The organism is Neomicrococcus lactis, assembly GCF_014200305.1.
Classification (GTDB): Bacteria; Actinomycetota; Actinomycetes; order Actinomycetales; family Micrococcaceae; genus Neomicrococcus; species Neomicrococcus lactis.
In genome coordinates, this window is record NZ_JACHBL010000001.1 from 2,070,265 (window position 1) to 2,185,214 (window position 114,950).

The following is a 114,950-nucleotide window of genomic DNA, read 5'->3' on the forward strand; positions in this document are numbered from 1 at the left end:
GCAGAATCTTCGAAGCCGTACATCAACGCTTTCGTGTCCCGTGACGAAGACAAGACCAACCCAACGCTCTTGAAGATCGCAGAGCTCTACCACGACCCCGAGGTTGAAGCCGCAATCCGCAAGGACTTGGGCGAAGGCGGAATCTTCAAGACTGACTCGCCTGAGGACCTCCAGAAGGCCCTCAGCGTGATTGAAGAGAACAAGAAGAAGAAGTCCTAGCCATTCACATTCCTCAGTAGGTGGTTCTACGGCCAGCCGTGGAGCCACCTACTTGTGGTTATCAAAGGATTTTGTTGTGACAGCAATCGTAGAGTTTAGAAACGTCAGCAAGACGTTTCCTGGAACCAAGAATTCAGATCCCGTGAAGGCAGTCCGGGACGTGACGATTGATATCGAAGCGGGCTCCATCACCGGAATCATTGGCTACTCGGGTGCGGGTAAGTCCACCCTAGTTCGCCTCATCAACGCGCTCGAGTTGCCAGACACCGGTGATCTGCGCGTTGACGGCGCGGACCTCACCAAGATGAAGGAGCGCGAGCTGCGCAACCTTCGTTCCAGCATCGGCATGATCTTCCAGCAGTTCAACCTGTTGAACTCCCGCACGGTAGCGAAGAACGTCGAATACCCGCTCATCGTGGCCGGCGTAAAAGCCGAAGAACGCGCCAAGCGCGTTACTGAGCTTTTGCAGTTCGTGGGCATCGAATCAAAGCGCAATCAGTACCCGCAGCAACTTTCTGGCGGCCAGAAGCAGCGTGTAGGCATTGCTCGCGCACTCGCTACGAACCCCAAGATTCTCTTGGCGGATGAAGCAACGTCGGCGCTGGACCCGGAAACCACCGCTGAAGTTCTAGACCTGCTGAAGCGCGTGAACTCGGAGTTCGGCACCACCATTGTGGTCATTACGCACGAGATGCACGTGGTGCGGAGCATTTGCTCCAACGTCGCTGTCATGGAACACGGCAAGGTGCTGGAGCACGGTCCGGTCTATGACGTCTTCGCATTCGCGAAGGAAGAAGCCACCCAGCGCTTCATCAGCTCCACCATCCAGGACCGCCCCAGCCCCGAGACCGTCGCCCGTTTGCAGTCCTTGCACCCGGGAACGTTCGTCACTGTGAGCATCGTCGAGCCTCCTGTTCAAGAGCGTGAGCATGCCCTTCAGTCTCCGGAGAACACCGAGGAACCGGCCAGCTCCGGCGTCGCCGATCTGCTGAGCCAGGCCACCACGGTGCACAAGACGGTGGTCTTCGGCTCCATCACGGAAATCACTCAGCGGCCCTACGGATCACTGACCTACGTCTTTGACGGTCCGGAAGCTGACGTCCAGCAGCTCATTGAGAACCTCAAGCGCATTACGGCAACGCAGGTTTGGGAAGACCAGCGCAGCCTCTTGAAGGGAGACGCATCATGATCGATTGGGAAACCATGGGGCCACTGCTTTCGCAGTCCCTCCAGCAAACCCTCACCATGGTGGTAATCACCATGCTGCTCGGCGGTATCTTCGGGCTGATCATTGGCATCCTGCTCTACGCCACCCGCCCGGGAAACATCTTGCAGAACACCGTGGTGTTCAACGTCCTAAACTTCGTCATCAACGTGGTGCGACCCATCCCGTTCATCATCTTCATCTCGCTCGTGGGTCCGTTCAGCCTCGCGCTGATCGGCACCAGCATCGGTACGTCCGCGGCGATCGTCCCCATGACGCTCATGGCCTCAGTGGTCATTGGCCGCATCGTGGAGCAGAACCTCGTGGGTGTGGATCCAGGCGTGGTGGAAGCTGCGCGTGCCATGGGTTCGTCCCGCGCCCGCGTGCTGTTTGATGTGGTGTTGCGAGAATCGATTGGCCCGCTCATCTTGGGCTACACGTTCGTCTTCATTGGCGTCGTAGACATGTCCGCGGTTGCCGGATACATCGGTGGCGGCGGTCTGGGCGACATGGCGATTACCTACGGCTACCAACAGTTCAACTACGCAGTGACCATTCTGGCCGTCGTAGTGATTGTGGTGCTGGTGCAGCTGGCTCAGCTCATCGGCAACTGGCTAGCCCGCCGGGCGCTCCACCGCTAGAGCAAGCCACCGGCAACAAACAGTCAGCGGTAAAAGTCCGCGGTGATAAGGCAATAAACAGTGACAAATAGTGAAGGGACGGACCCCATCAGGGGGTTCGTCCCTTCACTCATTCACACAGTAAAAAATTACAGACCGCCAGTAATCCCGCGTAGCCCATCAACCCAGGCGCGTGCTTCGCGGTACGCCTCTTCCGAGTTGTGCCGCCCGTAGTTTGGCGACAACTGCTCGGCGGCCGGGTAGGACCCCAAGAACCGGATGTCCGGCGTAATGCGGTGCAGCCCCATGAGCGCATCAGACATGCGGGACTCATGAATGTGTCCCTCGGCGTCCACGGAGAAGAAGTAGTTGCCTAGTCCTTCGCCTGTGGGGCGCGATTCGATGCGCGTCAGGTTCACGCCCCGGGAAGCGAACTGATCCAAGATGTCCATCAAGGCACCCGGGTGGTCCTCTGGAAGCGGGATCACCAAGGTGGTCTTGTCAGAGCCGGTCACCGGCGGAACGGTTCCCGGCAAGGAAACCAACACGAAGCGCGTGACCGCACCGGTGTTGTCTTCAACGCCAGTCTGCAAGACATTGAGGGAATTCTGTTGTGCTACCAAAGGGGAGCTGATGGCGGCGTCGTAGGTAACGTCGGCGTCCAGTAGCCCCATCGCGGCAGCCGCGGTTGAAGATGCCGGAATGAACTCGGCGTTGGGCGTGTTCATTTCCGCCCAGTAACGGCATTGCGCCCACGCGTGGGAGTGGGTCGAGATGCTGCGGATTTGGGAGAGCTCGGTGATGCCCGGACGCACGGTCAGCACAAACGTGATGGGCACGAGCGCTTCACGCACAATCTGCAGCTTGGTGCCGTTCGCGATCGCGTCGAGGGTCGCGGAAACGCCACCCTCAACGGAATTCTCGATGGGCACCATGGCGGCCGTGGCTTTGCCTTCACGCACCTTCGTCAGTGCCGCATTCACGCTGCTGCAGGGCAGGAAATCAGCGTTAGCAGCACCGGGCACCTGCAGGAGCGCGGCTTCCGTGAACGTCCCGGCAGGGCCGAGGAACGCGTACGTTGGCCGCGCATCGAGCTCAGTTACATCACTCACCGGACGGTAGGCTCCTGCCCATTTTCAGATTCAAGAGGCTTGCCGGCATCGAGCCATGCGCCGGATCCGCCAGCGATGTTGAAGGCGGTGTAGCCCTGGCCAACCAGCCATGCGGCAGCCTGAGCGGAGCGTCCGCCGGTGCGGCAAATGACGTACGTGTCCACGTCTGGGTCCAATTCGTCCACGCGCAACGGCAAATCACCGAGCGGGATGTGCACGGCGTTGGGCACGTGGCCTTCTTCGAATTCGTAATCCTCGCGGACGTCCAACACGAGGGCGTCTGCTGGGACCTCAGCCACGGAAACTGTCTCGAAATTACTCATGGTGACACCTCACTTTTGCAAAAATTCTCAGACTCATCTAACCACTCCAGCCTATAGTTGGAACCATCATGACGAACCGCCCAACCCGCCTCAGTACCCTTCCCGCCGCGTGGGAGTTGCGCGATTCGCTCCAACGTCGAGACATTTCCAGCCAAGAGCTGCTGGCGCAAAACCTTGAACGCATTCTTGAGCTCAATGACGAGCTGGGAACCTTTGTAGCGCTGGATGCGGACAAGGCGCTCACTTCTGCCAAGGCGTACGACGACGCTCGCGAAGTTTCTCTGCCTACCCTTCTGGGCGGCCTGCCGCTTGCGTGGAAAGATTTGGTGGACGTTGAGGGATTCCCTACCCGCATGGGTTCGGCAATTACTCCCGATGCTCCAGCCCCCGTGTCCCACCCACTCGTGAAGAAAGTGACACAAGCGGGCTCCTTCACGATCGGCAAAACGGCTATCCCGGAGTTTGGCCTCAACGCGTATTCCGAAAATGACGCGAACCCTCCGGCTCGCAATCCGTTCGATCCCACACGCACGCCCGGCGGTTCAAGCGGAGGCGCGGCCGCGGCGGTCGCGAGCGGCATGCTGGCGGTGGCTCCCGGGAACGACGGCGGAGGGTCAGTTCGCATCCCAGCCGCGGCGTGTGGACTCGTGGGTCTCAAACCGAGCCTCGGCATCATTCCCGAGGACCTGCTCAACGGATTCAGCGCGGGCCAGACTCCACTGACAGATAAGCGTGGAGCCCCTCGCCTCGCGGTCAGCGGACCGTTGGGACGTTCTGCTCTGGACGCCGCCCTGCTCTTCGACGCAATGACTGGTACTCGCGGCGCGAACTCGCACTTTGAAGTCACCAAGACCCTGGATCCCATCCACGCGACCTACGCCCCCAAGCACGCGAAAGAACGTCCCGAAGACGCCAAGCTCTTGGGACGGGACGAGCCACTTCACGTGGCCATTTCCACCGACTCCCCCTTCGACGCCGCTCTCGGCAGCCAACTGTCGCCAGAGGCGCTCACGGCGCTCGAAACGGGCCGCAGGCTGATTGAGCAGGTGGGCTGCGTCGTCGTACCGGAAAAATTTGAGTATCCCGAGGATTACCACCAAACGTTCCGCACGGTGTGGACGGGCGGGTTGTCCGAAGCGCCGTTGCCGCCCGAGGCCGAGCCGATGTTGACAGCGCTCGCGCGCGATTTCCGCGAGTCTTCGCGTGCGCAGTCCGAGGTAGAGAAGCAGGCGGCCGCCACTCGGCTCAGCCAGATGTCGCGCGGATTCCGCGAGACGTGGGGCCGTTTTGATGTGGTGATGACGCCAGCACTCGCGTGGGAGCCGCCAGAAATTGGCTTCTTCACCCGCGAGGATCCCGAACGCGACTACGTCCTGCAGTGCCTCTTCACGCCGTTCACGTCCATGGTGAACGTGTCCGGTTTGCCCGCGATTGTGGTGCCCGTGACGGTGACGAAAAACGGCTTGCCCATGGCGGTGCAACTGATTGGCCGGATGCACTCAGAACGGCAACTTCTCACGCTCGCCGCAGCCATCGAAGCCGCGCGCGGACCGCTCTTGTTCGGCAACTGAACAGCTCACAGCCCCCAGTGACATAGACCACTAAAGTAGGTGACTGGGCAGTAACAAGAGCAAAATTGAGAGAATGTCCTCTATCTCAAACGACCCCAACGTGCGGGTTTCAGAGCCGAACGGAACTCTAGATTCCGCGTCCCAGAAGGGTTTTCTGGGACATCCACGGCCCCTCGCAACGCTCTTTAGCGTAGAAATGTGGGAACGCTTCTCCTTCTACGGAATGCAAGCGATCCTCGCGTACTACATGTACTACTCCGTCGCCGAAGGCGGACTGGGCATGGACAAGGCACTCGCCGTGAGCCTCGTGGGCGCCTACGGCGGTGGCGTGTACTTGAGCACCATCCTGGGTGCTTGGCTGGCCGACCGCGTATTCGGCGGCGAGCGCGTGCTGTTCTACTCAGCCATCATGATCATGTGTGGCCACCTTGCGCTTGCACTTTTGCCCGGCGGAGTTGGACTGGCCATCGGTCTGATTCTTGTGGCGGTTGGTTCCGGTGGCCTCAAGGCCAACGCGTCCGTCATTGTGGGTACCTTGTACTCGCGTGAGGATCCGCGCCGCGACGCAGGCTTCTCGATCTTCTACATGGGCGTCAACTTGGGCGCCCTCGTGGGACCGCTCTTGACCGGCGCTTTGCAGACCAGCTTGGGCTTCCACTGGGGCTTCGGTGCCGCAGCTGTTGGTATGGCGCTCGGCATTGCCGTGTACGCCTTTGGCCGCAAGAACTTGCCTGAGCTCGCTCGCGAAGTCAGCAACCCGCTTCCTGCCCAGGACCGCAAGAAGGTCACGCTGATCGGCATCGCCGCACTCGTGGTGATCGTTGCGCTCTTCGCCATCCGCTTGGTCACGCTGGACAACCTAGCCACCGTGATCTCCTACGTGGTGGCCATCGCGGCAATCATCTACTTCACGGTGATCCTGCGCAGCCCGCAGGTCAATACAGTGGAGCGCAAGCGCGTCTTCGCCTTCATCCCGCTCTTCATTGCGTCCGTGGCGTTTTGGGCTCTGTTCCAGCAGCAGTTCACGTTCATCGCCGTGTACTCGGACGAGCGTCTGGACCGTAACCTGTTCGGCTGGGAAATGCCGGCTTCATGGGTTCAGTCCATCAACCCGATCTTCATCATCATCTTCGCCGGTATCTTTGCTGCAATGTGGACCAAGATGGGTCAGCGCCAGCCATCCACTCCGCTGAAGTTCGCGCTGTCCTTGTTCATCATTGGCGTCGCGTACTTGATCTTCATTCCAATGGAATCTTTGGAGAAGACGCCGCTCTTGGTGCTCGCTGGCATCTTGCTGCTGTGCACCTTCGCTGAGTTGTTGTTGAGCCCTATCGGCTTGTCCATCTCCACGAAGCTGGCACCGGAAGCTTTCCGCACCCAGATGATGGCCTTGTTCTACTTGTCCGTCTCTTTGGGAACCACGCTTTCTGGCGTGCTGGCGGCGTACTACCAGCCTGGCCAGGAGATCGCGTACTTCGTGGCTCTGGGCGCTGGCTGCATCATCTTGGGCGTCGCCCTGTTGGTGGCCACGCCTGCTATCAAGCGCCTCATGGGCGGCGTGAAGTAACCCTTCCGGGAGCTTTTGCTAGCGCCACAAAATTGCGTGGGCGGTGCATGGTTCAGCATTCGTTGCTGGGCACGCACCGCCCACGTTTTCTATTTCTTGAGCTCAATCTCCACGAAGATGATGTCTTCATCCGTGTCATTGGCGACGTTGTGCTCCACGCCCGCGGGCCGCGAGTAGGACTGACCGGCCTCAATCTGAAACTTATGCCGCATCGCATCCGGGGTCTCAATCGTGAGCTCGCCGCTCGTCACCGGGACCACAATATAGTCCAGCTCGTGAACGTGCCCATGAGTCTCCGTGCCCGGCTCAAAGTGCCACATCGTGACGCGCGCGTTCTCGTCATCTTGCTGCACGGTTGAGGTTGCTGGAAGTCGAATACTCGTCATGCCACAGCCTTTCTTGTGCGCTGACTCTTCAGCGTCCTTCTCACGTTGTCACCAATGTACGTCAAGCAACATTTACCTGACTTCACACCGATTTTCTGACAAGCTGAACCCATGAGCCAGAATCGTGCGGGCACGCGTGCCCTGGAAACAGATCTCATCGATGTTGACCAAGTAGTTGCTGCTTACTACGACGTCCACCCTGACCCGAAAGAGCCCACTCAACGAGTGGCCTTCGGAACCTCGGGGCATCGCGGTTCTTCCCTCAAGACGAGCTTCAACGAAGACCACATTCTGGCCATCACGCAGGCGATCGTTGAATACCGCAACGGTCAGGGCATCACCGGCCCACTGTTCTTGGGCAAGGACACGCACGCGCTGTCTGACCCCGCTCAAGACACCGCACTCGAAGTGCTCGCCGCCAATGACGTCACGGTGTTCTGGGAGAGCAACGGCGACTACGCCCCCACTCCCGCGGTCTCCTTCGCGATCCTGAGCTACAACGCAGACCCCAGCCACAAGTCCCAGGCTGACGGCATCATCATCACTCCAAGCCACAACCCACCGGCTGACGGCGGCTTCAAGTACAACCCTCCTCACGGCGGCCCTGCGGACTCGGACGCCACGTCCTGGATTGCCCGCCGCGCCAACGAACTGATCGAGGGCAAGCTCGCTGAAGTAAAGCGAGTGCCGCTGGCTCAGGCAAAGCTGAGCGACGGCGTCGTACACCATGATTTCCGGGCCCCGTATGTCAATGCGCTGCCGGAGGTACTCAACATTGCCGCGATCAAGGACGCCGGAATCCGCATTGGAGCGGATCCGATGGGCGGCGCATCCGTGGACTATTGGGGCGCGATTGCCGAGCATCACCACCTCAACCTGACAGTGGTCAATCCGCTCGTGGATCCGCGCTGGTCCTTCATGACGCTGGACTGGGACGAGAAGATCCGCATGGACTGCTCCAGCCCGTACGCCATGGCGAGCCTGATTGGGCAGAAGGACAAGTTCGATATCGCCACCGGTAACGACGCCGACTCGGACCGGCACGGCATCGTCACTCCGGATGGTGGGCTCATGAACCCCAACCACTACTTGTCCGTGGCGATCGATTACTTGTACCGCAACCGGACGTCCTGGCCGCAGGATGCGGGCGTGGGAAAGACCTTGGTGTCCTCCTCCATGATTGACCGCGTGGCCGCCGGTTTGGGCCGCAAGCTCGTGGAAGTTCCCGTGGGCTTCAAGTGGTTTGTTCCCGGATTCCTTGATGGGACCGGCGTTTTTGGCGGCGAGGAATCCGCCGGCGCGAGCTTTGTGCGCTTTGACGGCCGCCCATGGTCCACGGATAAGGATGGCATCTTGCTAGCGCTCTTGGCGTCCGAGATTCAGGCCGTCACGGGCCAGTCCCCCAGCCAGCTTTACCGCGGCCTGACGGAGAAATATGGCGAGCCTGCTTACGCTCGCATCGACGCCGCCGCCACGGTGGATCAGAAGGCGCGCTTGGGTAAGTTGAGCCCGTCAGACGTCACCGCCGACCAGCTCGCGGGCGAGACCATCACGGCCAAACTGACTGAGGCGCCCGGAAACAGCGCATCCATTGGCGGCCTGAAGGTCACCACCGAGAACGCGTGGTTTGCCGCGCGGCCATCCGGCACCGAGGACGTCTACAAGATCTACGCCGAGTCCTTCAAGGGCGCCGAGCACTTGGCCGAGGTCCAGAAGGACGCGAAGGCCATCGTGGATACGGTGCTCGGTTCCGCAGGCTAGTTCCGCGAACTGACCCCTACGGACAAAGGACGACGGCGCTCGCTTGAGCTGCGCCGTCGTTCTCCGTTTAATTGCTGACTTAAGCGGTTGTTTCGGCGGTTACCTCAGCGCGGTGACGCAACCGAGGACGACGACGCGCGCGCGGCAGTTCCGGCGCTGGCTCGGCCGCACCTACACGGTTGCTGATTTCGCCGATGCCTTCGATGGTGAGCGTGACGACGTCGCCCTCCACGAGTGGCGGCGGCGTGAGGCCCTGATTGCGGCCCCAGAGTTCGCCGAGACAGCCGCCGTTGCCGACGGTTCCGGATCCCAGCACGTCGCCGAGGATCACTCGCGGGCCCACTGCTGCGCACGCTCGCGATGGATGCACCCCGAGCCTCGATCGACTTTGCCCCGCAACCGGTCAGAGACGGGACACTGAGCCCCTATAACCAGGTGGACTTGATCGTGGGACCCGAGGGATTCAACCTGCCAGGGCGCAGCCGGAAACTCTTTACGGATGAGTTCGTCCTGATCGCAGACCCGGGCAACAAGGCGTTGAGCGGACCGGAGCCTTCGCTCGCCGACCTCTCCTCCGTTCCGCACGCCGTGGCGTACTTGAACGACCCCGTCAATGACGACGTGCAGGAAATGCTCCGCTGAGCAGGAGTGGATTATTCGGTGGGCGCTCGACTCTTCGGTCTTGCCGCACTTCCAACATTGATTTCCGGAACGGACATGGTGGCACTGGTTCCGAGGATGCTGGCCGCCAAGGCATCGCGCACGCTTCAACTCTCGGTATTCGAGCTGCCGAGGGGCATGAATCTCCCCATGACAGAGTGCGTGTATTGGCATCCACGGGATGAAGATGATCTGGCCATGAAGTGGCTCAGAGATGCGCTGGCGCGGATGGTGAGTTCGCTATCCCGGGAAATGAGTGGACCACCGCCGATAATTCTTCGCGGGGTCTGAGGCTTGGTCGAAGTAACCGATCAATCGTTCGGTTCGCGGACTTTACTGAAAGTGGCCCGCGTGTGTTGGGGGGTAAACACGCGGGCCACCATCAGTCGAGTCCGAGACACCCAGGAACGAACAGGTTTCTCAAGCTCTTCCGAGAATTCTTTGGATCTGCTGGGATCCACCCGTCACCGGGGAACGCTCGTACATTAAACAATATCAAGTCGATCACGAATTTCCAACATTTATGCGATACCGGGCGATCCTCTTACCTCTGACTAGGCACGATTCAGAAATCTTCTAGACTAATAACGCACCCTGTAACGCTGTGATTGTTCTACAAAATGCGGTGCATGAGGTTAGATTTTGCCCAACCATAAGGCGGGTAGGCCGCACGCAACGTGTCCACCACGGTGGTCTTCGCCATGGCGGGGCGCATTTGCGAGAACGTGTCGAAGCCAAACTTCCCATGGTAATTACCCATGCCGGAGGCCCCCACTCCACCGAACGGCAAGTTCGTCAACCCCACGTGCAGGACGGCCACGCCAATGCCGATTCCGCCGGCGCGCACGTAGTCCTCGAAGATCGTGTGCAAGCGTGGACGCTCAGAGAACAAGTAGGCAGCGAGCGGATCCGGGCGAGACGCGATGAAGTCGATGGCCTCATCCACATTCGCCACACGAATGATCGGCAGGATGGGACCGAAGATCTCCTCCTGCATGACCGGCGAGGATGGATCAACGTTCTTGAGCACGGTCGGTGCGAAGAAGCGCTTCTCGCGATCGAACTCGCCGCCAGTCACCACCTCTCCGTCCTTCAGGTATCCCGCGAGACGGTCCATGCTGGCGTCGTTGACAATCCGCCCGTAGTCCTTGGACGCGGCAGGATTCTTGCCGTAGAACTCGGCGATGGCTTTTGGCAAGTGCTTCTCAAGCTCGTCCGCCGCCTTGCCTACAGCAAGCACGTAGTCCGGAGCCACGCAGGTTTGCCCCGCGTTAGTGAACTTTCCAAAGGCCAATCGGCGCGCCACGGCGGGCCAGTTGCCATCGACCACTACAGCAGGGCACTTGCCCCCGAGCTCGAGCGTCACCGGCGTCATCTGCTCCGCCGCCGCCTTGTACACCAAACGGCCAATGCGCTGGCTGCCAGTGAAGAAGATGTGGTCCCACTTCTGCTCCAACAATTCCTGTGCGACATCCGCCCCGCCAGCCACCACGGCCACGGCACGGTGATCTAAGAACTGCGGCACCAAGCGCTCAATGAGGGCACTGACGGCGGGCGCGTTTTCCGAAGGCTTGATCACTACGCAGTTCCCGGCGGCAATCGCCGAGACAACGGGGATCAGCAAGTTATTGATGGGGTAGTTCCACGGACCCATGACCAGGACGAGGCCCAAAGGCTGCGGCTCCACTTTGCCCACTGCGGGCTGGAAAGCGATGGGCATGCGCTCATGCTTCGCGGCCATCCACTCCGTCAAATACAGCTGCGCGTGCTTGATCTCGTTACGCACCATCGCCAGCTCGGTCAGCTGCGCTTCAACGGCGGATTTGCCGAGATCCTGCGCCAACGCAGCCAAAAAATCAGCTTCATGACGGCTCATCATGCGCTCGAACGCCTTGAGCTGCGCGGCACGGAACTTGCGCGGTACAGCCACGCGTTCCCGAGCTCCGGTTCGCAAGTGAGCCACGGTTTCCACAACGTCTAAGTGCTTGGTGGCTTCAGGAACCACATCCAATCGCACTTCCTCGGCAGCGGCCTCGGTCTCTTCGTGAATCGGCGTGAGCTCCGTAGGGAGGGCGCCGTCGCGCTCCGGGGTTTCGAGTCCGGAAGCGAAAGTGCTCTCTGAAGTGGCGTCGTCGTACGTCATGAAATGAACTCTACCGAGCGAAACTGAACGGCAACTAGTACCGGTACCCACTACTCTTAAGCGCGTGATGAAACGCAACGCACTCGGTTTTGGTTGGACACTGCACGGGGATGGCAAGACCATCCGCCCCGGCGCCGTAGTAGCGCCGGACGAGCGCTTGAGCTGGCCGCTGACGGCGAGCATCGGCGTGCAGCACATCATGGCGATGTTCGGCGCCACGGTGCTGGTGCCCACGCTGACCGGCTTCCCCGTTTCCACCACCATTCTCTTCACGGGCGTGGGCACGCTGCTGTTCTTGCTCATCACGCAGGGCAAGGTGCCGAGCTACCTCGGTTCGTCCTTTGCTTTCATTGCCCCGATTGGCGCCGCCATGAATCAGCATGGGATCGGCGGTGCGCTGGGCGGATTGATCATGTCCGGCGTGGCCCTGTTCCTGGTGGGCTTGATTGTGCAGAAGTCCGGCGTGGGCTGGATTCACACACTCATGCCGCCCGTGGTCATGGGCACGATTGTTGCGGCAATCGGCCTGAACCTGGCCTCCGCCACCACTACCGCCATGCAGGACGTCCCGCTGACCACATTCGTGACGCTGGCCGCCGTGGTCATTTCTGCCGTGCTTTTCAAGGGGATGCTGGGCCGTTTGTCCATCCTGGTGGGCATTGTGGTGGGCTACCTCGTAGCGCTGTTGCAGGGTCAAGTGGACTTCACAGCGGTCTCCGAGGCCGGCTGGATAGGTCTTCCGCCGTTCCACTTGCCCGAATTCCACGCGAACCTGCTGCCACTGTTCCTTCCCGTGGTGCTGGTGTTGGTTGCCGAAAATATCGGCCACGTGAAGACGGTGGCCCTCATGACGGGTCGGGATTTGGACCGTAGCTACGGACGGGCGTTGATGTCCGACGGCGTCGCCACGGCTCTCGCAGGCAGCTTCGGCGGATCCGGCACCACGACATACGCCGAGAACATTGGCGTCATGGCTTCCTCCCGGGTTTACTCGACCGCGGCTTACTGGGTTGCTGGCTCGGTGGCGATTCTGCTGGCGTTTTTGCCAAAGTTTGGCGCGCTCATCTCGACGATTCCCGCAGGCGTTTCCGGCGGTGCTGGCATTGTGCTGTACGGCATGATCGGCATCATGGGTGCCCGGCTATGGGTGCAGAATCAAGTGGACTTCTCTAACCCCATCAACCTCATGACGGCCGGATCTGGCCTGATCATCGCGATTGCCAATCCTGTGCTCACGATCGCTGGCGCGCAATACGGAGGCATCGCTTTGGGAACTGCGGCGACACTGCTGATCTTCCACGTCATGCGGACCATCGCGCGCGCCCGCGGCACGGAAGTTTCCGCGGCCGCGGAAGATTCTGGGGTCAATCCCAGCAAGCTTGGCTAATTAGGGTTTCCGCACGGCTTCACTCGGATCAAGGCGGGCCGCGAGCACCGCAGGAATCACGGATGCCAATGCACCGCACAGTGTGCCAGTGAGGAGCCCCACCCCGATAGTGGCGGGACTCAGGGTCATTGCCCAACCCTGAAAAAAAGAGACCGCCGCAACACATAAGTTGCCTAGCGAAACGCCCAGCATTCCGCCGGCGAATCCCACGATGAGACCCTCACAAAAGAACAAGCGCACCACGTCGCGACGCGTTGCTCCGAGTGCTCTTCGCAGCCCAATCTCTCCCGTTCGTTGATGGACAGCGAGGCTCATCGAGGCGGCGCAACCCAGAATGGCCACGATGAGCAACATACTGGAAATAACGGTGATGGTGGCGCCCAGGTCACGTGAGACGCCCACGGAAAGACTACGCAGGTCAGCGACCGTGCTCACGGAAATCCGTTCCGGATGGGCCGGATCAAGCGTGCGAGGAATTGCGTCAGAAATGGCGGCCGGGTATCCGGGCTCAGTGCGCACGATGTAATGGGAATTCGCAACAAGAGACGCGGAAAATGGCACAAAGATGGCATCCTCGGCAGAGGGTTCCCGCGCCGAATTGTGGGCTAGTCCAATGACTGCGTAGCGGTGTCCGTTCATCCAAACACCGCGTGAACCGTCAGCGTTGTGAATGCCCAGCTTCTCGGCCACACGCACGCCCAAAATAGTTGCTCGCTGACTCCTTGAGAGGACAGCGCCGGCGTTTCGAGGCATCGTCTTAATTTCTTGAACGCGAAAATATCCAGGGTCCACGCCCAAAGCATAGGAAATACTCTCTGGCGCGCCGGACACTTTAGTGGGCGAGAACGCGTGTGGTTCCCACGTGGTCCGGTCGAGGGACGCCACGCGTCCGACGTCGATTACGGCCTGAATTCCTGCGAGTGCCTTGGTCCATTCGACGTCCCCGGGAGCGCCTACGCGTACTTCGTCGAGTCCGCTCGTTGAGATTCGATCGGCAATCTGAAGTGCCGCAGTTTGGCTAATGCCCGTCGCGGCAACAAGCCCGACAACGCCCACCAGAATCGCGCCAATAAGAAATACCGATCTTAAAGGCTTCAAGATAGTGCTCGCCAGAGCGTCCCGGAGGGAGTTTGACAATCGATTAAACCACTTGTCACGCAAGGGCGCATTGCGGCGGGGATCGGTACTTAAGAATGGCTTCACAAGTGTGGAATCCGCTTTTGCTCCATCGTGATTCCACTGCTCATCGGCAACCCGCCCGTCAACCACCGTGATAGTTCGATCAGCAACCTGGGCAACGAGCGGATCATGAGTGATGATGACGACCGTGATTCCTTGCTCACTGACGTGGCGCAAGTACTCCATCACGCGCCGACCATTTCCTTGATCCAGGCTTCCCGTTGGTTCATCAGCGAGTATGAGTTCGGGTTGTGACGCGACGGCGCGGGCGATCGCCGCCCGTTGCCGCTCTCCGCCAGATAGGGACGAGGCTCGGGTGTTGGACTTCGAGACCAAATCCACCAATGCGAGGGCGTCATCAATGCGCTGCTCAACCTCGGCCCGCGTAAAGCCTTGTTCAAGCAGGCCGACCGCGAGATTTTCAGCCACGGTCCGTTCGGGGATCATGTGGCTTTCTTGGAAGACAAAACCAATACGGCGTCCCCTCAAGCGATCAATCTCGCGGTCCGAAAGATCCTGGACGCGGTGCCCATCAAAGTACACGTCACCCGACGTTGGAAAAGAAAGCAGCCCGGCAAGATTCAAGATCGTGGATTTTCCGGCGCCGGACGGGCCAACAATGGAAACGAACTCCCCGCGACGAATCGAGAGGTTTAGTTCGCTCAGAATTGGTGCTGCGGATTCTTCCCCGAATGATTTTGAGACGTCACGCATCTCAATAAGAGCGTGAGAAGTGGGGTTACTCGTTGCCACCGCTGGGCTATTCAAGGACAAGAGCGGTTCCATCATTCAGCTCATCCGTGGGCTCAACGACCGCATAGCCGTCTTGGGTTTTCGTAACAGCCACGTGAACTTTTCTTTGTTCAGATGCGCTCAAGGCAACGGTGACAAAGTCACCTTCTTCGTCTTGTTTCAGGGATGTGAGTGGCACGGTCAGGACTGCCGCGGAATCACGCGGCGTAATCCACTCAATACTCTGCCCGCGGCTAATCGCGACGCCCGATGGAATGCTGGAAAGTTCTACGGTGACATTCTTGCCAGCGATTTGATCTCCGCTTCCCGCGCTGAACTCACTGATTGCGGAGATGACGCCCTTCGCCGCTTGACCGCTGATCGTCAGGTCCACTTTGTCACCGACCTTGAGAGACTCGACTTGCAACACATCAAGACGGAAAACGCCGCGATCCTTACCCAAGGAAATAACGGCTAGGGCCCCGGAATCTGGCAGCACTTCTCCGGGCTTTGCCACGGTCTCCACGGTTCCAGCAAACTCTGGATCCGCCGATACGAAGTGGTCTCGCTTCAACATGGGTTCCCCGGACGCCGTCTTCGGTCCTTCGAGCTTTTGTGCGACATAGAGTTTCCGCACCGCGTGAAGTAGGCGCCACGTGGCCACATTTCCCTTGGGGAGGTCGAAGGACTTTAGTAAAGCCGCAACGTCGCTTCCTCTGTCCCCAATGCGGATGTCACGGTACAGCGGAATCGATGTTGCCAAGATAAAACGTGGCTGATCATTGACCGTGCCAATGAAACTGCTACCAGTGACTTGGTCTCCTTTTGCAAGCGCGACTCGCGTGACAACATGCAGCAGTTCTAGGCCGGCGGGGACTGTGATAGATAGTGAGCGTCCAGCTTGAACCTGTCCGACGGCGAGTGTCTGACCACCCAACTTCCTATACTGCGCGGTGGCCATCACCGGCACGGACTGAGGGATATTTTGTAGCACCACTTGTTCGGCTGGACGTAACCACCAGCCGGCAAAAAATGCTCCTCCAGCAATGAGAGCCGCGACCACCACAAAGACAATCAGGTTCACAGGTTTCACGACAAGTGGAAGACGAGCGGTGGTCGATCGGCTCAAGACTCGCCCCGAATAAGTGCCTGCGCTCGTTCTACAACAGCCTTTGCCTCATCCTTACTGGCGATCGCTTCCGCTTCATGCTGTTCGAGGTAGGCCTGCTGCTGATTCGCGTCGATATCGGCCAACCGTTGCACAGTATTGAGTTGGTCCTTACACTTCGCGTCTGCCACAATCGCCGTCAAGAACTCCTCAGAATCCTCTGGCCCGCTGACTTGGACCAGCATGGAACGCTCATCCGGCATTGGCCGAAATCCGACCGATTCCAAGCAAGCGACCCACTCCGCTCGAATCTTCTTGCCTTCATCGCCTGATGTCGCTGCTTCAAATCCTCGAAGAGATGCCGTGAATAGGACCGTAGGCGGCTCGCCTTGAACCACTTCAGAGTCGTCGATAATGCGTAGCGTGTTTGCTCTGGAGCAATTGACGAGCGCGGATAGTTGAGCCTCAGGAAGCTTGGTTTCATCAACCTCGTTACCTCGCTTACCAATTCCGTTTTTGGCAACGTATGGAGCATTCCATACACCGTATCGCCAATCCGGAAACTGTTCAGATCCACGATCTCGCTGATAATAGGCGAGATACGGATTGCCAAATCCTTCAGCTGACATACAGCGGTCGATCAAAATAGCCTCAGCATGACCAACGATTTGCCGATCTTCTGCGGACATCCCATACGCGTCGACAGGAAAGCCTATTTGCATGGTTTCGGCGTTGAGTGTTGCCGTCACACTCTCGTTCGGCCGCGCGTCTTCGCTACCACAGGCGGTGCTGGCAAGCAATAAAAAAACGCCAGCCAGCACCACTCTGCCGGGAAAATTACTCATTTAGAACTGATCTTCCGCTCAATCTCGGATCTCATTGCAAACAATGGGATATATTAATCTCGGCGGTGGCTGTCAATTTTGTCATTAATCAGCGTGTTCCAATACAAATTGTCCCACACTTGACCCGAGTTCAACCGAATTGTCATTCCGGTGTAATACGCATCCGAGTAGTATGTGCCAGCCCTAGATGCGTTGTTGTAGAGCGAAGAGGCCCGATCATGCATTGCACTCGGGTATTGACCCACCGAATTACCTTGAACAAACCCGCCAGAATAAGATGCGTCCTCGCAAGAACACATGTACCCTGCCGAGCACTGGCCGATTGCGGCAGAGGCCGTGGACGGCACCACAACTATGGCCGCCGAAGGAAATACTGCACCTGCAATTGCTGATATTTTCCGTTTCACGCCATCCCCCAAATTGAGTTTATGAAACGTGCAGGCCGCGCGGTTCGTAAACTCAGCCTAGGATACTCCCGAGCACCTTACAAGCGCTTTTTGAAAATGTTATGGTTTTATTTTTCTCATCCGGTCAGGGTTTGAAGTGCCGCAACTTCGAAGCTGCGGGCGCATACGCTTCCAGCTCGGCACAGACCATTCGAGCCCCAACTTTCGGAGGATTCTCTCGGCTAGACTCATGTGGTGGCATGGTGGACAAAACAATGGGCAGACCCGCAGTGGCGTGCGGACGTTGACGAATGGCTTGACGCGACCCTCGAGGAATTTGAGGTGGAGCGGACGGATGCAACAAAGTGGGGACGCACCCGCTTGTGGAGCATCCAAGCTCACGTGCCCACAGACGCCGGAAATCTCCACTTCAAGGCGCCATGCCCGGGCCTGAGCACCGAAGGCAACGTCACGAGCTTTCTGAACGCCGTCGACGAACAGCACTTCGCGTTCCCGCTGAACGTCAATCTGGAAACCGGCTGGTTCCTGACGCCGGACTACGGCGACAACCTCACCACACTGCCCAGCCCGTTCCCGGATCTCTGGTCCCTCATGTTGCAGGATTTTGCGCGCACGCAGTTGGGGCTCGTTGGTTTGGATGAGGACCTCTTTGACCGGGGCATGCCCATTCTAGATCCTGCTTGGGTCACCACGTACCTCGAGCAACAGCTCATTCTGCACGCGGCCCTTCCAGCCGACCATCCGTTGCACATCCGCGCCGAGACGGCCGAAAAACTGGATCAAAGCTTCCAGTCCCTCAACCAGGACGCCGCGCTCTTGCAAAGCGCCGGAATCCCTTTATCTTTGGATCACAATGACCTGCATCGCGGAAACGTCATGTTGCCGCTCGAAGAGGGCGACCCGCTGCGGTTCATGGATCTTGCGGATTCCTACTGGTCCCACCCATTCGGCGCGCTGTCCGATCCCGTCCGGCACATGTGCGACGAGTTCTCGTGCGAACCAGACGACGAGCGCATCACCAACGTCATCAAGACCTACCTGGAACAGTGGTCAGACTACGGAACCGTCGCCGAACTCTCAGAACTTGTAGCCCCAGCCATCCGCTTGAGCGGCATTGCGCAACACGGTGTGTGGATGCGCATTCTGGATGAAGCTGATGATCAAGATCTGAGAGATTACGGCAACGTCCCGCTGGATATTCTCAAGAACCTCACGGAACCGCTGCGGCCCCTACAGCCCTAGCAGTGATAGGTGTCCGTCGGCGCTTCGAAGTGGACGTCGAAGCCCTCGGGCACATGCAGGTTGAAGGCATTCGCAAGGCCCAGCACCTTCTTGGCTCGCGCCAGTCGAGGCAAATCTGAACCATTGCGGATCTCTCCACCGTCGGCGTCGAATTCCTTGAGGAAGTCCGTTGCCCAGGACAGTTCCGCGAGCGAAGGGCTCAACCCTTCGTTGACCGTCGCTACCTGTTCCGGCATCAAGCACAGCTTGCCGGTCATACCGAATTCAAGGCTCACGGCCGTTGATTCTGCGAGCTTCGAGCCCAGCGCTCCCACGGCCGGCCCATCAATGGGACCAGGGAGGTTCGCGGCACGGGAGGCGATCGTGAACTGCGAGCGCGTGTACGCGAGCGTCATGGGGTTCTCGCCGAAACCGGTGTCTCGGCGGAAGTCGCCGAGCCCAAATCCCAAGCGGTAGGTGGATCGTGCGGTGGCGATGTCTTGCAGGTTCTGCACGCCGCGTGCGGTTTCCACAAGTGCCACGATCTTGGTGTTCTTGAGCGCTTCGGCTGTCTTCGTCACGTGCTCTGGCGATTCAACCATGGCGAGCATGACGCCATCGAGCCCGGCTACACCGGCGAGCTCGCGCAGATCGTCTTCCCACCATTGCGTGCCGAAGCCGTTGATACGCACCCATGCGTGGCGCTGCCGCCCATTTTCGTCCGTGGAATCCAGCCACGAGGTCACGTTGCGACGGGCACGTACTTTGTCCTTGGGAGCGACGGCGTCTTCAATATCCAAGACCACCACGTCAGCGCCGGAGGCTACTGCGTGATCGAAGCGGTCCGCGTGCGTGCCGTTGACGAGCAGCCACGTGCGGGCGAGTTCGGGCCCCACGGTTGGAGCAGCTGGAGCGATTGCCGCTGCTGACGTTGAATTCGTGGGAAGGATGGTCAAAGAATCAGTGTGGATGGACATGAGAATGCCGTTCTAGTGAAGAATTGATGCTCGAAGAGCAGAACCGTAGCTGCCAGCGGAGCTTTCGATGAAAGCAGTCCGGGCCAAGCCTTTGCCTCGAAGCGTTCCGCCAGGTGTGCGGGGCTTCTGCATGCACGAGAGTCAGCGCGCGGCAGTTGCGGTGCATCCAGAATAGCCGATAGTGACGCGCAGCACACTATCGAGTGCCAACTATTGCGGCCAGTGGCCGCGCTCATCCATCACTTGCGCCAATACGTCGGCCCGATCCGTCATGATCCCGTCCACGCCAAGATCCAGTAGTCGCTCCATTTCAGATCGCTCATCGACCACCCACACGTGCACTTGCAAGCCGGCCTCATGCGCATGCCGCACGAACGCTGGCGTCACCACCGGCACCCCGAAATACTGCGGCGGGACCTGCAACGCCACGATCCCCCGCTCCCGCAGCTTCAACAGTCGGTGCGCCCCTATGGCCCCGAAAGCGGTGGAAAGAACGGTGGTCGCCATCCCGGAAGAGCTCGCTAACGCTTCATTCGAGGCCTTGAGAGTACGACGCCGCCGCGCGTCAGAGAACGAAGCGGCGAGGACACGGTGGGTGGCGTTGGCATCGAGGACGTGTTGGGCGAAGAGTTCCGCTCCAGCGTGGTCTTTGATATCCACGTTAAGATGGATGTCATCCCACTCGTTGAGGAGTTCTTCAAACGTGGGAATCGGCGCGGTTCCGGCGACGCGAATATCGCTAATCTGCTGACTGGTCAGCTGACTAATCTGCCCCTTGCCGTTCGTCACCCGGTCCAGGGTTTCATCATGAAAAACGTAGAGCACGCCGTCCTTGGACGTTCGCACATCCAGCTCCAGATACCGGAAGCCCAGATCAACGGCCCGGCGGAAAGCGGGCATGGTGTTCTCATCCCCTTCGGGTGAGAATCCCCGGTGGGCAAACGCGAGCTGGCGGCTCTCGAGGGGACTTCCCGATTCATTCAACAAATAAGGAACCGGCTCCAAGCCATGGGTCTTGGGTCCAAGAATCTCGGGAGTACGGCGCATCTCGCGCGCACGGGCAGCGCGTTGCGGGGAAGTCACCTGCTCATTCTATGAAACCGCCTAGGTAGGTGAGCTACTTGGACAGATTTACAACCCAAACCGCTTGATCAGCGGCACCGGTCAAGCACTGCAGACTCTCAACCTCGGCATCCTCCGGCGTCTTCGCGGCGTATCCGCCAGCCAATTGGGCCATCGATCCGAGCGTTGCAACTACCCCACCGCCGTAGTGCACTTCCTGCTTGCCGTTGCTGTTCGTCGTCACCGTGGTGTCATGAGGCCAGAGCAGAGCGGTAGTTCCCGCGTTATTTGCTCTTTCCAAGACGATGCACTGATCTCCGCGGAGCACGAGTTCGCCGGAAATCAACGCTTGCATGCCGCCATCGACTTCTTTCTTGGCGGTAGCGAGGTTGGCTGATGGCGCTGAGCACGAAGTCAGTAGGAGAAGGACTAAAGTCGCGGAAACCACTCCGGTCACGCGCGCGAGATTCAAAGTCATGAGCTGCCCCCCCAACGTAGCGCCGTTGCTGTTAGCTCACCCTACGTCAGAAACCGCGGCGCATCTAGTGAGCGGGTACTTAGCCTAAGAGGTCCTCGATGACTCGAGCTACGCCGTCGTTCTCCACGGTGTCCGCCTCAAATTCGCAAGCCGCGAGGGCTGTGGGGTGGCCACCGGACATCGCGTAACCGCGGCCAGCCCAACCAAGCATCTGGATGTCATTGGGCATATCGCCGAACGCAATGACGTCACTCGCGGGGATGCCCAGCGCCTCAGCATGACGGGCTAGGGCTGCCGCCTTATTGACGGACGGGTGAGCCATTTCCAGGAGGGTGACGTTGAACGCCGAATGCGTGACGGACACTAGTTCGTGCACGTGCGGCTCCACGAGTCCGTGAAAATCCTCCGGGGTCAGCAAGCGCGACTTCGCCAAAAACTTGACCACGCCCTCTTGGCCCAATCGCGCGGCATCAAGCGGGGCAGGCCGGAACTCTCGGAGGTGTCGCATGTCCCCTGGCTCCGGGAACGTTTCTTCCAGATGCAACTGGAGCAGGGTTTCCGCCGCGAAGGTCGCTTCTGGCTCCACGTTCAAAATGAGCTCGCGCGTCATCATCACGTCTTGCCCCGGAATGGTGTGGGACTCAATGATCTGGTCCGTCTCAAAGTCGTAGACCACGGCGCCGTTGGAACAAATCACGGAGCCGATCGAGTCAAACGCCTCACGGATCGGCTGCAGCCAGCGCGTGGGACGGCCGGTCACGAAAACAATCTGCACGCCCTCGTTGCGAGCCCTGCGGAATGCCTGAATGGTGCGCTCAGAAATGGAACCATCCCTGCGGACAATGGTTCCATCGAGGTCACTTGCAATCAGGCGCATTAGATAAGTCTATGTTGGCTCTTACGATCGGGGCGGCAGCAATCCCGCCTCAGCCGCAAGGAGTGCGGCCTGAGTCCTGGACTGAAGGTCTAGCTTGTGGAGAATGTTCGAGACGTGGGTGCGGGCGGTGCGTTCGCTAATGAACAGCTCTTGGGCGATCTGACGGTTTGATTGCCCCTCCCCTACAAGCCCCAGGACTGTTCGCTCGCGACTCGTCAGCGTCGACAGCCCCGACACCGGGCTATTCATCAATTGGGTGAGCTTCTTGGTCATCGCGGTGTCGATGTACATCTCTTCTTTGAGCGCCGCTTGCATTGCTGCCGCAACCTCTTGCGGGCCGGCATCCTTCAGCAAATAGCCCGCGGCACCAAGGCGCATCATGGTGTTCATGCGCTCCGGGTCCGCGAAACTTGTGAGCACAACAACCTTCAAGTGAGGGTACTTTTCGCGAATCGCCTTGAGGGTCTCCGCGCCATCCATGCGCGGCATCATCAGGTCCAGAAGGACGATGTCGGGAAGGTGCCTAAACGTATCCAGCTCGGCGAGCTTCTCAAGCGCTTCGATGCCATCCGAAGCCTCGCCTACTGGCTCAACATCATCAACGACGTCGAGATAGGAAGAGATTCCGCGCCGAACGATCGCATGGTCATCAACGATGAAGACTCTGACTGATCTGGGGTTGTTCATGATCCTATGTTTCTCTATTTGCCGCGTTATGCGTGCGATGACTGCGTTTTCATGCGTATTTATTGCCCGGATGTAGGACAAATGTCGTAGTCCCATTGGGTCCATTTGCTCATGTGTCTCACATCACAGCCGACCTAGACTCGGCGCAGAACACATACCGCGCATCAACACCATACAAGGAGTCACCATGACTACTTACACGCCGCAAGTCGAGGGAACCCATGTCTATGACACGGGAATGAGCCTGCGTGGACGGGCTCTGAACAAGATGCTCTACTCCCTGCGCTTGCCGCAAAACCGCGAGCTGTTCAGTGCGGATGAAGGCGCGTACTGCGACACCTACGGGCTCAACGAAGAGCAGAAGTCCGCTGTCCTTGAGCGCGACTGGAAAAAGATGACGGACATCGGCGCCTCAGTCTTCTATGTCATCAAGTTGGCCGCCATCGATAAGAAATCAATGCAGTACCTCGGCGGAGCTTTCACGGGAATGTCCCTGGAAGACTTCACCGCTGCACTGCGAGCTGGAGGACGGAAGTTTGGCTGAAATTATTTGGGGACTCGCCACCTCGCACGTGCCATCGATCGGCGCGGCAATGGACGGACGATTGAACGAGGACGAGCTGTGGAAGCCGCTCTTCGACGGCTACGCGCCCGCTCGCGAATGGATGGCTGAGCGCACTCCGGACGTCGCCATTGTGGTCTACAACGATCACGCGAACGCACTGGGGCTCGAGATGATTCCTACGTTCTCCATTGGCACCGCCGCCAACTACCCCATCGTTGACGAGGGCTTCGGGCCGCGAAAAGTACCCAACGTCGTCGGCGCTCCTGACCTTTCTGAACACCTCTTGGTGAACCTCGTTGACGAGGGCTTCGACATGACGGTGCTTCAAGAACTTGAAGTGGACCATGGCCTCACCGTTCCACTGTCCGTCTATTGCCCGGAGCCGGGCGATGCATGGCCGTGCACGGTAGTTCCGATTCTGGTCAATGTCCTCCAATACCCGCAGCCCACCGCCCGGCGGTGCCTGCAACTCGGCGAAGCTTTGGGACGGGCCATCAGAAGCTTCCCGAAGGACATCAAGGTGGCCGTCTTCGGCACAGGTGGAATGTCCCACCAGCTCTCGGGAGAACGTGCAGGTCTGATTAATGAAGAATTCGACCGGAACTTCCTTGAAAAAATCGAGACGGATCCCCAGAGCTTGGCTGAGATTTCCCGGGCCGATTACATCAAGAAAGCCGGTTCCGAGGGAATCGAAATGATCATGTGGCTGGTCATGCGCGGGGCGCTGGGATCAGATATTCATCGAATTCATGAGACGTACCACGTGCCCGCCTCAAACACGGCCGCAGCTATGGCACTTTTCGCAACGCCGAGCAGTGAAGGAAGCAATCCTCATGAGTGAGAATCTCAGTTTGGACCAACCGAATCAGCCGTCTGCACAGACCCGCCGGAAAGTGCTTATCGCTTCACTCGTTGGCACCTCGGTGGAGTGGTACGACTTCTTTATCTACGGCTCTGCCACGGCCCTCATCTTTGCGCCGCAGTTCTTCCCCTCCGTTGACCCGCTCGCGGGAACGCTTGCGGCATTCGCGACTTTCGCGGTGGGCTTCTTGGCTCGCCCGCTGGGCGGCATCATCATGGGACACTACGGCGACCGCGTTGGCCGCAAGTCCATGCTGGTCTTTTCCATGCTGCTCATGGGCATTGGCACCGTCGCCATTGGCCTGTTGCCGAACTATGCCGCGATCGGCATGTGGGCGCCAGTTCTCCTGGTCTTCTTCCGGCTCATCCAGGGTGTGGGCGTTGGCGGCGAGTGGGGCGGCGCCGTCCTCATGGCCGTCGAGTATTCGCCAGCCAATCGGCGCGCGCTCTACGGTGCGTTTCCGCAGATGGGCCTCCCTATCGGCATCATCGGTGCCAACGTGGTCTTCATGATCATGACAAACATGCTCGATAAGGCCGCCTTCGCAGCGTGGGGTTGGCGCGTGCCGTTCCTCTTCAGCGCGGTGTTGGTCATGATCGCCCTCTACATCCGCCTCAAAGTTGAAGATTCCCCGGCGTTCAAGAACATTCAGCGCACGGAGACCGTGGCGAAGACGCCACTGTTGGATCTCTTCAAGAATCACACGGGCACTGTTCTCCTCGCAGGAATCGTGTCCATTGCTCCACCGGCCATCGGCTACATGTACTCGGTCTGGATGCTCTCTCACCGCGTGAACCTCGGCGGCAACGGAGGCATCCCTCAGAACGTCATGCTTGGTCTTATCCTCTGGGGCGCAGTGTGCCACCTCGTCACGGTGGCGCTGGGCGCCGTACTTGCGGACAAATTCACCCAGAAGAAGGTCTTCTTGTACGGCGCCGGATTGCTCGCCGTCTCAGCTTTCCCCTTCTTCTGGCTAGTGGACAGCGCCAATTGGCTCAACATCGCCATCGCTTTTGCCGTCATCCTGCTCGCTCAGTCTTTGATGGCCGGGCCGCAGGCCGCTCTGATCGCCGAGCTCTTCCCGGCCGAGGTCCGCTACTCCGGGGCGTCCGTTGCGTACCAAATTGGTTCGATCCTCGGTGGCGGCTTCATGCCGCTCATCGCTACGGGACTGTTCGCCGCGTACCACGCGTCCTGGCCGATCGCCACGTACTTGCTCATCATGGGCGTCGTGAGCTTCGCAGCCATGGCGTTCCTCAAAGTAGGCACGTACCGCGCATCCTCTGACGCTGTGTCCTCCCCCGTCGCCGAGAGTGCGGAGACCGTACGATGAGCACTTTTGTCCTGATTTCAGGTGCCTGGCACGGCGGGTGGTGCTGGCAGCGCGTGACGCCGCATCTCACGGCTGGCGGCCATAGCGTTCACACGCCCACACTGACGGGCGTCTCGGATTCCGCGCACCTCATCAATCCCTCCGTGGGTCTCGATACCCACATCCAGGACGTCGTTGCATACCTCGAGGCGTATGACCTCCAGGACGTCATTCTGGTGGGCCACAGCTACGCGGGGCAGGTCATTACCGGCGTCGCTGACTGCGTTCCGCAGAGATTACGACGACGCGTGCACCTGGACGGTTTCATCGGTGACGGACGGCCCGCCATTGAGTTATTGCCGGAGTCGGTTGCCCATCACTACCGCGAGTCGGTTGCGGAGAGCGGATTCGGTTGGCTGATTCCGCCGCGACCGCTCGCGAAACTTGGCATCACCGAGCCGGCGGATGCCGCTTGGCTTGAGCCACGGTTGACCCCTCATCCGTGGAAGACCTACACGGATCCACTGCCACTGACTGGGGCGTTTGAGCAGGTTCAGGGTACTTACGTGGAATGCGTTGACTGGATGCGAGTCTTCCAGTCCTTCCACGAGCAAGCGCGCGCTGCAGGATGGGACACCTACGAGGTGCCTACCGGACACGAGGCCATGGTCACCAAACCGCAAGCACTAGCCTCTGTCTTCCTGCAGATCGCGGACGCTGCTTAGCTCCGCTGAACCATCACCCATCCTGATCAATACAAGGAAAGTTGAGGCACATGGAATTCCTTGTCCGCTTCGAAACCCGCTTGCCTACAACACTGAGCACCGAAGAAGTCGGCGCCCTGAAGTCCGCTGAACGCGAGCGCGCTCTCGAGCTTCGCCAAGCTGGCATTCTGAAGAAGCTTTGGCGCGTTCCGGGGCGACCAGCCACGGTTGGCATTTGGGAAGCCCCGGACGCCACGGTGCTCCACGAGGCTCTTGCTTCTTTGCCGCAGTTTCCGTGGATGGACGTCAATGTGGAAGCACTCGCTACCCACCCGCAAGAGGTCTGACATAGAAGTCGCGAATGAGGATCACTTCCTCATGGCTTGAATAGGCTGTCTATACATTCTTCGGGACCGAAGACATCGAAAGGCCGTGATGCAAGAGGATCATGTGGCGTCAGAGCTTGAAGCAGTACGACGACGCGAGCGCCGCGCGGCTGCAGTCGCGCGAACGGCTGCAAGGGTCGCTTCGGAACGCTCACTCCCGGCCACGCTTCGCGCGCTAGCGCACGAGATCCTCCAGACCGATGACCTCGCGGGCGTTCAGGTCCTCACGAGTGAGAGTTCGGGAGACAAGCTTCGGATGCTGGGAGCCGCCGGGTTCCCAGCATCCCAAAACAGAACCTTCTTCGACCGGCTCATGGAATGCCAAGCGCGCGGCGCGCATCTGACCATGTTGGATGCCCTGAGCACGGGTGATCCCGTGGTCATTCCACACCGCTACCGCGTCGTCATGAATGATCCAGCGTGGGAACCTCTGCATCATTACCACCGGTATCCAGAGTGGGACGCCTTCGCCTCCATCCCCATTAGGGTCCGCAACACCACCATCGGCATCCTCAACGCCTACATTGCGCCCGGCAAGAAGGTTGATCGGGAGAGTCTGGACTTCCTGTTCGCCATGGCGGAACAGGCTGGCCTGGCCATCGACTACGCCTCGCTGTTGGCGCGCGAACGTGAAGCAGCCCAACGCGATGTCCGCCAACAGCTGGCACGTGACCTCCACGATTCCGCGGTGCAGCGCGTCTTTTCCATCGGCATGCTCGTTCAAACACTCAAAGTCCTCACTAGCACTGACGAGTCAAAGACGGGCAAGCGCATCCAAGACATCACGCTAGATCTCGAGGAGCTCGCCGAGTCCGTGTCCAAGGATCTTCGGGGACTCGTGGCTCAACTTCGACCTTCCGCCACTCAGGGCCTGGGCCTTCGCGAAGCGCTCTCCACCCTGACCGCTAATACTCATCGCCAAACCGGCATCAACTTCTCGATGAACATCAGTTCCGTTGCAGAGGAACTTGAAGCGGATCTCGCCGAGGACGTTTACCACGTCATCGCCGAAGCTACCCATAACGCCGTGAAGCATTCCTCGGCGGATCTGATCAGTATCGCTCTCGATGACGACGACGCGGGTACCGGTACTCACGTCGTACAGCTCACCGTCCGCGACAACGGCCATGCAGATCCCGACCGCGCGCCACTCGTTGAAGGAAACGGTCTGAGCTTCATGCGCGAGCGTGTCCGGCGGTGGCAAGGGCAGCTCACCATCAGCCAAGATTCTGGCGATGCGGGAACAGTCATCTCTGCGGAAATCCCGCTTTACTAGCAGCCGGCGCCGATGTCGGCATAGGACAAACGTCTCGGTCAGAATCGGCCGATTTCCCTAAGCCATGAAACCTTTCACGACCTAGGCTGAGTGTGAAGCAGATCACCATTGTGAGTGTTGAGCACGTCGCATAGACGCGGCATCGAAAGGAAGCACCATGTCCAACAAGTCCCTGCAGGACATTCTCGATAACAGCGGGAACATCGTTGACCACCTGCGTAACGTCCAGGTGGGCGCCTATGTTTACCCCGTAGTGGCATCAGAGTTCACCAACTGGCGCAACGAGGTTCAGGCGTGGCGAGAGACCGCCGTTCTCTTCGACCAGAGCCACCACATGGACAACTTGTACATCAAGGGCCCGGACGCGCTGAAGCTCATCTCTGACACGGCTATCAATTCGGTGGAAAACTTCCCTGTCAACAAGGCCAAGCAGTACGTTCCGGTTACGCCGTACGGCCACGTGATCGGCGATGGCATCCTCTTCCGCGAGGCTGAAGACACGTTCGTGTACGTGGGCCGCAGCCCAGTTGCTAACTGGTTGTTGTTCCAGGCCGAAAAGGGCGGATACAACGTCGAGCTCACGATCGACCGCCGCTCCCCGTCTCGCCCCATGGGCAAGGCCGTTTCCCGTCAGGAATGGCGCCTCCAGATCCAAGGCCCGAACGCGTGGAGTGTCATCGAGAAGCTGCACGGCGGCCCATTGGAGAAGCTGAAGTTCTTCAACATGAGCACCATGAACGTTGGCGGAAAGACCGTGCGCACACTTCGCCACGGCATGGCCGGCGCCCCGGGCCTCGAGCTCTGGGGACCGTACGAGGACTACGACTTCATTCGCGAAACCATCCTCGAGGCAGGTGCTGAGTTCGGCCTCGAGCCAGCTGGCGCCCGTGCTTACTCGTGCAACACCTTGGAATCCGGCTGGATCCCTTCACCATTGCCAGCTATCTACTCCGGTGACGAGTTGGAGGATTACCGTCGTTGGCTCGGCGCAGATAGCTACGAAGCAAACTCCGCCATCGCCGGCTCCTACGTTCCCGACTCCATCGAGGGGTACTACACGACCCCGTGGGAACTCGGCTACGGCTCCTTCATCAAGCATGACCATGACTTTATCGGCGCCGACGCCCTCAAGGCCATGGACCCAGCTGCCCAGCGAAAGAAGGTCACGCTCGCATGGAACGGTGATGATGTCGCCACCATTCACGCGTCGATGTACCAGAAGGACAACCTTCCGTATAAGTTCTTCGACCTTCCCAACGCCAACTACGGCGCATCCAACTTCGACTCCGTGGTGGATGAGTCCGGCAAGGTTGTGGGCCTTTCGATGTTCACCGGATACAGCTGGAACGAAAAGCGTCCGCTGTCCTTGGCCATCGTGGACCCAGACGTCGAGGTCGGTTCCCAGCTACAGGTGGTCTGGGGCGAGCCAGACGGCGGCACCAACAAGTCCTCCGTCGAGAAGCACCGCCAGTACAACGTGGGCGTGGACGTCAGTCCCGTTCCGTACTCCGAGGTTGTGCGCCAGAGCTACAGCGACGGCGGTTGGCGCAAGAACGCCTAATCAGCGCTTCACCAAGCACCAACACTCACAGATGAACTGAGTCCGGTGGTCTCACCCAAAAGGTAGGACCACCGGACTCTTTCTTTTCTAGTACTAGTTTGAAGCTAGAGCACCTTCGCGAGGAACGCCTTGGTGCGATCCTTCTGGGGATTACTCAAAACTTCACGAGGGTCGCCTGACTCCACCACTACGCCGTCGTCAAAGAAATGCACGGTGTCCGCGACTTCGCGAGCGAATCCCATCTCGTGCGTCACTACCACCATTGTCATGCCTGCGAGCGCCAAACGCTTCATGGCCTCGAGGACTTCGTCCACGAGTTCTGGGTCCAGTGCGGAGGTTGGCTCGTCGAAGAGCATGATCTTGGGGTCCATCGCGAGCGCTCGGGCAATCGCCACGCGCTGCTGCTGACCGCCGGAGAGCTGATGAGGACGCTTGTGGGCGTGCTTCTCCAGACCCACCTTGGCCAGTTCTTGGCGGGCTCGGTCCATGGCCGCAGATTTGGACATGCCGCGGACCTCGGTCAGTGCCACGGCCACGTTTTCTTCGGCGCTCAAGTGGCCAAAGAGATTGAAGCGCTGGAACACCATGCCAATCTCAGAACGGAAGTTGGCGAATTGCTTGGTGTTCCACTCGTAGTATTTGCCGTTCTTGTACTCGTAGCCCACGTGCAGCCCCTCTACGAGGAGCACGCCGTCGTCGTAGGATTCCAGCGCATTCAAGCACCGCAAGAAGGTCGACTTACCGGAGCCGGACGGGCCGATGATGCAGCTGACTTCCCCTGAGCGCACCTGGAAATCTACGCCCTTGAGAACCTCGAGATCGCCGTAGGATTTCCGGACGCCGTGGGCTTCAACTTCGAGCTTCGTTTCGGTTTCTACTGCTGGGCTGCTCATGAGTGATCCTTCCCGGAGAGCGCGCTGTCCGCGTTATCGGTGGAGTTATCAAACTTGACGGCGGCGTTCGCCTTTTGGGCATCCACCGCGCGGGTCAGTACGCCAGGTTTTCGCACCAAGCGCACGGCCTCCGCGCCAAACCGAGTCTCCAACTTGGACTGCAAGAACGTAGCGATAGCGGTCATCACCATGTACCAGAGGGACGCCACAATGAGCAGCTCCATGATGAGGTTGTTCTGCTTGTAAATCTGGGACGCGTTGGTCATCAGGTCATTACCCGCCACCACGTAGACCAAGGAGGTGGTTTTCAGCATGGAGATGAACTCGTTGCCGGTGGGCGGGATGATGATGCGCAGTGCTTGGGGCAACACGATCTTCGTCATGCGCTTGCCGGGCGTCATACCCAGCGCGTACGCCGCTTCCGTCTGCCCCTTGTCCACGGCCTGAATGCCCGCACGAACGGTCTCGGCGAAGTACGCCGCGAGGTTCAAACCGAGGCCCAGAAGCGCCGCGTTGAAACCGGTCATCACTTCATTGGTGTCCCACATGTAGCCAATGTTGGTGAAGGGAATCTGGATGATGAGCTTGGGAAACAAGAACGCCAAGTTGTACCAGAAGATCAACTGCACCAGCACTGGCGTGCCGCGGAAGAACCAGATGTAGAGCGTGGCAAACCAGTTCAACACCGGGTTATGGGAGAGCTTCATGACGGCCAGGATCACGCCCAGCACGAGCCCCACCACGGTGGCGAGGATCGAGATGAGGATGGTGACCCAGATGCCGTCAATGATCTTCGGGAAGAAGAGGTAGTGGGCTACTTCGCTCCACCGGATGTTCTGGTTGGTGGCAAAAGTGAACACCAACCAACCGACAAACAGTACGGCCAGCGCCCCGAGAATCCATCTACTCTGATGCTTGAGTTTGACGATGGGCACTTCTTGACCGCTCGGACCACTCAAATGAGTGGGTCGAGTTACGCGAGAGGACGCTGACCGCATGTTGATCGACTACTTTCCGTCGTTGATGGTGACCTTGTCGACTGCCATTTCCTTGACATTCCAGGCTTCGAGGATCTTGGCGTAGGTGCCGTCGTCGACGAGGGACTGAAGCGCCTTCTGCACGCTGTCCTGCAGAGCCTTGTTGTCCTGCTTCATGGCGATACCCCACGAGGCTTCGTCGCCAGCGATGGCTACGGCTTCGAGAGCGCCTTCAGAGGTCTGAGCACGGTAAGCCGCAACAGGGTAATCGTTGATGCCAGCATCTGCGCGACCGTTGCGGACCTGCAAGATGGCTTCCTGGTCACCCGGGAACTTGAGGATGTTCACGGCCTTCTTGCCAGCAGCTTCGCAGTCCTTGCTGAAGCCTTCAGCAAGATCAAGCGAGGAACCGTTGTCGACGACGGCGACCGTCTTTCCGCACACCGTGTCCGCTGCGCCGAGGCCAGAAGGATTGCCCTTTTTGACCACCCAGCCGTTGCCAGCCTTGACGTAATCAACGAACGTCACCGTCTTGCGGCGCTCTTCGTTGTCCGTCATGGAGGACATGATGATGTCATAACGACCCGTGGTGATACCCGGGATCTGGGCGTTGAAGTCTTCGTTGTTGATGGTGATCTTCACGCCAAGCTTGTTGGCAATGGCACGGCCGAGGGCTGGGTCAACGCCGATGAGCGTCTTGCCGTCCTTGGCGAACATTTCCATGGGAGGGTAGCCCTCGGACGTGGTCATCTTGATGCCGTTGGTCTTGACCGCGTCAGGCAGGCCACTGGTCAAGGCGGCGTCCGGCTTGATGCCATCAACGACAGATGCTGCAAGGTCTTCAGTGGGTGCTGCTTCCGCGGTAAACGGTGCAGCGCTGCCGCCTGCCGAGCTGCTGTTGCTGGACAGCGACTGCCCACCACACGCGGTGGTGGCCAGGATGGCGGCGAGTGCTACGGATGCTGCTGCTCCGCGGCGCATCGAGAGGAAACGCTGAGATTTCATGGTTCTCCTTAGAGGGTTTCGTTCCAATATTTGATGTCGCCGCCCACAATTGTGGCTTTGACCTTGAGGTGCCTGAGTTGGCTGGGGTTGATGTCGAAAGGGTTGTGTTCGAGGGCTACGAAGTCCGCAAGCATTCCGGGACGCAAACGCCCCTTGATAGCTTCTTCGCCCGAGGCATACGCGGGTCCCGTCGTAAATCCGGCGATCGCCTCGGCAACGCTGAGACGCTCTCGCGGCTGCCATCCGCCGTCCGGCGCGTTGTCCTTGTTCTGGCGGGTCACCGCCGCATGAATGCCGTAGAGCGGATCAGGTGCCTCGATCGGGGCGTCTGAACCAAACGCCAGGACGGCGCCGGCATCGGTCAACGAGCGCCACGCATAGGAGGCCAGGTCATGGTCTGCCAGCAACGTGGAGGCGAGCGGAATATCCGTAGTGCAGTGCGTGGGCTGCATTGACGGTACGACGCCGAGGCTCGCCAAACGCGCCACGTCTTGCGGACGCAAGTGTTGCGTGTGTTCAATGCGGTGCCGCAGTTGCGTTGCTCCGTTGGACACCGCATTGAGGTTGGGGTCCAACGGGTTCTCGAAGAGCTCTTGGTACGCATCAAGTACGAGCTGGTTGGCGCGGTCGCCGATCGCGTGCGTTGCCACACCGATTCCCGCGCTCGCCCCTTTGCGGACCAAAGCGCTCAGCTCAGCGAACGGAATGACTTCAATGCCCGTGTTGCCGTTTTCGCCCGGGAACTCCTGGTTCATATGGCACGTGTGGGAACCCAAAGCGCCGTCAGAGAACAACTTCACGGGACCTGTGCTCAGCCAGTGATCCCCATGTCCTGTAGCGCGACCCTCATCAATCGCGAGATCCAGAGACGTCACCGGGATGGACTTGTGGACCCGAAGGTGGAGGGCACCGTCGTCGTACAGTTTGCGGTACGCAGCCCGAGCGTCCTCGCCATCGAAGCAGTGAATGCTCGTCAGACCCGTGGCCAAGAGGCGCTTCTGGCCTTCCTTTAACTGCTGGCCAAGATCTCCCGCGGCGGGGCTGTTCATGATGGCAGCGAGTGAGTCTCCAGCGGTCTCACGCAAGATGCCCGTGGGCTCGCCTTGAGCGTCCCGCACAATCTCGCCACCCACAGGATCCGGGGTGTCCCGCGTGATGCCCACGGCTGCGAGCGCCGCGGAGTTTGCCCAGATGGTATGTCCGTCGATGCTCGGGAGCGCTGCTGGTCGGCCGCCGGATGCGTGATCGAGAACGTAGCGATCAGGCTGCGTAGGGACAGTCCAGGTGTTGTAGTCCCAGCGGCCGCCAAAAATCCAGGCATCGGCAGGCAGAGAACTCGCGTAGGAGCTGACGCCTGCGAGCGCTTCCTCGAGCGAACGGCTCTCGCGAATATCGAGAGCCGTGATCTCTCGGGCGTATTCAGCTGCGTGAATGTGGGCGTCGTTGAAGCCGGGGCTGACGAAGGCGCCACCCAAATCGACTGTCTCCACAGGGCCGGTGGCGTGGGCTCGAATTTCCTCGGCCGCACCCAGGGCGACGATGCGCTCGCCTCGGGTCAAGAGGGCAGTCGCGATCGGTTGTTGCGGCCATTGGGTATAGAAGGTGGCGTTCACAAACAACCGCTGCACAAGCATTCCTAAATCTTCAGAGGAGTCACATACGTCAAATTTTGTATGTTTCAACCAACACTAAAGCAATGTGAGGCAAAGTGTGACGTAAGCGTCACCACGATTTACCGAGCTGACTTAAAGGAACGCTAATGCTTAATCCCACGCATCTGCAGACACTCGTAGAAGTGGTGCGGCTCGGCTCATTTACAGCAGCCGGAAATCGACTGGGATATACAGCCTCCGCCGTCTCCCAACAAATGGTGGCACTCGAGAAAACGTTGGGTGTCAAGCTCTTCATTCGAAGCGCCCGCAGTGTCCAGCCCACAAACGCCGCTCAAGCTCTGGGACGGTCAGCCGTCAAGGTCCTAAAAGAACTCGACGAGCTCTTGGCACTCGGCCAATCTGTGAACGGACTGGCCAGCCGCACCTTGAGACTCGGAGCATTCCCGTCCGTGGCCACCTTTGTGTTGCCGCGCATCTTGGAGTCCCCCGCATGGATCGCCACAGAAGCTTCGCTCAAACTGCACATCGGCGAGCCCAGCCAAGTGGTGCCCAGCCTGCGGGCCGGCGGCGATCTTGACGCCGCACTCGTTTACCACGTGGGCGAAGCAGGACTGGCACTCCCCCGCGGCGTGCAGAAACACTGGCTGGGCGAAGACCCGTTCAGCGTTGTCCTCCCGGCGTCCCTGGGCATCGACGAGGGTTCCGTCCTCACCGTCAGCGAAGTGATTTCCTTGCCGTGGATTCAGCACGTCCGGGGATCATCGGATGCCACCATCGTGGAAACAGTGCTGGATCACGCGGGTCTTCACCCACGCGTAGTGGCCTCGAGCGATGACTTCAACGCCACCTTGCGTCTCGTGAGCGTTGGACTTGGAGCCGCACTTGTTCCGCAACTCGCCATGGCCGAACGACCACCCGGAGTGTGCAGAGTTTCCGTCCAGGGCGTCTCGCTGACCCGCCAATTGTGGCTACTTTCCGGTGAACACGCCCCGGCGGATCTCGTGACGACGTTCGTGGAACACTGCATGGCCATGCTCCACGAACCTCTGGACAGCCAACCCGAAAAACATCAGATCTAGACAGCCAGCACGGGTACCTTGTCCACGCTGATTTCCACGCGGTCACCGCGCTTGAAGCTTTCAGCTACCCGAGCGTGAACCTGAGCAACAATATCGGTGCCGTCTTCGAGCTCCACGTTGACGGTGGCCGAGTCGCCCATGAAGGAGGTGGAGACCACGGTTCCTCGCGGATCCACGGCTGCATTGTTCGAAGCAACAGGTGCGTTGGCTTCGAGCGGCGCTACGTTCAATCGCTCAGGTCGCACCAAAGCGACAGCGTCCGGCCCGGCAACAGATCCTGGCAACAACGGCACACGCACGCCCAAGACAAGGGCTTCGCCACCTTCCACCTTGGCCGGCAGGCGGTTGGTGTTACCCACGAAAGCAGCCACGAAAGCGTTGGTCGGGCGGTCGTAGACTTCGCGCGGAGCACCGATCTGCGAGAGCTTGCCGGACTGCATGACGCCCACGCGGTCCGCGACGGCGAGCGCTTCGGACTGATCATGCGTCACAAACAGCGCCGTGGTTCCAAGCTCGAGCTGCAAGCGGCGAATCTCGTCACGCAACTGCACACGCACCTTGGCGTCCAGCGCGGACAGCGGCTCATCGAGCAACAACACGTCCGGCTGCACAGCAAGCGCCCGCGCCAAAGCAACGCGCTGCTGCTGTCCGCCGGAGAGTTCGCTCGCGTAGCGATCGTGATGCTGCCCCAACCCCACGAGCTCCAAGTACGTGTCCACGGTCTTCTTGCGCAGCGCAGCGGACTGCTTGCGCAAAGACAACGGGAAGTCCACGTTCTGCGCCACGGTCATGTGCGGGAAGAGCGAGTAGCTCTGGAACACGGTGGCCATGTTGCGCTTGTTCGCTGGCACGTCCGTCAGGTCCCGGCCATCCACGATGATCGTTCCGGAGTCCACTTCTTCCAACCCTGACAAGGCACGCAATGCGGTGGTCTTGCCACACCCCGATGGACCCAAGAGCGCCACAAACTCGCCCGGGGCCATTTCAAGATTGAAGTTGTCGAGTGCTCGCACGGAACCGTAGTGCCGGCTCAGTCCACGCATGGACACGGCAACGCCGTCGCGCGTTTGGGTCAACGCCGCCGTCGAGATGATGTTCTGCTCAGTCACGAGGCATCTTTCTGTTGAGTCGAAGAAGGAAGGGACGCGGAAGCCGCGGGGGCTGGGTCCGTCGGCGCGGCAGGGGAAGTGAGCTGCGGCGTCGTACTAGAAGCGGAAGCGCTCACTGCAGGGCGGGACCGGCGGCGACCGCCGCGATCCAACAATCCCAATCCCACCAACAGAACCACGCCAAAGAGCAACACCATGAGGGAGACGACCGCGGCCACTTGAGGATCCGCCTGATTGACCAAGAAAACGCCGGTCTGCAGGGTCTCGCGGTTGAGCAAGCGGGCGATCGTGAACTCGCCCAGCACCACGGCCACGGCGATGAAGCTCGCGGAGGCAATCGCGGTGCGGATATTCGGCAGAATCACGCGCCACAACACGGTGAACCAGCTCGCCCCGAAGGACCGCGCGGTCTCGGACAGCGTCTTCACATCGATCGAGGACAGGCCCGCATCCAGCGCGCGGTAAGAGAACGGCAGCACCAAAATGACGTAGGCGAAAGCTAGCCAAATGGCGTTCGTGTCCAGCACATGGATGGAAATGAACCGGTACACCGGCGCCAAACCCACCACCAGGACCACTGCGGGGATGGTCAGCGGGAGCAAGCAAATGAACTCGACCCACCGCCTGATCCGCGGCACGCGCAATCGCACCCACACCATGGTGGGAATCAGTAGAGCGAGCATGATCGCCACGGTGATCAGCGCAATCACCAACGAGTTCACGAAGCCGTTGCGCAACGGCGTCAGACGGGACTGCGAACCGTCGAAGAGGCGGGTCCAGCTGGACCAGTCGTAGGCGCCGGTCAGCGGGAAGCGAATGGAGAATTCAAACAGCGCGTAGAGCGGGTAGAGCATGAAAATCAGGACGAGGCCTAGGACAACCCACCGGAAAATCGCCTGACTACGTTGACGTTTTTCGCTGCGTTTCATGCGCCCAACCACCTTGACGTGCGCTTTTGCAGAAGGGCGTACGCGATCATCACGATCGCCACCACCACGATCATTCCCAGCGCGAGCGCTTGCGCGTACGAGTCCATGCCGGGGTTATTTTCGTTGCGCAGAGCGCCTTCAATGGCCATCGGGACAATGATGTTCTGCTGCGAAATCAGGGCCGCGGCAGTGGCGTACGCGGAAAAGGCATTCGCGAAAAGGAGCAAGAAGGATCCAAAGAACGACGGCGCCAGCAGCGGTCCCGCAATTTTCGTCCAGTAGGTCCAGGTTCCGCCGCCGAACGATTCATTGGCTTCGCGCCACTGCGGGCGCAGTCCGTCCAGCGCCGGCAAGAACACGATCACCATGAGCGGGATCTGGAAGTAGCAATACACGAGCACTAGGCCGGGCAGGGAGCTGAGGAATCCGCCGGGCACTTGGGTCTCGAAAACGTCGCGCATGAGACGCGTGAAGGTGCCGTTTCGGCCAATCAGAGCGATGAACGCGAACGCGAGCATGACGCCACCGAACTGGGCCAGCACGGAGCACAGTGCCGTGTAGACGCGGCGCAAAACACTGCCCTCGGGGCTCGTGGCGAGCGCATAAGAGGCGAGCGCCCCTACGACGGCACCAATTGCGGCCGTCATGAAGCTCAGAAGCGCGGTGGTCCAGAAAATTTGGAGGGTCTGCTGCGAGAACACCAGGTGAATGCCGGCGAGGGAGAAATTTCCCTCTCGGTCGCGGAACGCACCGATGACCACCAAGAGGGTGGGAAGAAGCAAGAAGATGCCGGTGTACAAAAAGAACGGCACGGAGCCGATCCAAGCAGACCGGCGGCCCCGGCTCACGCGGGCAGGAGAACCCTGCTTGGGTGCGTGAACCGAGGCATCCGAAAGTGCAGTCATGAGTGACTACTGACCCATCGTCTTATCCCAGTTATCAGCCAAGAACTTGTTCATCTTCTCGGCCTGATCTGCGGTAGGAGTCTGTGGGTCGGTGACAGCTGGAACGTTCTTCTCAAACTCAGCGTTCAAGGTTCCGGCCTTCTTCATCTCAGCGGCGAGCACTGGGGAAGCGCCACCCTTGAGCCACAAGTTCTGTGCCTCGTCAGAGAAGAGGTATTCCTGCCACAAACGGGCTGCTGCTGGGTGAGGAGCGTCCTTGTTGATGGCCTGGTTGTAGTAGGACACCACGCTGATGTTGTTCGGAACGAAGGTTGCCCATTCAACACCCTTTTCCTTGAGGGAAGAGGTGTAGGAGAGCTGGTTGTAGGTCCAGTCAAAGACCACGCCGTGCTCACCGGACTCGATGGTGCCCTTGGTGACGTCAGACTGGTTCAGCGTGCCAGCGTCCTTGAGCTTCTTGAAGTACTCGAGGCCCTTGGTGCCGTCATCCAGCGTTCCGCCATTGGCAAGGTTCGCCAAGAGGAAGCCGTTGAATGCTGCGCCAGCTTCTGCAGGCTTGCCGTTGACGGCAACTGCGCCATCAAACTTCTTGTCCGTGAGCTGATCCAGCGAGGTGATTTCGCCGTACTGGGTCTTGTTGTAGCCAACCACCATGACGCCGGTGTAGTCGTTGACGTAGAGGCCGTCAGCGTCCTTGTTCTCGGCTGGGATCTTGTCAAAGTTCTCTACCTTGTAAGGAGCAAAGTAGTCCTTGCTCTCCAAGGTGACCGTGGTGCCAAGGTCGAAGACGTCTGGAGCCTTGTCCGTGCCCTTGTTGGCGTCAGCTGCCTGGATTTCTTCCTTCGAGGAAGCATCCGGGGTGGACTCGTTGACGGTGATGCCGTACTTGGTCTTGAAGCCCTCGATGATCTCGCCGTAGTTGGCCCAGTCATGTGGAAGAGCAATGACGTTGAGTTGACCTTCAGCCTTAGCAGCCTCGATCAACTTGTCCATGCCACCGAGGTCGGCGGCGGACTTTGCCGTCTTTGCAGCGTCGCTCGATGCACCGCTCGCGCTGGAAGCGCTCGAGTTTGCCGAAGAAGCTGAAGACGAGGTGGAGGAAGGAGTGGAAGAACCACAAGCGCTCAATGCGAGCGCGGTGACGGCCAAGCCGGCCACGATGGAAGAACGCATAGCAATGCGCACGGTGTTCTCATTTCTGAAGGCGAAACAGGAGTGGCGCGCAATCTTGGGGCTAGAAAATACCCGAAGTGATGACCGCGCCAAACTGAACCATAGGTGCGATCAGTAACGCTTTGGGGAGACCAAAGTGAACGATGAGTAACAATAGGTGAACACTAGGTGAAACACCTGAGTTCCATGCGACTTTAAGCGTCTGACTAGGAAATTTCCGCGCGGTATGGCGGGTTTGCGCCGGCGCGGGACACCGTAATAGCGGCAGCCCGAGCGGCGAAGTCAATCACTTCGTGAACCGTGCTTGGCGCGATGCCACGGAGCTTGTCTCGCTGAGCGGCGGTGACGAGTTCACGTTCCACGAGGGCAGAAATGAGGGCCGACATGAAGGAGTCTCCGGCACCTACGGTGTCTTCAACTTCTACGGCCACGGCGTTGGCGCGAGCTTCTCCCCCGGCCACAACAGCCCAAGGGCCGCCGCTGCCGTAGGTCACGCAGACCAACGAAGCACCCAGCTCAAGCCAGGCTTGAGCGGTCTCACGAGCATCACGTTCCGGGTAGAGCCACTCGAGGTCCGAGTCCGATGCGCGCACGATATCAGACATACTGACGATGTGCTCGATCTTGGAGATCGCCGCGTCCTTGTCCTGAATCAGGGCAGAACGAACGTTGGGATCAAAGGAGATCGTGGCATGACCGCGAGCGCGTTCCACCGCATCGATGACGGACGCAGCTCCTGGGTCAAGGAAGGATCCAATGGAACCGACGTGGAGAACCTGAGCTTCTTCAAGAGCGGTAGCGGCAGCACCATCAAGAGGCTTCAAATCCCACGAGATATCAAAGGTGTAGGTTGCCGAACCAGCAGGATCAAGCTGACCCTTAGCGGTTGACGTAGGCTGCTCGGTGCGCGGAGCCAACTCCACCACCGAGTTATCGCGCAAGTGACGGTGGATCATGTCACCGTATTCGTCCTTGCCGTACTGACCCACGAAACCTACCGAGTGACCAAGACGTGCCAGACCGACTGCCACATTCATGGGACTTCCGCCCACATATGCTTCAGGCGCTGATAGGCCTCCGGACAGTACGTCCACGAGGGCTTCTCCAATAACCAGCAACATAATGTGGGGTTCCTCTTCGCAAGTCAGCTTGTGCCCTCTATCCTACCGAGCATCTCACGTACAGCGCGCCAGACTACTTAGCACTCCACCGTTGCCACGCCGCTTGTCGTGATGTTCCCGCAACCTGAGCTACAGCAGCCCACGATCCGTTCTCCGCCAAGGTGCGCGCCGATTCGCCGAGGGACTCACCAATTTTTGCTTGGAGTCGCAACAGCGCCTGAAACGCCTCGACGTCTGGGACGCTCGCCAAGTCGCCCAAGAGCGATTCGGCTTGAGCTTCAATTCCAGCGACGTCGATGGATTCAGATGAGTTCACCTCCCCATTCTTTCATCACCGGCACGCCGTTGCGACCATGACAGTGCAACGCACGCCGCGTCGTCGTCCTTACTGAATACTGAACTGCAAGCGATGCCAGCCGGAGGAACCATCCGGGGCTGGGGGCGCAACCTCATCAGCTTGGAGCTCACCGTTCGCATCGGTGGCCCGGACGGTCGCGGAATGGCTGCCCGAGGTGGCGCCGTTCCACTCGTAGCGCCACTGCCGCCACGTGTCCGCGGAAACGGTGGAGGACAGCTCCGCCTCCTGCCATGGGCCGTCGTCGATGCGTACTTCCACGCGCGCAATACCTGTGGTTTGCGCCCACGCGGTCCCGCCGAACACCACTTTTCCCGCGGGGAGGTTCGCGAAAGAGCGAGGGGTTTCAATGCGGGAGGACATCTTGATGGGGCCGCGTTCAGACCATCCACGCGTGGTCCAGTATGCGGTCTTGTCCTGGAACCTCGTGACTTCGAGATCCACCACCCATTTGGTGGCCGAGACGTAGCCGTACAGCCCGGGAACCACCATTCGCACGGGGAAACCGTGCTCAAGCGGCAGCGGCTCGTCATTCATTCCGATCGCCAACAGCGCTTCGCGGCTATCTGTGAGCACTTCGAGCGGCGTGGACGCACTGAAGCCGTCCTGTGAGGTGGACAGCACCATATCCGCGCCGGGCAGCGGAACCGCTTGCTTCAGGAGCTCTCGCAGCGGGTAGCCGAGCCACTTAGCATTGCCCACCAGATCCCCGCCCACGGGGTTAGAAACGCAGGTCAGGGTCAGGTAGTGCTCCACGAGGTCCTTGCTCAAGAGTTCGTCGAAGGTAAGCGTGAACTCGTTCTCCACCATGCCGTGAACCTTGAGAACCCACTCTTGCGGGTCGATGCGCGGCACGGAAAGCGCAGTATCGATGCGGTAGAACTCCTCATTGGGCGTGATGAACCGAGAGACGCCCGCGGTGTTCAGGTCCGCGCCCTTCGGGAGCTCAGGCGCGGTGACTTTCGCGGCCGGCAGACCCAGCGCCGAGCGGGCTGACTCCACCGCGTTACGAGCCCCTCGCAGGGCTTGGGAAGCACCGGCTGCGATCACGCTCAGCACCACCGTTCCCGCAGTGCCCAGCAGGAAGTGTCGCCGCGCGGTGACTCGGCTTGAATCGGGTGCGGAAGCACTGCTGACTTCCGGCGCCGCAGATGATTTTCGAGCTAAGTGAGTCAGCAACCTCAAAGCGCTAAGACCCAATACGGTGCCCAGAGCGGTGGGAATCAGATCCGTGTAGGTGGTCGACGAGCGCGTCACCACTGACGCGGCGAGGACTGCCGCCAACAAGAGCACCAGCGCGGATCCGGCCATCATGCTGCGCTTGGCAACCAATCCCACGATGCCTGCGAGCGCGGCGGCCACCACGCCCAGGGTGATGAACAAGAACAGCTTGTCATTGGTACCGAACAGCCCGATCGCCCAGTCTTTGAGCCAAGCCGGAGTGAAGTCGATAATCGTGGACCCCAACGCCACCATGGGCGCGGAAGCGCTCGAGAAAAACCCCGAGATCGCCTGTGCGGTGGTGAAAAGTACTAGCGCCGAGCAAACTCCTGCCACGGCGTACCGCCACGGGAAACTGGTTCGTGCGCTGTTCGACGTATCCATTCCTCATTCACCCCAACGCTTGCCGGCCGCTAGATGTTGACCGCGGCCCCATGATTTCGGACCGTTAATTCCAGCCCATTGCCACTAGTTCGGAGCCGGTCAGGCTTTAGATTGGAGTGCTCTGCCGTGGAGCTGGAATTTGCAGGGCCTTCCACTAGAGCGCCTGCAAAATGATGGGATCCGAGGTAGGAGCGTCCGATCCCCCGGCCGGTTCAACCGTGATTCCGAAATGGGTGACATCGGACATCGAACCGGAGATCATCTTCATGCCCTCAGCCTCCGAAGTATCAAGCATTCCCGCCGGCGTTGCCCCCTCGGCGGAGATCAGCCAGAGCTCATAGCCCTTGTCCTCAGGCAGATCCGGCATACCGGTGGTGGAAACGGCCATCATCCCGGAAGCCACCGAGTAGGACAGCCTGACAGTTGCACCGTCATCGAGGGTCTGCAACTTCGACTTCATGTCCGGTGCGCTCAGAATCTGCATCATGCCGTCGCGCTCGGTGGCCAGAGCCGTGGCGCGCTCGTTGAGCGCTTGTTGCTGCTCATTCAGATTCCACGCAACCACTCCCAGCCCACCCGCGGTCACGAGCAGAACGCTCGCGGCGAGAGCGAAAAACTTTTGGTGCGAGTTTTTCGGGGGCTCAGTTCGGGCTTCAGGCTTAGTTTGGATTTCGGTCTCGGCTTGGATTTCAGGCTCGGCTGCGGCGGTGGGTTCAGCAGGAACCTGTACGACGCCGGAGATTGCGTTCATGAGGTTGGCCTTGAGCCGTGCGGGTGGTTGCGTAGGCGTAGTGCCAAGGCTCAAGAGGGCGGCCGTTTCTTGGAACGAATCGAGTTCCTGACGCGCGGTCTCCGATTCTTCGGCCTGACGCAGTGCTTGTTCCCGTTCGGCATCACTGAGCGCGTTGAGAGCGCTCAACTCATTCAAAGAGCTGGGCTCGAAGTCGCTTGATAGCTCGTCGTTATTCTTGTCCATCACGCGACTCCCATCAGATCTCGAAGTTTCTTCATGCCATCCCGTATTCGGGTTTTCACGGTCCCTAAGGGAAGTTGAAGCCTGTCGGCAACCTCTCCGTAGGTGAGGCCACCAAAATACGCCAGTTGTATGGCTTGACGCTGTGGATCGCTGAGCTGTTTCATAGCGTCCGTCATGCGCTCACTCTCATCGTGAAGAATCGCGCTGTCTTCCACATCGTCATAGCTCTCTTGAAATTCTTGAATTCCCACCTTGAGATCCCGTTGACGGCTGGCTTGGCTTGCCCTGATCCTGTCGACGGCGCGACGATGCGCAATGGTCAACAGCCAGGTAGCGGCACTGGCTCGTTGGGGATCGAATCGGGCGGCGTGCTGCCACGCTTCAACGAAAATTTCTTGAGTGACTTCTTCGCTTTGTGCCTCATCGCGCAAAAGATGCCGCACAAGACCGAAAACTCTGGGAGCAAGGTGGTCATAGAGATGAGCGAACGCAGCTTCATCCCCTTGTGCCACTTGGGACACAAGAGCTTCCATGCTCGGAGTGAATTCCGACGTTGATTCACTCGATCGATTCGGAATCATACGCTCAATGGTCTCATGGCGTTTGGATCTCTATTCGTGCTCACGTCAGCGGCGGACGAATGATTGTTCACCCGTCCGCCCCTGTCCTTGCCTTCGTACTGAGAGAGCAATTACTTCTTTGCCGGCGGCATCAGCACCGTGTCCACCAAGTAGACCGTGGCGTTGGCGGTCTGAACGCCACCGCAAATGACGCTGGCACCGTTGACCATGAGCTTGTCACCGCTACCGCTGATCTTGACGGTGTCCCCTTCGACCGTTTTCAGGTCACCCTTCAAGTCATCGGGTGTGATTTGGCCAGGAACCACGTGGTAGGTCAGGACCTTGGTGAGCGTGTCCGCATCATCCGTCACGGCCTTCAAGTCCTTGGCTGGAATCGCAGCGAACGCTTCATCGACGGGAGCGAACACCGTGAACTCGTCACCGTTGAGGGTGTCCACCAAGTTGACGTCCTTGTTGAGCCCACCGGAGACAGCCTTCGTTAGCGTGGTGAGAAGCGGATTGTTCGAGGCCGCGACGGCCACGGGATCCTGCGCCATACCAGCAACGGATCCTTCACCGTCTGGAACAGCCTTCGCGTAAGCCGCGCAGCCCGTTCCCACGAGGTTGGCCGCTGGATCCATGGCCGATTCGCTGCTCATCGCCGAACTCGATGAAGACTCAGAACTGCTCGGCGCCATGCTTGAGCCCGAGCTCGAACTCGAACCTGACCCCGAATCTGTGCCCATAGCACAGGCGCTCATACCTAGAGCTGCAACTGCTGCGATCGAAAACAGTCCAACCATTTTGCGCTGTGTGTACTTCATGTCGATCTCCTTGCCTCGAGCCCTGAATGGGCCACTCGGTGTCCCAAACCATCCGGCCCGGGCTGTCACAAGGTGTTCGGAGCGCTCCAGACAGCGGATTGGATCTCACCCAAAACTTTTTTTAGTAGCCCAAGAACCGCGATCCGCTAGAGAACAATCGTGCGCGAGGCTGCGTCGTCGTCATGGGTAATTCGCCAGTGCTGCCCGCGCCAACGGTACTCAGCCACCCCCACCGTAGGGCGATACATGACCGAGTAGAGGGTGCCGAAGCCCGCGGAGTACTCCGTGCTGAAGAGTGGCTTTTCCAGGAATTCATCGAACGTGGTCTCGGCTTCGCGGTGCTCGCTGAGCAGGCCGTCGAGGTATTCGAGTCGTTCAACGGAGCGGAATCTCGCAGCTTTCTCCGGGAATTCGGGGGTAACTCCGTGGTGGTTGGTGGCGGCGGGGTGATCGCTGAACTCGGCAGGCTGGCCGGGGGCCACGAATGCCGTAAAGCTCTCTCCGCTGCGATCAATCACGGTCACGTTGTAGGACATCGCCACGGGGATGCGTGCCAGGATTTCGCGCGCTTGCTCGAGGGTGGACGCGGTCTCCAAGATATAGCGGATGACAATCGGAATCGCGAAGCCTTCACCGCTACCTGGTCGACCGCCGAAGGTTAGCGAGACCGCGAGGCCGGATTCGTTCATGCCGTCCAAAAGTCCCCACAGGCAGTCACCCGTGCCGGTGACCTTCTTGCCACGGAACGCGCTCGTGTAGATGGTGCGTTCCCACAGGTCAGGGCTGTAATCGTAGTTGCGGATGAGCGTGGGAGCTGGGTCTGCGAAGGCCACTTGCGAGCACGCTGGCGCGAAGGCTGGCATGTTCCACATGGTCAGGAAGCGTGCGGCATCGTGGTCGTTGCCAGTGAGTTCCACCATCTTGCGGTACGTGGGCACGAGTTCTGGCATGTGATTTGCGAGCTGACGCTGAGCCTCTTCGAGACTGGGGCGCTCAGTGATGTCCCCGCTGCGGTACCACCCGAGGTAGGCCGCGCGCGTCGCCTCAAACAAGGCCTTCCACTGCTTGCCGGGCTTGTCCTCCACGATGCGGAAGATTTCAATCTCACGGCTGCCGGTTGGGTAGGCGGCTGCGGCAGTCCAATCCGGGGACCCACTGGTGGAACCCTGAGCCGGCGCATACAGCGAAGCCCAGTCGACCGCCGCCCAATCAATGGCTGCCCAGTCAACGGAGAGCCAGTCGATATCGCGCAGGCCTGCGCCGGAAGTTAGGAATGAAAAAGGATGGGAGAAAGTGGTTTTTGGGGTGCAATGAGTTGTCGTCATAGCGTCAAGTTTGCCTTGACGCTATGACGCTTGTCAACTTTGCCTTTACAACCCCTCGGGGCTGCCCGCCGCTATTACCGCCCCAGCCACTGCGGCGAACGCTTCTCCAGGAACGCCGTGCGACCCTCCACAGAATCCTCGGTATGGAACGCCTGATAGAACGAGCGAGCCTCCTCGGCGAGCCCTTCTTCAACACTCAAATGGATCATGGAATGCATTGCACTCTTGGCGTTCGCGATGGCCGTCGGGGACTTTTCAGAGATCTCCGCGATGGTCGCCTTCGCGGCGTCCAGCATCGCCTCAACGGAGCCAAATAGCCGGTTGACTAGGCCAATTCGAAGGGCTTCATCGGCCTTGATGCGCCGTCCCGTGAAGATCAGTTCGCGGGCCATGCCCACGCCGACGCGCTGCTGCAAGCGCACGGATCCACCGAATCCCGGAACCAGCCCTAGATTCACTTCAGGCTGCCCAAAGCTCGCGCGTTCGCTCGCGTAAATAAAGTCGCATGCCATGGCGAGCTCGCATCCGCCGCCGAGTGCAAAACCGTTCACGGCCGCAATAACAGGCAGCGGCAACCGCTCCATGCGCAGCGTGACATCCTGCATGCTTTGCCCGTATGCGAGCGCCTGATCCGGGCTCATGGCATTCATTTCAGCAATATCCGCGCCGGCCACAAAAGACTTCTCGCCGCCGCCAGTAATGATGACGCCACGGATGGGCCACTTCGCATCCGTTCCGGCCATCTCAAGCTGCGTCACGAGCCGCTCAAACTCACGAACCACCGACTGGCTCAGCGCATTCAACGCCTCCGGCCGGTTCACCGTGACCACCAGCGCGGCACCGTCCTGCTCAATCACCAAGTGCTTGAAGCCGCCAAATTCCATGAGTTCCTCCGTTTACGTAACACTTAAAAGCAGTCTAGGTCACATTCCGGTTCTGATTTTTGAGTACGACGACGCAGCTCAGCTCCCAGCCGCACCTGCGGAGAGCTGCCGCCCTCCGAAATCATCGGCAATGCGTTGCGCCGTGGCTTGCAGCAGGGGAATAACGCGGTCCGTCAGCACTTCACGTTTGGCACGACCAGGCTGGATGGACACGTTGAGCGCCGCAATCACCTCCCCACCGCGCGTGATGGGGACCGCGACGCCGCGCATGCCCTCGTCGAGTTCTTGCTCCACAAGAGCCCAACCCTGCTCTTTGACCTTGAGCAGTTCGGCACGCAGGGCATCGGTGGTGCTGATGGTGCGGGAAGTGAACTCTTGAGGAACGATCTTTTGAATGAAGTCCTCGCGAGCTGCTTCCGGCAGCTCGGCAATCAGTACACGACCCATGGACGTCACCCACGCGGGCAAACGGGAACCCACATTGAGGGTCACCGAATGGAGTCGCGGGGCCGCGACGCGGGAAATGTAGAGAACGTCTTGGCCGTCAAGGACGCTGAGCGTGGCAGTCTCATCCAGTTCTTGAGCAAGGGCCACCAAGTGACGCTTCGCCGCTTGAGGAAGGCTCAAACCCGCGAGATAGCTGGCGCCGATGTCCAGGACTCGAGGCGTCTGCTTGAACAACGTGCCGTCCGTGGCCAAGTAACCCAGGTCCGTGAGCGTGAGCAAAAAGCGGCGGGCAGCCGCACGAGTCAGATCCGTCGCTTCTGCCACCTGAGTGACAGAGAGCGCCGGACGATCGCCCGTGAAGGCGAGCAAGACGCTCAGCGTCTTCTCCGCTGACTTGACGAAGTAGTCACCGTTCTCAGGTGTGGATGCTGTCGCCACTGCTCGCCTTCACTTGTGCTCGATTTAGTTGGTAGTTACCGCTGCCCACGGAAACGTGAGCGCTCAAACTGCGCCGCGAGGCGGAATGGCGCGTTCGGGGCGCCGTAGCCATCGTACTTTCCGCGACGTTCCACTACTTCAAAGAACACCTTGCCGATGGTCTCCGTGTAGAAGTGTACGAAGGCGCCGTCATCTTGGGCCACTTCGGTGACCGCATTGGACGTCAGAAGGTCCTCATGTTCACGCTCCTGACCATGGGTGCGGCAACCTTCCTCATCGGCTGCTTGCCAACCTTCGACCAGGTGGGCTGGCTCGCTCCGATCCTGCTGATCGTCGCTCGTCTTGCACAGGGCCTCTCCGCTGCTGGTGAGCAGGCAGGCGCTAGCTCCCTCAGCTTGGAGCACGCTCCAGACAACCGCAGCTCCTTCTTCACGTCCTGGACCCTCACGGGCACCCAGGGTGGCCAGATCTTGACAGCCTTGGTCTTCATTCCTGTGGTGGCCTTGCCGGACGACATCAAGTACGGCATCGGCTGGCGCATTCCGTTCTGGCTTTCCGCCGTCGTGGTTGTCGTTGCGTTCTTCATCCGCCGTTCATTGCACGAAACCCCAGAGTTCGAGGCCGCTAAGGCCAACAACGAGATCGTCAAGCTTCCTGTTGGCGTGCTCTTGAAGAACCACTGGCGCGACGTTCTCCGCGTGATCTGCTGTGCATTCATCGCTGCCGTTTCCACCGTTTACGGAACGCTCGCGATCTCCTACGGCAAGCAGGTTGGTGAGGTTGATACCGCCATCACCCTATGGCTGGTTGTCGCCGGTAACGTGGTTGCGCTCTTCACGCAGCCGATGTTCGGCAAATTGGCGGACCGCATTGGCCGCAAGCCAGTCTTCATCTGGGGCGCAGTTGGCTCCGCCGCCATCATGCCGTTCTACTTGCTCTCCATGGAGACCAGCAACACGCTCTTGCAGTTCGCACTGTCCATCTGCGTTTTCTCCTTCGCCTACGCTGCAGCAAACGCCACCTGGCCTTCCTTCTACGCTGAAATGTTCAGCTCCAAGGTTCGCTTCTCCGGCTTGGCTATCGGCACGCAGCTTGGCTTCTTGATGGCAGGCTTCGCTCCGGCCATCGTGACTGCCATGGGTGGCCTCAAGGAAAACGGCTGGGTTCCAATCTCCATCTTCACCGCTGTCATTTGCGCGATCGCCACGATCTCCGCATTGACCGCGAAGGAAACCTTCCGTGTTCCTACTTCTCTGCTTGGCCTCAAGCCAGAAGAGATTGCTCGCGAAAAGGCACGCGTTGCCTAATAGTCGGCCTAACAGCTAACAACGCACGCTAGATCTGGCGTCGATTTGTACCACTTCCCGTTGAATGACGGTGGTACGAATCGACGCCAATCGTTGTTGAAGAAGTCGTTTACGAAGTCCGCGGAGGGAACTGGCGGAACTTCCTCACCTGGTTCACGGCGTTCATCGCCACATACGCCCAACGGCGCGGGTGCTTCTCCGCCTTGTAGATGAGCGGGTTCACCACTCGCTTGGCGGAGATCATGCGCTTCGCCTTCTCCCCCACGGGCCCGCGCAAATGCTTGCGCAAGAGCGGCATCGGCAGGACGGTGTAGAGGAGTTCCGCGTTCGCCGCGTCAACATCCCCCACCCGCTGGTAGCTGCCGTTTTCCGTGGAAACCGCGTTGGCGGCGTCGTACTCCTCGCCCAAATAGCGGCGCACGTAAAAGCGCGCCACGTTGTGTCCGGTGGCCGTGACGTAATAGTGGTTACGGCCGAGGCGAGGGTTGAGTTCGAAGAATTTCACTTGGCCATCCCGCGGGTCCAGCTTCGCGTCGATCATGCCGAAGCCCTCCCAGTTGAGCGCTTCGAGCAAGCGGACGCCGTGGTTGATGACTTCTTCGTTGACGCCCGTGACAATGCCCGCGGAGTTACCCAGCACGATCGGCGAGTGCTCTTCAACGACCACCTCGCCGTAGGAAGCAAACGTGACATGACCTGGGCGATCGGCCCAGAACGTGCACAAACGCATGTGGTCATCGCCGCCAGGCACGTACTCCTGCACAATGAACTTCTGCCGGTAGCCAGATCCCGCAATACGACCCAGCAAGGACAGCAAATCACCCTCATCCGTGATCGTGTGGATCTTCTTCTTGCCCTCAAATTTCGCGTGCACCCACGCGGAAGAATCGGCCGGTTTACCGATAAGCGGGTACGGCAAATTCTTGGGCAGCGGCTTCCCTTCGGCGTGCTCCACCATGTCAACCGCGAGCGTTGTAGGGTGCGGAACGCCCAGCTCAGCGCACAGTTCGTAGAAGTTTTCCTTGAGCGCAGCCCGCTCCATGGTGTCAATATCCACATACGGAATGACGAAGTGGTCAGACAGCTGTTCGCGATGGCGCGTAATCAGCGTGACCTGCAGATCCAGCGATCCAAACAGCAGCAGCTTGCGTTCACCGTTCGGGCTGAGGTCGCGTGCAATCTCCTGAAGATGGCGTACGACGACGTCTGCTTCCGTCATGGTTCCAGCGGGGCGGACGACCGTGGCCACCGAATAGTCGAGAACACCGTTGCTCGCGGCAGGAACTACAACACTGACAAAGCCGTAGGCCTCATGAAACTCCCTCGCAAGGGAGTACGTTCCAATATCCCCACCGAGGATGACGGGGACAAACGGCTGATTCTCGGGCACGCGCATGTGTTCCAACTTAGTACTTCCTGGCACTCCCACCCTATTTTTCGCGCACTTGTCGCCCGTGCGAGTTCTCCTGTGAATCGTGTTCCGTGAGTCACGTTCAGGGGCACGTCGTCCACTCGGATCTATATTGATCAGTACGCTTATTCGGCAAGTGCCTAAATAGGAGAAGACATGGATGCCAGTGAACATCTGCACATCGTGGTGATGGGCGTCTCCGGCTCAGGAAAAACCAGTCTGGCGGCATTGCTGTCTGAGCAGCTGGGGTGGCCTTACGCCGAAGCCGACGAATTCCACCCAGCGGAGAACATCGCCAAGATGAGCGCCGGACACGCCCTGACGGACGAGGACCGGTGGCCGTGGCTCAACGAGATCCGCGACTGGATGACCAGCAACTCGGAGCAGGGAACGGGAACTATCGTGACCTGCTCGGCTTTGAAGCACGTCTACCGAAACTTACTGCGTGAAGCTCAGGGACGAGTTGTCTTTGTTCACGTGAAGGCACCGGCCGAGGTGATCAAGGACCGTTTGAATCACCGCGAGGGCCATTTCATGCCTCCTTCTCTCCTACCTAGCCAATTTGCAACCCTCGAGGAACTCTCGACAGATGAAGACGGCTTCAACATAGACAACAACACCACCCCCGCAGACCTTGCGCACCGAACACTCGTAGCTTTGGGGCTTGCAAACGGTGGAGAAGGGACTACCCGATGACCATCGAAGGATGGACTCAAACCCTCGGCCCCACCCCGCTTTTGCTCATTGCGCTAACGGCCATTGTGGTGCTCTTGGTTTTGATCATGAAGTTCAAGATCCACGCGTTCATCTCGCTCATTCTCGTGAGCTTGCTGACCGCTTTCGCGACGCAGATTCCAACGGGAAAGATCGTCAGCGTACTCACCACCGGCTTTGGCAACACTCTTGCAACGGTTGCATTGCTGGTGGGTCTCGGCGCTATGTTGGGCCGCATTGTTGAGCAGTCCGGTGGCGCAAAAGTCATCGCTGACAAGCTCATTTCCATCTTCGGCGAGAAGCGCGCTCCATTCGCCCTCGGTGTTGCATCCCTGATCTTCGGCTTCCCGATCTTCTTCGATGCCGGCCTGGTGGTCATGCTTCCCGTGGTCTTCTCCGTGGGACGTCGTCTCGGCGGATCCGTGCTCTTGTACGGCCTTCCAGCCGCTGGCGCATTCTCCGTCATGCACATCTTCGTGCCACCACACCCAGGCCCAGTGGCCGCTGCCGAATTCTTCGGCGCTAACGCTGGCTACGTCCTGATCCTCGGTCTGCTCATCGCGATTCCAACCTGGTACGTGACGAGCTACTTGTTCGGCCTCTGGGCCGGAAAGAAGTGGGAATTCCCAATTCCCGCCATCTTGGGCGAAGCCGATGCAGAACACGAAGCAAACCCACCTCGCTTCGGCGCCGTCATCAGCATCATGCTGATCCCGCTCCTCCTGATCTTCTTGAACACGGGCCTCAACTCCCTTGCTACCGCAGGCGTTCTTCCTGATGGCAGCAAGGACCAGGTTTGGTACCAGTTCTTGCGCGCGCTCGGTGAGACTCCGGTTGCGCTCTTGATCGCCGTAATTGCGGCTGCACTCGTGCTTGGCCGCAAGCAGGGCATGAGCTCCACCGCGATTCAGCAGGTCATGGAACAGGCTTTGGGCCCTGTGTGTTCCGTCATCCTGATCACCGGTGCCGGCGGCATGTTCGGCTCCGTGCTCCGTACCTCCGGCATTGGCGGCGCCTTGTCGGACGTCTTGGGCAACATGGGCATCCCGCTGATTTTTGCCGGCTTCATCATTGCTGGCATCCTGCGCATCGCTCAAGGATCGGCAACCGTGGCTTTGACCACCGCTGCTGGCCTCTTGGCTCCAGGCGTTGCCGCAGCGGGCCTCAACGAGTTTCAGTTGGCTGCCATGGTGATCGCCGTGGCAGCAGGCTCGGTTATCGTTTCCCACGTGAACGACTCCGGCTTCTGGCTGGTAGGTCGCTTCTTCGAGCTCGACGTCAACACGACGTTGAAGACGTGGACCGTCCTTGAAACCTTGATCGGTGTGATGGGCTTTATCTTGGCCGCCGTCGCGTTCGGCTTGGCTTCGCTCGGCGGCTAGCAGCGTTTTTAGCACCCGATTTAGACCCTGATGCGGCTGAGGCGTTCTTCGCCTTGGCCGCATTTGGTTTTGGCGCGGACTGCCGTTCTTTCCGGGCTACCTTCGCCTGCTGCTCTTGCTCAGTCTGGATGGAAGGTTGCCTTGAGGACGACGCCGTTCGCCCGCGGACAATCCCAATAAATTCGGCCACGAGGGGGTTACTTTCCGTAGCTTCCGCACGTGGATCCGGATTGACCGGGTCCACACGGAGCCATGCGAGGCCCACCGACGTGGTCGGTGCACCTTCAAGAGACTTGGATACAACGTCTTTGCGACGGTGCAGGCGAGCCAGAGACATCGGCATGACCGCCAGTCCTGCGCCCGTGCTGACCAGTTCCATGGTCATCTTGGGGCCGAACTCGTCTGCATTGAAGAAGTTCTGACCCTCAACGGCTTCCGCCGGGACCAGATCGTCGAAGTACTCGATGTCGTGATCCTTCGGCGCACACACCACGCCAACTTCTTCATACAAGGGAATGACGTGGAGCGCGGGCTTGTCATCAGTTGCGACGGCGCTGGCCGGGGACTCCCCGGTCCACCGAATGAACACGAGGTCCGCTTCCCCCTCGACCAACAGCGCAAGGTACGCTGCGGCGTCGTCGTACTGGAAAATCTCAAGCGGATGCTCTTCGAGGCGCGCGCGCCATCGATCGATCCACTTGCCGGGCATGACCCCGGCAACATACGCAATTTTTAGCCCTGCCACGCGGACAGCCTACCTGTGTAGGCGCCCGCGCGGCAGAAACGCGCTGCTAATCAGCGCATGAGAACTAGCTGGTCTTGACGATGTACACGTCGCAAGGAGCGCTGTTGACGACGCCGCTTGCCACGGAGCCAAGCACGCGGCCGAGGCCCTTCATGCCAACGTTGCCGACCACGATCAGCTGTGCGCCAAGAGCTTCAGCTTCCTTCACGAGGCCTTCAGCTGGCTTGCCGTGGATAGCACCTGAGGTGATGTTTGCCCCTGGGTGAGCCTGACGGAGACGAGCAGCAATATTTGCGGAAAGCTTGTTTGCCTGGTCAGCATCGTCAAGGATCCACGTGTCGCTACCGATGTGTACAACTTCGGTGTTGTCCTTGGCGTGTGCGGACACAACGCGCAATTCGTCACCGGTCTTGCCGGCAAGGGCTGCAGCGCGGGAGGCGGCGGCAAATGCGGTGTCGGATCCGTCGACGCCGACAATGATGATGTTGCTCATGGTGCTCCTTTTGAGTGTTTCTTTGAGGGGAAGTGCTTTGGTACTGATCTAGCGAAAATCTATTTAGCTGACATTGTCCTTGAGGAACTGAACCGCGCGGCTCCAAGCCAAGTTGGCTTCTTCTTCGCGGTAATTCCCTTGAGGATTCTCATCATTGTGGAACGCGTGAGGCGCGTCATAGTAGAAATACTGAACTTCGGCCCCAGATTCTTCGCGAATCTGCGCTTCTTGCTTGCGAGCTTCCTCCACTGGGAAGAATCCATCTTGCTCAGCGTAGTGGCCTTGGACCTTCGCCGTAATGGTCTTGAAGCTGTCTGGAACACCCTGCCCAACACCGTAGAACGGCACAGCCGCGGACACCTTGTCGCGAGCCTGCGCGGCGAGCGAGAGAACGAATCCACCACCCATGCAGAATCCAATGGCCCCTACGGTCGAGCTCGTGACTTCGTCTCGGCTCAACAAGTAATCCACCGAGCCAAGCAGCAAACGCGCGCCTTCTTCAGCTGGCAGTTTGCTCATCATCTCGACGGCTTCTTCGCCGTCATGCGCAATCGATCCACCGTAGAGATCCGGTGCGAGCGCCACAAATCCTTGGTCCGCGAGACGATCACAAACATCCTTCATGTGGTCCGTGAGTCCCCACCATTCCTGGATGACGATCACGCCTGGACCCTCGCCAGATTCCGGCACAGCGATATATCCGTGCGCTTCGCCTTCAGTCGATTCAAACGTGACGTTCTGGTGCGGCAACGTTGCTTCAGTCATGCTTAGGGTCCCTCTCGATCGCTCGGTTCCTCGTGACGTATGTCCCATACTAGGTAATGCTGTCCCACTACAGTTAGTGGTGGAGTTGAATTGCCGGTGGGGGAAAGTTTTTTATGAGCGTCAGTAGCCCAATCGAATCGCTGGGTGCTTTGGGATTCACGATCTCAATTTTGCTAGGCGTTCTCTTCCTGATTTTTCAGGTCTGGCTCATTGCCACCCTTGCCCGCCGCATTCTGGGCGTCCCCGTAGGCTGGCCGCGCTCCATCGCCGTTGCCCTCGTGATGTCTCTGGGCTTGATGTTCGGCGTTCAATACATCGTCTTGGCCTTCACCAGCGAAGGCACTCTGACCAATTCAAATGCAGTCCCCGCACTCCTTTTGGCCGGCCTCGCTACCTTCTGGGTGTTCGCTCTAGGCGTTGCCATCCTCATGGTGCTGGAAATTCTGGTTCCCACAGGATCCCTGCCGAATCCCGTCAGTTTCTTTCGAGATTTCAAAGCACGACGACGCCGCCAAGCGAGATACTTCGACATCATGAAGATCGCGGTTCGGTATGGCTTGGTGAGCCAGATTCGCGGTCTCGACAAGAGCCGCGATTCTCACCGAGAGACGGCTATCGCTTTGCGAGAGACGCTGAACGAAGCCGGAGTCACGTTCGTCAAGCTCGGCCAGATGCTGTCCACACGGTCCGATCTGCTCCCACCCGTATACATCGACGAGCTCTCCAAGCTGCAGACCAAAGCCACTCCCGAAACCTGGGAAGACATCAAGCTGGCGATCGAGACCTCTCTCGGCCGTCCTTACGGGACAGCGTTCTCCTCGATCAACGAGACCCCGCTGGCCTCCGCTTCCGTTGCCCAAGTCCACACAGCTATCACCACCAACGGCGACTCCGTGGTCATCAAGGTCCAGCGCCCTACTGCCGTTCGTCAGGTTCAAGCCGATACCGAGATCGTTCTGCGCATCGCTCAGTGGCTCGAGAAGTCGGCTCCGTGGGCGCGAGATCTTGGCCTCGTGGGCATTGCACAGGGCTTCATCGACTCCCTGCGCGAAGAGTTGGACTACCACGTGGAGCGCAACAACATGCTCGCGGTAGCAAGCGCACTCGAGAAGACCGAGGTCCGCGTTCCCCACGTCTACGAGTCCTTGTCCAGCCAACGCTTGCTGGTCATGGAACGTCTCGAAGGTGTTCCCTTGGGCTCCGCGCAACACATCTTGCGGGTCATGAATGACGACCAGCGTTTGGAGCTTGCACGCGAACTCGTTCGTTCCACTCTCAAACAGATCACCGACGACGGCGTCTTCCACGCCGACCTGCATCCCGGCAACATCTTCTTGTCCGAGTCCGGCGAACCCGGCCTCGTGGACTTTGGCTCTGTAGGCCGGCTCGATCCCAACAGCCAGCATGCACTCGCCATGATGCTGTTCGCGATCGACAAGAACGATAACCAAGCAGCTACCGATGCCATGCTCATCCTCTTGGATCGCCCGGAGCAGCTCAACGAGCGAGCTTTCGAGCGCAGTCTTGGTCAGCTCATGGTCCGGTATCGCGGTGGATTCGGCGGTGCTGGCAGCGCAGAAATGTTCACCGCACTCTTCGCCCTGGTGGTGAACCACGGATTCACCGTGCCGCCTCAGATCGCAGCCGCGTTTCGTGCGCTTGGAGCGCTCGAAGGAACGCTCCGGCTCATCGACCCGAACATCGACGTCGTCCTCCTTGCGCGCGGAGAGGGCCGCAAGATTGTCACGTCTCAATTTGGGCCGAAGAAACTGCTCGAGCAGACGGAAATGCGATTCCTGCAAGCGATTCCCGCCCTCTCCGCACTCCCCCGGCGCTTCAACAAGATCACCGAGGACCTTGAACAGGGCCGCCTCTCCATGAACGTCCGCATGTTGGCGCATCCGTCCGATCGCGGATTCCTGAATCGTCTGGTTCAGCAATTGGTAGTGGCCGTCCTTGCCGGATCAGCCACCCTCGCCGCGATTGTGCTGATCACCGCGGAAACCGGTCCGATGCTCACCGAAACCATCCGCGTCTATAGCTTCATCGGCTACGTCTTGCTGTTCATGGGATTCATCCTGGCGCTGAGATCCGTAGTGCTGGTGTTCCATAGGGACATCCGGGGCGAAGATGACTATAAGTAAACTTTTTGTCCATATAACTCCCTTCTAATAGGGTGTTTAGATGAGCGACGCACCCAACAACGCCCTCCCCGAAACTGTTTTCAAGCGCGGGCGGTGGGTTGCGTGGCTTCCATGGATCGTCTCTCTGGCGATCACCGGCGGCGCTTTCCTCTGGGGCGCGTCGGCCTACGATTCAATCTTGGACCCTGTTCCTGTCCACTGGGGCGCTTCAGGCGAAGTGGACGAGTGGGCGCCTAAGTCCTTTGGAAGCGTTTTTGTAGGACCGCTGATTAGCCTGGGAATCTGGGCGTTGCTAGCCCTCATCATCGTTCTCGTAGTGAAGACCTCTTTCCGAGCTCCTAAGACTGACTTCGCTCGGATTCAAAAGGAGGGGTTGAAGCGCGAGATCATCGCGGGGCTAGGCGGAATTGTTCTCGTGATTTCACTTCTGGTGTGCGTGCCGCTGGCGATCGTTATTTCCGCAGCCCAATCCGAGTCCTCGTCCATCGGAACAAGCATGCTTCCATGGGTGATTCTTTTGACGTTCCTAACCTTGCCCGCCATGTTTCTTGGGTTCCTTTATGGAAAGCGCTGGATGGAGAAAAGCATCCGAGAATATGGCGTAATGCCCACTGCCGAAGAGCAGCTCGAGGAATCCAAGTGGATAGCGGGTGGCATCAGGAACGATCCACAAGATCCCTCTATCTTCGTTCCTAAGCGCGAAGGACTGGGCTACGGACTCACGGTGAACTGGGGCTCCCGCGGAGGAAAGATCTTCGTCCTCATCTTCGCGGCACTCACAGTGATTCCGTTGGTTGTTTTGCTCGTCATTTCCCTCGTTGGCTAGGAAGAATCACGCGCGACACAAACAGAACGGGTGACCGGCAGGATCCGCATACACGCGGAAACCTTCCGTCCCATCTTGGGTCGGTCCTCCCAGAGCCGTAGCGCCGTAGCTGAGAATCTCAGCCTCCGCCGCATCTAGGTCTTCGACATAGAGGTCTAGGTGAACCTGGGTGCGCTGTGGACCATCGGGCCATTCGGGTCGCTGATGATTCTTGACCAGTTGCATGCCGAGTTTCTGCTTGCCATCGACCAGGACCGCATGCCAATCCTCATCCCCTCCACGATCGACTTCGCCACCAAGTACCTTGGCCCAAAACGAACTTTCCGTCTCGAGGTCATCCGTGTCCAGCGCGGGAATCATTCCAAGAATCTTCATGCCGCAAACCTAGACCTCACTATCAACACCAATCAAGAGTCTGCATTCACGCCTGACGCTTTCCGGCAGTCGGCATGACGGTTCGCGTGCGGGGGTCACGCCGATACTGACGTGACGCCCCGCGTTCTTTTGTACTGCTTTTCCGGGTCTCTATGTGGTTATCAATTTGCGGTCGCGTCGGCACCATCTGGCAGCCGGGCAAGTCATTGGTGGAAGTTCGCGTCCGGGCTACCCAGACACTGAGTTTTGTTAGATGAGATGTCTACGAGTTCTGTTCCTGAGAGGGTTCTTAGGCGGAGAGTGCTAGCTGGCCAGCTTTTTCGGGGTGGAAGTACAGGTTCCGCATTAGCGGTTGATTCGGGTCTTCATCAAGCGGTGGCTGCCAGTACGGGACGCCATTGCGCATCTGAATGCTCCACGGGGTTTCATGAACCAGATGGTGATGATGAGAACAGACCATCGCCGCGTTCTCCAGCGTGGTCACACCACCTTTGGAGTATTCGTGGACGTGGTGAGCTTCGCACCGATCCACACCCCTTGTGCATCCGGGGAAAGTACATCCACGATCCCTCGCATACAAGAGCTTTCGTTGCTCCGCGGTGAAGAGACGCTTCCTAGAACCCGCATCAACCACTTGCGACGCCGAACCCAAGACCACCGGGATCAACTCCGCATTACATCCCAACTGGCGGATCGAAATCGGATTCATTGGCCCCGAATGCACGGCATCGGACCGGAACAGCTCATGCGTGGTCAGCTCACTCAGGAGTGTCTTATGGTCAATATTCACCACAACCTGTGGTTGGTAGCCACCATGACGGGACAACTTCCCCGTCGAAAGCGCAGTAGTGACCGCATGCATGAGTCCGTCGAGGCGTTTCTGACCCAGACTGCGGTCATCCTTCGGCGGCTCGACAGGCTTACCATTCTCATCCATCGCCCGCGGGACCTCCACACCAGCAAAATCTAAAAGTGGCTCCCGGCCGTCATGATCCGGAGTTCGTGGGTTCACCTCCGGTGCGACGGCGGTGAGGAATTGCTCCTGCTGGAGTTCATCGAGACAGAAGGTCCATTCAAAGAGGCCCATCTTCTTGCCTTTGAAGAACGCACCCTGAATCTCACGCTTCACCTCACGAGTGGGAAGAACACCTTGAGCATCGAGCTGGTACTGCCAGACCCGCACCTGACGCTCCATCGCTGTGGGAGTCCCCGACACCGCAATACCCACGAGATCACTCTCGACTTTTCGCTTGAGAGCTTCCGCTTCTTCACGTGTTGGTGAGAGCTGGTCAATAGCGGGTTGAAGGCGTTCCAGGGCGCTCATGATTCGGGCAGCGACCCCAACCGTGAGCAGGCCTTGAGCGAACGCGTCCGCAACAGCGGGAGCAACAGCTTCAGACACCGCATGTGCGACGTCCAAGCGTTTCTGCACCTCGGCAGGGTTCACATGCAACACCTGCGACAAACGATCCGCCGCACTCCGGAACCTCGACCGGCGCGGAGTGAAAGTTTGGGAGTCTTTTAACTCCTGCACCACGGACTCCATCCGCACCGCAGCCTTCACTTGCAGGCGCCCAACCTGGTGGGAAAGTTCCTCCACCCCGGCAGCGAGATGATCCAACTCGCACGCACCGGTAGCCACACCATCCACCGCCAACACGAGGGCATCAATCTGGTTATGCACAGACACCACATACTCACGCAGCTCAGCCACAGACAGGCGGCTAACATCAGTGGAAATCGCAGGGACGCGGCTAGAAGGAACAGGGCTCGAAGGATCAGGTTTCAGGAGGGCTGGATTCGCTGTTTCCATACCCCCACACTATGCGTGACCTCTGACACTTAGAATCAACAGTCTTCGATTGTGGATAAACATTCGAACTATCCACAAAGCCCGGAATTGTGGGTGAAAAACGGGCGCAAGACGACAGACAAACGCAAGCTGCGCCGTCGTACTTAAAGTAGGGTTATAGGACATTAAAGTGTGTCTGATGGGGCTTGGTTGCCTTTATCGGCGCGGCTAAACGGGTGTTGGCATACTTTTCGTTGTTTATTCGGGAAGCGTGGTTGACAACGAGCGTTTATGCGTCCTGTGTGGTGGCGGGCTGAAAAGGAACGGTTCCACGAGTGCTGGAGCTACCAGGTATCGCTGTAAATCGTGTGGCGCGAGTAGTTCTGAACGGATACAACGCGTCGACGTGCGTCGACGCCACGAGCTCTCCCGATTCCTGGAATGGCTGCTGGGAAACAAGACTCAATCCCAAGTCGCTCAGGGCGTGGATCCACGCTCGTTTCGTCGCTCCACACACTGGTGCTGGAACATTACTCCCGCGATCGAGGTCACCGGAGAGATCTATCCGGAAGTCCAGCTCGACGGCATCTATCTCGGTTCCTGGTGTTGCTTGATCGCGATCGCTGGCGAACACGTCATCGGTTATCAATGGTGTGACACGGAAAAACGCGTGGCGTGGGAACAGCTCCTAACTCGTTTCCCCGCACCAGATTTGGTCGTGATTGATGGTGGTTCCGGGCTGGCATCCGCGCTGAAACATTGCTGGCCCGAGACCCCTGTTCAACGCTGCCTGGTGCATATTCAACGCAACGTGCGCGTGCTGATCACGATGCGCCCCCGCACGACCGCGGGCCGCGAACTACGGGCTATTTCCCTTGCCCTGACACGGATCACGAGCCAGGATCAAGCGCGTGCATGGCTACTTGCACTCAACCAGTGGCACGGAAAACATCACCAGATGCTGAACGAGAAAACCTACCGTTCGCACCACCGTGGTTCGCTGCCGCAAAGCGTGAGGCCGCACCAGCGCTGGTGGTTCACACACGACCGGCTACGCAAGGCCTACCAACTCCTCGAGCGCGCCAGCCAACAAGAAGTCCTGTTCACCTATCTCAAAGACGAGCACCGCTCACGGAACGCCTCATCAACAACGAACAGGATCGAAGGAGGCATCAACGCGCAGCTACGCAATCTTCTACGCAACCATCGCGGACTGACCCCTGAGCACGCTAAACGAGCCGTGGAATGGTTCCTCTACAAGCACTCCCAGAACCCAGCACCAGCCCACCAACTCATCAAAAAAGAACACTACGAGCCCGTCGCCTACACGCAAGAAATCGAGGAACACATCGGACCCGCAGAACTCGGAACAGGACTCAACGCAAACGAAGGACTCTGGCACCGAAAAGGATGGGCCGGCCGCGCCTCCTAAAAAGACACGCCCGACCCAGACACACATTTATGTCCTATAACCCTTAAAGTACGTAAGGGAGTTAAAGGCGAAACCCCCAGCTAGGGGGACCAGCTGGGGGTTTCTATCATCACTCGCACCTTTTGAGGTACCACCAACGGTACTGGCCCTACCTGAGCAAAAGCTGTACTGCAGTAGGGAATTTGGCGGGAACCGCAGAAGGAAAAAAAGAAGGCCCAATCGAAAATTCGATTGAGCCTTCCATACTGTGCGCGAGGCGGGACTTGAACCCGCACGCCCTTGCGAGCACTGGCACCTGAAGCCAGCGCGTCTACCAATTCCGCCACTCGCGCGCAATCCTCAACAACACCTAACAACGTACATTAGGGACGTGAAGCGTAGATAATCATACTTGGGGCTCATGCACTACGCCTAATCGACGTGAATAATAGAAGGCTCCCCACCTTCGGCGCGCAGTGAGTACGGACAAACACAACGATTTAGTGACAGATTTCCACAATCCTAGAAAATTGAGAATGTCCCACAGACCAGTCACGTAGGATCGGAAAAAGCTGTGCGGATCTAGAGGGAGGAGAGCGTATGGGACTTGTAGACAATGTAGAGCGTGGTCTCGAGAAGCTCGTCACGAGTGTGTTCCGTGGTTCCACTCAAGGCGGCATCAAGCCGGTAGAGATTGCCAGCCGTCTGCGCAATGAGATGGACGCGCGCTCGTTCGCGCTCTCGCAGGGTCGTACGCTCGCGCCCAATAATTTCGATATTTTCTTGTCTCCTGAGGACTTTGCGTCCGCGAAGGAGTGGGGCCCCACGCTCGCCGAGGAACTGTGCGACGTCGCCCTAGATCACGCACATTCGCAGTCCTACACGTTGCAGGGTTCGGTTCGCGTTTCCTTCAAGAAGCGTCGGGACACGCGCCCCGGCCATATCCTCATTCAGGCTTCGATATCCAAGGATGGCGAAGCGGAAGTTCCCGCGCCGCGACGCAATGATCCGCCTGCACCGACGTACGCTCCCCCTGCGCCGCGCCAGAACCGTCCGCAAAGCCAGCCACAAGCGGCCTCCCCGGGTCCTTCTCCGCAGCCAGTGCGACCACAGCAGGTTCACCCACAGACAGTTGCAGCGCCGCCGGTTTCCGCCACACGCGCTCCAGAGCCTCCACGCACGCAGCCGGTGATCGAAGTTAACGGCAAGCGCTTCGCTATCAACGCGAACGCCATCACCATTGGCCGTTCCAAAGAAGCCGACATCACGGTGGATGACGCCCGCGTCAGCCGCAAACATATTGAAATCTTCCGCGACACGAATGGAATTTTCGTGGAGGATTTGGGCAGTACCAACGGGACAAGCGTCAATGGGTACAAGATTGATGGACCGGAGGAATTGCTGGATGGCACGCACATCATGATCGGCAGTACCCGGATCAACTTCCGGCTCATGCCGGATACGCGTCGCGCTTCAGGAGGTGGTCGATGAGCGAGCTAGCCCTTCTTGCTCTCCGCTTGGGCTTCTTATTGCTCTTGTGGATTTTCATTTTCACGATCATCGGTTCCATGCGCCGTGACCTCGTGATTGGTCGCCGCAACAAGGTCCGCCAAGCCACCGCCGCGGAAGTCGGTTCGCCGAATACGCGCTCCGTTCCCATGGGACGGTCGGCTGCCGTGGGCGCCGGCGCTAGCGGTTTCCAGAACGACGCCGCAGCTCCAGCAGTTGCGGATTCTGCCGGAAGCGCCGGGGTCGCCCCGGGCGCCCCTGCTCCGGTTCGCACGCCGCGGGCCGCGCCGAAGACCTTGGCAATCGTCGAAGGCCCTCTCAAGGGTCGAGAGTTCCCTCTCGCCGCGAGCCCATTGCTGTTGGGACGTGCTCAAGAAGCCAGCGTTGTCCTCGATGATGACTACGCATCTGGCCGCCACGCTCGCTTGTATCCGCAGGGTTCCCATTGGTTCCTTGAGGACTTGGGCTCCACGAATGGAACGTTTGTGGGAGATGAGCGGTTGAGCCGCGCGCAGAGCATTGATCCTGGTCAGCGAATTCGCATTGGCAAGACCGTCATGGAGCTGAGGCCTTAATGCCACTTGCGCTCCGCTTCGCGGCTGCGTCCCATGTGGGCCGCATTCGCTCTAAAAACGATGACTCCGGTTACGCGGGTACCTATCTTGCTGTCGTTGCTGACGGCATGGGTGGCCATGTAGGCGGCGATGTCGCTTCGGCTTCGACGGTGCTCGATCTCGTGCACCTCGATCAGCCGCACCATGCGGACGCAGAAACCATTCTTCCGGACGAAATTCAGACGGCAAACACCATTCTGAACGAACTCGTGAACCACAATCCCAAACTTCAAGGCATGGGAACCACGGTCACCGCGCTCTTGCTCACGGGAGACACTTTCCAGTTCAGCCACATCGGCGACTCCCGCGCTTACCGACTCAAAGACGGCAAGTTTGAGCAGGTCAGCAAGGACCACACGTTTGTGCAGCGACTCGTCGACGAAGGACGCATCCGCCCTGAAGAGGCGGAAACGCACCCCCACAAGAATGTTTTGATGCGCGTTTTGGGCGACTCTGATGCGAGCCCCGAACTCGATATCGCGCAGATTCCCACCGCCCCCGGTGAGCGCTGGCTGTTGTGCTCAGATGGTCTCAACGCGTGCGTGCCCGAGGTCATGGTGGAGCGCATTGTTCGCGGCACCAAGGACCTGCAAGAGGCAACGGATGACCTCATCGAGCTCACGTTGCAGCGTGGCGCCCCGGATAACGTCACGATTGTCCTCTTCGACGTCGTAGATGAGACCGCTGACGATCAAGCCTTCAAGGACCTCTTGGAAGAGGCGCGAGCTGACGACTCGCACTTGCTTGATACCGGCCAAATCCTCATCGCCGCCAGCGGATCCGATGTTGAAGCAAGCGCGGCTCTGCTTCGCCACCAGATGGCAACGCGTCCGCACAAGCTCGTGGGTGCGGCCCAGTTGGCCACGGAATCCGGGCTCATCCCGATCGTCACGCAGCGCTCCGGCGAGCGCCGTGCCGCAGAACTTCTCACCCACAAGTCAGAACAAGCACGCCAGGAGCAGCTCGCGAGCATCCAAGCCGCCGAGCTGGCCTACGCCAACGACAGGTCCAAGGCACGTGCCGAAAAGGTGCACGGCCGTTTGGCAGGCGTTGGTGCGTCCAACATCTTGGGCGATGGCGTGGCTGGCGTGGGACGCCGTTCCATCATGCCGCGCTGGCTGTTCCCGGCCTTCTTGGCGTTCATGACCATCGTGGCAGTGGTGATCACCTGGTTCGCTTACTCCTGGACGCAAACTCAGTACTACGTGGGCAATTACGCCGGCAAGGTGGCGATCTTCAAGGGCGTCTCCCAAGAACTGGGACCCCTGAAACTCTCACACTTGGACACGCCTACTGACGTTCCACTGGACGTCCTCCCCGCCTACACGCAGCAGCGCATCAAGAACGCTCTGCCTGCGAGGGATCTTGAGCACGCTCAAGAAATCGTGGGAGAACTCCTGATCACCGCACGCCAGACGTGCCCTGTCGTGGCGCCTACGCCAAGCGACGGAAGTGCTTCACCGAGTCCGTTGCCGAGCTACTGCTCGGACAGTGGCTCCATTGAGGCGCCATCACTTGAGTCGCCGACCCCAACTCCGACCCCCACTCCTTCACCCTCCACCTCGAGCAACCCGACGGCACCAAGCACCTCGCCGGCGCCCGCGACCTCACCTAGCGCCCCTACGACGACGCCGGCAGCGGCCGCAACTCCAGCCGGAGGCCAATCATGAGCAACATTCAAACCAATCCGGTACCTCGCCGAAATCTAGAACTCGTCCTGCTGTTCATCGCCTTGGTGGTGAGCATCGGCGCCAACTGGATGGTCGGCATCGCAAACCAGAACCAGATTGACCAGAAGTTCATTGCTCAAGGTGCCGTGCTGGCCGGTTGTGCGCTGGCAGTTCACGTAGTGCTGCGCATTTGGGCGAAGTACGCGGATCCCTTCATCTTGCCGGTGGTCGTCACGCTCAACGGCTTGGGCCTGGCCATGATTCACCGCGTGGACAACGCGATCAATACGGAAGCTGCCTCGAGCCAGCTGATGTACACAGGCGTTGCCATGGCCGCCGCCGTGATCACTCTGTGGGCCATTCGCGACCACCGCATCTTGAGGCGCGGAACCTACATCTTCTTGGCTGCCTCTGTGATCTTGCTCTTGCTTCCGCTCATTCCGGGCGTGGGCATGGAAATCAACGGCTCACGCATTTGGATTGCGGTAGGTCCGTTCACCTTCCAGCCAGGCGAAATCGCGAAAATCACGCTTGCGCTCTTCTTCGCCGGTTACCTTTCCAGCAACCGCGACCTCATTCTCTTAGCCGGCCGAAAGATTGGCCCCCTCCAGTTCCCACGCTTCCGCGACATGGGTCCCATGTTGATTGCATGGGCCGTGAGCATCGGCGTGCTGGTGTTCCAGCGTGACCTCGGCTCCTCCGTCCTTTTCTTCGGCCTCTTCATGGCCATGATCTACGTGGCCACGGGACGCATTTCATGGATCGTCATTGGTCTAGGACTGGTGGCAGTGGCCGGCGTCTTCGCCGTGAACTTCATGAATCACGTGCAGTTGCGCGTCGACGCATGGATCAACGCCTTCGACCCAGAGATTTACAACCGCCAATACGGTAGCTCCCGGCAGATTGTTCAAGGTCTCTTTGGCCTCGGCACCGGTGGCATGACGGGAACCGGCCTCGGCGAGGGAAGCCCTCGCTTGGTGCCCCTCGCGAACTCGGACATGATCGTGGCCGTACTCGGCGAAGAACTGGGACTCATCGGCATCTCAGCCATCATCATGTTGTTCGTCATCCTGGTGAGCCGTGGCATCCGTGCCGCACTCGGTACTCGCGACGGCTTCGGCAAGCTCCTCGCCACCGGCTTGAGCTTCACCTTGGCCCTCCAGTGCTTCGTGGTGATCGGCGGCGTGACCCGCTTGATCCCGTTGACTGGTCTGACCACACCATTCATGTCCGCTGGTGGTTCAGCACTGCTGTCCAACTGGATTATCGTGGCGCTCTTGCTCTTGGTCTCCCATAACGCGCGCCGCCCAGTGACCACGTCTGGACCACTCACGGCCGACGAAGCCCTGCGCGTCAAAGAGTTCAACCAGCGCAGCGCACTCGATGCCACGCCTGAACCGGAGCCGGTGCGCACCAACAGTTCGAAGGACAAGCCAACGCAAGCTGCGGCGTCGTCCTCAAAAAATAATTCCGGCTCCAAGCCCGCAACCGAAGGAGGCAAAGCATGAATCAGGCCATTCGAAACATGTGGATTGCCGCGGTTGCGCTCTTTGTAGTGATGCTCGGAAGTCTCACGTACGTGCAGTTCTTCGCCGCGGCGGATCTCAATGCGAACCCGCTCAACACGCGTCAGCTGTACCGCGAGTTCGACCTTCCACGCGGCGCCATCCTGGTGGATGGCAAGCCCATTGCCGAGTCCGTCGCGAAAGAAGGCGGCGACTTCAAGTACCAGCGCAAGTACCTGGAACCGGAGCTTTACGCCCACATCACGGGCTTCTACTCGCTCGCCTACGGCACCCGTCACCTCGAATCCACGCTCAATAAAGAACTAAGCGGGCAATCGGACAGCTTGTTCTATGACCGCATGGTCAACCTGATCACGGGCGGCACGAGCGAAGGCGCCTCCGTGGAACTCACGATCGACGGCGACCTCCAGAAGAAGGTCTACGACGCGCTGCCTGACGGCAAGCAAGCCACCGCGATCGTGACGGATCCGAAGACCGGCAACATCCTGGCGATGGTTTCCAAGCCAAGCTATGACCCCAACTTGTTGGCCGTCCACAGCACCAGCCAAGCCACGGCCAACATGAACAAGATCCTTGAGACCACGGGTCTGTCGCCGAACATCAACCCTGCAGTGGGACACCTCATTGCCCCTGGTTCCACGTTCAAGCTCATTCCATTGATCGCATCGCTGGAATCCGGCAAGTACAACGTGAATGACACGTATGACAACCCCACGCAGATCACGCTGCCGGGAACCAATACGTCGCTCAGCAACTTCCGCGAAGGCATTTGCTCGCAGCAAACCACGGCTGATCTGAGCTTCATCATCGCCCAGTCCTGCAACACGCCTTTTGTGACCATGAGCCAGAACGTGGGCGAAGAGGCCATCCGTGCCACCGCAGAGCGTTTTGGTTTCGGCAAGGACCTGCAGATTCCGATGCGCGTCACGGCATCCGTCTTCCCGGATGACATCGACGCCGCGCAGCTCGCAATGAGCTCGATCGGCCAGTACAACACCAAGGCCACCCCGCTTCAAATGAACATGGTGGCCATGGGAATCGCGAATGATGGCGTGGTCATGAAGCCAAACATCATCAAAAAGGTGACGGCCTCTGACTTACGGGTTCTCCAGGAACCGAAGCCCGAAGAATTCAGTACCGCTACCACCAAGCAAGTAGCGGATCAGGTTACCGAGCTCATGCGCCAGCCCGTGGAGAGCGGAACGGCCAGGAAGGCGGCAGTCGAAGGCGTCGACCTCGCCGCCAAGACCGGTACAGCAGATATTGGTACCAGTGGTTTGGTCAATGGTTGGATTACCGGCTTTGCGCCGGCAGATAATCCCCAAGTGGCCGTTACGGTTGTAGTAGAGCGAGTTACCTACGACGAAAGCCGCGGTACTTCCAGTTCAATCATGAAGAAAATTCTTGAGGCGGTGTTCAACAAGTGAGGCCAACATCTGGGATCACGCTCGGCGGACGGTACAAGCTGACCGAACGTATTGCGATCGGTGGCATGGGCGAGGTCTGGAAGGCTCGTGATGAGATTCTTGGTCGCATCGTGGCGATCAAGATCCTCAAAGAGGAGTACACCGGCGATTCGGGCTTCTTGGAGCGCTTCCGCGCTGAAGCGCGCCACACTGCGCTCTTGAACCACCCGGGCATCGCGAATGTCTTTGACTACGGCGAAGAGGCCGGTTCCGCGTATCTCGTCATGGAATACGTGGCGGGTCCGCCGCTGTCTTCCACGATTGAGCGCGAACGACAGCTTTCGCCGGACCGTACGCTCTCCGTCATTTCGCAGACCGCCAAGGCCTTGGCGGCCGCTCACGCGCGTGGCCTGGTGCACCGCGACGTGAAGCCTGGCAACCTGCTCATGCTGGACGATGGCCGCGTCAAGATCACGGACTTCGGCATTGCCCGACTCGCAGATCAGATTCCGTTGACCGCCACCGGCCAGGTCATGGGTACGGCCCAGTACTTGGCGCCGGAGCAGGCAACCGGTCAGCAAGCCACGGGCGCCTCTGACATCTACTCTTTGGGCATCATCGGCTACGAGTGCCTCGCGGGACGACGTCCGTTCACCGGCGAGTCTCAGATCGCCATCGCGCTGGCACAGGTCAATGATCCGCCGCCAGCGCTTCCGGACTCCATTCCGGCTCCGATCCGCGCCCTCATCATGTCGATGCTCGCGAAGGATCCGACGAACCGTCCCGAAAGCGCGCTGAAGTTGGCCGAAGCAGCGGATGCCATCCGCGTTGGCGACACGCAGCGAGCAATCGCCGCGGTTCCCGGCATGCTCTTGGTGGACGAGCCCATCACGGCTCCAGGCGCCACCGTAGAGCCGCAGACTGCTGCGACGCAGGCTGTCTCTGAGATCCCTCGCAGTGACGATTCCTCACCGAAGACCTCACCGAAGACCTCCGCGTTGCCCGTGACGGGTGCAGCTGCTGCTGGTGTCGGTGTCGGCGCTGGTGTCGGCGCCGCCGCCGCCGGAGCAGGCGCTGGTGACGGAATCTCTGCTTCGCGCAGCGAAAGCCAGTACGCATCCCAGCGACGCTATCACCCGGATGATTCCGAGCAGGACGCACCGGCCCCGCTTGCCCAGGGACGCTCCCGCTGGACGTGGCCGCTCGTTGCGCTCATCCTGCTGGGCATCTTTGCGCTCTTGGGTTCGTGGCTGTGGCCGATGCTGACGGGTGCGAACTCTTCGCCGTCGTCCTCAAGCACCGCGATCTCGACGTCCTCATCAGCGTCTTCGAGCACGTCATCATCGGCGTCCTCCTCTACGTCTGCATCGTCTAGCGCCTCCTCGAGCGACACCTCGAGCGACACCTCGGTCACTATCTCTTCGAGCCAATTCGTCGGCATGCAGCTTGAAGATGCCTTGACGAAATTGGACCAGTTGGGCCTCAATGGCACTACCCAGAGCCGTGAAGACGCCGACACCACGGAGAACACGGTCCTCGCGGTGAGCCCCACGGGCGCTCTGCAACGAGGCAGCACGGTCACCCTCACGTACGCGGTTCCGCCTGTGGACGTTGAGGTCCCCGCGCGACTCGTCAATCAGCCAGAGGCCGATGTTCGTAGTGCCATCACTGAACTTGGTTTGAAGGCCGTCAAGGCGGGCGAAGAAGCAAGTGATACGGTTCCCGCCGGATCGGTGACGCGTGTGTCGCCATCCTCCGGAGAGACCGTTGCTCAAGGTGGCACGGTTCAATACTGGGTCTCCACTGGCCCGGCAGCGCCGTCCACCCCTGCTTCCTCCTCCGCAAGCACTTCGGAAAGCGCACCTGCGAGCTCGACTCCAGCGGCGTCGTCGTCCTCTCCGTCCTCAGCCCCCTCGGCAGAGAACGGTAAGGGCCCCAAAGTGGAGCCAGGAAAACCATCCGCTACCGAATCCGCGGGTTCGTAACTCCTGAACATGTCATGAATCCATCTACGCCACAGCCAACAGTCTTGAACGATCGCTACGCCATCAAGTCATTGATAGGACGCGGCGGGATGGCTGATGTCTATTTGGCGCATGATGAACTCTTGGGACGCGAAGTAGCCGTCAAGCTACTGCGCCGCGAAACCGCAAGCGATCCCATGGTGGTGACGCGTTTCCGGCGTGAGGCGAAGGCCGTGGCTGGCCTGAACCATCACTCAATCGTTCAGGTCTATGACACGGGTGAACAAAAGCGGCTTGACGAGGGCAATCAAGAACTCAAAGTGCCGTTCATCGTCATGGAATACGTGAAGGGACGCACGCTTCGAGAGCTGCTTCGCGCTCGTGAAGTGACGGTTGAGCTCGCGGAAGAATACACGCGTGGCGTGCTTTCGGCGCTCGAATTCAGCCACGCCAACGGCATTGTGCACCGCGACATCAAGCCGGCTAACGTCATCGTTACCGGTTCCGGTGCCGTGAAAGTCATGGACTTCGGCATTGCCCGCGCTCTCGCCGATGCCTCCGCGACCGTGACGCAGACCCAAGCGATCGTGGGAACCGCGCAGTATCTGTCTCCCGAGCAAGCACGCGGCGAAGCGATCGACCTCCGCAGCGACATTTATTCGGCAGGTTGCTTGCTCTTCGAGCTCGCCACGGGCCGTGCGCCGTTTGTGGGTGAATCCCCGGTATCCATCGCTTATCAACATGTGGGTGAACTGCCCGTCGCGGCGTCTTCCCTCAATCCAAAGATCTCACCAGCCCTCGATGCGGTCGTCGCCAAGGCGTTGGAAAAGGACCCTGACAAGCGCTTTGATTCGGCGATGGCCTTCGATGCCGCCCTCGAAGCCGTGCAGTCTGGCTTGCCGTTGCACGATGTCCTGGTGCTCATCGGCTCGGCCGAGGCTGGCTCAAAACTCAGCGATGAGGCCGACTCACCCGAAGACACGCGAACCACCGGCATGTCCACCACCGACGCCGGCGAACCGACAGCCGCGATGACCTCCCTTTCGGCATCGCTCGCTGGCGCACCTGCCGCCGGAGCTTTCGGCGCAACCTTGGCGGGCACCGATTTGGTGGACACTGAGCGAGCAGAGTACGTGGACAGTTCAGATTCCTCGGAAGCCTCGCTGTTGGGCTCTTTGGGAGAGGACGACGACGATGCCAACGACGGTCGCCTCGACTCCGAGCGCGATCGCCGGTCTCCTAGCCGCGGACCATGGGTAGTGATCTTCACGCTCTTGGCCCTTGCACTGCTTGCTGTGGGTGCGTTCTTCTTCTTGCAGTGGTCTCAGGAGCAACAAGCAGCTAACGCCTCTGTTCCCATCCCGGCAGTCGCCGGAATGTCCCAGATCGATGCACAGAACAAGCTGATTCAAGCGGGATTCCGGCCACGAACCGAAGAGCGGTTCAGCACCGAAGTTCCGCGGGGAGAGGTCATTGGCACCGAACCGCCAGCGGGATCGAGCGCGCGAATCAGCACCGACATTCTGGTGCTGCTCTCCAAGGGCCCCGAGAACGTGACGATTCCGAAGGACATTGAGGGTCAATCGGAAAGCACTGTGCGAGATCGGTTGTCCAAGCTCAACCTCACGGTAGATGACCAAGTGGAGCACGTGAACAACCCCAACATTCCTTCAGGAATGCTGGTGAAAACCAACCCTGGCCTTGGCGAACAAGTCCGGGCGGGAACGTCCATTGCCATCACCTTGTCCACGGGACGCGTTGACGTGCCTCGAGTCATCGATATGTCTGAGGCAGAGGCCAAGAAGGCACTCGAAGCCGACGACTACAAGCTCAACGTTCAGGTGCGCACGGTGACCCGTCAGGGCGTGACTCCAGGAACTGTCGTGGCACAGGTCCCCAACGAGGGCGAGTCGATCGATCAAGGCGGAATCGTGACCATCGATGTGGTCCGCGCGCCAACACCTGTTCAGTCGCCAGCCACCAAGACGGTCACTCAGACGTCGACGCCACCGCCATCGAGTTCTTCGGCGGCGCCGAGCTCCAGTGCGGCACCGAGCTCGAGTGCGGCGCCGAGCTCCAGTGCGGCACCGAGCTCGAGCCCTGCTCCTACGCCAACCCCTACGCCGTCACCATCTGACGATCAGGGCGATAACCAGCAATAAAGATAACCAGCAGTAGGTGGGCGCCAGTCGAAGTTGCCGCCGACTGGCGTTGGCCTTTGGCCTACTAACGCTTACTTACGGTCGTCGCTGATGAGCGGGCTGAGCGTGGCAGCCTTCGTAGCAGCTTCGGTGAGTCCCATCGAGGCAAGCCAGTTGCCCAGCATTTGGTAGCCGCCCTCGGTCAACACGGACTCTGGGTGGAACTGCACGCCCCACAACGGAGCCTCGCGGTGCGCAAGACCCATGATGACGCCGCCTTCAGTCTCTGCGGTGATCTCGAGAGACTCAGGGATCGTGTCACGCACAGCCGCCAACGAGTGATAGCGGGTGGCCGTAAAAGGATTGTTGACGTCGTGGAAGATCGGGTGACCGGTGTGGTTCACCAACGAGGTCTTGCCGTGCATGAGCTCTTCGGCGTGCGTCACCACACCGCCGTACGCTTCTGCGAGCGCTTGGTGTCCAAGGCAGACGCCCAGCATGGGCTTGTTGTTGTCGCCGCACCACTTGATGAGGTCGATGCACACGCCGGCTTCGGCGGGGTTACCCGGGCCGGGGCTGATGAGCACGCCGTCGCGAGTGCGTGCGAGTTCGATGGCCTCGTCGAGGGTCACATCGTCGTTGCGCACCACAGTTGTTTGAGCGCCGAGCTCTTGAAGATAGCCCACCAAGGTGTAGACGAAGCTGTCGTAGTTATCGACCACCAAGATGCGCACGGACTGACTAGTCTCGACCACGAATTAACACCGTTCCAATCGTCGGTTCATTCCATGGATTGTACTGATTGAGCCATGGGAACACGTACTCTGCTAAGACCAATATTGCGGCCAGGATGAGCAACAAAGAAATCAAGACCTTGGACCACGTCGGTCCAGGCAAGTGCCGGAAGATCCACGCGTACATTTAGCCCCTCCCCATCGTGGTTGCCACGGTTCGTGCAATTTCTGGCGGCGGACCGGCGTCGAGGGGACGCCAGCTCTCGAGCGTCGAAAACGCCACCATGCGTTTCTCCGTGGTGTACGGCGGATGGCACGTGGTCATCGTCAAAATCGCTTCGGTAGGTGCTTTGCCCTCTTGATAAGGCACGGGATCTAGCACCTGGTTCTGGCTCGGAAGCACAATGTCCGTGCTGGACCACTTGTAGGTGTAGTACCCCTGATTGGTCTGCACATAGATGCGGTCCTCCGCGCGAAGCTTGTCCATGTCCCAGAACGCTTGGCCATGCGTCTGGCGATGCGCTGCCACCGCGAAGTTTCCCAGCTCTCCTGGCATCGCCGTGCTCTGATAATGGCCCACCCCGAGGTTGTTGAGCACGTCCTGGCCCACACCGTTGGTGATGGGCCGGCTCCAACTAGCACCAAAACGCGGAACATACATGATTCCAAAGGTCTGGCCCTGCAAACTCAGCGAGGTCTTAGGCGGCCTTCCGTAGGTTTCCTTGTCAGCCAAAGACTGCTTTTCAACCACTGCAGAATCAGGCTTTTCCGGCGCCGCAGACGCCTCAGCCGCTATCTGCGCCACCTTCTCTGAACTCAACCCGGATTCTTGCCCCAACTCTTCTGTGAATTGTTGCTGGATATTGTGGGTGACTTCGTTGACCTGCCGGTCTGCGGAGAGGTTGGTGTACCAAAGCTCCCACGCCACAAAGAGGAGCAACAGCACGCCGAGCGTCAGTACCAATTCCCCGAGAACACCAATGATGCGAACGCCCAAGCCGGCTTTTTTCGCCGCTCGGGGTTTCTTCGCCTCGCTGTGCACTCTTCGGCCACTTTCTCGCGTGGTTGTACCGTCAACTTCTCTAGGTTATCCCCTCGACCTGAGAGTGAGTCCCGAGCAGATACGCGTCCACTCGTTAGACTGTTACTCGTTGATAGACGTTTACCCCAGCGATTCCCGGCAGCAGGAGAACTAGTGGCTGATTCGAAGAAGAACAACGAGCAAGAACGGCACCACGTGCCGAGCCATGAATTGGGTCATCCTGGCCGGGAAGCAGAGCGCAAGGCTGCCAAGGCTAAGGAACCGGCAGAGCGCATTGCTCGACGCGAAGCCAAGGAAGCTAAGGCTCTTGAGCCAACGCCGACTTGGTACAAGTCCATCATGTTCGGCCTCATGCTCCTTGGCCTCTTGTGGATCATCGTGTACTACTTGGGCGGCGGACTGTTCCCGATTCCGGGCATCGGCGGCTGGAACATCTTCATTGGTTTCGGCATCGCCATGATCGGCTTCTTCATGACCACTCGCTGGAGGTAGTGCATGCGCATCAAAATGACGTCCATCCACGTCACTGACCCGGCCAAGGCTTACGAGTTTTACACGCAGAAGCTCGGCTTCGACACCCTCATGACCATGCCGGAGTACAACCTCTACATCGTGAAGTCCTCGGACCCCAGCGACCAGACCGGCTTGCTCCTCGAGCCCAGCGATCACCCGCTAGCCAAGGCGTACATGGAGGGACTGCATGAGCAGGGCTTCTCCATGATCGTCTTTGGTGTGCCCAATGTTCAGGAAGAATACGAACGTTTGGTGAGCCTCGGCGTCGTCTTCAAGCAGGAGCCGCAGACCGGACCCGACGGCAGCATTAGCGCTGTCCTCGATGACACGGTGGGCAATTTCGTCCAGCTTCACCAGGACTAAGGCAACAAGCCAAGTCCTACTCCACGAACTTCAGGCCCACCACGCACGCGATGAGCCCGGTCAGGAGTAGGACTTTCAGCACGGAGATGGACTCGCCGCCAAAGAACATGCCGTAGGCAACGGTGAGTCCGGCTCCAATGCCCACCCACACGGCGTAGGCCGTTCCGGTGGATATCTCGCGCATCGCGAAAGCAAGCCCCACCATTGATAGTACGACGGCGATGCCAAAAGTCACTGTGGGCCAGAGTTTGCTGAAGCCGTCAGACTTGCCGAGCGAGATGGCCCAAACGGCCTCGAGGATTCCAGAGAAGATCAATATTGCCCATGCCATGGGGACATCATCCTTAACGGCCGTCTTGTCGCGCTCCGGGTACGGCTCCCTCGTCCGGCGGCCCACATTGGGGCCGACTCCCCCGAAGATAGCACCATTGGCAGTGCACAGCACAAAACACGAAATCCAAAGATCAAACATTTGGCTGATGCTTTAGCCGCTCTACGCGAAGCAGGCCTCGGTAAACTTGAAGAGTCGCCTACCAGAGGATCATCGTGACAGAAGTTCGCAATCCATCAGCCACCGCGGTTACCCCGAGCGGTTGGACCCCCAAGAAGCTTTACGGGCTCGTGGCCGCCGCCGAAATGGTGACCTGGGCACTGTTGATCTTGGGCATGGTGCTCAAGTACTCGGGCGTCTCCGAGGCCTTCGTCCCCGTCTTTGGCACGATTCACGGTGTGGTCTTCTTGTCCTACTGCGTGGTCACGGTGTTCGTGTGGGTGAACCAGAAGTGGTCCTTCGGACGCGGTGTTGCCGGATTGTTCTCGGCGATCATCCCGTTCGCAACCTTGCCGTTTGAACGTTCAGTGCAGCGCAAGGGCCTCCTCGAAGGCGGCTGGCGCCTCGCTCCAGGCGGCGACGAACCCCGCGGCTTTGTGGAAAACGTGCAGGCTTGGTGCTTGCGCCGTCCACTGCTCGCGATCCTTCTGGGCATCATCTTGGTCGCGGCCCTAGCGACCTTCCTCATCTGGCTGGGCCCACCTATTCCGAAGGGTTAACTTCCTAAGGGTTAACCTCCCCGAAAGGGCCGAGCCGTTCGCCAAGTGCTATGCCAACGCGGCAACGAGCAGTCGCGACGCCGGCCCTTCATCCGTGAGGATCCACAAGGACTTTCCGTCCGGTGTGACTGCGACATCCCGCAACCGCGAACCCTTGAACTCCGGCGGATCCAGTTGCGGCAGCGGTCCGGCCGGAATTGGCGTATCTGCGTCATGGGAAAGACCTTTGGGCAGGCTCACCACCCACAGTCGCTGACCGCGTAGCGCGGCCACATAAGCAGTCTGACCCGAAATCGCGAGCCCTGAAGGCGAGGCATCTGCGGTCGATTCCCAGACGTGATGCGCGGGCCGGCTTCGCCCTCCAGATACCTCTGACGTTCCATAACCCGTAGTCAGCGGCCACCCGTAATTGCCGCCTTGGTAGATTCGCTGCAGCTCATCATCCTTGTCAGGCCCCAATTCCGTGGCCCACAGCTCGCCCGAACTCGTGAACGCGAGCCCCTGAACATTCCGATGTCCAAGGCTGTACACGGTGGTCTTGCCGGAGCTCGGATCATGACGCAGAATCTTTCCGCCGAGCTTCTCCAACTCTTGCGCTACTTCGCGGCGCCCTGCATCCCCCGTCCCCACATAGAGCGCGCCGTCCGGCCCAAACACCATGCGCCCACCGTTGTGAATCCGCGACCGCGGAATACCCTCAATCACCGTCTCAAAACGCCGAAAATCCCGCGTTGAGATTACCTGATTTCCCCCGGACACCGTCCGGTACACATAGACCTGGTTGGACTCTGAATAGTCCGGGCTCAGCGCGATTCCCAGTAGCCCGCCCTCGCCGCCGTGATACACCTCCGGCACCCGGGCAACCTCTGATTTTTGCGCCGTTCCTCCCTGCGCATTCGGGACGTCCACCCGAAAAACCACTCCCGTATCGCGGCTGGTCAGCAGCGCTGATCGCTGCCCTGAAGCGTCATCGCGCGGCAGAAACGCGATCTGCCACGGCGAGTCCAGACCCTCCAGCACCGTGCGCGGCGCCTGCGGAACCAGCGGCGCCACGAAGGTTGGCTTCGGCGCGGAACCCAGCGTCGTCGTACTGGAAATACCGGAAGAGGACGACGACGCAGCTTGCGTCCCCCGCCCCGCGTTCGGGACACACGCCGTCTGGGCCGCAACGGCCGAAGCCGCCGCAGTGACCAAGAGGGCGCGGCGCGTGATCATGCGAGGAGTCGCTCCATGACCACCGACGTCCGAGTGACACGGAAGCCGATGCGTTCGTAGATGGTGTTGGCGCCTGTGGGGCTGGCCGAGTCGACGCCGAGTTCCGCCTTCACGAAGCCTTCGCGCTGCGCTTGTTTGAGAGACTCCACGAGCAGCTCGGTGGCAAGGCCTTGGCCTCTAGCGCGGCGGCGCGTGCCGACGATGGAAATGTAGAGTTCCTTGTCTTGATACTCGGTAGCCAAGACGTAAGCGTCCACGGCGTCATCGCCTTCGATCTCCGGGTTGATCGCAATCCGGGAGAGGGTGGGTCGAAAAGCGACCGAGCCCAGCGTGGAGAACTCCCAATTCTCCTTCGAGCGTGGGGACGAGCCCCAGTGATCGGCGAAGGCCTCGTTGTGCGCAAGGCGCGTAGCTTCACCGTGCTTCGCCGGATCCAGCTCGATAGCCCGCGCGTTCTCCCGCGGAGGCGCGCCGATTTCAAAGCCTGCCGGCGGCTCCCACACGTCGAAGTCCACTCGCATATCTGAGAAATAGCGAGCCCGCTCAAATCCGTACTTGAGCGCCAAGAATTCGTCCGCGCTGCCGGGGTGGTGGATCCACATGCTGGCCTTGGTGGGAGCACCTGGATGCTTCTCAGCAGCTTTGACCAGAGCGCGCTTGAACAGCCAGTCGGTCACCTCGGAGCCCAACCCGCGACGCCGATAACGCGGGTCAACGCCGCCGCCAAAAATCGCTTTCGCGTAGCCATCCCGCAAGCCGTCCGTGACGTGCAACTGGCCGTAAGCGACCATGAGATCGCCATCATAGATGGCCAAAGTGTCCAGCTCGGAATCTACCGAGGGGTCGTCCAGCTCTTCTTCGAGCAGGGTGGGAGTGTACTTTTCACCGGTCTGGTCATACTCACCAATGTCATTGACGAGGCGCGTCCATTCGCCCAAGTCAGCTTTGGATATGGGAAGCCGGACAAGGTGGTCATTGGGCGGAAACACTGGGTTATCCCTTCATTCCGACGTCGTGGACGAGCCTTGGCGCGCTGCGCAAAGACAGCAACGAGGCAGCGGCGGCGATGCACAATACCGCGGCACTCAGCCACGCCAAGAGGTAGGTTCCGGTGAGATCTCGGATCATTCCGGCGCTCACCGAAGCTATGCCTGCTCCGATCATATGACTTGCGAAGACCCAGCCAAAGACAATTCCAGCTTTCTGTGGACCAAAGTAGGTGCGGCACAGCGCCACCGTCGGCGGAACCGTGGCAACCCAGTCCAATCCGTAGAAAATGATGAACACCCACAGAGGCGGCTCGATGGTCGGCGCCAGCATGGTGTTAAGGAAAACCAGGGAGAAACCGCGCAGCGTGTAGTAGATCATGAGCAGGATCGCCGGGTTCATGCGGTCCGTGAGCCACCCGGAGAGCACGGTGCCAATGACGTCAAAGATGCCGATCACCGCTAGCAATCCGGCGGCCGTGGTGGCCGGCATGCCGTGATCGTGTGCTGCAGGGATGAAGTGGGTCTGAATCAGGCCGTTGGTGGACCAGCCACACACGAAGAAGGTGAAGGCCAGAATCCAGAATGCACGAGACTTGAAGGCTTCCGCCAAGACGTCGATCGCGATCCGCCAGGCTGCCCGCTGTGGGTGAATCGAAGCCGAGCTGTGCGCTGGGGTGGAAGCTGCGGCGTCGTACTCAAGATCTGTGGGTGAACCATACGGAAGACGGCCCATGTCCTGTGGACGATCCCGAAAGAACAGCAAAAAGAGCGGGATAACAAGGAGCGCAACGGAAGCGGTGGCCAACGATGCCGCGCGCCAGCCGGGGTGATGCGCGAGCTGGACGATGAGCGGCAGGAAAATCAGTTGTCCACACGCGTTCGCGGCGGAGAAGATGCCCATCACCAGGCCGCGGTGTGTGTGAAACCAGCGTTGGGCCACAATCGCGCCGAAAACCAGGGCCATCACGCCGGTGCCAATGCCGATGAAGAGACCCCATAACACCCACAATTGCCACAAGCTGGTCATGACGGTGGTGAGTCCGGCACCGAGCGCCACCAGTGTGAGGCCCGTGATGATGACTCGTTTGACGCCGAAGCGTTCCATTGCGGCTGCCGCGAAAGGCGCTGTCAAGCCGTAAAAGATGAGGTTCGCCGTCACGGCGCCGGACGTTCCCGTGCGGCTCCAGCCGAATTCGTGCTCGAGCGGTTCAAAGAGCGCGCCCGTAGTGGAACGGAATGCTGCGCCGGCCAGCAAGGCAAACAGCGTGACGGCAACAATCAGGAAGGCGTAGCGTCCAACGGGTTTCACTACGCCATTTTAGGGACTGAATTCAGCCTCCCAGAACCTTGCTGTTGTTTCTTAACGCACAGGTTGTGCACGGAGGTTATCCACAACTGGGGATTAAATTGTGCGTAACTGTGTTCTAATCCCGCGTATCCACAGGGATGCGAGGTTATTAACAGGGGTCTAACTACACGTGTGTAACTTTTCTACAGTGTGGACAACTACTGTGGATAACTTTCATGGAGGGGTGAATTTAGTGGAAATACTAGTGCTTTTGGGCTGTTTACCCTGATTTTCCGCGAAAGTTATCCACCCCGAGTTACCCACAATGGTCTAGACCAATTTGTGAACAACCGAGTTATCCACAGGCAGTGGATATTGTGAAAGAAAAAGTGAGCACCGTTTGTGTTTTCTGCAACATAATAATCGGTAATGCACTTTGTCTAGGCACTTTTTGTGCTCTGAGGTTGTGATAACCCGCACTTTTCGCCTGAAAAATAGGTGGAAATTACAGCCTTGTGAGTTCTTAACAATGTGGATAACTTGTGTGGAAATCTTTGAGCCCTCCCCTGTGAACAACGGGAAGGGCTCAAAGATCGCTCGATGGAGCGAAGAAGTTACCAGCGGCAGTTAGCCGCAGCGGCTATCCAAGGTAGCGAGACGGCAGCATGATCCAGCCGAGATACGTCAACACCAAGAGCGCAGCTACCACCACCGCTATCCCCGCCCACTGCAACGTGGCACGGCGCGGGCCGGCAGGCGTGTAAGCAAAGATCGCTCCCATGGCGAGACCCACAATGAGGCCGCCGACGTGCGCTTGCCAAGAGATGTTGAATCCCGGGATGAAGCCGAGCACCAGGTTGATCGCCACTGTCACCAGAATGCCGGTGTAGTTAACACGCCGTTGACGCATGATGATCAACAAGGCACCGAAGAGTCCAAAGACCGCGCCAGATGCGCCGATCACGGCCACGCGCGGATCTTCGAGCCACAGCACGGCCACCGAACCGCCGATCGCCGAGAGGATATAGAGAGCCAAGAACCGGGCACGCCCCAAGAGTGGCTCCAGCATCCCGCCAATCGCGTACAACAAGTACATGTTGAACAGGATGTGGAAGATCATGCCCTGTGAGTGAAGCAGGGCCGCGGTCAGCATGCGCCACGGCTCGGAGCCGGTAAGGATGCCCGCGTAGAGAAGCTCTCGCTGCAAGCCGGGAACGGCGAACTGCAACAAGAAGGTCAAAGCAGTGATCGCGATGATCGCGTACGTGACGATTGGTCGGCCGCCGGCCTGAACCTTGCCGCCAAACGCCGTGCGCTGCACCGGCATGGCGCGCTGCGCTTCGTTGACGCAGTCCACGCACTGGATGCCTACGGCTGCCGGGCGCTGGCACTCTCCACAGGTGGGACGGCCGCAGCGCTGACAGCGCACGTAAGAGACACGGTCCGGGTGACGCGGGCAGACGGGGATGCCTTCCGGTTCAGTGGTGGGCTGAGCGCCGTAGCTCGGTGGTTCGTAGGACACGGTGTCTCCGAATTCTGAAGAGTATGAACGTGATTTATATGTGGAAAACCCCGGCAAGGTCGCGCAAGGCGGCCCTACCGGGGTTTCCTACACCACAAGGTTTTGGAAGAAACTCGCAGTCAGCGGGCTTTAGAGCTCTTCGATGTCGATGGACTCGATGACAACGTCCTCGAGGGGCTTGTCGCGCATGTCGGTGGCAACGTTGTTGAGCTTGTCAACGACCTCGCGGGAAGCCTCATCAACAACCTCACCGAAGATGGTGTGCTTGCCCTGCAACCAGGTGGTTGGGACAGAGGTGATGAAGAACTGCGAGCCGTTGGTGCCGCGGCCCATCTGGATGCCAGCGTTGGCCATGGCGAGCTTGTAAGGCTCGTTGAAGTTGAGGTCTGGGTTGATTTCGTCGTCGAACTTGTAGCCCGGTCCGCCAATGCCCTGACCCAGTGGGTCGCCGCCCTGAATCATGAAGTCAGAGATGATGCGGTGGAAGATGGTGCCGTTGTAGAGCGGGGTCTTAACCTGCTCTTCGCCGGTCTGTGGGTGAACCCAAGTCTGTTCGCCGGTGGAAAGACCAACGAAGTTCTTGACCGTCTTAGGAGCGTGATTGCCGAAAAGGTTGACCTCGATATCGCCGAGGGTCGTGTGGATGGTCGCCTTGTGCGTTGGAATAGCAGTCATGACCCTATTCTTTCATTCAGAAGCCCGTATCTCATGTTCTTAGCTACGCGCACAGTGAACAATCCTCAAAGTTGTCCCCAATTCACGGTGTTTGCGTGGAAATTGGGGCCTCCGGAACGTAAGGTGAAAGTGTAAGTTCACTAACTTCGGAGGCCTTGATGGGTAAAAAGAACCGCACGTCCCAGGATCTGGGCGCGGCAGTGAATCATTCTGTCGATCAGGCGCGCGATTGGGCGCAGCCAAAGGTTGACCAAGCCGTAGGTCAAGCGAAAGAAGCCGTAGACCATGCACGCGTATGGGCAGCCCCCAAGGTTGACCACGCGAAGGAATGGGCGGCACCGCGAGTCGATCACGCAAAGGAATGGGCAGCCCCTAAGGTTGACGACGCCGTACAGCGTTTGAACGCTGGCCTCGAGACCGCTTCACCGAAGGTTCAGGAGAGCATCCAGAAGGTTGCTGATGAGCTCGCTGCAGGCATTGCCGCAGTGTCTCCACTGATTCAGCAGGGCATCACGAAGGTGCAGGAGCAGGCCCAGAAGATGGTTGCCGACGTGCAGCCACATGTGGATACCGCTCGTGCCAAGGTGGAGAACCAGTACATTCCGGCCGCTTCTCAGAAGCTGTCCCATGCTGCTAGCGATGCCGCCAAGCGCATTGACAACGTTCAGGTGCCTTCGGGCGTCGAAACCCTGGTCACCAAGATCAGCGGTGACAAGCGCACCGTGAAGCGTGCTCAGAAGGCCGCTTCTCAGGCTGCTCGCGAGGCCGCTCGCCAGTTGAACCGTCCGGCAGCGCAGAAGAAGCGCCGTCAGGGATGGCTCATCATGGGCGTAATTGCCGCCGGTGTTGCTGCTGGTGCAGCTGCATGGCGCGCTTCCCGTCCGGTTGAGGATCCGTGGAAGACGCCAGCTCCTTTGAACGCAGCTCCAGTTCCTGCCAGCGTTCCTGCGCCGGTCAAGGAAGCTACGCCAGCTGAGGTCAAGGAAACCATCGCCGGTTCCGCCCCAGCTGCACCTGTAGCTCCTGTTGTTGCTGCTGCTCCGGTTCCCGTTGAGTCTGAGGATTCTTCCAAGGATTACGACGACGCTGACTCCACTTCCGATTCCGTCACCCGTTTGGGTGCCGCGGAACCAGTAGAGAACGACGAAGAAATCACTCGTTCGGCTCCAATCGATGAAGCGCTTGAAGGTGCTGAAGATCCGGATCTGAACGCTGAAGCTGGCCTCACCGCTGGCGACGAAGATGATTCGCCGATCTACCGCGATCTTGCGAGCAAGAACACCGGTGAAGAAGCTGCTGACGGCGATGTCGTGGACACCAAGGGTCACCCAGTGATCACTCCAAAGGACGTTGCAGCAAACATTAAGAAGCACACCTCGAACTAATTCTTCGAGACGCGTGACCTTAAGGCCGCGAGTTGATTCATGTTGAATCGGCTCGCGGCCTTTTGCGCTGTTAGATTGGTGGTGTGTCGACGCCTCCCTCGATCTCCATCATCATTCCCGCGTACAACGAAGAGAACTGCATTCGGCAGTGCCTCGTTGCCGCGATCTTTCAGACCGTTCCTGCCCACGAAATTGTGGTGGTGGACAACAAGTCCACGGACTCGACTGCGGAGATTGTTCGCCAAGTACAACTCGAGTATCCAGATGCAAACATCATTCTGACCAGCCACGAAGCAGATCAGGGACTGATTCCCACTCGTGACCACGGCTTTAATGTCGCTACCGGCGACGTCTACGGGCGCATTGATGCCGACTGTGTTCTGGAGTCCGACTGGGTAGAGCGGGTGTCGGAGACTTTCCAGGATCCCGAAGTCATGGCAGCCACGGGACCCGTGGTCTATAGCGATATGCCGTTGCGACGGTTTGGCCTCAAAGCTGATGACAAGATCCGCCAGTTCGTTTTGAAGCTGGCACGCGGCCAGTACCACTTCCTCTTCGGCTCCAACATGGCCCTGAGAAACAGTGCGTGGGAGAGCATCAAGGATCACGTCTGCCGCGATGAAGAAGACCTCATGCATGAGGACATTGACATTTCCGTTCATCTCGCGCAACACAATCTCCTTATTCGCTACGTACCCACCATGATCACCGGTATGTCCGCACGACGCGTTGAAGATTCGCCGAAGGACTACTGGTACTACGTGAACCGGTTCGACCGCACGTACACCGCGCATGACATCGAGCATCGAGTCCTGCGCGTCCCCATGGTGCTGTTCATGTCCGTCTACGCGCCAGCCAAGATGCTCCGCACGCTTCATCACCAGCGCACCCGTTATCTCACGCGCCGCCAGGCTCGGAACGTCAGGGCTAAAAGTGAACTACGCGCCACCAGATTGCTCTGATGAGGCGCACGTCCTGCTCTCAAGTGAGGCAATCACCTGACTTAGCGGGTTTGGACGGACTTCGCCAGGAAACCGTCGCTGAATTCACCACTACGTAACTGCTCGATCTTCAAGATCTCCGAGTGGAACGCAGCCTTTGTCCTCACGCTCTCAACTGCGAACTCTTCAGGAGCGAGGTGGGAGCTAACAATCTCCACGTCACGGATTCGACCCCTCAGATCAATTTGCCGATCATCAAGTCATAAAACGGCCGGATCGTGTAGCGAGCTTCTAGATGCGTCGCTGCGCGGTGCAACAGGTTCGCCCAAGTGAAGCATGGTCTCGGCAGCGATTCCCTCATGATCGCCGTGCACCACGTGGGGCACGGCGCTAATCCTTGAGGGATAGCGGGAACCAGAGATATTACGACGACGCTGCTTCTTGCGAGAGAGGGATAAACGAGAAAGTCCGGAACACCTTGCGGTGTTCCGGACTTTCATTCTGTGGAGGCAAGGGGACTCGAACCCCTAACCCCCTGCTTGCAAAGCAGGTGCGCTACCAATTGCGCCATGCCCCCAGAAGGACTGTTGATTTCTCAACCCGTCTATACTATCAGGAATTTTTACCGTTCGTGTCCAACGTGTCCGTGGCGTCATTCCATTTAGTCTTCTCAGCTTCTGCTTCCTTGTACTTGCTGTACCCGAAAACGGAAACTGCTGCGATTAGGACCATCAAGAACTTCTTCATGTTGTTCCTTCTCTTGTTCTCAGTGCATTCGGACTCACCTAGAAGGTGTTTCCGTGGGCGTACCAGGACTTGAACCTGGGACCTCTTCGTTATCAGCGAAGCGCTCTAACCGCCTGAGCTATACGCCCCTTTTGCCCTGAGGACGAGATAAGACTTTACCGGACACATGGCCAACTTTCCAAATCGGGGATTTTCCTCCACGAGTTTAGGGAATCGATGCGCCGGGAACCGCCTTTTAGTCGTCCGTCAGGGTCACTCCAATGCCGCCGACGAGCGACGAAGAAATGTTGTACAAAAGCGAGCCGAGCATTGCAATGACGGTCAAAATGACCACATTTGCCACGGCAATGATGGTGGCGAAAGAGGCCACCTGACCCAAGGATAAGACCCGCTTGAGATCGAACTTGGATTCGGTGCCCAGGACACCCGTAATCAGCTCGTTGAGCTTGTCAAAGACTCCTGTGATATCCAACACAGTCCACAGCATGACTGCTGCGACAACCGTGATGATACCCAAAGCAACGGACAGCAAGAACGCCATCTTCAAGACAGACCATGGCTCCACCTTGGATACCAGCAAGCGAGCCTTGCGGACCTTTGCCTTCGGCGCAGGTCGTACCAACTGCTGCTGACGGCCGGCGGCCCCACTTTGACCCGCTGGGCGAGCCTGCTGGGTGCGAGCGGCTGCAGCGCCGGTGCGCGGCCCCGTTGTAGGCCGAGGTCCTGCCTGAGAACCGGTGCGGGGGCTGGAAGCAGACGCAGAGTTATTGGCTGCGCCGGGCTTTGCCGTCATGTTGTTCGAAGCGCTTTTGCGCGGCATCGAAGGAGTGGTCACGAAAGACCTCCGTCAGATTCTTCTACAGGTTCACCGGATACCTCTTCCGAGGACTCCGTCTTTTCTTGGTTCAACGGTACTGCATCTTCAGCCGTCTCGACGGGCGAAGTCGCCGAATCCTCGGGGTTTTCCGGGTTTTCTTCGTCGACAAGTTCACCAGAAAGGTTTCGCTCAACGTTCTTGGCAACCGCAATGATGCGGTCATTCTTGTCCGGCTTCGCGAAAATGACGCCCATGGTGTCGCGGCCCTTAGACGGGACGCCGGCCACGCCAGAGCGCACCACCTTGCCACCTTCCATGACCACCAAGACTTCGTCCTCTTCCTGGACGATCAGACCGCCCACCAAGTGGCCACGCTCTTCTTGGTACTTGCCCACCTTGATGCCCAGACCGCCACGGTTCTGCACACGGTATTCCTCAACAGAGGAACGCTTCGCATAGCCGCCGTCGGTCACGATGAACACGAAGGAGTCGTTAGAGACAACATCTGCCGTCAAGAGCTCATCGCCATCGCGGAACTTCATGCCCGTGACACCGGACGTCGCGCGGCCCATTGGACGCAACGCTTCGTCGGTCGCCGTGAAGCGCAGGGACTGGCCCTCACGCGAAATCAGCATGAGGTCATCTTCTTCAGACACCAAGAGTGCCGAGACGAGCTCATCCTCTTCGCGCAGGTTGATGGCAATGACGCCGGCGCTACGGTTGGTGTCGTAGTCCTGAAGACGCGTCTTCTTGACCAGACCGCCCTTCGTGGCGAGCACGAGGTACGGAGCCTGCAAGTAGTCCTTCAAGTCCAAGACCTGAGCGATTTTCTCGTCCGGCTGGAACGCCATGATGTTCGCGACGTGCTGGCCCTTCGCGTCACGAGCGGCTTCCGCCAACTCGTAGCACTTGGTGCGATACACGCGACCCTGGTTCGTGAAGAACAGCAACCAGTTGTGCGTCGTGGTGACGAAGAAGTGCTCCACGACGTCGTCGCCCTTGAGCGACGCACCCTTGATGCCCTTGCCGCCACGGTTCTGCGAACGGTAGTTGTCACTGCGCGTGCGCTTGACGTAGCCACCACGAGTAATGGTGACCACCATTTCCTCTTCAGGAATGAGGTCTTCAATGCTCATGTCGCTGTCGAAGCCCATGAGGATCTGGGTGCGGCGCTCATCGCCGTACTTGTCCACGATCTCCGCGAGTTCTTCGGACACGATGGTGCGCTGGCGTCCCACGTCAGCCAAGATCGCCTTGTATTCAGTGATTTCAGCTTCGAGACGTGCAGCGTCAGCACGGATCTTCTCGCGCTCCAGTGCGGCGAGACGGCGCAACTGCATATCGAGGATGGCCTTGGCCTGATCATCGTCAATGCCGAGCAGTGCCTTCAACCCTTCGCGCGCCTCTTCAACAGATGGCGAGCGGCGGATCAAGGCGATGACTTCGTCGAGAGCGTCGAGGGCCTTCAGCAAGCCGCGCAGGATATGGGCCTGCTCTTCGGCCTTACGGAGGCGGTACTGAGTACGACGGCGAACAACTTCGATCTGGTGCTTGATCCAGTGACGGACAAACGCATCGAGGGACAGCGTCCGAGGAACTCCGTCCACAATCGCCAACATGTTGGCGGAGAAGTTGGACTGCAACTCGGTGTGCTTGAAGAGGTTGTTCAAGACAACCTTCGGCACAGCGTCGCGACGCAGCACCACGACCAAGCGCTGACCGGTACGGCCAGAGGACTCGTCACGGATATCCGCGATGCCGCCCATCTTGCCTTCGCGCACCAGCTCGGCGATCTTCATGGCCAGGTTGTCCGGGTTGGTCTGGTACGGAAGTTCCGTGACCACCAAGCAGGTACGTCCCTGAATCTCTTCAACGTTCACCACGGCACGCATGGTGATGGAACCGCGGCCCGTGCGGTAGGCGTCTTCGATGCCGCGGCGGCCCAAAATGGTGGCTGCCGTCGGGAAGTCCGGTCCCTTGACGCGCTTGAGCAACTCTTCGAGGAGCTCTTCAGGAGACGCGTCTGGGTTTGCGAGCGACCACTGCACGCCCTCGGCAACTTCGCGAAGGTTGTGCGGCGGAATGTTGGTGGCCATACCCACGGCGATGCCGGAGGAGCCATTGACCAACAAGTTCGGGAAACGAGCTGGCAGAACCGTTGGTTCCTGGTTCTTGCCGTCGTAGTTGTCCTGGAAATCAACGGTATCTTCGTCGATGTCGCGGACCATTTCCATGGCCAAAGGAGCCAGCTTGGTTTCCGTGTAACGCTGAGCAGCAGCGCCATCGTTACCGGGCGAACCGAAGTTACCCTGGCCCAAAGCCAGTGGGTAACGCATGACCCAGTCCTGGATCAAACGCACCAAGGCGTCGTAGATCGCCGAGTCACCGTGCGGGTGGTAGGTACCCATGACGTCACCGACGATGCGAGCACTCTTGTTAAAGGAACGCTCTGGGCGGTAGCCGCCATCGAACATGCCGTAAATAACGCGGCGGTGCACAGGCTTGAGGCCATCGCGCACGTCCGGAAGAGCACGGCCCACAATAACGGCCATCGCGTAGTCCAAGTAGGACCGCTGCATTTCAGCCTGCAGGTCAATCTGCTCCACGCGGTCGGTGAGTACTTCACCTTCAACAACGGCACCGGCAGTGGCGCCAGCAGCAGCGTCGTTGGCTACAACCTCGCCCGAACCAGCCGCAGCGCTCTCGGAAGTGTAGGCACCTTCGGTAGCGGCGTCGTCGTAATTTTCCGTATTTTCAGGACCCTGTGGGGGCTGTTCGCTCATGTACTAATCCTCAATTTCTGCAAAAACAAGCGGGCAAAACGGCGAAAGTTCCTAGATCTTCAGGAACTAGATGTCCAGGAAGCGGACATCCTTCGCGTTTTGCTGAATGAAGTTACGGCGCGACTCAACGTCCTCACCCATGAGCACGCTGAAGACCTGGTCCACGGCGGCCGCGTCTTCCATGCTGATCTGGCGCAAAGTACGGTGCGCCGGATCCATGGTGGTGTCCCACAGTTCGCTGTAGTCCATCTCGCCCAGACCCTTGTAGCGCTGGATGCCGTTGTCCTTCGGCAAGCGACGGCCGCTGGCAAGACCCTTGGCCACGGTGTCGTCACGTTCCTTGTCTGAGAACACGTAATCGTGTGCAGCGTTGGACCACTTGATGCGGTACAGCGGCGGCTGTGCAAGGTAGACGAAGCCGTTTTCGATGAGCGGACGCATGAAGCGGAACAGGAGCGTCAGCAAGAGCGTGGTGATGTGCTGACCGTCGACGTCAGCATCGGCCATGAGCACGATCTTGTGGTAACGCAGCTTGTCAAGGTCGAACTCTTCACCAATACCGGTGCCGAAGGCCGTGATCATGGACTGGACTTCCTTGTTGCCCAGTGCGCGGTCCAAGCGTGCGCGCTCCACGTTCAAGATCTTGCCTCGCAACGGCAGGATGGCCTGGGTCCGCGGATCGCGGCCACGCTTGGCCGAACCACCTGCGGAGTCACCCTCCACGATGTAGACCTCACACTCGATGGGGTTCTTTGAGGAGCAGTCCGCGAGCTTACCCGGCATGCCGAAGGACTCGAGTGGCGACTTACGGCGGGCCTGATCGCGAGCCTTGCGGGCAGCCATGCGAGCGTGTGCCGCCAGCTGTGCCTTGCGGATGATGTCCTTGGCGGTGATCGGGTTGCGTTCCAGCCAGTCGCCGAGTTCCTCGTTGACAACGGACTGCACGTAACCGCGGGCTACCGAGTTACCGAGCTTGGTCTTGGTCTGGCCTTCAAACTGCGGTTCACCGAGCTTGATGGAAATGACAGCGGTAAGGCCTTCACGGATGTCATCGCCCGTGAGGTTCTCATCCTTCTCCTTGAGGATGCCCTTTTCCTTGGCGTAACGGTTGATCAAACCGGTCAGCGCGGCACGGAAACCTTCTTCGTGCGTGCCACCTTCATGGGTGTTGATCGCGTTGGCGTAGGTGTGGACGGACTCAGAGAAGGCCGTGGTCCACTGCATCGCGACTTCGAGCGCGATCTTGCGCTCAGTGTCTTCAGATTCAAACGAAATAACATCTTCGTGAACCAGTTCCGCCTTCTTGGAGGAGTTCAAGTACTTGACGTAGTCCAATAGGCCGTCGTCGTACTTGTAATCCACCGCGCGGTGGCGTGGAGCTTCTGCGCGCTTCTCGCCATCTTCCGCATCCGCGATCTCGTCTTCGACATCGTTGACCACTCGCTCATCCGTGAGGGTAATGCGAAGGCCCTTGTTCAGGAATGCCATTTGCTGGAAACGAGCGCGGAGCGTTTCAAAATCAAAATCGACGGTGTCGAAAATGGTGGGGTCCGGGTAGAACGTCTGCGACGTACCCGTGAGCTCGGTTTCTTCACCTTGAACCAAGGTGCCCTGTGGCACGCCACCGTTGGCGAAGGACATGCGCCAGGCGTATCCCTGACGGCGAATAATCGTATTCACGCGCTGCGACAATGCGTTCACCACGGAAATACCCACGCCGTGAAGACCACCGGAGACCGCGTATCCGCCGCCGCCGAACTTACCGCCGGCGTGCAGAATGGTCATAACCACTTCAACGGTGGGCTTGCCCTCGGTGGGGTGCAGATCTACTGGAATACCGCGGCCGTTGTCCTCGACGCGTACCCCGCCATCAGCCTGCAGCGTCACATCGATGCGGTCACAGTAACCAGCCATGGCTTCGTCAACCGAGTTGTCCACGACTTCGTAGACAAGGTGGTGAAGACCGCGGGCACCGGTGGAACCGATGTACATACCTGGGCGCTTGCGAACAGCCTCGAGACCTTCAAGAACCGTGATGTCGCTGGCGCCGTACTCGTGCTCAACGCGTCCTACGGGCGTTTTAGGTGCGGCGGGTGCCGAGCTGGTTTCAGCGGGTGCTTCCGCAGGTGATTCGGCTGGTTCGGAGCTTACCGTCGGTTCCAAATGTTCTTCTGCCACGTGTAAAAAGCTCCTCGAAGACGTCCAAGCGGGAAATCCCACAACGAAAATTCAGTCATTCAGAGTTTCCTCTAGGACACTCTGCGACCATCAGGATCAATTCTACCGGTTTTATCTAGAAAATTTGCGATGTTCGCTACCCGGGTATGTGCTAAACGGGCAGTTAAGGCCGCGCAGAAAGATTGGACCCCTCTCTGAGAGGGTTCAGCCCTCTAGATAGGTGCACCCCGTCAGAGGCCAAAATGGACCTCCCGCAATAATTCCAATTCGGAAATGGGATTATCCGTACGTATCTCGCGGCCCGCGGCCCTTCACGGTCCGCATTCCCTTGCGCCACGAGGGCGCAGTAGGGCCCAATACTTTGATTTCCCGTACGACGCCGCCGCCCAATTTCTCGCTGAAAACCTTGAGCAGTTGGTGGTTGAGAATGCGCATTTGAGACGCCCAGGACGTCGAGTCCGTCCGGATCACCACAATTCCGTTGTCGAAGCTGACCGGTTTGCAGTGCGCCGCGATGTCCGCGCCCACGAGTTCTTCCCAACGAGTCATGACCGAGCCCACGGCAACGGGCGCGTTCCAGCCGCGATCCTGCACCAAGTTCTTCATGATGCCGCCGAGTCCTTGAGGATCTCGAGCATCCGAATAGTTGACGAAGTTCTTGTTGCGCCGTTCGCTACGCACTTGGGCAGATCGCGCGGATCGCGACTGTGCTTGCTGGGCTTGGGCAGCATCCATCCGGACTTCGCCACGTTCGACGGCCGCGGAGCGCATGCGGTTCAAGAGAGTGCGCGGAGCATCCTCGAGGGTGGGGTCGTTCTCTGGTTGCGACTCGTCAAAGTCTTCGCGGCTCATGCGGCACCAATCACGCCGCTCGATACTGGGATGATGGTTCCCTGGAGTTCTTCGGGTACGTCGTGAGCCACGGCAGCGGTGATCAATACCTGATCAGCGCGTTCCATTGCGGCCAAGAGTCGGGTTCGCCGGCTGCTATCCAGCTCAGCGAAAACGTCATCAAGAATCAGAATCGGCGCAGCGCCACCGCGTGGGTCATCCACCAAGAGCGTTTCAAAGGACGCCAACCGAAGAGCCAACGCGAGCGACCACGTCTCACCGTGCGAGGCAAAGCCCTTTGCCGGGTAGTCGCCGATGAACAGTTCAATCTCATCGCGGTGCGGTCCTACCAAGGTCAGGCCGCGATCAATCTCTTGTTTCCGGCGCTGAACCAGGGCCGCGCGAAACATCTTCTCTATGTCTTCAAGAGGCGTCTCGGCCGTCAACGTGGCTTCGTCTCGATCCTCAGTTTCCGCCGAACTCTCCGCTGCATTGAATCGCAGGGCGGCGCCGTCGTCCTCTAATTCCTGAAGAATTGAACTCCTGTAATGAGCAAAAACCTTTTTGCTACCGTCAGTGAGGCCTTCGTATGCGGCTGCAAGATGCGGCGTCATAGCGCTCAAGGCGGTCAGTCTGCCCTTCAGCAAACGCGCGCCGGCCTGAGCAAGGTGCTGATCCCAGACTTCGAGGGTGGCCTCGTGGGCATCGGAGAGTTTTCGCGATCCCTTGGCGGACTTCAAGAGTGCGTTGCGCTGCTTGAGGACGCGCTCGTAATCCTTGCGGTTGGAGGCCTGAGCCGGCTGCAGGGTCACCAGAAAGTCATCGAAAAACCGGCGACGAACGCCTGGATCTCCCTTGACGATTTCGAGGTCTTCGGGCGCGAACATCACGCAGCGAACAATCCCTAAGATGTCCGCGGCCCGCACGTTGTTGGACCGGTTGATCCGCGCACGATTGGCTCCCTTGGGAGTGATTTCGAGCTGAACGCTCGCTGCTTGCCGCGTCTCAGGATCTTTTCCGCGCTCCACGCGTGCCCGAATGATGGCGCGCTCTGTGCCGAAACGAACGAGAGGCGCATCGTTGGAGACGCGGTGGGAGGACAAATGTGCCAAGTAGTTGATGGACTCAACGACGTTCGTTTTACCCACCCCGTTCTGTCCCACCAGCACAAAGACGCCCTCGCCGAGCTCAACATCCGCTTGTTGGTAGGTGCGGTAATCAGTCAACGAGAGGTGGGTAATGAACACGCAACGGCCTATTCGCCAGGGCGTTTGACTGCGTGACCGCCGAATTGCTGGCGCAGCGCGGCAACCATCTTGTTTGCAGGGGAATCATCTTGGCGCGAAGCGAAGCGCTGGAAGAGTGCAGCCGTAATGACCGGAGCTGGGACCGCGTTGGCAATCGCTTCTTCAACAGTCCAACGGCCTTCACCAGAATCCTCGACGTAACCGGCGATGTCCTTGAGTTCGGGATCGTCCTTGAGTGCCTCAACCAAGAGATCCAAGAGCCACGAACGTACCACGGTTCCTTCTTGCCAAGCGGCAAAAGTGCCCCGAACATCCTTGATGGAGCTCTTCGCGCTCAGCAATTCGTAGCCTTCAGCGTAGGCCTGCATCATGCCGTACTCGATACCGTTGTGCACCATTTTTGCGTAGTGACCTGCGCCGACATCGCCTACGTGGACGAAGCTGCGGGAGCGTTCGCCTTCTGGGCGAAGGGCGTCAAAAACCGGCATCAGCTCCGCGATGTCGGCGTCATTACCGCCGGCCATCAGTCCATAGCCGTTTTGTAGACCCCAGACTCCACCGGAAACACCGCAATCGACAAAGCGGATGCCCTTTTCGGAGAGTTCTGCGGAGTGGCGCTCATCATCGCTAAAGCGCGTGTTTCCGCCATCAATGACCAGGTCGCCTTCACTCAAAACACCCTTGAGCTCAGCAACAACTGAGTCAGTAGGTGCTCCAGAAGGAACCATGATCCAAACGATGCGGGGCTGAGGAAGCTTCTCCACCAATTCGGCGACGTTGGCAACGTCAGAAACCTCTGGATTCCGGTCATAACCGGTGACCTGATGACCTGCGTTGATGAGACGAGCGCGCATGTTGGCGCCCATCTTTCCCAAACCGATCATGCCAATGTGCATGGTGTTTTCGTTCATGATGCCTCCCAAGAACTGTGTGGCTTTCGTGAAGATGATGGGCTAGTTTCAACCTGCTATTGCCTGGCTGAAACTAGCGTTTCGGCAAACGAATTAGCTGTTTGGCAGACGGATCGGCATGACGAGGTAGCGGTATGCGTCGTCATCAGATCCATCAGCCTCTCGCTGACCCGTCAACATGGCTGGCTTGGCAGCGGTGGTGAAGGAGAAGCGCACGTAGTCCGTATCGAATGCGCCCAAACCTTCACTCAAGTAGGTGGGGTTGAACGCCACGGTGATGTCTTCGCCATCGAGAGCTGCTGCAATCGACTCTTCAGCCTGAGCGTCTTCGCCCGTTCCCGCTTCAAGCGTGAGCTGACCATCCGTGAAGGACATGCGAACTGGAGTGTTTCGTTCCGCCACAATGGCTACACGACGCACAGCTTCTGCGAGTTCTTGAGTGCTGACCGAAGCATGAACTGGGGTTTCACTTGGGAACAAAGAGCGAATCTTCGGGTAGTCGCCATCAACCAAAACGGACGTGGTGCGACGGTTTCCGGATTCAAATCCGATGATGTCTGCCTTGTCGCCCAGGGAAATGGTGAGGTCTCCAGAGCCACCTAAGGTACGAGCAACTTCGTTCAAAATACGGCCCTTGACCAGAGCTGCGGTAGAAATGTCAGACTTCGCTGGCTTCCATTTGAGCTCTCGCAACGACAAACGGTAGCGGTCCGTTGCCAAGAAGGAGATGGTGTCTCCCTCGAATTCAAGCTTGACGCCGGTCAAGATCGGGAGAGTGTCATCCTTCGAAGCAGCCACAATGACCTGCTGAATGGCGTGAGCAAATGCTTCACCGTCAACAGTTCCAGCAATTTCTGGAGTTGCTGGGCGTGCTGGGTAATCAGCAACCGGCATCGTGGACACGTTGAAGCGTGAACGACCCGCAGTGATAGTGACCTTAGAGCCATCCTGTTCCAGGGTGACCTTCGAAGAAGGCAATGACCGCGAGATGTCAGCCAACAACTTGCCGGAAACCAAGATGGTTCCCTCGGTGGTGATGTCTGCGGGGAACTCAATGTGTGCAGAAACTTCGTAGTCATAGCTCTCGAGCGTGACCACTCCGTTTTCTGCGGTGAGCAAGATTCCTGCGAGTACTGGTGAGGATGGCCTTTGGCTCAAGGAACGAGCCGTCCACGCTACTGCCTCGGAAAAGACATCCCTCTCGACGCTGAACTTCACGAAGAGTTCCGCCTTTCATTCATGGGTATTTCACCGACTTACACACGAGTATCCCTGCAAGCTTAGCCGGAAGCCCGTGGTGGAAGGTACCGGCTGGGGAGATCGCGGAAAACTGGTTTTTGTTATTTGGGTTGGCCGCTTAAAGAGGTGAGTAGTGTTAATAACACCTGTGGATTCTGTGGATAACCCCCTTTTTCAGGGATTCTCGCCGATTATTGCTGTGGATAACATGTGGGGCTTAAGTTGACGTTAGCAAGATGGTCGGTGGATGAACGACGGCGCCAAATTTCGGTTCCACATTAAATATGGGGTTATGCGCTAAAAAAGTAAGTTATCCACAGGTTAAGAACAATCAGCTGTGCAGAACCACAAAAAACGTGGGATTTAGTGGCCGTTTTGGCTCTGCTTGATGCGGTTTGTGAGTTCCGTGACCTGGTTGAAGATGGCACGACGCTCGGCCATGAGCTCACGAATCTTTCGTTCCGCGTGAATCACGGTGGTGTGATCGCGTCCGCCGAGTTCAGCACCAATACGGGGCAGCGACATATCTGTGAGTTCGCGCAAGAGATACATAGCAATCTGGCGAGCAGTCACAAGGGTTCGCGTGCGGGACTTGGAATTGAGCTCTTCAACCGTGAGATTGAAGTAGTCGGCAGTCGCAGCAATGATCTGGGACGAGGTGATTTCTTGGGCACCTTCATCAGTGATGAGGTCTTTGAGCACCAATTCCGCCAAGTCACGGTCCACTTCCGAGTTGTTCAAGGAAGCGAATGCCGTGACGCGAATGAGAGCACCTTCAAGTTCACGGATATTTGAGGAGATCTTGGAAGCGATGTACTCGAGCACATCATCGCTAGCCTTCAAGCCCTCTGCATCAGCCTTTTTCCGCAGAATCGCAATACGCGTTTCCAGTTCAGGCGGCTGAATATCCGTGATCAAACCCCACTCAAAGCGAGAGCGCAAGCGTTCTTCGAAGCCGGAAAGCTGTTTTGGCGGCAAGTCAGAGGTGATGACTACTTGCTTCGAGTGATTGTGCAGCGCATTGAAGGTGTGGAAGAACTCTTCTTGAGTAGCGTCCTTGCCAGCCAGGAACTGGATGTCGTCGATGAGCAAGATGTCCACGTTGCGGTACGTGGTCTTGAAGGACGTACCTTCATCGTCGCGAATCGAGTTGATGAAGTCGTTCGTGAATTCTTCCGAGTTCACGTAGCGAACCCGAATGCCTTTGTACATCTGGCGCGCGTAGTGACCAATGGCGTGCAACAAGTGTGTTTTCCCCAGACCGGAATCGCCGTAAATAAACAGCGGGTTGTAGGCCTTGGCCGGTGCTTCCGCCACAGCAGCTGCTGCCGCATGGGCGAAACGGTTGGACGAACCGATCACGAAGGTATCGAAAATGTACTTGGGATTGAGGCGCCCAAATTCTTGAGAAGTCGACGGTGGCGCGGGTGCCGGCTTGGGCTGCGGACGGTTCGCTTCCGCATGTTCTTCAGGAGCAGCGGCCGGAGCCTTCTCCGGTTCCCCGCTAGAAACCGGGTTTTTCTCGAGTTCCGGATCCACAATGTACGCGCAGTGAAGTCGCGTACCGAAGACCTTCTCAACAGCATCTTCAATCTGCGCTTTGAGATTGTTCTGCAGAATTTCGCGGGTGAGTTCGTTAGGAACTGCGATCACCAGGGACGTTCCTGCCAGCACCGTTGGACTAGCCAGCGTGACAAATCCGCGGTTTCTGGCGGTCAGACGATCATCGTCCTCCATCACCCGCACAACTTGGCGCCACGAGCTGCCAAGGTTGTTGGATTCATCCGTGCTCATACTTTTGTGTCCTTTTCCCGAAAACTCTCCCTTCGAGTCTATCGATCTTCCACAAACTTATTCACAGGCCGTGGATAACTCGTGATCAAAGAATCACACGAACTTTCTGTAATTACCCACAGGGTCGGTCCTCTGATGTCCACAGCGGTGTATAACTTGTGGAAGAAGTTTTGCGGGGAGTATCACACGACCCCCAATTTGACGCGCATTCTAGGGTGCCCTATTGTTAATCAGTCCTATGTGCGTCCTCTGGCGTGTTTTCATGCCGAGAGTTTGCTGCCATAAGTAGCTGGTTTCCAGCCACAGATGGCAGTCGATGCATCGAATTCAAGCGTCAATCCTGTTCTGTTACGGGCGTTGCGCGCCAACAGACTTAGTGGAGTTAATCGTGAGCAAGCGGACTTTTCAGCCGAATAACCGCCGTCGTGCCAAGAAGCACGGCTTCCGCCTTCGCATGCGCACCCGCGCCGGCCGTGCCATCTTGGCACACCGCCGCTCTAAGGGCCGCGCTGCACTTTCTGCCTAGTTCGCGCTAGTTCGGAAAGAACAACTGTTAGGAACACCGTGCCATCCCGTGCCCCGAGGAACTAATGCTTCCCGCTGAGCACAGAATGAGGACCGCCGGTGATTTCTCCAACACCGTACGTTCCGGTGCCCGTATTGGGCGCCGGAACGTTGTTGTTTATGCACATTTCCGAACTGACGAGGTTCCCACGAGGTTCGGGTTCATCGTTTCCAAGAAGGTGGGGAACGCTGTTACTCGTAACCTCGTTAAGAGACGATTAAGAGCACTCTCTGCTGACCTCGTTAAAGAACACCCACTCGGTATGGGCATTGTGATGCGCGCTCTTCCGGCATCAAGTACCGCATCGTGGGATGAACTAGGTAGCGACGTGCATTCCGCGTTCAAGAAAATTGAAAAGCTTCACCAAGAACATCACACGCAAGAGGGGGTAGACCATGTGCGCTGACGGAAGTCATGTGTCCGCGGTAATCGCACCTGCGCAAGCTGCGGCGTCGTCCTCTCCCCAAAATCCGGTGATGAGAGTGCTGAAGTGGATATTGGATAGCCCCCGCCTCTTACTTATTGGTTTTTTGAAGCTCTACAGACTCATCATCTCGCCGATATATGGCGACGTGTGTGGCTACTTTCCCAGCTGTTCCGCGTACGCTCTAGAAGCCGTGACTGTTCACGGCGCAGCGCGCGGAAGTTGGTTAGCAACGTGGCGGCTGCTGCGATGCAATCCGTGGGGCAAAGGCGGGATCGATATGGTCCCGCCTGGCAAGCGGATTTGGCCAGAAGGCAAAACGCCAAGAATCATTGTTCTGAATCACCCGCCCATTCCTGACGATACCGACGAGTCCGCAGCCGCGGATCGAGGAGCATAACCACTCATGCAAATCTTTGACACGCTTCTATGGCCTTTCAGGATGTTGATGTCCTGGATCTTGTGGGCCTTCCATGAGCTCTTTTCGTTCCTCGGCATGGATCCCAACTCCGGTTGGACCTGGACCTTCTCCATCGTTGCCGTGGTGGTGGTCATCCGTGCCGCTTTGATCCCGGTATTCGTCAAGCAAATCAAGGCCCAGCGCGCCATGCAGGCGTTGCAGCCAGAATTGCGCAAGCTTCAGGCTAAGTACAAGGGCAAGAAGGACCAGCTCTCGCAGCAGGCCATGATTGCCGAACAGCGTGCGCTCTTCAAGAAGCACAACACCGGCATGTTCTCTTCCTGCATGCCTTTGCTGTTCCAGATGCCGTTCTTCTTCGCGCTCTTCACGGTGCTCAACAACACCGCCACCGCGAAGGCTGCAGGCGAGGGCATTGGCGCTCTTTCCGCAGCTCACGTTCGCTCGTTCGACGAGTCGTCCATCTTCGGCGCACGTCTCTCAGACACGTTCTTGAACACGCTGAACTCCGGAAACGTCAACATTTCCGTGATCATCGTGGCCGTCATTTTGATCGTCGCGATGTCCGCACTGCAGTTCATTACGCAGCGCCAGATCATGTCCAAGAACATGACCAAGGAAGCCCTCGAGGGCCCGTTCATGCAGCAGCAGAAGATGATGTTGTACATCCTTCCGCTCGTGTTCGGTATCGGTGGCATCAACTTCCCGATCGGTCTGTTGCTCTACTGGACCGCCACCAACGTGTGGACCTTGGCTCAGCAGTTCTGGGTGATCCGTAACAACCCGACCCCAGGTTCCGAAGCCGAGCGCGAACTCAATGAGCGCCGCGCCGCGAAGGGCCTGCCGCCGCTCCGCGAGAAGAAGGCAGCAGAGGCCGCTGAAGCGGTTGCTGCCGAGGAGCTCAAGAAGACTCAGCGCGTTCAGCCGAAGCGCCAAACCAAGCGAAAGAGGTAATTCATGAGCCAGCACACTGAAGATGCTGTGGACGTGGAGCAGCCAGCATTGAATGACGACGACGCAGCTTCCGTCACGGACGAAGCTTCGGCTTCCGGCCCTACTAAGGCCGAGCGCCTTGAAGAAGAGGGCGATATCGCTGCGGATTACCTCGAGGAATTGCTTGACGTTGCGGACATCGATGGCGACATCGATATTGAGGTTCGTAGCGGCCGTACGTACATCTCGATTGTGAGTGACGAGGCTGAAAACAAGGAGCTCGAAGCTCTTGTTGGTGACGATGGAGAGGTTCTGGAGTCCCTCCAGGAACTCACTCGTTTGGCTGTCTTGACGGCTACCGGCAGCCGTTCACGCTTGGTCCTGGACATCCTGGGCTACCGCAAGGAGCGCGAAGGCAAACTGCGCGAGATTGCAGACAAGGCAGTTTCTACCGCGAAGTCCACTTCCGAGCCTGTGCACTTGGCACCCATGAGCGCTTACGAGCGCAAGCTCGTGCATGACTTCGTTGCTGACGCTGGACTCTTCTCTGAGTCCGAAGGCGAAGGCTCGAAGCGCCACATTGTGGTGTCCGTGGAAGAGCTCGTCTAAGCATGACTGAACAGCCGACCCCACCTGTAGAGCAGGAGTCCTCCGTGGCTCCTGCGGCTCACGAACCTGTTCTGCCGAATCCGTCTGAGCGCATTAGCGCGGACAAGATCTTTGGTGATCGCTACGATCTGGCGGAACGATTCGTGCAGCATTTGGCCACGTCTGGCATGGAACGCGGGCTTCTTGGTCCGCGCGAAGTACCGCGCCTGTGGGGCCGGCACGTTCTCAACTGCGCCGTAATTGGCGAGTACATTCCTGAAGGCGTCACGGTTGCTGACGTGGGATCGGGAGCTGGCTTGCCAGGTCTGGCCTTGGCCATCGCCCGTCCGGACCTCTCGCTCACGTTGATCGAGCCGTTGGAGCGCCGTTGTTTGTGGCTCAGCGAAGTGATCGATGATCTAGAGCTGGACAACGTAGTGGTCATGCGTGGCCGCGCGGAGCAAGTAGTGGAATTCGTAAACGTTGATGTGGTGACGGCTCGCGCTGTCTCCGCGCTGACGAACCTCATTCCATGGTCGATTCCGCTCTTGCACGGTTCCGGAGAGATGCTGGCCATCAAGGGTCGCAGCGCTCAAGAGGAGATCGAGAAGGCACGCAAGGTACTCAAAAAGGCCGGCGGATCTTCGCCAGAAATCCTGGTTGCAGGCGCCTCCGTTCTGGAAGAACCCACCACGCTAGTCCGCATCAAAGTCGGCTCATAACTCTTCAACCAAGATAGGTTGATTTTAGGGGCAACATTCCATGTTTCACGTGAAACCCTTTATGTCTGGGCTAACCGATAAACTTTTGAAGGGCAAAAGTCGCGAGGACTCTGAGAGTCTCGCGAAGGACGCACCAGAAGATGTGGATGTGGAGACTGTTGCCGAAGAGCATACCGAAACGTCGGATGCTGATTCGCTAGCGGACTCTGCCTCTGAGGCTTCATCGGTTGAACCGAATGAAGCCGAGAATAATCCTGCAACAACAGCCACGGATCGGGACTTCATGGAAATCGATGAGAGCACACCGCTTGCTAATCAGATTGCCAATGAGACTAAGCGTCGCGAAGAACTGAAGAACAGCACATTGCCTATTCCACTCGAAACTCGCTTTATCTCTGTCAGCAACCAAAAGGGCGGCGTTGGCAAGACCACGTCTACCGTAAACCTTGCTGCCGCCTTGGCGAAGCAGGGGTTGCACGTCTTGGTCGTGGACATTGACCCACAGGGCAATGCCTCGACCGCTCTTGGCATCGATCACCGCGCAGAAGTGGACAGCATTTACGATGTGCTCATCAACGATGTGCCCTTGGCTGAGGTAATTCAGAAGTGCCCTGATCTGGACAATCTTGTGGTGGCTCCAGCAACGATCCACTTGGCTGGTGCTGAGATTGAGCTCGTGTCTCTTGTGGCACGTGAGCAGCGATTGCGCCGCGCACTCGAAGAGTACGCCAACCACCGGGCGAGCGAGGGCGAAGCACGCCTCGACTACATCTTCATTGACTGCCCACCGTCGTTGGGTCTCTTGACGGTGAACGCATTTGTGGCTGCTAAGGAAGTCTTGATTCCTATTCAGTGCGAGTACTACGCGCTTGAAGGATTGAGCCAGCTCCTGAACAACATCAAGCTCATCCAGAAGCATCTGAATGAGTCCTTGGACGTCTCCACCATCCTTCTGACCATGTACGACGGTCGAACGAACCTCGCATCCCAGGTCGCCGCTGAAGTTCGGGAGCATTTCCCGAGCGAAGTGTTGGACGCCGTTATTCCACGTTCGGTTCGCATTTCCGAAGCGCCAAGTTATCAACAGACGGTCATTACTTATGACCCGAATTCGACGGGCGCACTGTCCTATCTCGAAGCTGCCAGCGAGATTGCAAAGCGCGGCGCTGAGAAGGATTCCACAAAGAAATAGCACGCCGGCGATGTTGTAGATCTCCTAGAAATCCTTGAAGGGACAGTCATCATTGGGTGACTGTCCCTTTCTTGTTGCGCGGATTCGCTGGAGTCGCACAACGCATCTTTGCTCGTCAAAGACTAGAATTGATTCAGATCAAACGGAAGTAGTTGTGTAATCCACAGCTGTGGATATCACTGAGGAGAACTGATGGCTGAGAAGCGCAGAGGACTGGGCCGTGGGCTCGGAGCGTTGATTGCAACGGGACCAACGGAGCCTGTCGAAGAAAAGAAGGCAACCACTCCTTCGTCTGAGGAAGTCGAAGCCGCGCCGACGCCTGCTTCACGTGAAACGACCAACACGGACAAGCGAACACCCGCATACTCTTCTGCAGATCAAACGAAATTGGTTGATTCATCGTCATCAAAGGCTGATAAGAAGTCTCCTGCTGCTGCTACTGGTGACGTTACTGCAAGCGCTGAGACCGGAAAGAAGTCTTCCACTGCATCCGTCGACCCGGGAGAGGAAGAGTCTTCGAAGGGATCCAAGTCCGGAGAATCCACGAAGAATTCCGACGCCGAGGAACCGGCTGACAAGGAATCGGCATTCAAGTCTGGTGCTGATGACAGCCAAGAAGACAGCACCACTTCGGTGGCCAACGCAGTCGATGTCCTACGGAAGCGCACTTCAGAACGTCGACGCAAGGCACTGGCCGATACGGTCAAGGCAGAGGACGAGAAGAAGACTCCTGCAGAGACAAAGGACTCCTCTAAGCGCAGCACTGTCGTGGAGGAGAACGAGGCGGAGCTGGATGCTGACGGTGACGAAGTTCCTCGTATCCGTCCAGTCGACATGTTCTTTGGTGGCTCGCCGAGCCCACGGAGCAATGTTTCACGTGAAACATCTCGCGCCAATCGTCGTCGTGCCCAAGTTCCAGATCTACTGAGCGAACGTGCGGCCCGTGTGCTCAAGAATCGCGAGGACAACGGGACTGATGTAGAAGAGCAGGCTGAGACAACCTCGCCGGCGCCAAAGTCCACTGGCAACACAAGTGCAGCTGCCGACTCCAAGAACAGTGAGGAGTTGGAATCATCCAAGAATGAAGTAACGCGGCCTACTGGAGAAGAGAAGTCAGATGCAGCTTCTGATCGCACCAGTTCGGTAGACAAAGATGAAATAGTTGCTCAGAAATCTGATGTTTCACGTGAAACATTGACGGATTCAGACCAGGGTGACAATCCATCTGGCTCTGATGTAGAGGATCTAGCCAGTATTCCAGGGCTTTCCTACGCTGAACTGCCGATTGATTCGATTCATCCCAACCGCAAACAGCCACGTCAAGTCTTCGATGAAGAGGATATGTCCGAGCTGGAACACTCCATTCGTGAGATTGGCCTGCTGCAACCGATCGTTGTTCGTCCCTCCTCCGAAGAAGGGGACGCCAAATACGAGCTCGTCATGGGTGAACGTCGTTGGCGCGCTGCACAGCGTGTGGGAATGGAACAGATCCCTGCAATCATTCGTGAAACCAAGGACGAGGACCTTCTCCGAGACGCACTTCTCGAGAATTTGCACCGTTCTGAACTGAATCCGCTTGAAGAAGCGGCTGCTTATCAGCAACTTCTTCAAGAGTTTGGTTGCTCTCAGGACGAACTCTCCCAGAAGATTGGTCGCTCTCGTTCGCAGATCTCGAACACCATTCGACTCATGAAGTTGCCGCCGTTGGTTCAGCGTCGTGTAGCTGCTGGCGTAATCTCGCAAGGTCACGCGCGTGCGCTCCTCTCACTTGAAGACGTCGCCGAAATGGAACGTCTTGCACAGAGGATCGTCAACGAGGGTCTGTCCGTCCGGTCCGTCGAGGAAATTGTTGCGCTGCAGGCAGGTCTACGTCGCGCGGACAACACTCGTCAGGCCAAAGAAGTCGCCCGCCCCGAGCGCCTGGACTACTTCGCAAACGCATTGTCAGACCGCCTTGATACGCAGGTGAAGATCACGCTCGGTGCGAAGAAGGGTCGCGTTAGCATCGAATTTGCTAGCGTTGACGATCTGAATCGCATCATGGGAGTTATCGCACCGTCCAATTAGGACATCTATTAGAGGGCTGGTGTGAATGTTTCACGTGAAACATTCACACCGGCCCTCCTTTTTGCATAAATTCTTAGTGTCGGCTCGGCACGCGTTTTTCAGAATTCTCAGAGCTCCCTGGTTTGCGCCCTGTTTCATGTCTGCTTGCATCTGATCTGGAGACCATAATCAGGGGTTTGTGCTCTTTACAACACACGTGTTGGCCGAATACACCATGTTGCCGCGTCTGAATGGAGCAACAAGTCTCTCCAGGACAGTCCTCTACTCCACCAACTGTCGGCCAAAAGATTGTGATCTTATGTTCCACTTGAGTTTGAAGCTCCTTCGGAGAACTGCATCACCGTTTCGCCGCATGTTTCACGTGAAACATAGGTGTCGGGTAGTCACTGATTCACAGTCTGCTGAGTTGCTTCCATGAATTTGGGCTCTTGCTTTCTATCGGCAGTAGCAGCGTGATGCCGAGGAATGAGACGTCGATGACCCGATCGCGGGAGGATGTATGTTGACAGAGTTATCGGCGCGGCGTGTGTTCGCAACATAGCCCCTCAAACATTCCTCCTGCATCTCTGTTTGACGACATGTTAGATATTGGAAGTTCTTCGTGTCTCGAGAAATGTTTCACGTGGAACATTGAGCGACGGCTTGTTCATACCGTCGTGCCGCCTGCAGCGCCGGCCTCTATGCGGAGGAGTATCCAGGGTGGCGTTCTCGGATCTGATAGCCAGCCAGCACGATCTATTGCCACATCATTGCGACCGTAGTTGTGTGCTGCGCCGGGCTAACGCACCTCGCTGTGCAGCATCGGGACATGCTATTCACAGATGGCAAGCTATCTCAGGTTGTGTATGTGCCAGGTAATTCTGAGGTTCATTGCGATACATGTATCGCTGGTCGATTAGAAGAAGGCATTGTCCCCATTGCTTTTGTATGGAGGAAGTAGTGGGCAGTGTGTGATGGAGTGCGACTTACTCCCTGATATGGGTATAACCTCGCAGGTTCAAATGCCGTTGCGTTTGTGGTGGCAGGGTGATTCGAGTTGCCCCTACTGCGCCTTCCTCGTTGCCACGGCCAGGCAGTCGTGTCCGGCGTTGAGCATACGTAAGAAAAGGGCGGTCATGTTTCACGTGAAACATGACCGCCCTAAGAGATAAGCGATGTGAGGCGAGATGTGCCTCAGAGCTTTACAGGTACTCTGCGAACTCCTGCTCGAGAACCTTCTTTGGCTTCGCTCCGATGGAGGTAGCAACGTGCTCGCCACCCTGGAAGACGAAGACTGCAGGAATAGAGGTGATGCCGTACTGAGCTGCGATTGCAGGGTTCTCGTCAACGTTCACCTTGACGACCTCTACCTTCTCACCGTGCTCGGCAGCAATCTCGTCGAGGATTGGACTCAACATGCGGCAAGGACCGCACCATTCTGCCCAGAAATCAACGATTACTGGCTTATCAGATTCGAGAACGTCCTTCTGGAAGCTCTGATCGGTAACGTCTTTAGCGTTGCTCATGTGATTCCGTCCTTAGGTTTAGGGAGAACTGTTTGATGTTGTAACCGGGTGAATGGTGGTATCTATTCCATCCACCCGGACTGGCCTTATTTAGACTGTAGCGGCCTCTTGGGCTGCCGGCTTGTGATCCTGCACGGTAGACGCGAGGAAGTGCTCTACGTCGATCGCAGCGGCACAGCCGGAGCCTGCGGCCGTGATGGCCTGACGGTAGCTGGAGTCGATGACGTCGCCGGCAGCGAAGACGCCGGGAAGGGACGTCTTGGAGGAACGGCCCTGAACGGCGATGGTTCCATCTTCGGTCAGCTCGAGCTGGCCCTTGACGAGATCCGTGCGTGGATCGTTTCCGATGGCTACGAAGAGACCAGTGATTGGAAGCTCGCGTTCGGTGCCATCTACCGTGCTACGCAGGGTAATGGAGCTGACCTTGTCTTCACCGTTGACGGCAGCAACTTCTGAGTTCCACGCGAATTCGATCTTCTCGTTAGCCAATGCACGGTCAGCCATGATCTTCGAGGCACGGAGTCCTTCACGACGGTGAACAACCGTCACTTTGGATGCGAACTTCGTCAGGAAGAGGGCCTCCTCCATGGCGGAGTCTCCACCGCCTACAACTGCTATCTCCTGGTTGCGGAAGAAGAAGCCATCGCACGTTGCACACCATGAGACACCGTGGCCGGAGAGGCGCTTTTCGTCAGGCAAGCCCAACTCGCGGTATGCGGAGCCGGTAGCGATGATGACCGCGCGTGCCTTGTAAACCTCACCGCTGCCAAGCGTGACGGTCTTGATCTCGCCTTCGAGTTCAACAGATTCAACGTCTTCGAATTGAATATCGGCGCCAAATCGCTCTGCCTGCTTCATCATGTTGTCCATTAGCTCTGGGCCCATGATGCCGTCAACAAAGCCAGGGAAGTTCTCAACCTCGGTGGTGTTCATGAGCTCGCCACCAGCTGTGACAGAACCAGCGAACACAATTGGGTTCAGATTGGCGCGCGCCGTGTAGACGGCTGCCGTGTAGCCGGCAGGTCCGGAGCCGACGATGATGACGTCACGGACATCCGATGTGGTTTCAACAGTCACAGGTTGGATCCTCTTTCAAGCAAGTTTTTGGGCTGATCTCTAGGCTACAGCCCTCTCCGTACACGGCCATCACGAGACATACGCGTTTACGTATGTGTCACAACCTTGTCCGAGCAAAAAGTATTCCCCGGATCGTTGAGTCCGAGGAATACTTTGAACTGCTGAAAAGAGTACTTGCTACTTGACCTTGATCTCTGCGATCTGGAGGCCAAATGGGCGCTCTGGTGAAGATGGTGCAGCCTGACGTGGCAATTCCGTGATGTTGATGAACACGTACTTCGCTTTAGCTGGTGCTCCCTGATCATTCGCTACAGGGACGGTCACCGTTGGACCCGTGAAGGATCCCTGCGCAACTGCCGTAGCCGATGACTTGTCGTTGGAATCGCCTACAAGGATCTCGAAGGCTCCACCTGTTCCGTTGAGACCGGAAAGCTCGAGTTCAGCGACATCGGCCTGTTCCTTGAGCTCAACGATCAGCTCCATGGAATCCGCGAAACCACCAAACTTAGCGTTCGAGAAGGAGAAGGTGCGGTAGAGCGTGCCTTCGTTGCCATCAAACGCGCGCGGCAACAGGTTGTCACGCTCTGCCGTGAGCGCCTGATTTCCAGGCACATTGCGTTCGAGTCCAACGATCTCTGGCGTCACAGTGTTTGCCGGTGCAGACTGCGACGTGTTTCCGCTAGCTGCCGAAGAGCCAGCCGCGCTCGAGTTCGAAGCAGCCGCGGAGCTCTGCGCTGCGGTGTTGCCGCGCGGACTCAAAGCCTGGAAGGCGAAGACCACTGCGACGATCAGCACGAGGCCTAGAAGTGCACCAATGACAAGGCGACGAGTCCGTGCTTCCTTGTCCCGATCCACCTCTGAATCATCGTCCTCATCGTAGTAGCCGGCTTCGGACTCGTATTCGGCGTCATCCCACTGCTCGTTATTGTCATCTGACAAGAACTCAGGAGTCTCTTCGGGAGCTTCCTCGGGAGTCGTGTTCTGGTTGTTGCCACGGACGCGACCCAACATTGCGGCTCCGGCGCCAGCGATGCCAGCTGCAGCACCCGCTACGTAGCGGCCAGCTGCCCCACGGCGATCGTTGACGGAAGATTCATCAGCTTCGTCGAAGTCATCCGTCTTGTCCGGTGCATCCGCAGGCTCCACGGCGTCGCGTGAGCGCACATCGCTCTCGGGCACGTCATTGCCGCGCGAATAAGCACTCGCAAACGGGCGCTCCTCGACAACCTCGTCGGCAGCAGGTTCCTCATCGGCCAACTGAGAGACCTTAGGCTCGTGCTCAGGACGTGGAGGCGGCGTAGAGAACCTTGTGCCCCGACGAGGCGCAGAGACGGCCGCAGAAGGCTGCTGAGCCTCTCGTGGCTGCGTATCCGTGTCCTTCGTTTCAGCAACTCGCGATTCTTGAACCGGCGGCTCGGAATCCTTCGAGGAATCTTGGGAGACAGTCTCCTCAGGCGTGTACTCCTCGACCGCAGGACGGACACTCTCTTGAGCTGCGTCGTCGTCATTGCTGTCCTTGGAACGCCCAAAGCGGGACTTGATGTCATTGAGGCGCTGCTGAAGGCCCGGATTAACGGGTCGGTTCTGCTGCGCAAGCTCGTGGTAGTACTCGTCATCGTCTTCGTAGACGTGCGGCTCGAAGGCGCGAGCTTCGCCGAAAATTTCGGAACCCAGGGTGTCCGTCATGAACGGCTCAATGTACGGCGCGTTCTTCTGGGCCTCCATCACGAGGTCCAAAAGATCTTCAGACTCGGCAATATTCGTAATGAGATACGTGCGGCCCTCGCTCAAACCGAGATCCAAGATCTGCACGTTACCGATGCGCTCGCCAGTGGCGATTTCGCGGGCGCTCGTGGCAGCCTGCGCGGCATTCACGGGTGCGGCAACAAGGATTGAGACAGGGCGGTCAAGAACTTGATCGAACCCGCGCAACACATGGTCGTCGTCGTTCGAGATCAGCACACGTTCGGTGACGCGGTAACGACCGCCGAGCACCGTGCCCACGTTGAACTGCTGTGCCAAAACTTCCTCCAGAACTGGTGACAGGCACTCTCAAGGTAGCGCCGGTTTGCGTAAAGACTACCGGCGCGCGCGGCTAGCGCGGGCCAAATTTGGAATGCGTCGTGCAAGTGGACCCAAGAATTCGTCCAGTTCAGGTACCGCTGAGCGCTTCAAAAGGACGATGTAGACCACGGCCATGACCAGACCAACCACCACGATGGAAACAATGGCCGTGAGAATGGAGTCCCACGCGAACCCATGCGTGAAGCCGCCTAGAAGGTACAGCACTCCGGCGCCCACCACGCCAGAAATCACCGCAATCCAGCCGATCCGCAGGTACGTATCCACCACAGACGCAACGCCATAGTCGCCGTAGCGGCGGACCACCAGGAAGTGCGCGATGATCGCGGACAGCACGTTCGTCACGCCGTAGAGGAGGGCCATTGCAAAAGCGATCTGCAGCGGCGGAACGGTGAAGGCCATGATGAAGGCAACAATGAGGCCAATGACGGCGATGATCGTTTGGATGAGCATGGGCGTCTTCGTGTCCTCCTCCGCGTAGAACACGCGAATCAGGAAGAAGTGAACGCTCTTGAACGGAAGTCCCAACGTGGTCAGCAACAGCAACTGACCAATGGCGGCGCCGGATTCCACGGCATTCGCGGACGTACCACCGAAGATTCGGCCCACCGGACCGGCCAAAACAATGAACGCCACCGTCGCGAAAAGAATCGGCACGGCCGTCGTCTTGAGCCCGCGAGCCAAAGCAGGCGCAATGAGGTCCCGCTCCTTCTTGGCGAAGTGCGAGGACAGCTCGTTGAACAGGACCGTGGCCAGGGACAACGCGAAGATCGAGTGCGGCAGCACCGTGATGAGCTGGCTGGTGTTCAGCGCGTACTCACCAGGAACTCCTGCGCCACCGTCCGGTAGCTGGGCACGGGCCGCCGTAGCGCCGGAAACAATCCGTCCGTAGATCAGTGAAGCAATGTTGCCCACCGTCATGGAGGCCAACGTCCAGGCCGCGATCTTGCCAACATGGCGCAGCCCCATGCCGCGCCAGCCGAAGTCAGGACGGATATGCAGGCCGGTCCGCATGAGCGGAATGAAGAGAACCAGCGCTTGAAGCGCGATGCCCAACGTTGAACCGCCGGCTAACAGCCAGGTCTGCTGGCTGGACCACGTTTCAAACTGCTGCCCGTCGGCACGGTAGGCACCGAACAAGAAGATGAACGCCCCAATCACGCCGATCTGCACCACGTTATTGAGGACAGGCGCCCACATGTAGGCGCCAAACCGGCTGTGAGCGTTGAGCGCTTGTCCCACTACGGCATAGACGCCGTAGAAGAACACTTGCGGCATACACCAGTACGCAAAGGCCGTACCGAGCGCCACTTGCTGAGGCGTCCAGCCGCTCGAGAGTGCTTGGATGATGGGCCCCGCGAGAAGAGTCAGGAGCGCCGTCGCCAAAGCCATGACCACCACAGTCAGGGTGATCAGCTTGGAGGTGTACGCGCTTCCGCGGTCCGCCGCTTGAGAGGCTTTGATGAGCTGAGGAACCAACACCACGTTGAAGATGCCGCCGGCTAACAACATGAAGATGATGGTAGGGATGACGTTGGCTTTTTCGAAGATGTCCGCCACCGCTGTGGTGGAACCGATCGCGACAGCCAGCAGAGCGGTGCGAGCGAAACCAAGGACTCGGGACACCATGGTTCCCGAAGCCATGAGGGCTACGGCTTTAGAGCGGCCGCGGGCGTCAGATGGAGCGCTAATGGTTTCTATCCTTTGAAATACCGTGGGAGGGCTTCGCGAGCCAATTGTGCAATGCGGCGTTCGTTGGGGAAAGACAGCCGGTGCGTTAGATCCGCGAGCGGCACCCATGCGACGTCGACGGCTTCATGGTCCGGGTCCTTGTCGATGGTCAAGTATCCGCCGGTTGCCTGCAATAAGTAGTGATGCACGGTTTTGTGAACGCGATAGCGAGGCACGGTGAACCAATAATCAATGCTGCCGAGCGGCGTGAGGATGTGGCCCTGAATGCCCGTTTCCTCTTCCACTTCGCGTTCAGCGGCTTGCTCGTTGGTCTCGACGCCTTCCGGGTGCCCCTTCGGCAAACACCATTCGAGACGGCCACCGCGGTTGTAGCGCGCGATGATGGCGACCGGCAGGTCCGGCTTTGACATGTCCACAATCACGCCGCCAGCGCTTACTTCTTCTACCGTGGGCAGCGAGTACGTGCTGAACGCTTGCGCGGAACGAGCCGCTGACAAGGGCGTGGGCGTGTTCACGGAGACTTCCGTGACGGTGGTGTACTCCGTTTCGCGGTACACCCGGTACATTCCGGGTCGCGGAGTTGGAGATTGATTACGACGACGCTGGCTCGCTTCCGCGCGCTGCGAAGCGCGCTTTTCGGAATCGTCTGCGTCCGCATCTGGGACCGGTCCTGCATTTTGGGTGCCTTCTGGACCCAACAATTCTTGGTTCTTCAAGCGTTCCTGACGCTGATTTTCCCGGATTTTGGCGCGCTCATAAGCACGCGCTAACGAAAGCGGCGTGCGTTTGGGAGCGCGCGGAACCGGATGAACCATGTATTCCACTCTAGCTAATGGCGTTACTCTCACCGATTGAGTGATTGACGGTGGCGCGGAATCAGTGCAAAATCTGGCAATCTTAAAGGCACTATGCATGAACTTTCCGAGCTTCCTCAGTTGCTAACCGCTCTTCCGACGTCTGTTGTGGAGCTCGGCAAGCTCTTTGATGAGGCCGGATATGAGATTTCGCTGGTGGGCGGACCGGTTCGCGACCTCTTCTTGGGCCGTATTTCTCCGGACCTAGACTTCACCACGAACGCGCGCCCAGATGACATCCTGCGTGTGATCGAGGGCTGGGCGGACGCCACGTGGGACGTGGGCCGCGAGTTCGGAACCATCGCTTTTCGGCGCGGTAAGGACCAATTCGAAGTAACTACCTATCGCGCGGACGCTTATGACGGCGACTCCAGGAAGCCGATTGTTGCCTTCGGTGACCGCCTTGAGGACGACTTGGTGCGTCGAGACTTCACGATGAACGCCATGGCGTTGCGCTTACCTGCACTCGAGCTCGTGGACCCATACGGCGGCCTCAAGGACGTGCGCGCATCCCGAGTGATGACCCCGGGTACCCCCGAGGTCTCTTTCACCGATGACCCTCTGCGCATGATGCGCGCGGCACGCTTTACGTCCCAATTGGGCGTCGATTTGGCTCCCGAGGTGGAGCAGGCGATGACGGACATGGCGGACCAGATTAACCGCATTTCCCGCGAACGTGTGAGGGATGAAATCATCAAAACCATTGTTGGTGATTACCCTCGGAAGGGTGTTGACGTCCTGGTGCGCAGCGGTTTGGCGGATCACGTCTTGCCGGAGGTTTCGGCTTTGCAGCTCGAAACTGACGAGCACCACCGCCACAAGGACGTCTACCAGCACTCGCTCCAAGTTTTGGAGCAGGCTGCGGATTTGGAATCGGATGCCGAGGGTCCCGTCCCCGGCCCGGACTTCGTCTTGCGTTTTGCGGCCCTAATGCACGACGTCGGAAAGCCCGCCACCCGCAAGTTCGAGAGCACGGGAGCTGTGTCTTTCCGTCATCACGACATGGTGGGGGCCAAGCTTACGAAGAAGCGCATGCGCGAGCTTCGCTTCGACAACGAGACCACGAAGGACGTCGCGCGACTCGTAGAACTGCACATGCGCTTCTATGGTTACGGCGATGCCGGCTGGACGGACTCGGCCGTGCGCCGCTACGTCAACGACGCCGGACCGCTCTTGGAGCGCTTGCACCGCTTAACGCGTAGTGACGTCACCACGCGTAATCGCCGCAAGGCCGAACGGCTGGCTTTTGCCTACGACGACCTCGAGCAGCGCATCGCGGCTTTGCGCGAGCAAGAAGAGCTCGATGCTGTGCGCCCAGATCTGGACGGCAAGCAGATCATGGAGATCTTGGGAATTAAGCCGGGCCCAGAGGTGGGGCAGGCGTACAAGTTCTTGCTGGAACACCGTCTCGACAATGGACCGGTCAGTCCCGAAGAGGCCGCCGAGCTGCTCAACACCTGGTGGAGCGAGCGCTCTTAAGGAGCTCTCAAGAGCTCGAGACGAGACTCCGTCTCAGAAAATTCTCAAAATTATCTGAGAAATGCCTTGCGCATGTCGTGAGTCACCCCGTACAGTAATCTCCTGATTGGGAAATACCAATGCGGTACTTTTCCACTCATGTCATGTATTGAATGCCAGCTCAGCTGGCCGGACTGCCAAAAGGAGGTGGATGAAGTGTTTATTTTCATAACGAAGACTCCGGAATTCGGAATCACAGGACACATCTCTGCCTCCGTGCGTGCGCACTAGCCCAGCAGTCATTCCTTAAGACACTTTTCTTAGAACTCTTTTCTGCTGTCTCTGGCTAGGAACCTCGTTCGAGAGGCCCCGTTGATCATCAACCGGCCCACCTTCGAAAGAGCACAACATGTTCCGCCCTCCAGCATTCGTCGTAGATCTCACGCGACAACCATCCACTCAATTTCACCTCAGCCAACCCCTGCGCGGCGTAAGTGACGATTTTTCGCAAGCTCCGGCGTCGTCCTTGTATCAAAACAGCGGTTCTGAACTCTTAATATCTGGACCCGCTGTACTTACTGCCCGCTACCGCAATCTGGCCGAAGGGAGGTAGAAGAATGAATACGCATCACCCATCACATTCGAAGCAAATTCCAAAGCATAAGGAAGCGGTCTACTTCGATTTTCGTTCACGCGAACGCTGGGAATCACAGTTTCCGCTAGAAATGATCCACCGTGTGCGGTAACCCTCTACACAACGCTCAAACTGCGATAGTTTGAAGCTGTTGTATACCCAAAGGAGGGCATGCCGTGTCTGAATCTCAGACTCAACAGCTTGAAATGACCGACCTGGCGATTGCAGGACGCGCGACGCTCAAGCCAATCGTTGAGATTGCATCAGCAGCAGGTATCGACGAAGACGACTTGGAATTGTACGGAAAGTACAAGGCAAAAGTCGATGTTTTTCGCAAAAAGGCAGGAGAGGCTAACCAGGGCAAGATCGTCCTGGTGACCGCCATGTCACCGACGCCAGCGGGTGAGGGTAAATCAACCACCACCGTTGGCCTCGGTGACGCTCTTGCGTTAGAGGGGCAGCGAGTTGTCATCGCCCTCCGGGAACCGTCGCTGGGACCCATCTTCGGTATCAAGGGCGGCGCTGCAGGCGGCGGCTACGCTCAAGTCCTCCCGATGGAAGACATCAACATGCACTTCACGGGCGACTTCCACGCCATCACGAGTGCTCACAACCTCCTCGCCGCGTTGATGGATAACCACATTCATCAAGGCAACGCACTCAATATTGATCCGCGGCGCATCCAGTTCCGCCGCGTCATGGACATGAATGACCGCGCTTTGCGCGATGTGGTCATTGGACTGGGCGGCCCCACCGAGGGCGTGCCGCGCGAAAGCGGCTTCGACATCACGGTGGCCTCTGAGGTCATGGCAATCTTCTGCCTCGCGACGTCCATCGATGACCTGCGCGAAAGACTCTCCAAGATCACCGTGGCGTACACCTATGACCGCAAGCCCGTTACGGCCGGTGACTTGAACGCTCAGGGCTCCATGACCATGCTGCTCAAGGACGCGCTCAAGCCGAACTTGGTGCAGACCATTCAGGGAACACCCGCCTTTGTTCACGGCGGACCGTTCGCGAACATCGCACACGGCTGCAACTCGATCCTCGCCACCAACACCGCTCGTGAATATGCGGACATCGTGGTGACGGAAGCTGGCTTTGGTGCTGACCTGGGTGCCGAAAAGTTCATGAACATCAAGTCCCGTTTTGGCGGCTTAGGTCCGGACGCCGCCGTAGTGGTGGCAACGATCCGCGCTTTGAAGATGCATGGCGGTGTACCAAAGACGGAGCTCGGCCAAGCGAACGCCCAGGCCATCCGCAACGGCTTCGCCAACCTCAAGCGCCACATCGGGAACATCCGGAAGTTCGGTATTGAGCCGATTGTCGCGCTCAACCGCTTCACCTCAGACACGGACGAAGAGCTCGCGATTGTTGAAGAGCTCGTGCGCGCTGAGGGTGCCGAGGTAGCTATCGCCAACATGTGGGCCGAAGGCGGCGAAGGCGGCCGTGACTTGGCACGGAAGGTCATTCAGGCTGTCGAGAAGCCGAGCAATTTCCACCATCTCTATGATCTGGATCTGTCCATCGAGGACAAGATCGCCACGATCGTTAAAGAAATCTACGGCGGCAGCGGCGTGGAATTCAGCGCGGCTGCGAAGAAGCGCCTCGAGGAGATCAACGACAACGGCTGGTCCAACATGCCTGTATGTATGGCCAAAACGCAGTACTCGTTCTCTGATGATGCCGCGAAGCTCGGTGCGCCAACGGATTTCACAATCTCCATTCGAGATCTGCAGGTCCGTACCGGTGCCGGATTCATCGTGGCCATCACGGGTGCCATCATGACCATGCCGGGTCTGCCTAAGGAGCCTGCAGCACTGCGCATGGATGTTGGCGACGACGGCAAGGCGATCGGGCTCTTCTAGGAGTTCAACGCCAACGGACTAAACAGCAGAGGGCCGGTAGCGAGCAATAACAATTGCTTACTACCGGCCCTCTTGCCGTGAACTTTTAGTGCTGGTTATCAGTTCCGGCGATGAAGTCTTCGACCTTCTGCTTGGCCACGGAGTCCTCGTACTGCTCTGGTGGGGACTTCATGAAGTAGGAGGAAGCCGAGAGGATCGGTCCGCCGATGCCGCGGTCCAGTGCAATCTTCGCGGCACGCACGGCGTCGATGATCACGCCGGCAGAGTTCGGGGAATCCCAAACTTCGAGTTTGTACTCAAGGGACACAGGGGCGTCGCCGAAGTTGCGGCCTTCGAGGCGGACGAATGCCCACTTGCGGTCATCAAGCCATGCAACGTAGTCCGACGGACCAATGTGAACGTCGCGCTCGCCGAGATCGGCAGAGGTGTTGGACGTAACGGCCTGGGTTTTGGAGATTTTCTTGGACTCAAGGCGATCACGCTCAAGCATGTTTTTGAAGTCCATGTTTCCACCAACGTTGAGCTGGTAGGTGCGGTCCAAGATCACGCCGCGGTCCTCGAACAAGCGAGCCATGACGCGGTGGGTGATGGTGGCGCCGATCTGGGACTTAATGTCGTCGCCAACAATAGGAACGCCAGCTTCGGTGAACTTGTCAGCCCACTCCTTGGTGCCGGCGATGAAAACTGGCAAAGCGTTGACGAAGGCAACCTTCGCGTCGATAGCAGCTTGAGCGTAGAACTTGGCGGCATGTTCTGAGCCAACGGGCAAGTAGCAGACCATGACGTCTACCTTGTTGTCCTTCAGGACCTGTACAACGTCTACTGGCTCCGCGTCAGACTCTTCAATGGTCTCGCGGTAGTAACGGCCAAGGCCATCCAAGGTGTGGCCGCGTTGCACGGTCACACCGGTGTGAGGAACGTCGGCAATCTTGATGGTGTTGTTTTCGCTCGCGAGGATCGCTTCTGAAAGATCGAGACCAACCTTCTTGGCGTCGACATCAA

At 58.6% G+C, this 114,950-nt stretch carries 107 protein-coding genes, 3 tRNA genes, 1 pseudogene and 1 riboswitch (2 of these 112 only partly in view); of the genes and pseudogenes, 46 read left to right on the forward strand and 65 right to left on the reverse strand.

Annotated features, from left to right (window positions below):
- From BKA12_RS09325 to BKA12_RS09335, 3 genes are all read left to right on the forward strand, one after another.
- On the forward strand, positions 1–219 hold the 3' portion of the coding sequence (locus BKA12_RS09325) for a MetQ/NlpA family ABC transporter substrate-binding protein (RefSeq protein WP_183642964.1). The gene continues 696 nt to the left of window position 1, outside the view; only the last 219 of its 915 coding nucleotides appear in the window; the start codon falls outside the window, past its left edge; the stop codon is at positions 217–219.
- A gap of 76 nt (positions 220–295) precedes the next feature.
- The gene (locus tag BKA12_RS09330; protein ID WP_338087489.1) at positions 296–1,408 is read left to right on the forward strand and encodes a methionine ABC transporter ATP-binding protein; all 1,113 of its coding nucleotides are present in this window, start codon (positions 296–298) and stop codon (positions 1,406–1,408) included.
- On the forward strand, positions 1,405–2,064 hold the full coding sequence (locus BKA12_RS09335) for a methionine ABC transporter permease (RefSeq protein ID WP_183642970.1): 660 nt from the start codon (positions 1,405–1,407) through the stop codon (positions 2,062–2,064). The genes BKA12_RS09330 and BKA12_RS09335 overlap by 4 nt, the downstream gene beginning before the upstream one ends.
- 128 nt (positions 2,065–2,192) lie before the next feature.
- On the opposite strand, the gene pheA is transcribed toward BKA12_RS09335, so the two are convergent.
- Together pheA and BKA12_RS09345 are read right to left on the reverse strand one after the other, a co-directional pair.
- The gene (gene pheA, locus BKA12_RS09340) at positions 2,193–3,155 is read right to left on the reverse strand and encodes a prephenate dehydratase (protein WP_183642973.1); all 963 of its coding nucleotides are present in this window, start codon (positions 3,153–3,155) and stop codon (positions 2,193–2,195) included.
- The gene (locus BKA12_RS09345) at positions 3,152–3,478 is read right to left on the reverse strand and encodes a rhodanese-like domain-containing protein (protein WP_183642976.1); all 327 of its coding nucleotides are present in this window, start codon (positions 3,476–3,478) and stop codon (positions 3,152–3,154) included. The genes pheA and BKA12_RS09345 overlap by 4 nt, the downstream gene beginning before the upstream one ends.
- A 68-nt stretch (positions 3,479–3,546) precedes the next feature.
- On the opposite strand from BKA12_RS09345, the gene BKA12_RS09350 reads away from it, so the two are divergent.
- Together BKA12_RS09350 and BKA12_RS09355 are read left to right on the forward strand one after the other, a co-directional pair.
- Positions 3,547–5,049, forward strand: coding sequence for an amidase (locus tag BKA12_RS09350; RefSeq protein WP_183642979.1), 1,503 nt, complete (start codon positions 3,547–3,549; stop codon positions 5,047–5,049).
- Positions 5,050–5,122: 73 nt separating this feature from the next.
- Positions 5,123–6,616 carry a peptide MFS transporter gene (locus BKA12_RS09355; RefSeq protein WP_183642982.1) on the forward strand — a complete coding sequence of 498 codons (1,494 nt, stop codon included), beginning with the start codon at positions 5,123–5,125 and terminating at the stop codon, positions 6,614–6,616.
- 89 nt (positions 6,617–6,705) lie between these two features.
- Here the strand turns inward: BKA12_RS09355 and BKA12_RS09360 are convergent, their stop codons facing one another.
- Entirely contained in the window at positions 6,706–7,002 is a 297-nt protein-coding gene (locus tag BKA12_RS09360) for a cupin domain-containing protein (RefSeq protein WP_183642985.1), read from the reverse strand.
- A 111-nt stretch (positions 7,003–7,113) separates the two neighbouring features.
- Between BKA12_RS09360 and pgm the strand changes: the two genes are divergently transcribed.
- Positions 7,114–8,763 carry a phosphoglucomutase (alpha-D-glucose-1,6-bisphosphate-dependent) gene (gene pgm, locus BKA12_RS09365; RefSeq protein ID WP_183642988.1) on the forward strand — a complete coding sequence of 550 codons (1,650 nt, stop codon included), beginning with the start codon at positions 7,114–7,116 and terminating at the stop codon, positions 8,761–8,763.
- Positions 8,764–8,842: 79 nt separating this feature from the next.
- On the opposite strand, the gene BKA12_RS09370 is transcribed toward pgm, so the two are convergent.
- On the reverse strand, positions 8,843–9,133 hold the full coding sequence (locus tag BKA12_RS09370) for a fumarylacetoacetate hydrolase family protein (protein ID WP_183642991.1): 291 nt from the start codon (positions 9,131–9,133) through the stop codon (positions 8,843–8,845).
- On the opposite strand from BKA12_RS09370, the gene BKA12_RS09375 reads away from it, so the two are divergent.
- Positions 9,124–9,405 (forward strand): type 2 periplasmic-binding domain-containing protein, encoded by a 282-nt coding sequence (locus tag BKA12_RS09375; protein WP_183642994.1) that lies wholly within the window; start codon positions 9,124–9,126, stop codon positions 9,403–9,405. The two genes, BKA12_RS09370 and BKA12_RS09375, sit on opposite strands and share 10 nt — an antisense overlap.
- A 6-nt stretch (positions 9,406–9,411) precedes the next feature.
- Positions 9,412–9,714: a type 2 periplasmic-binding domain-containing protein gene (locus BKA12_RS12750; RefSeq protein WP_476703743.1), complete on the forward strand. Its 303-nt coding sequence runs from the start codon at positions 9,412–9,414 to the stop codon at positions 9,712–9,714.
- A gap of 322 nt (positions 9,715–10,036) precedes the next feature.
- Here BKA12_RS12750 and BKA12_RS09380 read toward each other — a convergent pair whose 3' ends face one another.
- Positions 10,037–11,566 (reverse strand): aldehyde dehydrogenase family protein, encoded by a 1,530-nt coding sequence (locus BKA12_RS09380; protein WP_183642997.1) that lies wholly within the window; start codon positions 11,564–11,566, stop codon positions 10,037–10,039.
- 67 nt (positions 11,567–11,633) lie between these two features.
- Here BKA12_RS09380 and BKA12_RS09385 point away from each other — a divergent pair, with 67 nt between their 5' ends.
- Complete coding sequence (locus BKA12_RS09385) at positions 11,634–12,953, forward strand: uracil-xanthine permease family protein (RefSeq protein WP_183643000.1); 1,320 nt, start codon at positions 11,634–11,636, stop codon at positions 12,951–12,953.
- Here the strand turns inward: BKA12_RS09385 and BKA12_RS09390 are convergent, their stop codons facing one another.
- The 4 genes from BKA12_RS09390 to BKA12_RS12705 are packed head-to-tail and all read right to left on the reverse strand — an operon-like array spanning position 12,954 to position 17,224.
- The gene (locus tag BKA12_RS09390; protein ID WP_183643003.1) at positions 12,954–14,846 is read right to left on the reverse strand and encodes an ABC transporter ATP-binding protein/permease; all 1,893 of its coding nucleotides are present in this window, start codon (positions 14,844–14,846) and stop codon (positions 12,954–12,956) included.
- Between the two features lie 46 nt (positions 14,847–14,892).
- Positions 14,893–15,957 (reverse strand): efflux RND transporter periplasmic adaptor subunit, encoded by a 1,065-nt coding sequence (locus BKA12_RS09395; RefSeq protein ID WP_183643006.1) that lies wholly within the window; start codon positions 15,955–15,957, stop codon positions 14,893–14,895.
- Positions 15,958–15,989: 32 nt separating this feature from the next.
- Positions 15,990–16,817: a hypothetical protein gene (locus tag BKA12_RS09400; protein WP_183643009.1), complete on the reverse strand. Its 828-nt coding sequence runs from the start codon at positions 16,815–16,817 to the stop codon at positions 15,990–15,992.
- 53 nt (positions 16,818–16,870) lie between these two features.
- The gene (locus BKA12_RS12705) at positions 16,871–17,224 is read right to left on the reverse strand and encodes a peptidase inhibitor family I36 protein (protein ID WP_183643012.1); all 354 of its coding nucleotides are present in this window, start codon (positions 17,222–17,224) and stop codon (positions 16,871–16,873) included.
- A gap of 234 nt (positions 17,225–17,458) precedes the next feature.
- Here BKA12_RS12705 and BKA12_RS09410 point away from each other — a divergent pair, with 234 nt between their 5' ends.
- Positions 17,459–18,466 (forward strand): protein kinase family protein, encoded by a 1,008-nt coding sequence (locus tag BKA12_RS09410; protein ID WP_183643015.1) that lies wholly within the window; start codon positions 17,459–17,461, stop codon positions 18,464–18,466.
- Here BKA12_RS09410 and BKA12_RS09415 read toward each other — a convergent pair.
- From BKA12_RS09415 to BKA12_RS09435, 5 genes are all read right to left on the reverse strand, one after another.
- Positions 18,463–19,422 carry an HpcH/HpaI aldolase/citrate lyase family protein gene (locus BKA12_RS09415; protein ID WP_183643018.1) on the reverse strand — a complete coding sequence of 320 codons (960 nt, stop codon included), beginning with the start codon at positions 19,420–19,422 and terminating at the stop codon, positions 18,463–18,465. The genes BKA12_RS09410 and BKA12_RS09415 overlap by 4 nt on opposite strands.
- Positions 19,423–19,632: 210 nt before the next feature.
- Positions 19,633–20,505: a glycerophosphodiester phosphodiesterase family protein gene (locus tag BKA12_RS09420; protein WP_338087490.1), complete on the reverse strand. Its 873-nt coding sequence runs from the start codon at positions 20,503–20,505 to the stop codon at positions 19,633–19,635.
- A gap of 34 nt (positions 20,506–20,539) precedes the next feature.
- The gene (locus BKA12_RS09425; RefSeq protein WP_183643021.1) at positions 20,540–20,962 is read right to left on the reverse strand and encodes a hypothetical protein; all 423 of its coding nucleotides are present in this window, start codon (positions 20,960–20,962) and stop codon (positions 20,540–20,542) included.
- A 79-nt stretch (positions 20,963–21,041) separates the two neighbouring features.
- A complete protein-coding gene (locus BKA12_RS09430; protein ID WP_183643024.1) occupies positions 21,042–21,839 on the reverse strand; it encodes an HAD family hydrolase in 798 nt (265 codons plus the stop codon).
- Positions 21,840–21,860: 21 nt separating this feature from the next.
- Positions 21,861–22,526, reverse strand: coding sequence for a response regulator (locus tag BKA12_RS09435; protein ID WP_183643027.1), 666 nt, complete (start codon positions 22,524–22,526; stop codon positions 21,861–21,863).
- 187 nt (positions 22,527–22,713) lie between these two features.
- On the opposite strand from BKA12_RS09435, the gene BKA12_RS09440 reads away from it, so the two are divergent.
- The 7 genes from BKA12_RS09440 to ligM all read left to right on the forward strand — a co-directional run bounded on the left by BKA12_RS09440 (position 22,714) and on the right by ligM (position 29,192).
- On the forward strand, positions 22,714–23,070 hold the full coding sequence (locus BKA12_RS09440; protein WP_183643030.1) for a protocatechuate 3,4-dioxygenase: 357 nt from the start codon (positions 22,714–22,716) through the stop codon (positions 23,068–23,070).
- Complete coding sequence (locus tag BKA12_RS09445) at positions 23,063–23,932, forward strand: class III extradiol dioxygenase subunit beta (RefSeq protein WP_183643032.1); 870 nt, start codon at positions 23,063–23,065, stop codon at positions 23,930–23,932. The genes BKA12_RS09440 and BKA12_RS09445 overlap by 8 nt, the downstream gene beginning before the upstream one ends.
- Positions 23,925–25,286, forward strand: a complete 1,362-nt coding sequence (locus BKA12_RS09450; protein ID WP_183643035.1) for an MFS transporter — start codon at positions 23,925–23,927, stop codon at positions 25,284–25,286. The genes BKA12_RS09445 and BKA12_RS09450 overlap by 8 nt, the downstream gene beginning before the upstream one ends.
- On the forward strand, positions 25,283–25,990 hold the full coding sequence (locus BKA12_RS09455; protein WP_183643038.1) for an alpha/beta hydrolase: 708 nt from the start codon (positions 25,283–25,285) through the stop codon (positions 25,988–25,990). The genes BKA12_RS09450 and BKA12_RS09455 overlap by 4 nt, the downstream gene beginning before the upstream one ends.
- Before the next feature lie 50 nt (positions 25,991–26,040).
- Positions 26,041–26,316 (forward strand): muconolactone Delta-isomerase, encoded by a 276-nt coding sequence (locus BKA12_RS09460; RefSeq protein ID WP_183643041.1) that lies wholly within the window; start codon positions 26,041–26,043, stop codon positions 26,314–26,316.
- An 88-nt stretch (positions 26,317–26,404) separates the two neighbouring features.
- Entirely contained in the window at positions 26,405–27,631 is a 1,227-nt protein-coding gene (locus BKA12_RS09465; RefSeq protein ID WP_183643044.1) for a GAF domain-containing sensor histidine kinase, read from the forward strand.
- A gap of 157 nt (positions 27,632–27,788) precedes the next feature.
- Complete coding sequence (ligM, locus tag BKA12_RS09470; RefSeq protein ID WP_183643048.1) at positions 27,789–29,192, forward strand: vanillate/3-O-methylgallate O-demethylase; 1,404 nt, start codon at positions 27,789–27,791, stop codon at positions 29,190–29,192.
- A 104-nt stretch (positions 29,193–29,296) separates the two neighbouring features.
- Here the strand turns inward: ligM and BKA12_RS09475 are convergent, their stop codons facing one another.
- From BKA12_RS09475 to BKA12_RS09490, 4 genes are all read right to left on the reverse strand, one after another.
- Positions 29,297–30,085: an amino acid ABC transporter ATP-binding protein gene (locus BKA12_RS09475; protein ID WP_183643051.1), complete on the reverse strand. Its 789-nt coding sequence runs from the start codon at positions 30,083–30,085 to the stop codon at positions 29,297–29,299.
- On the reverse strand, positions 30,082–31,020 hold the full coding sequence (locus BKA12_RS09480) for an amino acid ABC transporter permease (RefSeq protein WP_338087491.1): 939 nt from the start codon (positions 31,018–31,020) through the stop codon (positions 30,082–30,084). Before BKA12_RS09480 ends, BKA12_RS09475 begins: the two co-directional genes overlap by 4 nt.
- A gap of 72 nt (positions 31,021–31,092) precedes the next feature.
- The gene (locus BKA12_RS09485; protein ID WP_183643058.1) at positions 31,093–32,067 is read right to left on the reverse strand and encodes an ABC transporter substrate-binding protein; all 975 of its coding nucleotides are present in this window, start codon (positions 32,065–32,067) and stop codon (positions 31,093–31,095) included.
- A gap of 8 nt (positions 32,068–32,075) precedes the next feature.
- Complete coding sequence (locus BKA12_RS09490; protein WP_183643061.1) at positions 32,076–33,701, reverse strand: amidohydrolase; 1,626 nt, start codon at positions 33,699–33,701, stop codon at positions 32,076–32,078.
- A gap of 125 nt (positions 33,702–33,826) precedes the next feature.
- Between BKA12_RS09490 and BKA12_RS09495 the strand changes: the two genes are divergently transcribed.
- Complete coding sequence (locus BKA12_RS09495) at positions 33,827–34,759, forward strand: LysR family transcriptional regulator (RefSeq protein WP_183643064.1); 933 nt, start codon at positions 33,827–33,829, stop codon at positions 34,757–34,759.
- Here BKA12_RS09495 and BKA12_RS09500 read toward each other — a convergent pair.
- From BKA12_RS09500 to BKA12_RS12710, 14 genes are all read right to left on the reverse strand, one after another.
- On the reverse strand, positions 34,756–35,868 hold the full coding sequence (locus tag BKA12_RS09500) for an ABC transporter ATP-binding protein (protein ID WP_338087492.1): 1,113 nt from the start codon (positions 35,866–35,868) through the stop codon (positions 34,756–34,758). The genes BKA12_RS09495 and BKA12_RS09500 overlap by 4 nt on opposite strands.
- Positions 35,865–36,797, reverse strand: a complete 933-nt coding sequence (locus tag BKA12_RS09505; RefSeq protein ID WP_183643067.1) for an ABC transporter permease — start codon at positions 36,795–36,797, stop codon at positions 35,865–35,867. The genes BKA12_RS09500 and BKA12_RS09505 overlap by 4 nt, the downstream gene beginning before the upstream one ends.
- On the reverse strand, positions 36,794–37,702 hold the full coding sequence (locus BKA12_RS09510) for an ABC transporter permease (protein ID WP_183643070.1): 909 nt from the start codon (positions 37,700–37,702) through the stop codon (positions 36,794–36,796). Before BKA12_RS09510 ends, BKA12_RS09505 begins: the two co-directional genes overlap by 4 nt.
- Before the next feature lie 6 nt (positions 37,703–37,708).
- Positions 37,709–38,887: an ABC transporter substrate-binding protein gene (locus tag BKA12_RS09515; RefSeq protein ID WP_271395875.1), complete on the reverse strand. Its 1,179-nt coding sequence runs from the start codon at positions 38,885–38,887 to the stop codon at positions 37,709–37,711.
- A gap of 194 nt (positions 38,888–39,081) precedes the next feature.
- A complete protein-coding gene (locus BKA12_RS09520; protein ID WP_183643073.1) occupies positions 39,082–39,996 on the reverse strand; it encodes a carbohydrate kinase family protein in 915 nt (304 codons plus the stop codon).
- 73 nt (positions 39,997–40,069) lie between these two features.
- Complete coding sequence (locus BKA12_RS09525) at positions 40,070–40,312, reverse strand: hypothetical protein (protein WP_183643076.1); 243 nt, start codon at positions 40,310–40,312, stop codon at positions 40,070–40,072.
- 69 nt (positions 40,313–40,381) lie between these two features.
- Positions 40,382–41,956 carry a molybdopterin-dependent oxidoreductase gene (locus tag BKA12_RS09530; RefSeq protein WP_183643079.1) on the reverse strand — a complete coding sequence of 525 codons (1,575 nt, stop codon included), beginning with the start codon at positions 41,954–41,956 and terminating at the stop codon, positions 40,382–40,384.
- Positions 41,957–42,110: 154 nt separating this feature from the next.
- Complete coding sequence (locus BKA12_RS09535; protein ID WP_183643082.1) at positions 42,111–42,932, reverse strand: anti-sigma factor; 822 nt, start codon at positions 42,930–42,932, stop codon at positions 42,111–42,113.
- A complete protein-coding gene (gene sigK, locus BKA12_RS09540; RefSeq protein WP_183643085.1) occupies positions 42,932–43,513 on the reverse strand; it encodes an ECF RNA polymerase sigma factor SigK in 582 nt (193 codons plus the stop codon). The genes BKA12_RS09535 and sigK overlap by 1 nt, the downstream gene beginning before the upstream one ends.
- Positions 43,514–43,623: 110 nt before the next feature.
- Positions 43,624–44,316, reverse strand: coding sequence for a fasciclin domain-containing protein (locus BKA12_RS09545; RefSeq protein WP_183643088.1), 693 nt, complete (start codon positions 44,314–44,316; stop codon positions 43,624–43,626).
- Between the two features lie 146 nt (positions 44,317–44,462).
- Positions 44,463–45,641, reverse strand: a complete 1,179-nt coding sequence (locus tag BKA12_RS09550; RefSeq protein WP_183643091.1) for a C45 family autoproteolytic acyltransferase/hydrolase — start codon at positions 45,639–45,641, stop codon at positions 44,463–44,465.
- A gap of 74 nt (positions 45,642–45,715) precedes the next feature.
- A complete protein-coding gene (locus tag BKA12_RS09555; RefSeq protein WP_183643093.1) occupies positions 45,716–46,525 on the reverse strand; it encodes an enoyl-CoA hydratase/isomerase family protein in 810 nt (269 codons plus the stop codon).
- 78 nt (positions 46,526–46,603) lie between these two features.
- On the reverse strand, positions 46,604–47,410 hold the full coding sequence (locus BKA12_RS09560) for an IclR family transcriptional regulator domain-containing protein (RefSeq protein WP_183643096.1): 807 nt from the start codon (positions 47,408–47,410) through the stop codon (positions 46,604–46,606).
- Positions 47,411–47,445: 35 nt separating this feature from the next.
- Entirely contained in the window at positions 47,446–47,613 is a 168-nt protein-coding gene (locus tag BKA12_RS12710) for a hypothetical protein (RefSeq protein WP_246362044.1), read from the reverse strand.
- On the opposite strand from BKA12_RS12710, the pseudogene BKA12_RS09565 reads away from it, so the two are divergent.
- Positions 47,593–48,717 (forward strand): annotated as a pseudogene (locus tag BKA12_RS09565) (MFS transporter); the annotation flags it as partial. The gene BKA12_RS12710 and the pseudogene BKA12_RS09565 sit on opposite strands and share 21 nt — an antisense overlap.
- A gap of 109 nt (positions 48,718–48,826) precedes the next feature.
- On the opposite strand, the gene BKA12_RS09570 reads toward BKA12_RS09565, so the two are convergent.
- The gene (locus BKA12_RS09570; protein ID WP_338087493.1) at positions 48,827–50,140 is read right to left on the reverse strand and encodes a carboxylate--amine ligase; all 1,314 of its coding nucleotides are present in this window, start codon (positions 50,138–50,140) and stop codon (positions 48,827–48,829) included.
- A 144-nt stretch (positions 50,141–50,284) separates the two neighbouring features.
- Between BKA12_RS09570 and BKA12_RS09575 the strand changes: the two genes are divergently transcribed.
- Positions 50,285–50,824 (forward strand): gluconokinase, encoded by a 540-nt coding sequence (locus BKA12_RS09575; RefSeq protein WP_183643099.1) that lies wholly within the window; start codon positions 50,285–50,287, stop codon positions 50,822–50,824.
- Complete coding sequence (locus BKA12_RS09580) at positions 50,821–52,224, forward strand: GntP family permease (protein WP_183643102.1); 1,404 nt, start codon at positions 50,821–50,823, stop codon at positions 52,222–52,224. Before BKA12_RS09575 ends, BKA12_RS09580 begins: the two co-directional genes overlap by 4 nt.
- Here the strand turns inward: BKA12_RS09580 and BKA12_RS09585 are convergent.
- From BKA12_RS09585 to BKA12_RS09595, 3 genes are all read right to left on the reverse strand, one after another.
- The gene (locus BKA12_RS09585) at positions 52,178–52,969 is read right to left on the reverse strand and encodes a LysR family transcriptional regulator substrate-binding protein (protein WP_183643105.1); all 792 of its coding nucleotides are present in this window, start codon (positions 52,967–52,969) and stop codon (positions 52,178–52,180) included. The two genes, BKA12_RS09580 and BKA12_RS09585, sit on opposite strands and share 47 nt — an antisense overlap.
- Before the next feature lie 64 nt (positions 52,970–53,033).
- Complete coding sequence (locus BKA12_RS09590) at positions 53,034–53,462, reverse strand: universal stress protein (protein WP_183643108.1); 429 nt, start codon at positions 53,460–53,462, stop codon at positions 53,034–53,036.
- Positions 53,463–53,525: 63 nt separating this feature from the next.
- The gene (locus BKA12_RS09595; protein WP_183643111.1) at positions 53,526–54,227 is read right to left on the reverse strand and encodes a dienelactone hydrolase family protein; all 702 of its coding nucleotides are present in this window, start codon (positions 54,225–54,227) and stop codon (positions 53,526–53,528) included.
- A 113-nt stretch (positions 54,228–54,340) separates the two neighbouring features.
- Here BKA12_RS09595 and BKA12_RS09600 point away from each other — a divergent pair, with 113 nt between their 5' ends.
- Together BKA12_RS09600 and BKA12_RS09605 are read left to right on the forward strand one after the other, a co-directional pair.
- Positions 54,341–56,371, forward strand: a complete 2,031-nt coding sequence (locus BKA12_RS09600; RefSeq protein ID WP_183643114.1) for an AarF/UbiB family protein — start codon at positions 54,341–54,343, stop codon at positions 56,369–56,371.
- Between the two features lie 40 nt (positions 56,372–56,411).
- A complete protein-coding gene (locus tag BKA12_RS09605) occupies positions 56,412–57,197 on the forward strand; it encodes a DUF1648 domain-containing protein (protein WP_183643115.1) in 786 nt (261 codons plus the stop codon).
- 6 nt (positions 57,198–57,203) lie between these two features.
- On the opposite strand, the gene BKA12_RS09610 is transcribed toward BKA12_RS09605, so the two are convergent.
- Both BKA12_RS09610 and BKA12_RS09615 read right to left on the reverse strand, forming a co-directional pair.
- Complete coding sequence (locus tag BKA12_RS09610) at positions 57,204–57,572, reverse strand: VOC family protein (RefSeq protein ID WP_183643118.1); 369 nt, start codon at positions 57,570–57,572, stop codon at positions 57,204–57,206.
- Positions 57,573–57,861: 289 nt separating this feature from the next.
- Complete coding sequence (locus BKA12_RS09615; protein WP_183643120.1) at positions 57,862–59,385, reverse strand: HNH endonuclease signature motif containing protein; 1,524 nt, start codon at positions 59,383–59,385, stop codon at positions 57,862–57,864.
- A gap of 250 nt (positions 59,386–59,635) precedes the next feature.
- On the opposite strand from BKA12_RS09615, the gene BKA12_RS09620 reads away from it, so the two are divergent.
- Complete coding sequence (locus BKA12_RS09620; RefSeq protein WP_183639812.1) at positions 59,636–60,796, forward strand: IS1249 family transposase; 1,161 nt, start codon at positions 59,636–59,638, stop codon at positions 60,794–60,796.
- A 248-nt stretch (positions 60,797–61,044) separates the two neighbouring features.
- Here BKA12_RS09620 and BKA12_RS09625 read toward each other — a convergent pair.
- Positions 61,045–61,128, reverse strand: a tRNA-Leu gene (locus tag BKA12_RS09625).
- Positions 61,129–61,375: 247 nt separating this feature from the next.
- Between BKA12_RS09625 and BKA12_RS09630 the strand changes: the two genes are divergently transcribed.
- The 7 genes from BKA12_RS09630 to pknB are packed head-to-tail and all read left to right on the forward strand — an operon-like array spanning position 61,376 to position 71,626.
- On the forward strand, positions 61,376–62,266 hold the full coding sequence (locus BKA12_RS09630; protein WP_183643123.1) for an FhaA domain-containing protein: 891 nt from the start codon (positions 61,376–61,378) through the stop codon (positions 62,264–62,266).
- Positions 62,263–62,859, forward strand: coding sequence for an FHA domain-containing protein FhaB/FipA (locus BKA12_RS09635; RefSeq protein WP_183643126.1), 597 nt, complete (start codon positions 62,263–62,265; stop codon positions 62,857–62,859). Before BKA12_RS09630 ends, BKA12_RS09635 begins: the two co-directional genes overlap by 4 nt.
- A complete protein-coding gene (locus BKA12_RS09640) occupies positions 62,859–64,568 on the forward strand; it encodes a PP2C family protein-serine/threonine phosphatase (RefSeq protein WP_183643129.1) in 1,710 nt (569 codons plus the stop codon). Before BKA12_RS09635 ends, BKA12_RS09640 begins: the two co-directional genes overlap by 1 nt.
- Positions 64,565–66,076 carry an FtsW/RodA/SpoVE family cell cycle protein gene (locus BKA12_RS09645; protein ID WP_183643132.1) on the forward strand — a complete coding sequence of 504 codons (1,512 nt, stop codon included), beginning with the start codon at positions 64,565–64,567 and terminating at the stop codon, positions 66,074–66,076. The genes BKA12_RS09640 and BKA12_RS09645 overlap by 4 nt, the downstream gene beginning before the upstream one ends.
- On the forward strand, positions 66,073–67,521 hold the full coding sequence (locus BKA12_RS09650; protein ID WP_183643135.1) for a penicillin-binding transpeptidase domain-containing protein: 1,449 nt from the start codon (positions 66,073–66,075) through the stop codon (positions 67,519–67,521). Before BKA12_RS09645 ends, BKA12_RS09650 begins: the two co-directional genes overlap by 4 nt.
- Entirely contained in the window at positions 67,518–69,485 is a 1,968-nt protein-coding gene (locus BKA12_RS09655) for a protein kinase domain-containing protein (protein WP_183643138.1), read from the forward strand. Before BKA12_RS09650 ends, BKA12_RS09655 begins: the two co-directional genes overlap by 4 nt.
- Before the next feature lie 14 nt (positions 69,486–69,499).
- The gene (pknB, locus tag BKA12_RS09660; protein ID WP_183643141.1) at positions 69,500–71,626 is read left to right on the forward strand and encodes a Stk1 family PASTA domain-containing Ser/Thr kinase; all 2,127 of its coding nucleotides are present in this window, start codon (positions 69,500–69,502) and stop codon (positions 71,624–71,626) included.
- A 71-nt stretch (positions 71,627–71,697) separates the two neighbouring features.
- Here the strand turns inward: pknB and BKA12_RS09665 are convergent, their stop codons facing one another.
- Together BKA12_RS09665 and BKA12_RS09670 are read right to left on the reverse strand one after the other, a co-directional pair.
- Positions 71,698–72,360: an anthranilate synthase component II gene (locus BKA12_RS09665; protein ID WP_338087494.1), complete on the reverse strand. Its 663-nt coding sequence runs from the start codon at positions 72,358–72,360 to the stop codon at positions 71,698–71,700.
- A gap of 166 nt (positions 72,361–72,526) precedes the next feature.
- A complete protein-coding gene (locus BKA12_RS09670) occupies positions 72,527–73,336 on the reverse strand; it encodes a class E sortase (RefSeq protein ID WP_221228074.1) in 810 nt (269 codons plus the stop codon).
- A 240-nt stretch (positions 73,337–73,576) separates the two neighbouring features.
- Here BKA12_RS09670 and BKA12_RS09675 point away from each other — a divergent pair, with 240 nt between their 5' ends.
- Both BKA12_RS09675 and BKA12_RS09680 read left to right on the forward strand, forming a co-directional pair.
- Positions 73,577–73,873, forward strand: a complete 297-nt coding sequence (locus BKA12_RS09675; protein WP_338087535.1) for a cell division protein CrgA — start codon at positions 73,577–73,579, stop codon at positions 73,871–73,873.
- 3 nt (positions 73,874–73,876) lie between these two features.
- Positions 73,877–74,257, forward strand: coding sequence for a VOC family protein (locus BKA12_RS09680; RefSeq protein WP_183643146.1), 381 nt, complete (start codon positions 73,877–73,879; stop codon positions 74,255–74,257).
- A 16-nt stretch (positions 74,258–74,273) separates the two neighbouring features.
- Here BKA12_RS09680 and BKA12_RS09685 read toward each other — a convergent pair whose 3' ends face one another.
- Positions 74,274–74,588 (reverse strand): DMT family transporter, encoded by a 315-nt coding sequence (locus BKA12_RS09685; protein ID WP_183644926.1) that lies wholly within the window; start codon positions 74,586–74,588, stop codon positions 74,274–74,276.
- A gap of 15 nt (positions 74,589–74,603) precedes the next feature.
- Positions 74,604–74,668: riboswitch (guanidine-III (ykkC-III) riboswitch) on the reverse strand.
- 135 nt (positions 74,669–74,803) lie between these two features.
- Here BKA12_RS09685 and BKA12_RS09690 point away from each other — a divergent pair.
- Entirely contained in the window at positions 74,804–75,307 is a 504-nt protein-coding gene (locus BKA12_RS09690; protein ID WP_271396178.1) for a DUF3817 domain-containing protein, read from the forward strand.
- A gap of 48 nt (positions 75,308–75,355) precedes the next feature.
- Here the strand turns inward: BKA12_RS09690 and BKA12_RS09695 are convergent, their stop codons facing one another.
- The 5 genes from BKA12_RS09695 to BKA12_RS09715 all read right to left on the reverse strand — a co-directional run bounded on the left by BKA12_RS09695 (position 75,356) and on the right by BKA12_RS09715 (position 80,996).
- Complete coding sequence (locus BKA12_RS09695; protein ID WP_183643149.1) at positions 75,356–76,522, reverse strand: PQQ-dependent sugar dehydrogenase; 1,167 nt, start codon at positions 76,520–76,522, stop codon at positions 75,356–75,358.
- A complete protein-coding gene (locus tag BKA12_RS12650; RefSeq protein ID WP_183643152.1) occupies positions 76,519–77,511 on the reverse strand; it encodes a GNAT family N-acetyltransferase in 993 nt (330 codons plus the stop codon). Before BKA12_RS12650 ends, BKA12_RS09695 begins: the two co-directional genes overlap by 4 nt.
- Before the next feature lie 4 nt (positions 77,512–77,515).
- Positions 77,516–78,820: an MFS transporter gene (locus tag BKA12_RS09705; RefSeq protein ID WP_183643155.1), complete on the reverse strand. Its 1,305-nt coding sequence runs from the start codon at positions 78,818–78,820 to the stop codon at positions 77,516–77,518.
- Between the two features lie 619 nt (positions 78,821–79,439).
- Positions 79,440–80,321, reverse strand: coding sequence for a rhomboid family intramembrane serine protease (locus BKA12_RS09710; RefSeq protein WP_183643157.1), 882 nt, complete (start codon positions 80,319–80,321; stop codon positions 79,440–79,442).
- A 129-nt stretch (positions 80,322–80,450) separates the two neighbouring features.
- Positions 80,451–80,996, reverse strand: a complete 546-nt coding sequence (locus BKA12_RS09715; protein WP_183643160.1) for a peptidylprolyl isomerase — start codon at positions 80,994–80,996, stop codon at positions 80,451–80,453.
- A gap of 158 nt (positions 80,997–81,154) precedes the next feature.
- Here BKA12_RS09715 and BKA12_RS09720 point away from each other — a divergent pair, with 158 nt between their 5' ends.
- Both BKA12_RS09720 and BKA12_RS09725 read left to right on the forward strand, forming a co-directional pair.
- Complete coding sequence (locus BKA12_RS09720; protein WP_183643163.1) at positions 81,155–82,381, forward strand: hypothetical protein; 1,227 nt, start codon at positions 81,155–81,157, stop codon at positions 82,379–82,381.
- 83 nt (positions 82,382–82,464) lie between these two features.
- Positions 82,465–83,343: a glycosyltransferase family 2 protein gene (locus tag BKA12_RS09725; protein ID WP_338087495.1), complete on the forward strand. Its 879-nt coding sequence runs from the start codon at positions 82,465–82,467 to the stop codon at positions 83,341–83,343.
- A gap of 41 nt (positions 83,344–83,384) precedes the next feature.
- Here BKA12_RS09725 and BKA12_RS09730 read toward each other — a convergent pair whose 3' ends face one another.
- From BKA12_RS09730 to dnaA, 12 genes are all read right to left on the reverse strand, one after another.
- Positions 83,385–83,540 carry a hypothetical protein gene (locus BKA12_RS09730; RefSeq protein WP_183643166.1) on the reverse strand — a complete coding sequence of 52 codons (156 nt, stop codon included), beginning with the start codon at positions 83,538–83,540 and terminating at the stop codon, positions 83,385–83,387.
- A gap of 286 nt (positions 83,541–83,826) precedes the next feature.
- Positions 83,827–83,899: transfer RNA gene (locus BKA12_RS09735), tRNA-Ala, on the reverse strand.
- A gap of 35 nt (positions 83,900–83,934) precedes the next feature.
- A complete protein-coding gene (locus tag BKA12_RS12295; protein WP_221228076.1) occupies positions 83,935–84,069 on the reverse strand; it encodes a DLW-39 family protein in 135 nt (44 codons plus the stop codon).
- Between the two features lie 54 nt (positions 84,070–84,123).
- Positions 84,124–84,197, reverse strand: a tRNA-Ile gene (locus tag BKA12_RS09740).
- A 107-nt stretch (positions 84,198–84,304) separates the two neighbouring features.
- Positions 84,305–84,904, reverse strand: coding sequence for a DUF3566 domain-containing protein (locus BKA12_RS09745; RefSeq protein ID WP_271396236.1), 600 nt, complete (start codon positions 84,902–84,904; stop codon positions 84,305–84,307).
- Positions 84,901–87,669, reverse strand: coding sequence for a DNA gyrase subunit A (gyrA, locus tag BKA12_RS09750; RefSeq protein WP_183643169.1), 2,769 nt, complete (start codon positions 87,667–87,669; stop codon positions 84,901–84,903). The genes BKA12_RS09745 and gyrA overlap by 4 nt, the downstream gene beginning before the upstream one ends.
- A gap of 66 nt (positions 87,670–87,735) precedes the next feature.
- On the reverse strand, positions 87,736–89,832 hold the full coding sequence (gene gyrB / locus BKA12_RS09755; protein ID WP_183644938.1) for a DNA topoisomerase (ATP-hydrolyzing) subunit B: 2,097 nt from the start codon (positions 89,830–89,832) through the stop codon (positions 87,736–87,738).
- 294 nt (positions 89,833–90,126) lie between these two features.
- Positions 90,127–90,699 carry a DciA family protein gene (locus BKA12_RS09760; protein WP_183643172.1) on the reverse strand — a complete coding sequence of 191 codons (573 nt, stop codon included), beginning with the start codon at positions 90,697–90,699 and terminating at the stop codon, positions 90,127–90,129.
- Positions 90,696–91,925, reverse strand: coding sequence for a DNA replication/repair protein RecF (gene recF / locus BKA12_RS09765; protein ID WP_183643175.1), 1,230 nt, complete (start codon positions 91,923–91,925; stop codon positions 90,696–90,698). The genes BKA12_RS09760 and recF overlap by 4 nt, the downstream gene beginning before the upstream one ends.
- Positions 91,926–91,933: 8 nt before the next feature.
- Complete coding sequence (gene gnd, locus BKA12_RS09770) at positions 91,934–92,821, reverse strand: phosphogluconate dehydrogenase (NAD(+)-dependent, decarboxylating) (protein ID WP_183644941.1); 888 nt, start codon at positions 92,819–92,821, stop codon at positions 91,934–91,936.
- Positions 92,822–92,929: 108 nt separating this feature from the next.
- The gene (gene dnaN, locus BKA12_RS09775; RefSeq protein ID WP_183643177.1) at positions 92,930–94,054 is read right to left on the reverse strand and encodes a DNA polymerase III subunit beta; all 1,125 of its coding nucleotides are present in this window, start codon (positions 94,052–94,054) and stop codon (positions 92,930–92,932) included.
- Between the two features lie 384 nt (positions 94,055–94,438).
- Positions 94,439–95,869 (reverse strand): chromosomal replication initiator protein DnaA, encoded by a 1,431-nt coding sequence (gene dnaA / locus BKA12_RS09780; RefSeq protein ID WP_183643180.1) that lies wholly within the window; start codon positions 95,867–95,869, stop codon positions 94,439–94,441.
- Positions 95,870–96,257: 388 nt separating this feature from the next.
- Here dnaA and rpmH point away from each other — a divergent pair, with 388 nt between their 5' ends.
- The 8 genes from rpmH to BKA12_RS09820 all read left to right on the forward strand — a co-directional run bounded on the left by rpmH (position 96,258) and on the right by BKA12_RS09820 (position 102,778).
- Complete coding sequence (gene rpmH, locus BKA12_RS09785; protein ID WP_183643183.1) at positions 96,258–96,395, forward strand: 50S ribosomal protein L34; 138 nt, start codon at positions 96,258–96,260, stop codon at positions 96,393–96,395.
- Between the two features lie 64 nt (positions 96,396–96,459).
- Positions 96,460–96,840 (forward strand): ribonuclease P protein component, encoded by a 381-nt coding sequence (rnpA, locus tag BKA12_RS09790; protein WP_183643186.1) that lies wholly within the window; start codon positions 96,460–96,462, stop codon positions 96,838–96,840.
- Positions 96,841–96,910: 70 nt separating this feature from the next.
- Positions 96,911–97,258 (forward strand): membrane protein insertion efficiency factor YidD, encoded by a 348-nt coding sequence (gene yidD, locus BKA12_RS09795; RefSeq protein WP_183644943.1) that lies wholly within the window; start codon positions 96,911–96,913, stop codon positions 97,256–97,258.
- A gap of 6 nt (positions 97,259–97,264) precedes the next feature.
- Positions 97,265–98,230 (forward strand): membrane protein insertase YidC, encoded by a 966-nt coding sequence (gene yidC, locus BKA12_RS09800; protein WP_183643189.1) that lies wholly within the window; start codon positions 97,265–97,267, stop codon positions 98,228–98,230.
- Between the two features lie 3 nt (positions 98,231–98,233).
- Positions 98,234–98,818, forward strand: coding sequence for a Jag family protein (locus BKA12_RS09805; protein ID WP_183643192.1), 585 nt, complete (start codon positions 98,234–98,236; stop codon positions 98,816–98,818).
- 2 nt (positions 98,819–98,820) lie between these two features.
- Entirely contained in the window at positions 98,821–99,519 is a 699-nt protein-coding gene (rsmG, locus tag BKA12_RS09810) for a 16S rRNA (guanine(527)-N(7))-methyltransferase RsmG (RefSeq protein WP_183643195.1), read from the forward strand.
- 283 nt (positions 99,520–99,802) lie between these two features.
- A complete protein-coding gene (locus tag BKA12_RS09815; protein WP_183644946.1) occupies positions 99,803–100,711 on the forward strand; it encodes a ParA family protein in 909 nt (302 codons plus the stop codon).
- An 834-nt stretch (positions 100,712–101,545) separates the two neighbouring features.
- The gene (locus tag BKA12_RS09820) at positions 101,546–102,778 is read left to right on the forward strand and encodes a ParB/RepB/Spo0J family partition protein (RefSeq protein WP_183644949.1); all 1,233 of its coding nucleotides are present in this window, start codon (positions 101,546–101,548) and stop codon (positions 102,776–102,778) included.
- Positions 102,779–103,959: 1,181 nt separating this feature from the next.
- Here the strand turns inward: BKA12_RS09820 and trxA are convergent.
- The 5 genes from trxA to BKA12_RS09845 form a co-directional block, all read right to left on the reverse strand.
- Complete coding sequence (gene trxA, locus BKA12_RS09825; RefSeq protein ID WP_183643197.1) at positions 103,960–104,283, reverse strand: thioredoxin; 324 nt, start codon at positions 104,281–104,283, stop codon at positions 103,960–103,962.
- Positions 104,284–104,373: 90 nt separating this feature from the next.
- Positions 104,374–105,360 carry a thioredoxin-disulfide reductase gene (trxB, locus tag BKA12_RS09830; RefSeq protein ID WP_183643200.1) on the reverse strand — a complete coding sequence of 329 codons (987 nt, stop codon included), beginning with the start codon at positions 105,358–105,360 and terminating at the stop codon, positions 104,374–104,376.
- A 177-nt stretch (positions 105,361–105,537) separates the two neighbouring features.
- Complete coding sequence (locus tag BKA12_RS09835) at positions 105,538–107,382, reverse strand: hypothetical protein (protein WP_183643203.1); 1,845 nt, start codon at positions 107,380–107,382, stop codon at positions 105,538–105,540.
- 57 nt (positions 107,383–107,439) lie between these two features.
- Positions 107,440–109,179 (reverse strand): murein biosynthesis integral membrane protein MurJ, encoded by a 1,740-nt coding sequence (gene murJ / locus BKA12_RS09840; RefSeq protein WP_420826525.1) that lies wholly within the window; start codon positions 109,177–109,179, stop codon positions 107,440–107,442.
- Positions 109,140–109,700, reverse strand: a complete 561-nt coding sequence (locus BKA12_RS09845) for an NUDIX hydrolase (RefSeq protein WP_183644952.1) — start codon at positions 109,698–109,700, stop codon at positions 109,140–109,142. Before BKA12_RS09845 ends, murJ begins: the two co-directional genes overlap by 40 nt.
- Before the next feature lie 342 nt (positions 109,701–110,042).
- Between BKA12_RS09845 and BKA12_RS09850 the strand changes: the two genes are divergently transcribed.
- Together BKA12_RS09850 and BKA12_RS09855 are read left to right on the forward strand one after the other, a co-directional pair.
- Complete coding sequence (locus BKA12_RS09850; RefSeq protein ID WP_183643209.1) at positions 110,043–111,467, forward strand: CCA tRNA nucleotidyltransferase; 1,425 nt, start codon at positions 110,043–110,045, stop codon at positions 111,465–111,467.
- 819 nt (positions 111,468–112,286) lie between these two features.
- Complete coding sequence (locus BKA12_RS09855) at positions 112,287–113,948, forward strand: formate--tetrahydrofolate ligase (RefSeq protein WP_183644955.1); 1,662 nt, start codon at positions 112,287–112,289, stop codon at positions 113,946–113,948.
- Positions 113,949–114,033: 85 nt separating this feature from the next.
- Here the strand turns inward: BKA12_RS09855 and BKA12_RS09860 are convergent, their stop codons facing one another.
- Positions 114,034–114,950, reverse strand: the 3' portion of a protein-coding gene (locus tag BKA12_RS09860; protein WP_183643212.1) for an inositol-3-phosphate synthase. 172 nt of this gene lie beyond the right edge of the window; the window shows 917 of its 1,089 coding nt (coding positions 173–1,089); its start codon lies off the right edge, out of view — the gene reads right to left on this strand; it ends in the stop codon at positions 114,034–114,036.

Bases quoted from the DNA above. Each gene is read 5' to 3' on its own strand.
- BKA12_RS09450 (WP_183643035.1), top strand. From the start codon at position 23,925: ATGAGTGAGAATCTCAGTTTGGACCAACCGAATCAGCCGTCTGCACAG.
- pgm (WP_183642988.1), top strand. From the start codon at position 7,114: ATGAGCCAGAATCGTGCGGGCACGCGTGCCCTGGAAACAGATCTCATC.
- BKA12_RS09390 (WP_183643003.1), bottom strand. From the start codon at position 14,846: ATGCGTGACGTCTCAAAATCATTCGGGGAAGAATCCGCAGCACCAATT.
- BKA12_RS09400 (WP_183643009.1), bottom strand. From the start codon at position 16,817: ATGAGTAATTTTCCCGGCAGAGTGGTGCTGGCTGGCGTTTTTTTATTG.
- BKA12_RS09610 (WP_183643118.1), bottom strand. From the start codon at position 57,572: ATGAAGATTCTTGGAATGATTCCCGCGCTGGACACGGATGACCTCGAG.
- BKA12_RS09600 (WP_183643114.1), top strand. From the start codon at position 54,341: ATGAGCGTCAGTAGCCCAATCGAATCGCTGGGTGCTTTGGGATTCACG.
- yidC (WP_183643189.1), top strand. From the start codon at position 97,265: ATGCAAATCTTTGACACGCTTCTATGGCCTTTCAGGATGTTGATGTCC.
- BKA12_RS09415 (WP_183643018.1), bottom strand. From the start codon at position 19,422: ATGTCCATCCACACTGATTCTTTGACCATCCTTCCCACGAATTCAACG.
- BKA12_RS09355 (WP_183642982.1), top strand. From the start codon at position 5,123: ATGTCCTCTATCTCAAACGACCCCAACGTGCGGGTTTCAGAGCCGAAC.
- BKA12_RS09845 (WP_183644952.1), bottom strand. From the start codon at position 109,700: ATGTACCGGGTGTACCGCGAAACGGAGTACACCACCGTCACGGAAGTC.
- BKA12_RS09650 (WP_183643135.1), top strand. From the start codon at position 66,073: ATGAATCAGGCCATTCGAAACATGTGGATTGCCGCGGTTGCGCTCTTT.
- BKA12_RS09360 (WP_183642985.1), bottom strand. From the start codon at position 7,002: ATGACGAGTATTCGACTTCCAGCAACCTCAACCGTGCAGCAAGATGAC.
- BKA12_RS09820 (WP_183644949.1), top strand. From the start codon at position 101,546: ATGTTCTTTGGTGGCTCGCCGAGCCCACGGAGCAATGTTTCACGTGAA.
- BKA12_RS09550 (WP_183643091.1), bottom strand. From the start codon at position 45,641: ATGACGACAACTCATTGCACCCCAAAAACCACTTTCTCCCATCCTTTT.
- BKA12_RS12295 (WP_221228076.1), bottom strand. From the start codon at position 84,069: ATGAAGAAGTTCTTGATGGTCCTAATCGCAGCAGTTTCCGTTTTCGGG.
- dnaA (WP_183643180.1), bottom strand. From the start codon at position 95,869: ATGAGCACGGATGAATCCAACAACCTTGGCAGCTCGTGGCGCCAAGTT.
- pknB (WP_183643141.1), top strand. From the start codon at position 69,500: ATGAATCCATCTACGCCACAGCCAACAGTCTTGAACGATCGCTACGCC.
- BKA12_RS09495 (WP_183643064.1), top strand. From the start codon at position 33,827: ATGCTTAATCCCACGCATCTGCAGACACTCGTAGAAGTGGTGCGGCTC.
- BKA12_RS09720 (WP_183643163.1), top strand. From the start codon at position 81,155: ATGGGTAAAAAGAACCGCACGTCCCAGGATCTGGGCGCGGCAGTGAAT.
- gnd (WP_183644941.1), bottom strand. From the start codon at position 92,821: ATGCACATTGGCATGATCGGTTTGGGAAAGATGGGCGCCAACATGCGC.
- BKA12_RS09635 (WP_183643126.1), top strand. From the start codon at position 62,263: ATGAGCGAGCTAGCCCTTCTTGCTCTCCGCTTGGGCTTCTTATTGCTC.
- BKA12_RS09535 (WP_183643082.1), bottom strand. From the start codon at position 42,932: ATGGACAAGAATAACGACGAGCTATCAAGCGACTTCGAGCCCAGCTCT.
- rnpA (WP_183643186.1), top strand. From the start codon at position 96,460: ATGCTTCCCGCTGAGCACAGAATGAGGACCGCCGGTGATTTCTCCAAC.
- BKA12_RS09715 (WP_183643160.1), bottom strand. From the start codon at position 80,996: ATGACTGCTATTCCAACGCACAAGGCGACCATCCACACGACCCTCGGC.
- BKA12_RS09385 (WP_183643000.1), top strand. From the start codon at position 11,634: ATGAAACGCAACGCACTCGGTTTTGGTTGGACACTGCACGGGGATGGC.
- BKA12_RS09485 (WP_183643058.1), bottom strand. From the start codon at position 32,067: ATGAAATCTCAGCGTTTCCTCTCGATGCGCCGCGGAGCAGCAGCATCC.
- BKA12_RS09645 (WP_183643132.1), top strand. From the start codon at position 64,565: ATGAGCAACATTCAAACCAATCCGGTACCTCGCCGAAATCTAGAACTC.
- BKA12_RS09430 (WP_183643024.1), bottom strand. From the start codon at position 21,839: ATGCGCCTGATTGCAAGTGACCTCGATGGAACCATTGTCCGCAGGGAT.
- BKA12_RS09815 (WP_183644946.1), top strand. From the start codon at position 99,803: ATGGAAATCGATGAGAGCACACCGCTTGCTAATCAGATTGCCAATGAG.
- BKA12_RS09510 (WP_183643070.1), bottom strand. From the start codon at position 37,702: ATGACTGCACTTTCGGATGCCTCGGTTCACGCACCCAAGCAGGGTTCT.
- BKA12_RS09375 (WP_183642994.1), top strand. From the start codon at position 9,124: ATGGATGCACCCCGAGCCTCGATCGACTTTGCCCCGCAACCGGTCAGA.
- BKA12_RS09630 (WP_183643123.1), top strand. From the start codon at position 61,376: ATGGGACTTGTAGACAATGTAGAGCGTGGTCTCGAGAAGCTCGTCACG.
- BKA12_RS09520 (WP_183643073.1), bottom strand. From the start codon at position 39,996: ATGTTGCTGGTTATTGGAGAAGCCCTCGTGGACGTACTGTCCGGAGGC.
- BKA12_RS09335 (WP_183642970.1), top strand. From the start codon at position 1,405: ATGATCGATTGGGAAACCATGGGGCCACTGCTTTCGCAGTCCCTCCAG.
- BKA12_RS09465 (WP_183643044.1), top strand. From the start codon at position 26,405: ATGCAAGAGGATCATGTGGCGTCAGAGCTTGAAGCAGTACGACGACGC.
- BKA12_RS09605 (WP_183643115.1), top strand. From the start codon at position 56,412: ATGAGCGACGCACCCAACAACGCCCTCCCCGAAACTGTTTTCAAGCGC.
- ligM (WP_183643048.1), top strand. From the start codon at position 27,789: ATGTCCAACAAGTCCCTGCAGGACATTCTCGATAACAGCGGGAACATC.
- BKA12_RS09685 (WP_183644926.1), bottom strand. From the start codon at position 74,588: ATGGCATGGGCAATATTGATCTTCTCTGGAATCCTCGAGGCCGTTTGG.
- BKA12_RS09805 (WP_183643192.1), top strand. From the start codon at position 98,234: ATGAGCCAGCACACTGAAGATGCTGTGGACGTGGAGCAGCCAGCATTG.
- BKA12_RS09680 (WP_183643146.1), top strand. From the start codon at position 73,877: ATGCGCATCAAAATGACGTCCATCCACGTCACTGACCCGGCCAAGGCT.
- BKA12_RS09595 (WP_183643111.1), bottom strand. From the start codon at position 54,227: ATGACTGAAGCAACGTTGCCGCACCAGAACGTCACGTTTGAATCGACT.
- BKA12_RS09345 (WP_183642976.1), bottom strand. From the start codon at position 3,478: ATGAGTAATTTCGAGACAGTTTCCGTGGCTGAGGTCCCAGCAGACGCC.
- sigK (WP_183643085.1), bottom strand. From the start codon at position 43,513: ATGATTCCGAATCGATCGAGTGAATCAACGTCGGAATTCACTCCGAGC.
- BKA12_RS09440 (WP_183643030.1), top strand. From the start codon at position 22,714: ATGACTACTTACACGCCGCAAGTCGAGGGAACCCATGTCTATGACACG.
- BKA12_RS09475 (WP_183643051.1), bottom strand. From the start codon at position 30,085: ATGAGCAGCCCAGCAGTAGAAACCGAAACGAAGCTCGAAGTTGAAGCC.
- BKA12_RS09590 (WP_183643108.1), bottom strand. From the start codon at position 53,462: ATGAGCAACATCATCATTGTCGGCGTCGACGGATCCGACACCGCATTT.
- BKA12_RS09530 (WP_183643079.1), bottom strand. From the start codon at position 41,956: ATGGATACGTCGAACAGCGCACGAACCAGTTTCCCGTGGCGGTACGCC.
- trxA (WP_183643197.1), bottom strand. From the start codon at position 104,283: ATGAGCAACGCTAAAGACGTTACCGATCAGAGCTTCCAGAAGGACGTT.
- BKA12_RS09695 (WP_183643149.1), bottom strand. From the start codon at position 76,522: ATGATCACGCGCCGCGCCCTCTTGGTCACTGCGGCGGCTTCGGCCGTT.
- BKA12_RS09545 (WP_183643088.1), bottom strand. From the start codon at position 44,316: ATGAAGTACACACAGCGCAAAATGGTTGGACTGTTTTCGATCGCAGCA.
- BKA12_RS09425 (WP_183643021.1), bottom strand. From the start codon at position 20,962: ATGACTTTGAATCTCGCGCGCGTGACCGGAGTGGTTTCCGCGACTTTA.
- BKA12_RS09555 (WP_183643093.1), bottom strand. From the start codon at position 46,525: ATGGAATTTGGCGGCTTCAAGCACTTGGTGATTGAGCAGGACGGTGCC.
- BKA12_RS09505 (WP_183643067.1), bottom strand. From the start codon at position 36,797: ATGAAACGCAGCGAAAAACGTCAACGTAGTCAGGCGATTTTCCGGTGG.
- BKA12_RS09455 (WP_183643038.1), top strand. From the start codon at position 25,283: ATGAGCACTTTTGTCCTGATTTCAGGTGCCTGGCACGGCGGGTGGTGC.
- BKA12_RS09435 (WP_183643027.1), bottom strand. From the start codon at position 22,526: ATGAACAACCCCAGATCAGTCAGAGTCTTCATCGTTGATGACCATGCG.
- BKA12_RS09855 (WP_183644955.1), top strand. From the start codon at position 112,287: ATGACCGACCTGGCGATTGCAGGACGCGCGACGCTCAAGCCAATCGTT.
- BKA12_RS09380 (WP_183642997.1), bottom strand. From the start codon at position 11,566: ATGACGTACGACGACGCCACTTCAGAGAGCACTTTCGCTTCCGGACTC.
- BKA12_RS09575 (WP_183643099.1), top strand. From the start codon at position 50,285: ATGGATGCCAGTGAACATCTGCACATCGTGGTGATGGGCGTCTCCGGC.
- BKA12_RS09350 (WP_183642979.1), top strand. From the start codon at position 3,547: ATGACGAACCGCCCAACCCGCCTCAGTACCCTTCCCGCCGCGTGGGAG.
- BKA12_RS09850 (WP_183643209.1), top strand. From the start codon at position 110,043: ATGCATGAACTTTCCGAGCTTCCTCAGTTGCTAACCGCTCTTCCGACG.
- BKA12_RS09460 (WP_183643041.1), top strand. From the start codon at position 26,041: ATGGAATTCCTTGTCCGCTTCGAAACCCGCTTGCCTACAACACTGAGC.
- yidD (WP_183644943.1), top strand. From the start codon at position 96,911: ATGAGAGTGCTGAAGTGGATATTGGATAGCCCCCGCCTCTTACTTATT.
- BKA12_RS09490 (WP_183643061.1), bottom strand. From the start codon at position 33,701: ATGCTTGTGCAGCGGTTGTTTGTGAACGCCACCTTCTATACCCAATGG.
- gyrA (WP_183643169.1), bottom strand. From the start codon at position 87,669: ATGAGCGAACAGCCCCCACAGGGTCCTGAAAATACGGAAAATTACGAC.
- BKA12_RS09580 (WP_183643102.1), top strand. From the start codon at position 50,821: ATGACCATCGAAGGATGGACTCAAACCCTCGGCCCCACCCCGCTTTTG.
- rsmG (WP_183643195.1), top strand. From the start codon at position 98,821: ATGACTGAACAGCCGACCCCACCTGTAGAGCAGGAGTCCTCCGTGGCT.
- BKA12_RS09615 (WP_183643120.1), bottom strand. From the start codon at position 59,385: ATGGAAACAGCGAATCCAGCCCTCCTGAAACCTGATCCTTCGAGCCCT.
- BKA12_RS09640 (WP_183643129.1), top strand. From the start codon at position 62,859: ATGCCACTTGCGCTCCGCTTCGCGGCTGCGTCCCATGTGGGCCGCATT.
- BKA12_RS09760 (WP_183643172.1), bottom strand. From the start codon at position 90,699: ATGAGCCGCGAAGACTTTGACGAGTCGCAACCAGAGAACGACCCCACC.